The organism is Dactylosporangium sp. NPDC051484 (genome assembly GCF_040689395.1).
Lineage (GTDB): Bacteria > Actinomycetota > Actinomycetes > Mycobacteriales > Micromonosporaceae > Dactylosporangium.
Window position 1 is genome coordinate 56555 of the sequence record NZ_JBFAZX010000008.1, and the last position, 115343, is coordinate 171897.

Annotated in this window: 98 protein-coding genes, 2 tRNA genes and 1 pseudogene (1 of these 101 cut by a window edge); 64 read left to right on the forward strand and 37 right to left on the reverse strand. The window is 71.1% G+C overall.

Translation table 11 applies throughout. From position 1 onward, the window contains the following. Window positions 1-2108 carry the 3' portion of a hypothetical protein gene (locus AB0367_RS16640; protein ID WP_366227183.1) on the forward strand. Its footprint begins 64 nt before the window's first position, so 2108 of the gene's 2172 nt are visible here — the last part of the coding sequence; the start codon falls outside the window, past its left edge; the stop codon is at window positions 2106-2108. 62 nt (window positions 2109-2170) lie between these two features. Further along, entirely contained in the window at window positions 2171-4096 is a 1926-nt protein-coding gene (locus tag AB0367_RS16645) for a serine/threonine-protein kinase (RefSeq protein ID WP_366227184.1), read from the forward strand. Window positions 4097-4125: 29 nt separating this feature from the next. Here the strand turns inward: AB0367_RS16645 and AB0367_RS16650 are convergent, their stop codons facing one another. Then, window positions 4126-5706 (reverse strand): acyl-CoA carboxylase subunit beta, encoded by a 1581-nt coding sequence (locus AB0367_RS16650; protein WP_366227338.1) that lies wholly within the window; start codon window positions 5704-5706, stop codon window positions 4126-4128. A 49-nt stretch (window positions 5707-5755) separates the two neighbouring features. Here AB0367_RS16650 and AB0367_RS16655 point away from each other — a divergent pair, with 49 nt between their 5' ends. Together AB0367_RS16655 and AB0367_RS16660 are read left to right on the forward strand one after the other, a co-directional pair. Further along, window positions 5756-6607, forward strand: coding sequence for a biotin--[acetyl-CoA-carboxylase] ligase (locus AB0367_RS16655; RefSeq protein ID WP_366227339.1), 852 nt, complete (start codon window positions 5756-5758; stop codon window positions 6605-6607). A 112-nt stretch (window positions 6608-6719) separates the two neighbouring features. Beyond that, the gene (locus AB0367_RS16660; protein WP_366227185.1) at window positions 6720-7259 is read left to right on the forward strand and encodes a PH domain-containing protein; all 540 of its coding nucleotides are present in this window, start codon (window positions 6720-6722) and stop codon (window positions 7257-7259) included. Here the strand turns inward: AB0367_RS16660 and AB0367_RS16665 are convergent. Both AB0367_RS16665 and AB0367_RS16670 read right to left on the reverse strand, forming a co-directional pair. After that, window positions 7246-7920 (reverse strand): GtrA family protein, encoded by a 675-nt coding sequence (locus tag AB0367_RS16665; protein WP_366227186.1) that lies wholly within the window; start codon window positions 7918-7920, stop codon window positions 7246-7248. The two genes, AB0367_RS16660 and AB0367_RS16665, sit on opposite strands and share 14 nt — an antisense overlap. 62 nt (window positions 7921-7982) lie before the next feature. Then, complete coding sequence (locus tag AB0367_RS16670; protein ID WP_366227187.1) at window positions 7983-8468, reverse strand: GtrA family protein; 486 nt, start codon at window positions 8466-8468, stop codon at window positions 7983-7985. A 256-nt stretch (window positions 8469-8724) separates the two neighbouring features. On the opposite strand from AB0367_RS16670, the gene AB0367_RS16675 reads away from it, so the two are divergent. The 6 genes from AB0367_RS16675 to AB0367_RS16700 all read left to right on the forward strand — a co-directional run bounded on the left by AB0367_RS16675 (window position 8725) and on the right by AB0367_RS16700 (window position 15757). Next, on the forward strand, window positions 8725-10551 hold the full coding sequence (locus AB0367_RS16675; protein WP_366227188.1) for a phosphoenolpyruvate carboxykinase (GTP): 1827 nt from the start codon (window positions 8725-8727) through the stop codon (window positions 10549-10551). Between the two features lie 129 nt (window positions 10552-10680). After that, window positions 10681-11451, forward strand: coding sequence for an isoprenyl transferase (locus tag AB0367_RS16680; protein WP_366227189.1), 771 nt, complete (start codon window positions 10681-10683; stop codon window positions 11449-11451). A gap of 217 nt (window positions 11452-11668) precedes the next feature. Continuing rightward, window positions 11669-13090 carry a PhoH family protein gene (locus AB0367_RS16685; protein ID WP_366227190.1) on the forward strand — a complete coding sequence of 474 codons (1422 nt, stop codon included), beginning with the start codon at window positions 11669-11671 and terminating at the stop codon, window positions 13088-13090. Between the two features lie 227 nt (window positions 13091-13317). Further along, window positions 13318-14043 (forward strand): lytic transglycosylase domain-containing protein, encoded by a 726-nt coding sequence (locus AB0367_RS16690; protein ID WP_366227191.1) that lies wholly within the window; start codon window positions 13318-13320, stop codon window positions 14041-14043. A gap of 75 nt (window positions 14044-14118) precedes the next feature. Continuing rightward, window positions 14119-14778: a rhomboid family intramembrane serine protease gene (locus AB0367_RS16695; protein WP_366227192.1), complete on the forward strand. Its 660-nt coding sequence runs from the start codon at window positions 14119-14121 to the stop codon at window positions 14776-14778. A gap of 10 nt (window positions 14779-14788) precedes the next feature. Continuing rightward, the gene (locus AB0367_RS16700; protein ID WP_366227193.1) at window positions 14789-15757 is read left to right on the forward strand and encodes an NAD(P)/FAD-dependent oxidoreductase; all 969 of its coding nucleotides are present in this window, start codon (window positions 14789-14791) and stop codon (window positions 15755-15757) included. 13 nt (window positions 15758-15770) lie between these two features. Here the strand turns inward: AB0367_RS16700 and AB0367_RS16705 are convergent, their stop codons facing one another. After that, window positions 15771-16295 (reverse strand): DUF4245 domain-containing protein, encoded by a 525-nt coding sequence (locus AB0367_RS16705; protein ID WP_366227194.1) that lies wholly within the window; start codon window positions 16293-16295, stop codon window positions 15771-15773. 110 nt (window positions 16296-16405) lie between these two features. Between AB0367_RS16705 and glpX the strand changes: the two genes are divergently transcribed. Further along, entirely contained in the window at window positions 16406-17392 is a 987-nt protein-coding gene (gene glpX, locus AB0367_RS16710; RefSeq protein WP_350558423.1) for a class II fructose-bisphosphatase, read from the forward strand. Window positions 17393-17448: 56 nt separating this feature from the next. Here glpX and AB0367_RS16715 read toward each other — a convergent pair whose 3' ends face one another. After that, a complete protein-coding gene (locus tag AB0367_RS16715) occupies window positions 17449-18339 on the reverse strand; it encodes an NAD-dependent epimerase (RefSeq protein WP_366227195.1) in 891 nt (296 codons plus the stop codon). Between the two features lie 117 nt (window positions 18340-18456). On the opposite strand from AB0367_RS16715, the gene AB0367_RS16720 reads away from it, so the two are divergent. Beyond that, on the forward strand, window positions 18457-19149 hold the full coding sequence (locus AB0367_RS16720) for a TetR/AcrR family transcriptional regulator (RefSeq protein ID WP_366227196.1): 693 nt from the start codon (window positions 18457-18459) through the stop codon (window positions 19147-19149). 264 nt (window positions 19150-19413) lie between these two features. On the opposite strand, the gene AB0367_RS16725 is transcribed toward AB0367_RS16720, so the two are convergent. Both AB0367_RS16725 and xseA read right to left on the reverse strand, forming a co-directional pair. Further along, entirely contained in the window at window positions 19414-19623 is a 210-nt protein-coding gene (locus AB0367_RS16725; protein WP_366227340.1) for an exodeoxyribonuclease VII small subunit, read from the reverse strand. Window positions 19624-19725: 102 nt separating this feature from the next. Further along, window positions 19726-20937: an exodeoxyribonuclease VII large subunit gene (xseA, locus tag AB0367_RS16730; RefSeq protein WP_366227197.1), complete on the reverse strand. Its 1212-nt coding sequence runs from the start codon at window positions 20935-20937 to the stop codon at window positions 19726-19728. 131 nt (window positions 20938-21068) lie between these two features. On the opposite strand from xseA, the gene AB0367_RS16735 reads away from it, so the two are divergent. Further along, window positions 21069-22061 (forward strand): 4-hydroxy-3-methylbut-2-enyl diphosphate reductase, encoded by a 993-nt coding sequence (locus AB0367_RS16735; RefSeq protein WP_366227198.1) that lies wholly within the window; start codon window positions 21069-21071, stop codon window positions 22059-22061. Window positions 22062-22223: 162 nt separating this feature from the next. On the opposite strand, the gene AB0367_RS16740 is transcribed toward AB0367_RS16735, so the two are convergent. Further along, complete coding sequence (locus AB0367_RS16740) at window positions 22224-22613, reverse strand: hypothetical protein (protein ID WP_366227199.1); 390 nt, start codon at window positions 22611-22613, stop codon at window positions 22224-22226. A 145-nt stretch (window positions 22614-22758) separates the two neighbouring features. Beyond that, window positions 22759-23943, reverse strand: a complete 1185-nt coding sequence (locus AB0367_RS16745; RefSeq protein ID WP_366227200.1) for a DNA recombination protein RmuC — start codon at window positions 23941-23943, stop codon at window positions 22759-22761. A gap of 11 nt (window positions 23944-23954) precedes the next feature. On the opposite strand from AB0367_RS16745, the gene AB0367_RS16750 reads away from it, so the two are divergent. Further along, entirely contained in the window at window positions 23955-24737 is a 783-nt protein-coding gene (locus AB0367_RS16750; RefSeq protein ID WP_366227201.1) for a hypothetical protein, read from the forward strand. 85 nt (window positions 24738-24822) lie between these two features. Here the strand turns inward: AB0367_RS16750 and AB0367_RS16755 are convergent, their stop codons facing one another. From AB0367_RS16755 to AB0367_RS16775, 5 genes are all read right to left on the reverse strand, one after another. Further along, window positions 24823-26595: a tetratricopeptide repeat protein gene (locus tag AB0367_RS16755; protein ID WP_366227202.1), complete on the reverse strand. Its 1773-nt coding sequence runs from the start codon at window positions 26593-26595 to the stop codon at window positions 24823-24825. 204 nt (window positions 26596-26799) lie between these two features. Further along, window positions 26800-28581, reverse strand: a complete 1782-nt coding sequence (locus tag AB0367_RS16760) for an ABC transporter ATP-binding protein (RefSeq protein ID WP_366227203.1) — start codon at window positions 28579-28581, stop codon at window positions 26800-26802. Beyond that, on the reverse strand, window positions 28574-30280 hold the full coding sequence (locus AB0367_RS16765; protein WP_366227341.1) for an ABC transporter ATP-binding protein: 1707 nt from the start codon (window positions 30278-30280) through the stop codon (window positions 28574-28576). Before AB0367_RS16765 ends, AB0367_RS16760 begins: the two co-directional genes overlap by 8 nt. A gap of 117 nt (window positions 30281-30397) precedes the next feature. Then, window positions 30398-30898 carry a methylated-DNA--[protein]-cysteine S-methyltransferase gene (locus AB0367_RS16770; protein WP_366227204.1) on the reverse strand — a complete coding sequence of 167 codons (501 nt, stop codon included), beginning with the start codon at window positions 30896-30898 and terminating at the stop codon, window positions 30398-30400. Next, entirely contained in the window at window positions 30895-32346 is a 1452-nt protein-coding gene (locus AB0367_RS16775; protein WP_366227205.1) for an AlkA N-terminal domain-containing protein, read from the reverse strand. The genes AB0367_RS16770 and AB0367_RS16775 overlap by 4 nt, the downstream gene beginning before the upstream one ends. 120 nt (window positions 32347-32466) lie before the next feature. On the opposite strand from AB0367_RS16775, the gene AB0367_RS16780 reads away from it, so the two are divergent. Then, the gene (locus AB0367_RS16780) at window positions 32467-33024 is read left to right on the forward strand and encodes a hypothetical protein (protein ID WP_366227206.1); all 558 of its coding nucleotides are present in this window, start codon (window positions 32467-32469) and stop codon (window positions 33022-33024) included. A 172-nt stretch (window positions 33025-33196) separates the two neighbouring features. Here the strand turns inward: AB0367_RS16780 and AB0367_RS16785 are convergent, their stop codons facing one another. Further along, window positions 33197-34009, reverse strand: a complete 813-nt coding sequence (locus AB0367_RS16785; protein WP_366227207.1) for an AAC(3) family N-acetyltransferase — start codon at window positions 34007-34009, stop codon at window positions 33197-33199. A 17-nt stretch (window positions 34010-34026) separates the two neighbouring features. Here AB0367_RS16785 and AB0367_RS16790 point away from each other — a divergent pair, with 17 nt between their 5' ends. The 3 genes from AB0367_RS16790 to AB0367_RS16800 all read left to right on the forward strand — a co-directional run bounded on the left by AB0367_RS16790 (window position 34027) and on the right by AB0367_RS16800 (window position 37878). Continuing rightward, a complete protein-coding gene (locus AB0367_RS16790; protein WP_366227208.1) occupies window positions 34027-34860 on the forward strand; it encodes a sugar phosphate isomerase/epimerase family protein in 834 nt (277 codons plus the stop codon). Between the two features lie 369 nt (window positions 34861-35229). Continuing rightward, entirely contained in the window at window positions 35230-36303 is a 1074-nt protein-coding gene (ychF, locus tag AB0367_RS16795) for a redox-regulated ATPase YchF (protein WP_366227209.1), read from the forward strand. A gap of 126 nt (window positions 36304-36429) precedes the next feature. Beyond that, entirely contained in the window at window positions 36430-37878 is a 1449-nt protein-coding gene (locus AB0367_RS16800; RefSeq protein WP_366227210.1) for an NF041680 family putative transposase, read from the forward strand. A 398-nt stretch (window positions 37879-38276) separates the two neighbouring features. Here the strand turns inward: AB0367_RS16800 and AB0367_RS16805 are convergent, their stop codons facing one another. After that, window positions 38277-38594: a pterin dehydratase gene (locus tag AB0367_RS16805; protein ID WP_366227211.1), complete on the reverse strand. Its 318-nt coding sequence runs from the start codon at window positions 38592-38594 to the stop codon at window positions 38277-38279. A gap of 206 nt (window positions 38595-38800) precedes the next feature. Here AB0367_RS16805 and AB0367_RS16810 point away from each other — a divergent pair, with 206 nt between their 5' ends. Together AB0367_RS16810 and AB0367_RS16815 are read left to right on the forward strand one after the other, a co-directional pair. Next, complete coding sequence (locus AB0367_RS16810; RefSeq protein ID WP_366227342.1) at window positions 38801-39199, forward strand: (deoxy)nucleoside triphosphate pyrophosphohydrolase; 399 nt, start codon at window positions 38801-38803, stop codon at window positions 39197-39199. Then, window positions 39196-39690, forward strand: coding sequence for a DUF1990 domain-containing protein (locus AB0367_RS16815; protein WP_366227212.1), 495 nt, complete (start codon window positions 39196-39198; stop codon window positions 39688-39690). The genes AB0367_RS16810 and AB0367_RS16815 overlap by 4 nt, the downstream gene beginning before the upstream one ends. Window positions 39691-39744: 54 nt before the next feature. Here AB0367_RS16815 and AB0367_RS16820 read toward each other — a convergent pair whose 3' ends face one another. The 5 genes from AB0367_RS16820 to AB0367_RS16840 all read right to left on the reverse strand — a co-directional run bounded on the left by AB0367_RS16820 (window position 39745) and on the right by AB0367_RS16840 (window position 46847). Continuing rightward, window positions 39745-40731, reverse strand: a complete 987-nt coding sequence (locus AB0367_RS16820) for a succinate dehydrogenase/fumarate reductase iron-sulfur subunit (protein ID WP_366227213.1) — start codon at window positions 40729-40731, stop codon at window positions 39745-39747. Further along, the gene (locus tag AB0367_RS16825; protein WP_366227214.1) at window positions 40731-42596 is read right to left on the reverse strand and encodes a fumarate reductase/succinate dehydrogenase flavoprotein subunit; all 1866 of its coding nucleotides are present in this window, start codon (window positions 42594-42596) and stop codon (window positions 40731-40733) included. The genes AB0367_RS16820 and AB0367_RS16825 overlap by 1 nt, the downstream gene beginning before the upstream one ends. A gap of 10 nt (window positions 42597-42606) precedes the next feature. Continuing rightward, a complete protein-coding gene (locus tag AB0367_RS16830) occupies window positions 42607-43428 on the reverse strand; it encodes a hypothetical protein (RefSeq protein ID WP_366227215.1) in 822 nt (273 codons plus the stop codon). A gap of 606 nt (window positions 43429-44034) precedes the next feature. After that, window positions 44035-45414 (reverse strand): metallopeptidase TldD-related protein, encoded by a 1380-nt coding sequence (locus AB0367_RS16835; protein ID WP_366227216.1) that lies wholly within the window; start codon window positions 45412-45414, stop codon window positions 44035-44037. Further along, entirely contained in the window at window positions 45411-46847 is a 1437-nt protein-coding gene (locus AB0367_RS16840; protein ID WP_366227217.1) for a TldD/PmbA family protein, read from the reverse strand. Before AB0367_RS16840 ends, AB0367_RS16835 begins: the two co-directional genes overlap by 4 nt. A 102-nt stretch (window positions 46848-46949) precedes the next feature. On the opposite strand from AB0367_RS16840, the pseudogene AB0367_RS16845 reads away from it, so the two are divergent. After that, window positions 46950-48074: pseudogene (locus AB0367_RS16845) on the forward strand (RNA-guided endonuclease TnpB family protein); the annotation flags it as partial. Window positions 48075-48289: 215 nt separating this feature from the next. Here the strand turns inward: AB0367_RS16845 and AB0367_RS16850 are convergent. From AB0367_RS16850 to AB0367_RS16865, 4 genes are all read right to left on the reverse strand, one after another. Continuing rightward, the gene (locus tag AB0367_RS16850) at window positions 48290-48574 is read right to left on the reverse strand and encodes a 4a-hydroxytetrahydrobiopterin dehydratase (RefSeq protein WP_366227218.1); all 285 of its coding nucleotides are present in this window, start codon (window positions 48572-48574) and stop codon (window positions 48290-48292) included. Window positions 48575-48650: 76 nt separating this feature from the next. Next, the gene (locus tag AB0367_RS16855) at window positions 48651-49721 is read right to left on the reverse strand and encodes a S8 family serine peptidase (protein ID WP_366227219.1); all 1071 of its coding nucleotides are present in this window, start codon (window positions 49719-49721) and stop codon (window positions 48651-48653) included. Window positions 49722-49738: 17 nt separating this feature from the next. After that, entirely contained in the window at window positions 49739-50998 is a 1260-nt protein-coding gene (locus tag AB0367_RS16860; protein ID WP_366227220.1) for a hypothetical protein, read from the reverse strand. Continuing rightward, window positions 50995-51456 (reverse strand): hypothetical protein, encoded by a 462-nt coding sequence (locus AB0367_RS16865; RefSeq protein WP_366227221.1) that lies wholly within the window; start codon window positions 51454-51456, stop codon window positions 50995-50997. Before AB0367_RS16865 ends, AB0367_RS16860 begins: the two co-directional genes overlap by 4 nt. 73 nt (window positions 51457-51529) lie before the next feature. Here AB0367_RS16865 and AB0367_RS16870 point away from each other — a divergent pair, with 73 nt between their 5' ends. Further along, on the forward strand, window positions 51530-52387 hold the full coding sequence (locus AB0367_RS16870; protein ID WP_366227222.1) for a hypothetical protein: 858 nt from the start codon (window positions 51530-51532) through the stop codon (window positions 52385-52387). Here AB0367_RS16870 and AB0367_RS16875 read toward each other — a convergent pair. Further along, window positions 52365-54461: a prolyl oligopeptidase family serine peptidase gene (locus AB0367_RS16875; protein ID WP_366227223.1), complete on the reverse strand. Its 2097-nt coding sequence runs from the start codon at window positions 54459-54461 to the stop codon at window positions 52365-52367. The genes AB0367_RS16870 and AB0367_RS16875 overlap by 23 nt on opposite strands. Before the next feature lie 130 nt (window positions 54462-54591). On the opposite strand from AB0367_RS16875, the gene mshB reads away from it, so the two are divergent. The 3 genes from mshB to AB0367_RS16890 all read left to right on the forward strand — a co-directional run bounded on the left by mshB (window position 54592) and on the right by AB0367_RS16890 (window position 57284). Continuing rightward, window positions 54592-55548: an N-acetyl-1-D-myo-inositol-2-amino-2-deoxy-alpha-D-glucopyranoside deacetylase gene (gene mshB / locus AB0367_RS16880; RefSeq protein WP_366227224.1), complete on the forward strand. Its 957-nt coding sequence runs from the start codon at window positions 54592-54594 to the stop codon at window positions 55546-55548. Then, window positions 55545-56492: a hypothetical protein gene (locus tag AB0367_RS16885; protein ID WP_366227225.1), complete on the forward strand. Its 948-nt coding sequence runs from the start codon at window positions 55545-55547 to the stop codon at window positions 56490-56492. The genes mshB and AB0367_RS16885 overlap by 4 nt, the downstream gene beginning before the upstream one ends. 327 nt (window positions 56493-56819) lie before the next feature. Further along, window positions 56820-57284: a hypothetical protein gene (locus tag AB0367_RS16890; protein WP_366227226.1), complete on the forward strand. Its 465-nt coding sequence runs from the start codon at window positions 56820-56822 to the stop codon at window positions 57282-57284. A 13-nt stretch (window positions 57285-57297) separates the two neighbouring features. On the opposite strand, the gene AB0367_RS16895 is transcribed toward AB0367_RS16890, so the two are convergent. Beyond that, window positions 57298-58329, reverse strand: a complete 1032-nt coding sequence (locus AB0367_RS16895; protein WP_366227227.1) for a GNAT family N-acetyltransferase — start codon at window positions 58327-58329, stop codon at window positions 57298-57300. 107 nt (window positions 58330-58436) lie between these two features. Here AB0367_RS16895 and fdxA point away from each other — a divergent pair, with 107 nt between their 5' ends. Continuing rightward, window positions 58437-58763: a ferredoxin gene (fdxA, locus tag AB0367_RS16900; protein ID WP_354764780.1), complete on the forward strand. Its 327-nt coding sequence runs from the start codon at window positions 58437-58439 to the stop codon at window positions 58761-58763. Window positions 58764-58798: 35 nt separating this feature from the next. Beyond that, a complete protein-coding gene (dapC, locus tag AB0367_RS16905) occupies window positions 58799-59872 on the forward strand; it encodes a succinyldiaminopimelate transaminase (RefSeq protein ID WP_366227343.1) in 1074 nt (357 codons plus the stop codon). A gap of 106 nt (window positions 59873-59978) precedes the next feature. On the opposite strand, the gene dapD is transcribed toward dapC, so the two are convergent. Then, complete coding sequence (dapD, locus tag AB0367_RS16910; protein WP_366227228.1) at window positions 59979-60932, reverse strand: 2,3,4,5-tetrahydropyridine-2,6-dicarboxylate N-succinyltransferase; 954 nt, start codon at window positions 60930-60932, stop codon at window positions 59979-59981. Window positions 60933-60966: 34 nt separating this feature from the next. Between dapD and dapE the strand changes: the two genes are divergently transcribed. After that, window positions 60967-62034, forward strand: coding sequence for a succinyl-diaminopimelate desuccinylase (dapE, locus tag AB0367_RS16915; RefSeq protein WP_366227229.1), 1068 nt, complete (start codon window positions 60967-60969; stop codon window positions 62032-62034). A gap of 271 nt (window positions 62035-62305) precedes the next feature. Here the strand turns inward: dapE and AB0367_RS16920 are convergent, their stop codons facing one another. Further along, a complete protein-coding gene (locus tag AB0367_RS16920) occupies window positions 62306-63118 on the reverse strand; it encodes a DUF3152 domain-containing protein (RefSeq protein WP_366227230.1) in 813 nt (270 codons plus the stop codon). A 71-nt stretch (window positions 63119-63189) separates the two neighbouring features. On the opposite strand from AB0367_RS16920, the gene AB0367_RS16925 reads away from it, so the two are divergent. The 10 genes from AB0367_RS16925 (at window position 63190) to nudC (ending at window position 77342) form a co-directional block, all read left to right on the forward strand. Then, window positions 63190-63969, forward strand: coding sequence for a TIGR00730 family Rossman fold protein (locus AB0367_RS16925; RefSeq protein WP_366227231.1), 780 nt, complete (start codon window positions 63190-63192; stop codon window positions 63967-63969). A gap of 1 nt (window position 63970) precedes the next feature. Beyond that, window positions 63971-64531 carry a TIGR00730 family Rossman fold protein gene (locus tag AB0367_RS16930; protein ID WP_366227344.1) on the forward strand — a complete coding sequence of 187 codons (561 nt, stop codon included), beginning with the start codon at window positions 63971-63973 and terminating at the stop codon, window positions 64529-64531. A 111-nt stretch (window positions 64532-64642) separates the two neighbouring features. Next, window positions 64643-67768 (forward strand): ATP-dependent DNA helicase, encoded by a 3126-nt coding sequence (locus AB0367_RS16935; RefSeq protein ID WP_366227345.1) that lies wholly within the window; start codon window positions 64643-64645, stop codon window positions 67766-67768. Beyond that, window positions 67765-71160: a UvrD-helicase domain-containing protein gene (locus AB0367_RS16940; protein WP_366227232.1), complete on the forward strand. Its 3396-nt coding sequence runs from the start codon at window positions 67765-67767 to the stop codon at window positions 71158-71160. Before AB0367_RS16935 ends, AB0367_RS16940 begins: the two co-directional genes overlap by 4 nt. A 97-nt stretch (window positions 71161-71257) precedes the next feature. After that, the gene (locus tag AB0367_RS16945) at window positions 71258-71440 is read left to right on the forward strand and encodes a hypothetical protein (RefSeq protein ID WP_366227233.1); all 183 of its coding nucleotides are present in this window, start codon (window positions 71258-71260) and stop codon (window positions 71438-71440) included. A gap of 73 nt (window positions 71441-71513) precedes the next feature. After that, a complete protein-coding gene (locus tag AB0367_RS16950) occupies window positions 71514-72509 on the forward strand; it encodes a hypothetical protein (RefSeq protein ID WP_366227234.1) in 996 nt (331 codons plus the stop codon). A gap of 58 nt (window positions 72510-72567) precedes the next feature. Next, complete coding sequence (locus AB0367_RS16955) at window positions 72568-73776, forward strand: S8 family serine peptidase (RefSeq protein WP_366227235.1); 1209 nt, start codon at window positions 72568-72570, stop codon at window positions 73774-73776. A gap of 7 nt (window positions 73777-73783) precedes the next feature. Then, window positions 73784-75079 carry a pitrilysin family protein gene (locus AB0367_RS16960; RefSeq protein WP_366227346.1) on the forward strand — a complete coding sequence of 432 codons (1296 nt, stop codon included), beginning with the start codon at window positions 73784-73786 and terminating at the stop codon, window positions 75077-75079. After that, window positions 75076-76410, forward strand: coding sequence for a pitrilysin family protein (locus AB0367_RS16965; RefSeq protein ID WP_366227236.1), 1335 nt, complete (start codon window positions 75076-75078; stop codon window positions 76408-76410). The genes AB0367_RS16960 and AB0367_RS16965 overlap by 4 nt, the downstream gene beginning before the upstream one ends. Then, window positions 76407-77342 carry an NAD(+) diphosphatase gene (nudC, locus tag AB0367_RS16970; protein WP_366227237.1) on the forward strand — a complete coding sequence of 312 codons (936 nt, stop codon included), beginning with the start codon at window positions 76407-76409 and terminating at the stop codon, window positions 77340-77342. The genes AB0367_RS16965 and nudC overlap by 4 nt, the downstream gene beginning before the upstream one ends. Here nudC and AB0367_RS16975 read toward each other — a convergent pair. Further along, on the reverse strand, window positions 77320-77919 hold the full coding sequence (locus AB0367_RS16975; protein WP_366227238.1) for a hypothetical protein: 600 nt from the start codon (window positions 77917-77919) through the stop codon (window positions 77320-77322). The genes nudC and AB0367_RS16975 overlap by 23 nt on opposite strands. Window positions 77920-77991: 72 nt before the next feature. Beyond that, entirely contained in the window at window positions 77992-78234 is a 243-nt protein-coding gene (locus tag AB0367_RS16980) for a mycoredoxin (RefSeq protein WP_366227239.1), read from the reverse strand. A 116-nt stretch (window positions 78235-78350) separates the two neighbouring features. Between AB0367_RS16980 and AB0367_RS16985 the strand changes: the two genes are divergently transcribed. From AB0367_RS16985 to AB0367_RS16995, 3 genes are all read left to right on the forward strand, one after another. Continuing rightward, a complete protein-coding gene (locus AB0367_RS16985) occupies window positions 78351-80435 on the forward strand; it encodes an ATP-dependent DNA helicase UvrD2 (protein WP_366227347.1) in 2085 nt (694 codons plus the stop codon). 312 nt (window positions 80436-80747) lie between these two features. Next, on the forward strand, window positions 80748-81173 hold the full coding sequence (locus AB0367_RS16990) for a hypothetical protein (RefSeq protein ID WP_366227240.1): 426 nt from the start codon (window positions 80748-80750) through the stop codon (window positions 81171-81173). 120 nt (window positions 81174-81293) lie between these two features. After that, window positions 81294-81677: a WhiB family transcriptional regulator gene (locus AB0367_RS16995; protein WP_366227241.1), complete on the forward strand. Its 384-nt coding sequence runs from the start codon at window positions 81294-81296 to the stop codon at window positions 81675-81677. A gap of 316 nt (window positions 81678-81993) precedes the next feature. On the opposite strand, the gene AB0367_RS17000 is transcribed toward AB0367_RS16995, so the two are convergent. The 3 genes from AB0367_RS17000 to AB0367_RS17010 all read right to left on the reverse strand — a co-directional run bounded on the left by AB0367_RS17000 (window position 81994) and on the right by AB0367_RS17010 (window position 85224). Further along, the gene (locus AB0367_RS17000; RefSeq protein WP_366227242.1) at window positions 81994-83349 is read right to left on the reverse strand and encodes an AarF/ABC1/UbiB kinase family protein; all 1356 of its coding nucleotides are present in this window, start codon (window positions 83347-83349) and stop codon (window positions 81994-81996) included. Window positions 83350-83358: 9 nt separating this feature from the next. Next, the gene (locus AB0367_RS17005; protein WP_366227243.1) at window positions 83359-84420 is read right to left on the reverse strand and encodes a hypothetical protein; all 1062 of its coding nucleotides are present in this window, start codon (window positions 84418-84420) and stop codon (window positions 83359-83361) included. Window positions 84421-85071: 651 nt separating this feature from the next. Next, the gene (locus AB0367_RS17010) at window positions 85072-85224 is read right to left on the reverse strand and encodes a DUF5679 domain-containing protein (protein ID WP_190251171.1); all 153 of its coding nucleotides are present in this window, start codon (window positions 85222-85224) and stop codon (window positions 85072-85074) included. A 388-nt stretch (window positions 85225-85612) separates the two neighbouring features. Between AB0367_RS17010 and AB0367_RS17015 the strand changes: the two genes are divergently transcribed. Then, complete coding sequence (locus AB0367_RS17015) at window positions 85613-86137, forward strand: M48 family metallopeptidase (protein WP_366227244.1); 525 nt, start codon at window positions 85613-85615, stop codon at window positions 86135-86137. Then, complete coding sequence (locus AB0367_RS17020; protein ID WP_366227245.1) at window positions 86134-86724, forward strand: hypothetical protein; 591 nt, start codon at window positions 86134-86136, stop codon at window positions 86722-86724. Before AB0367_RS17015 ends, AB0367_RS17020 begins: the two co-directional genes overlap by 4 nt. An 88-nt stretch (window positions 86725-86812) precedes the next feature. On the opposite strand, the gene AB0367_RS17025 is transcribed toward AB0367_RS17020, so the two are convergent. Further along, window positions 86813-88087 carry a zinc-dependent metalloprotease gene (locus AB0367_RS17025; RefSeq protein WP_366227246.1) on the reverse strand — a complete coding sequence of 425 codons (1275 nt, stop codon included), beginning with the start codon at window positions 88085-88087 and terminating at the stop codon, window positions 86813-86815. A gap of 128 nt (window positions 88088-88215) precedes the next feature. Here AB0367_RS17025 and AB0367_RS17030 point away from each other — a divergent pair, with 128 nt between their 5' ends. From AB0367_RS17030 to AB0367_RS17040, 3 genes are all read left to right on the forward strand, one after another. Continuing rightward, window positions 88216-89250 carry a PDZ domain-containing protein gene (locus AB0367_RS17030; protein ID WP_366227247.1) on the forward strand — a complete coding sequence of 345 codons (1035 nt, stop codon included), beginning with the start codon at window positions 88216-88218 and terminating at the stop codon, window positions 89248-89250. Window positions 89251-89401: 151 nt separating this feature from the next. Next, window positions 89402-92383, forward strand: coding sequence for a UPF0182 family protein (locus AB0367_RS17035; protein ID WP_366227248.1), 2982 nt, complete (start codon window positions 89402-89404; stop codon window positions 92381-92383). Between the two features lie 119 nt (window positions 92384-92502). Continuing rightward, window positions 92503-92576: transfer RNA gene (locus AB0367_RS17040), tRNA-Met, on the forward strand. A gap of 316 nt (window positions 92577-92892) precedes the next feature. On the opposite strand, the gene AB0367_RS17045 is transcribed toward AB0367_RS17040, so the two are convergent. Then, complete coding sequence (locus tag AB0367_RS17045; protein ID WP_366227249.1) at window positions 92893-93612, reverse strand: hypothetical protein; 720 nt, start codon at window positions 93610-93612, stop codon at window positions 92893-92895. A 650-nt stretch (window positions 93613-94262) separates the two neighbouring features. Here AB0367_RS17045 and AB0367_RS17050 point away from each other — a divergent pair. From AB0367_RS17050 to AB0367_RS17060, 3 genes are all read left to right on the forward strand, one after another. Further along, window positions 94263-94336, forward strand: a tRNA-Met gene (locus AB0367_RS17050). 537 nt (window positions 94337-94873) lie between these two features. Further along, the gene (locus AB0367_RS17055; protein ID WP_366227250.1) at window positions 94874-95812 is read left to right on the forward strand and encodes a hypothetical protein; all 939 of its coding nucleotides are present in this window, start codon (window positions 94874-94876) and stop codon (window positions 95810-95812) included. Next, the gene (locus AB0367_RS17060) at window positions 95790-96614 is read left to right on the forward strand and encodes a hypothetical protein (protein ID WP_366227251.1); all 825 of its coding nucleotides are present in this window, start codon (window positions 95790-95792) and stop codon (window positions 96612-96614) included. The genes AB0367_RS17055 and AB0367_RS17060 overlap by 23 nt, the downstream gene beginning before the upstream one ends. Before the next feature lie 26 nt (window positions 96615-96640). Here AB0367_RS17060 and AB0367_RS17065 read toward each other — a convergent pair whose 3' ends face one another. Beyond that, on the reverse strand, window positions 96641-97174 hold the full coding sequence (locus tag AB0367_RS17065) for a GNAT family N-acetyltransferase (RefSeq protein ID WP_366227252.1): 534 nt from the start codon (window positions 97172-97174) through the stop codon (window positions 96641-96643). 237 nt (window positions 97175-97411) lie between these two features. Between AB0367_RS17065 and AB0367_RS17070 the strand changes: the two genes are divergently transcribed. The 15 genes from AB0367_RS17070 (at window position 97412) to AB0367_RS17140 (ending at window position 115313) form a co-directional block, all read left to right on the forward strand. Then, window positions 97412-98704, forward strand: coding sequence for a condensation domain-containing protein (locus AB0367_RS17070; protein ID WP_366227253.1), 1293 nt, complete (start codon window positions 97412-97414; stop codon window positions 98702-98704). Window positions 98705-98798: 94 nt separating this feature from the next. Beyond that, window positions 98799-99707 (forward strand): alpha/beta fold hydrolase, encoded by a 909-nt coding sequence (locus tag AB0367_RS17075; RefSeq protein ID WP_366227254.1) that lies wholly within the window; start codon window positions 98799-98801, stop codon window positions 99705-99707. A gap of 65 nt (window positions 99708-99772) precedes the next feature. After that, the gene (locus AB0367_RS17080) at window positions 99773-100516 is read left to right on the forward strand and encodes a DUF427 domain-containing protein (protein ID WP_366227255.1); all 744 of its coding nucleotides are present in this window, start codon (window positions 99773-99775) and stop codon (window positions 100514-100516) included. A 235-nt stretch (window positions 100517-100751) separates the two neighbouring features. Then, on the forward strand, window positions 100752-101228 hold the full coding sequence (locus tag AB0367_RS17085) for a hypothetical protein (RefSeq protein WP_366227256.1): 477 nt from the start codon (window positions 100752-100754) through the stop codon (window positions 101226-101228). Window positions 101229-101454: 226 nt separating this feature from the next. Continuing rightward, on the forward strand, window positions 101455-102504 hold the full coding sequence (locus tag AB0367_RS17090) for a substrate-binding domain-containing protein (RefSeq protein ID WP_366227257.1): 1050 nt from the start codon (window positions 101455-101457) through the stop codon (window positions 102502-102504). An 83-nt stretch (window positions 102505-102587) separates the two neighbouring features. Continuing rightward, entirely contained in the window at window positions 102588-104315 is a 1728-nt protein-coding gene (locus AB0367_RS17095) for an Ig-like domain repeat protein (protein ID WP_366227258.1), read from the forward strand. 170 nt (window positions 104316-104485) lie between these two features. Further along, a complete protein-coding gene (locus tag AB0367_RS17100) occupies window positions 104486-105616 on the forward strand; it encodes a DUF916 domain-containing protein (RefSeq protein WP_366227259.1) in 1131 nt (376 codons plus the stop codon). Beyond that, window positions 105613-106473 (forward strand): hypothetical protein, encoded by an 861-nt coding sequence (locus AB0367_RS17105; protein ID WP_366227260.1) that lies wholly within the window; start codon window positions 105613-105615, stop codon window positions 106471-106473. The genes AB0367_RS17100 and AB0367_RS17105 overlap by 4 nt, the downstream gene beginning before the upstream one ends. Next, entirely contained in the window at window positions 106470-107294 is an 825-nt protein-coding gene (locus AB0367_RS17110; RefSeq protein WP_366227261.1) for a phosphate ABC transporter ATP-binding protein, read from the forward strand. Before AB0367_RS17105 ends, AB0367_RS17110 begins: the two co-directional genes overlap by 4 nt. Beyond that, window positions 107291-108322, forward strand: a complete 1032-nt coding sequence (gene pstC / locus AB0367_RS17115; protein ID WP_366227262.1) for a phosphate ABC transporter permease subunit PstC — start codon at window positions 107291-107293, stop codon at window positions 108320-108322. The genes AB0367_RS17110 and pstC overlap by 4 nt, the downstream gene beginning before the upstream one ends. Window positions 108323-108347: 25 nt before the next feature. Beyond that, window positions 108348-109463: a phosphate ABC transporter permease PstA gene (gene pstA / locus AB0367_RS17120; RefSeq protein WP_366227263.1), complete on the forward strand. Its 1116-nt coding sequence runs from the start codon at window positions 108348-108350 to the stop codon at window positions 109461-109463. Window positions 109464-109514: 51 nt separating this feature from the next. Continuing rightward, entirely contained in the window at window positions 109515-111254 is a 1740-nt protein-coding gene (locus AB0367_RS17125) for a substrate-binding domain-containing protein (RefSeq protein WP_366227264.1), read from the forward strand. Continuing rightward, window positions 111251-114061, forward strand: coding sequence for a hypothetical protein (locus tag AB0367_RS17130; protein WP_366227265.1), 2811 nt, complete (start codon window positions 111251-111253; stop codon window positions 114059-114061). Before AB0367_RS17125 ends, AB0367_RS17130 begins: the two co-directional genes overlap by 4 nt. Further along, a complete protein-coding gene (locus AB0367_RS17135) occupies window positions 114058-114882 on the forward strand; it encodes a sortase (RefSeq protein WP_366227266.1) in 825 nt (274 codons plus the stop codon). The genes AB0367_RS17130 and AB0367_RS17135 overlap by 4 nt, the downstream gene beginning before the upstream one ends. A gap of 71 nt (window positions 114883-114953) precedes the next feature. Next, a complete protein-coding gene (locus AB0367_RS17140) occupies window positions 114954-115313 on the forward strand; it encodes a TIGR02452 family protein (protein WP_366227267.1) in 360 nt (119 codons plus the stop codon). Window positions 115314-115343: the final 30 nt, after the last annotated feature.

The window sequence follows — 115343 nt, forward strand, 5'->3', positions numbered from 1 at the left end:
AGCAGCCCGCCTCCGCCTCCGTCTCCGCCTCGCTGCGTTACGAGGTCACCTTCGCGGCCCGGGCCTGTGACGACTACGAGAGCATCATGGGCAACCGCGTCCGCGACGACCACGTCGAGAGCGCGGCGCCGACCGGGCGCGACAGCGTGTACAAGGACGGCGACGAGGTCGACCCGGTCGTCGAGGCGGCCAACGCCGGTGGGTGCGCGCCGCTGAACGGCTGGCAGTTCTCCCTCGGCGGCGGGCACCAGAAGAAGGGCGCCCTGTCGACCGTCACCGCGCCCGCGGTCGGCTCCGGGCCGACCGCCGCCGGCGCGCAGCTGCTCGACCGCACCGGCCAGAAGACCGGCAGGACCATCGACGGTGCCGTCACCGTCGTGCTCACCGACGAGCAGGCCAAGGCCGCCGCCCGCCGCCAGCTGTGGGTGCAGGGCGGCAGCCCCGGCGACCCGCTGCTCACCGGGGCGCGACCCGGCGAGGCCGGATACGGCTTCGGCGCCCTGCGCTGCGCGCTGGACGGGCACTCCGGCGGCAACGTGCAGTGGATCGGCTTTCCCAGCGGCGCGCGGCACGTGTTCTGCTTCGCGTACTACGTCAAGGCCGCCCCCGCCACGGGCACCCTGGTCGTGCGGGCGCGCACCACGAGATCGCCTGGCTACCCGCAGCGGTTCACCTTCGACGCGAGCCCCAGCTACGCCCCCGACAGGCGGGTCACGATCGACAACGCCACCGACGCGACGTTCGTGCGCAGTTCCGGCGGCCAGCCGGACACGATCGTCTCCCGCACGCCGCCCGGTTGGACCCTCGCCGATCTCGGCTGCGCCAAGAGCGGCGCCGGGCACAGCCTCGTCGCCGCCGACGTGCCGACCGGCCAGGCCACCGTCACGCCGGCCCCCGGCGAGATCGTCACGTGCACGTTCATCTACACGCCGCCGCCCTCGCCGCCCGGGCTGACCCTCCGGCTGTACTCCGACAGCCCCGGCGGCGCCTTCGGCCTCTCCGTCGCCGACCCGTCCGGCGGCGCCTCGCGGCAACTGAGCGCCGCGCCGCCGGGCGACGGCTCGGCGGCGGTGGCGACCGGCGCCGATCTCGGCGCGCTGCCGCCCGGCGCCTACGCGGTGGCGCTCACCGCGCCGGCCGGCGAGAGCGCGCTGTGGAGCCTGGCCGGCGTGGGCTGCGGCGACCAGGAGCTCAAGCCCGACGGGATGGCCGTGACCGTGAACGTGACCACCGCCGCGCCCGCCGACTGCGCCCTGCGGGTCAGCCGCAAGGCCGGCTCGCTCGAGCTGCGCGGGGTCACCGTCGGCGGCACCGGCGCCGCCTCCTTCGCCGTCACGCCGCGCGCTCAGGGCGTGGCCGGCTGGTCCGGCGTCGCGACCACGACCGCGCTCGGCGTCGCCGCGCTGGCACAAGGTGACGTGCCCCGGTCGCTGCCGTTCGGCGAATACCTGGTCACCCCGGTTCCGCCCGTCTCCACCATGGACGGCGGCTGGCGGCTGAGCTCGTTCGCGTGCGACCCGGGGGAGTCACCGGACATTCCGAATCTGGGTGCCGATGTCGTGCCCCTGAGCGTGGCGAACGCCGCCGCCAAGTGCACGGCGACCTACACCTTCGTGCCCGCCCGGCGACTGCAGGTGACGCTTCGCTTCGCCGGCAACGTCGACGGCCGGGCCGGCGCCGTGGTGCTCGACGTCGACTGCGAGGACGGCTCTGTCGGCCGGGTGGTGCTCGGCGAGGCCGACAACAGTGAGGCCTCGCTGCCCGTCCCGCTGGGCTTCCTGAGCCCGACGAGGTGCACGATCCCGCGGCCCCAGGCGCCGGCAACCGAGGGTGCCGGAGTCTCGATCGCCGCGACCGTGGACCCCAACCCCGGCAGCGCCCGGCTCGCGATCCCCGGCCTGGTCCAGATCGGGGCCGACGACGCGGCCGACGCCGAGGAATACACGGTCATCGTCACGGTCACGTTCGACACCGCCGAGGCCGCCCTGACGCAGCAGAAGGTCCTCGATACGTTCCGGCTCCTCCCGGTCGCCCTGATCGGGGCCGGTCTGGTCGGAATCAGCCTGGTCATCCTATTGATCATGGTCCTTCGGTCGCGTGCGGACTGACCCCCGATCTTCAGCACGACCGGGTTTTTCCGGGGTGCGCGGGTTGGGTAACTTTCTTGGTGATGACGCGGCCCAAGGCCCTGATCGCCGAGCGCTACCGACTGATCGAGTCGCTCGGCGCCGGTGGCATGGGCAGGGTGTGGCTGGCCCGCGACGAGGTGCTGCGCCGCGACGTGGCCATCAAGGAGGTCATCCCGCCGGAGAGCCTGACCCCGGACGAGCGCGACGAGCTGCGGATGCGCACCCTGCGCGAGGCGCGGGCGGCGGCCCGGCTCAACGACGCCAACGTCGTGCGCATCTACGACGTCGTGCACACCGAGCAGGCGCCGTGGATCGTGATGGAGTATGTCCCGTCGCGCTCGTTGCACCAGGTGATCGCCGAGGACGGGCCGCTGCCGCCGGATCGGGTCGTGCAGATCGGCCTCGCCGTGCTGGCCGCGCTCAAGGCCGCGCACGGGGCCGGGGTGCTGCACCGCGACGTCAAGCCCGGCAACGTCCTGCTCGCCGACACCGGGCGGGTCGTGCTGACCGACTTCGGGCTGGCCGTGTTCGAGGGCGGCGACGGCGCCGTCACGCGGCCCGGGCTGATTCTCGGTTCGCCGCAGTACATTTCGCCGGAGCGGGCCCGCGAGGGCACCTCCGGCCCGGAGTCCGACATGTGGGCGCTGGGCGCCACGCTGTACGCCGCGGTCGAGGGCCGGTCGCCGTATGCGCGCTCGACGACGTACGCCACGCTGACCGCCCTGGCTACCGAGGAGCCCGATCCGCCCACCCGCGCCGGCGTGCTCAAGCCCGTGCTCGGCGCGTTGCTGCGCAAGGATCCGCGGGCCCGCGCGGACGTCGCCGAGACCGAACGGCTGCTGCAGCGCGCCGCCGCCGGCGAGGGCCGCGGCTGGCCGTGGGGCATGCCGGCGCTGCCCCGCACGCGCCGCGCCCGCGAGGGCCAGCCGGGCGCGTCACGCAACCCGTCCGGCGGGGCGCTGTGGGGGTATTCTCGCGGCCCCGCCGACTCCGGCGGTGCCTCGGCCGGCGGGGCGGATGCGGCTTCCCCGGCGCGGGAGCGGGAGGCCGCCGCGGTCGAGGCGATTACGCCGGTCTCCGCCGCGCCGGCCGCCGCGTCCGACGTGTCGCCCGAGCCGATCACCACGCCGGGCATCACGTATCCGGGCAGCACGGTTCCAGGCATCACGTATCCAGGGCGGGCGAAAGACAGCGCCGCGGTGCCGCCGGCCTCGGACGACCCGCCGCCCGCCGTCGCGCTGCACTCGGCCGACGACGACCTCGACCGGACCGTTCCGCCGCACCAGCGCTGGCGCTGGGTCGCCGCCGGCGTGGCGGTCCTGGCGCTCGTGGTCGCCGCCACGCTGTACTTCTCCGACTCCGGCGACGGCACCGAACAGGACGCCCGACCGCCCGGGACCTCGGGCGCCGTGGCTCAGGCGGCCCCCGCCGCCCCGTCGGCGAGCACGACCCCGTCCCCGGTGGTCGAGGGCTCCATCGGCGGCTCGGCCATCCAGCTGCCGGAGGGCTACGAGTGGGTGACCGACCCGAAGTTCGGCTGGCGGGTCGGCCTGCCGACAGGCTGGATTCGCATCCCGCACCCGACATCGGACTCGATGATCTACTTCGTGAACAACACCGATCCGCGGATGCGCGTGGGTTTCGACACGTCGGAGCGCCCGCCGCTGGGCGACCCGAAGCAGGACTGGGAAAAGCAGGAGCGAGACCGGCTGAACGGCCGCATGTACGCGAACTATCAGCGCATCAAGATCGTCGACGTCGACGGCTACCGCGGCACCTGCGCCGACTGGCAATGGTCCTACGACAGCTCCCGGGGCCACATGCGCGTGTCCAACCTGGGCTGCCGCATCCGTTCGAACCTGGGCCAGGCGATCTACTGGGAGTGCCCGGCGGAGATCTGGGGCTCCCCGCCGGTTCAGCAGATCTACGACATCATCAAGGCCTCGTTCCAGCCCCGCCCGGCGTGAGGGGGGCAGGTGTTTCCGTGGAGGAAGAGCTACAGCGGGATGTTGCCGTGCTTCTTCGGAGGCAGGGTCTCGCGCTTGGTGCGCAGCAGGCGTAGGGCCCGGACGATCTCGACCCGCGTGGTCGACGGGGGGATGACGCTGTCGATGTAGCCGCGCTCGGCCGCCACGTACGGGTTGGCCAGCGTGTCCTCGTACTCCTGGATCAACTCCGCGCGCTGGGCGGCCGGGTCCTCGGCCTCGCGCAGCTCCTGGCGGTACAGGATGTTGACCGCGCCCTGGGCGCCCATCACCGCGATCTGCGCCGTCGGCCAGGCGAAGTTGAGGTCGGCGCCGAGGTGCTTGGAGCCCATGACGTCGTACGCGCCGCCGTAGGCCTTGCGGGTGATGACCGTGACCTTCGGTACCGTCGCCTCGGCATAGGCGTAGATCAACTTTGCGCCGCGGCGGATGATGCCGTCCCACTCCTGGCTGGCGCCCGGCAGGAAGCCGGGCACGTCGACGAACGTCAGGATCGGGATGTTGAACGCGTCGCAGGTGCGCACGAACCGGGCCGCCTTCTCCGAGGCGGCGATGTCCAGGCAGCCGGCGAAGTGCATCGGCTGGTTGGCCACGACCCCGACCGGATGGCCCTCGACGCGGCCGAAGCCCACGACGATGTTCTGCGCGAACAGCGGCTGGACCTCGAGGAAGTCCTCGACGATTCCCTCGATGACCGTTTTGATGTCGTACGGCTGGTTCGCCGAGTCCGGGATGACGGAGTCGAGCGCCAGGTCGTCCTCGGTGACCTCCAGCGGCGCCGGGGCGGGCACGACGGGCGCGTCGTCCATGTTGTTGGACGGCAGGTAGGACAGCAACGCGCGCACGTAGTCGATCGCGTCGTCCTCGTCGGCGGCGAGGTAGTGCGCGTTGCCCGACTTGGTGTTGTGCGTGCGCGCCCCGCCGAGCTCCTCGAACTCGATGTCCTCGCCGGTGACGGTCTTGATCACGTCCGGGCCGGTGATGAACATGTGCGAGGTCTTGTCGACCATGACGGTGAAGTCGGTGACGGCGGGGGAGTACACCGCGCCGCCCGCGCACGGGCCCATGATGAGCGAGATCTGCGGGATGACGCCCGAGGCACGGACGTTGCGGAAGAAGATCTCGCCATACAGGCCCAGGGAGACGACGCCCTCCTGGATGCGCGCGCCGCCGGAGTCGTTGATGCCGATGACGGGGCAGCCGATCTTCATCGCGAGGTCCATGACCTTGACGATCTTCTCGCCGAAGACCTCGCCGAGGCTGCCACCGAAGACGGTGAAGTCCTGCGCGAACACGCACACCTGGCGGCCGTCGACGGTGCCGTAGCCGGTGACGACGCCGTCGCCGTAAGGCCGGGTCTCCTCCAGGCCGAAGTTCTTGGACCGGTGCCGGGCCAGCTCGTCGAGCTCGACGAACGAGCCTGGGTCGAGCAGCAGGTCGATGCGCTCGCGGGCGGTCTTCTTGCCGCGCGCGTGCTGCTTCTCCACGGCGCGGGCCGAGCCGGCGTGGACCGCCTCCTCGGTGCGGCGCACGAGATCCGCGAGTTTTCCGGCCGTCGTGTGGATGTCAGCGCCGACACCAGACTGCTCAATGGTCACGCTCGGCATCGTAATCGCGCCGACATAGGGTCGACCTGTGAACATTTCCACCGGAGCCCACTCGGACGCCGCCTATTCGGATCTGAACCGCCCACCGCTGCACCAGGCCGCGCTGCGCCGCGCGCTGGTCGTCCCCGGCGGATTCTGGACGGATCTGCGCATCGTCGACGAGACCGCCTCGACCAACGCCGATGTGTCGACGGCGGCCCACGACGGCGCGCCCGAGGGCCTCGTGATCGTCGCTGAGCGGCAGAGCGCCGGCCGCGGCCGCCTGGGCCGGCAGTGGCAGTCCCCGGCCCGCGCCGGCCTGTCGCTGAGCCTGCTGCTGCGCCCGCGGGTGCCGCCGGCCCGGCTTGGGTGGCTGCCGCTGCTAGCCGGGGTCGCACTGGCCGAGGCCGTACGCCGGGTGGCCGGCATCGATGCCTACCTGAAGTGGCCCAACGACCTGCTGCTGCGCGGCGACCGCAAGACCGCCGGCATCCTCGCCGAGGTGGCCGACGACGGCGCGGTGGTCATCGGCATCGGGCTCAACACGACGCTGCGCGAGGACGAACTGCCGCGCCCGGACGCCACCTCGCTCGCGCTCGGCGGGGCGGCCAGCACCGACCGGGATCCGCTGCTGCGGGCGCTGCTGCGCGCGACCGCGGACTGGTACGCGCGCTTCACCGAGCACGATGGCGACCCGGACGCGTCGGGGCTGCGCGAGGCGTATGTCTTGCACTGCGGCACGATCGGTCGCCGCGTGCATGTCGAGCTGCCTGGCGGCGAGGAACTGGAGGGCCTGGCCGCGGGCGTCGACGGCGACGGCCGGCTCCAGGTCACCGACCGGCTCGGCGCCGTGCACGCGGTCGCCGCCGGGGACGTCGTGCACGCCAGATTGGACCCGCCCCAATAGACACCATTTCGATGGACAACGTCCCAATAGATACGGCCGGGTAGTCAATGCCGCCGGGTGGCGGCCAGGGTCTAGCCTCACCTCCGACATTCATGAATGAGGAGGGGTTGGCGTGGGGTTCCCGGAAAGCGTCCTGACCAAGGACGAGCAGGTGGTGCTGCACCTGCACCCCCACTGGAAGGCGCTGTTCCTGCCGGTGGTCTGGGCCGTCCTGGCGGTGGTCGCGATCGCGGCGGCGGCGATCTTCACCGACTGGCACGGGATCGTGCTGCTGATCCTGGCCGGTGTGGCGCTCGCGGTCCTGCTGGTCGTCACCATGTGGCCGTGGATCAAGTGGCGGACCACGCACTATGTCTTCACCAACGAGCGAGTGATCATGCGCAGCGGCGTCTTCTCGCGCACCGGCCGGGACATCCCGCTGGGGCGGATCAACGACGTGTCGTTCTCGCACTCACTCTTCGAGCGCATGCTCGGCTGCGGCACGCTGACGATCGAGTCGGCCGGTGAGCGGGGTCAGGTGCAGCTGATCGACCTGCCGCACGTCGAGAAGACGCAGAGCACGTTGTACGAGCTGGTCGACGAGGACCGGCAGAAGCACACCTTCGGCGACGACGACCGCGAGGCGCTCGTCAGGGAGATCAAGACCGACTGACCTTTGTCGCGGACCCCCGCCTCAGGCGTTTCGCGGCGGGGGTCTCCGGCTTCTCGGCCGGCTGGCGGGGCGTGGGCGGCACGGCCGCCGTGTCGGAGAACGCCGCCTCGAGCCGCTCGATCTGCCGCTCGTCCGGGGCGATCGTGGCGGTGTCGGAGAAGGCCACCTCGAGGGCCTCGATCTCGCGCTCCTCGGTGGTGCGCGCCGGGGTGGCCGCGGTGAAGACGAAGGTGCGATAGGCCCAGAAGCGGAAGATCATGGCAAGCCCGATGCCGGCCGCGTTGGCGATGTTGAAGGCCAGCCGGTCGCCCGGGTTGGACTCGCTGAAGTGCAGCCCATACTTGGCCACGGCCAGGATGGCCTCCTGGATGAACAGGCCGACCGCGTTGAGCGCGAAGAACAGCACATATTCGCGGCGCACGCCGCTGCGGCCCCGGTCCTGGTAGGTCCACTGCCGGTTCAGCACGTAGGAGACGGTCGTCGCGACGACCGCGGCGATGACCTTGGCCTTCAGCGGGCCGATGAACAGCAGGGCGTTGACCAGAGCGAAGTCGATGATCGTGTTGACTCCACCGACGGCCCCGAACTTGAACAGTTCGGTCGCGAGAGAGCGATGCCGCTCAGGGATGTAACGGTCGCGAAGACTGCTGGCGAAGCGCACTGGACAACCCTACGGTAAGCGACCAAACGCCGCTCCCTCTTGCCGGGTGAGTGCAAGCGAGGTCACCCGGCGTTCTCACCCACGGGCGCCGCCGCCGGCTTGCGGAAGACGATCTGCCGGTAGGACCAGAACCGGAACGCGGTGCCCAGGACCAGCCCGATTCCGTTCTTCGACACGTTGTCGGCCAGGCGCGAGGTGAGCCCGAGCCCGTAGTGGCTCACCCAAAGGCACGTGAGCGCGATGAACAATCCGCCGAGGTTGAAGAGGAAATACAGAGCGTATTCGCGGCGCAGATCCGTGCGCGCCCGGTCACGCCATGTCCAGAAACGGTTGCCGATGAATGCCACCGTCGCCGCGACCGTCATCGAGATCGCGCCGGCGGCGAGCGAGTTGATGTGGCCGATCAGCAGGTTGAACCCGACGGTGTCCACGACGAACGAGACGGCACCGATCGTGCCGAACTTGCCGGCCTCGCGGACCAGGCCCTCGAAGCGTTCGTACAGGCGCGCGAGCAGCGACGGCTGCGGCGCCGACTTCAGGTCCGTCACCTTCGACAGGGTAAGCCACCGGATGGTTTGCGCATTGGTGCGCGCTGGACGAAAAGTTCGCGCGAGTTTCTGCGAACGGCCACGAAGTTATCCTGTATTTGTGCAGCTTTTCACAAGCTTTCGCGGTGCCGGGCCCGGCTCGGCCGACTTAGGCTGAGACAAATCGGTTGGTTCTCACGACGCGCTTGTCCATCGCGCGCCGCGCTGTGGCGCACCTTCCGTCGCTAGGTCAACGCCGACCACGAGGAGTCTTCGCATGTCTGCCCCGGTTACCGTGCCAGGCCTAGATCAGGCACCGACCGCCCATCCCCGGCTGCTCGCCTGGGTCCGTGAGGTCGCCGAACTCACCAGACCCGAGCGGGTGGTCTGGTGCGACGGCTCCGAGCAGGAGTGGCGCCGCATGACCGACGAACTGGTGGACAGCGGGGCTCTGGTCCGCCTGGCCGCGCGCCCGAACTCGTTCTGGGCCCGCACCGACCCGTCGGACGTGGCCCGGGTCGAGGAGCGCACGTACATCTGCTCGGTCGACGAGGCCGACGCGGGGCCGACCAACAACTGGATGGCGCCGGAGGAGATGAAGCGGCGCATGACCGCGCTGTACGACGGCTGTATGCGCGGCCGCACGATGTACGTCATCCCGTTCTGTATGGGCCCGCTGACCGCCGAGCAGCCGATGTTCGGCGTCGAGCTCACCGACTCGCCGTATGTGGTCGCGTCGATGCGGATCATGGCCCGGATGGGCACCGCGGTGCTTGAGCGCATGGGCACCGACGCGCCGTTCGTGCCGTGCCTGCACTCCGTCGGGGCGCCGCTCTCGCCGGGTGACGAAGACGTGGCCTGGCCGTGCAGCGACACGAAGTACATCTCCCATTTCCCCGAGACCCGCGAGATCTGGAGTTACGGATCCGGTTACGGCGGCAACTCGCTGCTGGGCAAGAAGTGCTACTCGCTGCGCATCGCGAGCGTCATCGGGCGCGACGAGGGCTGGCTCGCCGAGCACATGCTCATCCTGAAGCTCACCTCGCCGGCGGGCGTGGTCAGGTATGTGGCCGCGGCGTTCCCGAGCGCGTGCGGCAAGACCAACCTGGCGATGCTGGAGCCCACGGTGCCGGGCTGGAAGGTCGAGACACTCGGCGACGACATCGCCTGGATGCGCTTCGGCGAGGACGGCCGGCTCTACGCGGTCAACCCCGAGTTCGGCCTGTTCGGCGTGGCGCCGGGCACCGACTGGAAGACCAACCCCAACGCGATGCGCACGCTCGCCCGGGGCAACTCGATCTTCACCAACGTGGCGCTCACCGATGACGGCGACATCTGGTGGGAGGGCATGGGCGAGCCGCCCGCGCACCTGACCGACTGGCACGGAGCCGACTGGACGCCGGAGTCCGGCGAGCTGTCGTCGCACCCGAACTCGCGCTTCTGCACCCCGATCGAGCAGTGCCCGATCCTGGCGCCGGAGTATGACGACCCGCGGGGCGTGCCGATCGACGCGATCCTCTTCGGCGGGCGCCGCAAGACGACGATCCCGCTGGTCACCGAGGCGCGCGACTGGGTGCACGGCGTCTACCTGGGCGCGACGCTGTCCAGCGAGACCACCGCCGCGGCGGTCGGCCAGGTCGGCGTCGTGCGCCGGGATCCGATGGCCATGCTGCCGTTCATCGGATACAACGCGGGCGACTACTTCGCGCACTGGATCGAGATGGGCAAGGGCGCCGGCGGCGACGCCTCCGGGCTCCCGCGGATCTTCTACGTGAACTGGTTCCGTCGCGGCGAGGATGGCCGGTTCCTCTGGCCCGGGTTCGGCGAGAACTCCCGGGTGCTCAAGTGGATCGTCGAGCGGATCGAGGGCACCGCCGAGGCCGTGGAGACCCCGATCGGGGCGGTGCCGGCGCCCGGCTCGCTCGACGTGTCCGGCCTCGACATCTCCGCGGAAGACCTGGCCGAGGTACTGCGGGTCGACCCCGCCGAGTGGCGCGAGGAGGTGCCCGAGATCACGGCGTGGTTCGAGAAGTTCGGCGAGAAGTTGCCCGGTGTTCTCTGGGCCGAGCTCGATGCGCTGCGTGCTCGCCTCGGCACCGCGTAACTTCCCATAACCGCAGGTGAGCGGCCGGTCCCTCGGGTGACCGGCCGCCGCCGCGTTTGCAGATTCGGTACTGTCTGGTCCACGGCTAGCGGTGTTGTTTCGCCCAGTAGGTCGCTAGTCTTCTCTGCCGTGGGTCTGCGTCACGTGGTTTATACGCTGTACGAGAAGCGTCTCGCTCGGAGACTGCTCGGCAAGCCGAAGCCGCACCACGTCGGGGTGATCGTCGACGGCAACCGCCGCTGGGCGCGCGAGATGGGGTATGTCGATCCCAACGACGGCCATCGCGTCGGCGCTGAGCGGATCAAGGAGCTGCTGCGCTGGTGCGACGGCGCCGGGGTCAAGCACGTCACGCTCTGGCTGCTCTCCACCGACAACCTCTCCCGCCCGGCGCAGGAGCTCGACCCGCTGCTGCACATCATCGAGAACCTCGCCGCCGACCTGGCCGACGAGCGCAACCCGTGGGAGCTGCGCATCGTCGGCGCGCTCGACCTGCTGCCGAGCTCCAGCGCCCAGGCCCTCAAGGCGGCCCAGGAGAAGACGGTCGAGCGCACCGGCGGCGCCCAGGTCAGCCTCGCCGTGGGATACGGCGGCCGCCGCGAGATCGCCGACGCGGTCCGCTCGCTGCTGCACGAGCACGCCAAGGCCGGCACGACGATCGAGGAGCTCGCCGAGATCCTGGACGTCGACCACATCTCCAAGCACCTGTATACGCGCGGCCTGCCCGACCCGGACCTGGTCATCCGCACCTCGGGCGAGCAGCGCCTGTCGGGCTTCCTGCTCTGGCAGAGCGCCCACTCGGAGTTCTACTTCTGCGACGTGCACTGGCCGAGCTTCCGCCGCACCGACTTCCTGCGTGCGCTGCGCTCATACGCGAACCGTCAGCGCCGCTACGGCGCCTGACACCGCCCCCTCCTCGTGCCCGACCCGCGCTTCGATACAGGCCTCTAGTGGATTTTGCCGGCACCCGATAGCGTCATTGCTGTGGCGGGGGTTTTCCCCGCCATCCGAGGCCCGGACCGAGCGAACGCATGTGAAGCCACGGGGCCAAGCACCCGACCCCGTGCGGGCGTCGGAGGACGCGAGTGCGGGCGGCGAGGTGCCCGCCCCCGGAGATCCCGTGACCGTTCGCCGTAGTCCCTCAGCATCCTCCGCCTCCTCCTCTGCTCCGGCACTGGCGCCGGATCGGCAGCCCGTCAAGGCCGTTCGCCGCACCCGCAAGAAGGCCGAGGAGGCCCCCGTTCCCACCCGGCGCACCTTCGTGCTCGACACCTCCGTGCTGCTGTCCGACCCGGGCGCCTTCCTGCGCTTCGACGAGCACGACGTGGTGCTGCCCCTGGTCGTCATCTCCGAGTTGGAGGGCAAGCGGCACCACCCCGAGCTGGGCTACTTCGCGCGTCGCTCGCTGCGCTTCCTCGACGAGCTGCGGGCCAAGCACGGCCGGCTGGACGAGCCGCTGCCGCTGACCGACGCCGGGGGCACCCTGCGCGTCGAGCTCAACCACGCCGACCAGCACGTGCTGCCGGCCGGGTTCCGGGCCGACACCGACGACGCGCGCATCCTGGCCGTCGCGCTCGCGCTGCAGGCCGAGGGCAAGGACGTCCTGCTGGTCACGAAGGACATGCCGCTGCGGGTGAAGGCGGGCTCGGTGGGCCTGGCGGCCGACGAGTACCAGCCCGGGCCGGCCGCCGATCACAGCTGGACCGGCATGGTCGAGCTGGGTGTCAGCGCGGAGGAGGTCAAGCAGTTGTACGCGGGGGAGGCCATCGACCTCGACGGTGCCGGGGACCTGCCTGTGCACACCGGCCTGGTGCTCACCTCGCCCAACGGCTCGGCGCTGGGGCGCGTCGGCGCCGACAAGTCGGTGCGGCTGGTGCGCGGCGACCGCGAGGCCTTCGGTGTCCGGGGACGCTCGGCGGAGCAGCGCGTCGCGCTCGACCTGCTGCTGGACGACTCGGTCGGCATCGTGTCGCTCGGCGGGCGGGCCGGCACCGGCAAGTCGGCGCTCGCGCTCTGCGCCGGCCTTGAGGCGGTCATGGAGCGGCGCAAGCACAAGAAGGTCATCGTCTTCCGGCCGCTGTACGCGGTCGGCGGCCAGGAGCTGGGATATCTGCCCGGTAGCGAGGCCGAGAAGATGTCGCCGTGGGCGCAGGCCGTGTTCGACACGCTCGGCGCGCTCGTGCACGACAACGTGATGGAGGAGGTCGCGGCCCGGGGCATGCTCGAGGTGCTGCCGTTGACCCACATCCGCGGCCGCAGCCTGCACGACGCCTTCGTGATCGTCGACGAGGCGCAGTCGCTCGAGCGGGGCGTGCTGCTCACCGTGCTGTCCCGCATCGGCAGCAACTCGCGGGTGGTGCTCACCCACGATGTTGCGCAGCGTGACAACCTCCGGGTCGGTCGGCATGACGGTATCGCCGCGGTGATCGAGGCGCTGAAGGGCCATCCGCTCTTCGCGCATGTCACCCTCACCCGTTCGGAGCGATCTCCGATCGCGGAGGTTGTCACGGATCTGTTGGAAGACCTGCCGTTCGAGCGCTAGCGGTGGCCGGACTTGAGGGGAATGCACCCGAATTATGGCGTGATTAAGATCACATAAGGCATCGTTTGGCTTTTCACGTGCGAATGGACTACGCGAAGGTGGGTCCGGAGCGCGTGACGCCAGGCGAGTTGGCATCAGGCGCTCACGGTGCGTAAGGGTCCGGATTGGTTACAGCCCGTCCGGACCCGGTCCCGCAAGGGGCGGCACCGTGTCCCTGTCCCCGACGAATGGATGACTTCGTGATCCGGCTGTGGCGCCGGGTCGGCATCATCCGAGCTGTGCTCGGCCTCGTGATCCTCGCGGGGCTGGTGGGCGGGCTCGTGATTGCCGGCTTGCAGACCCAGCACGACGCGCCCGTGGAACCGGTCAAGGCCGCTGGCGCCGCATTCCCGCTCTCTTCGTCGTCCGCGACGCCGTCCGTGTCGAGCCCGCCGGCCACCGCCGACGAGGCTGACGCCCTGGCCAAGGCCAAGGACGCCGCCGCCGACGCCTCGACGCAGGCCAAGGCGGCCGATGACGCCGCCCGCAAGAAGGCCGAGGAGGCCGCGAGCCGGTCGAACCAGCGCTCGGCCTCCGCGAGCGCCTCTCCGACGAGCAAACCGCCGACGAAGACACCCCCCAAGTATCCGGTTCCCAGCTCCTGCAACGACTACTCGGGCCACAGGCAGACCGGCTGCTCCGTCCTGATCGGCGTCGGTTTCGGGCTTGACCAGATGCCCTGCCTGGACAAGCTCTGGACGAAAGAGAGCGGCTGGAACCCGCTGGCACACAACAAGAGCAGTAACGCTCACGGCATCCCACAGGCGCTTCCTGGCAACCAGATGGCCAAGTTCGGCGGCGACTGGTGGGATAACGCCGAGGTGCAGATCCAGTGGGGGCTGGATTACATCAAGAGGCGCTACAAGACTCCTTGCAACGCCTGGGCCCACAGTCAGTCGACCGGCTGGTACTAACACTCACGAAAGTCCGCGCCGGCGCGCCACGAACTTTCTGTGGCGGCGCCGGCGCGGAACTGCTACCACAGTGGCGTGACGATCGACCCTGGCCGGCAGTCCGACCCGACGCGCTTCGGCACCGAGGCGTTCTACGCCTCGATCGGGCGCGCGTTCTTGGCGATGTGCGCGTTCGTTCCGGTCCTGTTCCTCATCGAGGGCCTCGACAAGTGGTCCGGGCACAGTCTCGACCAGGCGGGCGGCATCCGCCCGCGCCGCCTCGACGGTCTCGACGGTATCGTCTTCGCACCGTTTCTGCACGTGAGCTTCGACCACGTGCTGTCCAACAGCGTCCCGCTGATCGTGCTGGGCACCTTCGTGCTGGCCGCGGGGGGCGCCCGGTTCTGGTTCACCACCCTCTTCATCGCCGTCGTCGCGGGCGTCGGGGTGTGGTTTCTGGGCTCACCCAACACGGTCGTGGTGGGTGCCAGCGGGGTGATTTTCGGGTATCTCGGCGTCATCCTCATGCGCGGGGTCGTCGAGCGCAGCTGGTGGCACATCGCGGTCGGCCTGCTGGTCGGACTGCTTTACGGTTGGCAGCTCATCGGCATGTTCCCGGGCGACCCGGGCGTCTCGTGGCAGGGTCACCTGTGCGGGTTCATCGCCGGGCTCGCCGCCGCGATCCTGTTCCGCCGTCGCCGCCCGAAACCCGTCGATCACGTCGAGCCACTGGCCCTCGGGCCGGACGTGTCGTAGCGTCTGGCGCATGCGGGAAGTTGACCTCGCCATCGTGGGCGCGGGACCGTCGGGGCTGTTCGCCGCCTACTACGCGGGATTTCGTGGCTTGTCCACTGCCGTGATCGACGCGCTGCCCGAGCCGGGCGGCCAGGTCACGGCGATGTATCCGGAGAAGATGATCTTCGACGTCGCCGGCTTCCCCGGCATCCGCGGCCGTGACCTGGTCGCCAACCTCGTCGAGCAGGCCGCGCAGTTCAACCCCGAGTATCTCCTCGGGGTGCGCGCCGAGGGGCTGTCCTATGTAGATGAGCGGCCCGTGCTGACGCTGTCCGACGGAGCGTCGCTGCGCTGCGGGGCGGTGCTCATCACCGGCGGCCTGGGCAGCTTCACCGCCCGCCCGCTGCCCGCCGCCGACGGCTTCGACGGCGAGGGGATCGTCTTCTTCGTACCTCACCTGGCCGATCTGGCCGGGCATGACGTCGTCATCGTCGGCGGCGGCGATTCCGCCTTCGACTGGGCGCTGGCGCTGCAGCCGATCGCGAAGTCGGTGACCCTGGTGCACCGGCGCGACAAGTTCCGCGCGCACGCCTCCACCGTCGCTCGGGTGCAGGCGCTGCCGGTCGAGATCGTGGTCAACGCCGAGGTCACCAAGCTGCACGGCGACGGGCGGGTCTCGGCGGTCGAGGTGGTGGGCCGCGGCGGCGAGGCGCGCACCCTCCCGGCGGACACGGTCGTGGCCGCGCTCGGCTTCACCGCCGACCTCGGCCCGCTCGCCGATTGGGGCCTGGAGCTCGACAAGCGTCACATCCGCGTCGACTCCACGACGGCCACCAACCTGCCGAGGGTCTTCGCCGCCGGGGACATCAGCGAGTACAGCGGGAAGGTCCGTCTCATCGCGGTCGGCTTCGGCGAGGCGGCCACCGCCGTCAATAACGCCGCCGTGATCATCGACCCTGCGGCGCACCTCTTCCCGGGACACTCCAGCGACAACGGCTGAACCGGGCCTCCGCCTACGGTTTGAGGCTCCCCGCCAGCTGCTCCAGCTGGCGCTCCTTCGCCTGGCCCACGATGATCACCGTGCGGCCGCCGCCGGCCTGCACGATCGCGCGCTCGCCCGGACGCCCCTGCGATAGGCGCTGCCACTGCCGGCCGGCAATCGTGACCTCGCCGTCGTCGCGGGCGCCCTTGCCGACGATCGCCGGCACGAGCTCGGCCGCCGGCATGGCGGTCTCCACGAGTTGCAGAGCGCCGTCATCCGGTGCGGTCATCCCGAGGCGCAGGACGCCGTCGGTGTGCGTCGCGGAGACGATCCGCCAGCCGCTCGGCAGTTGCTCCGGCTTGAGCAGCTCGAACTGCCCCGCGCGCTGGACCGAGCCGTAGACGCCGGTCGGGTCGACCACGGGTGGCGTCTCGTGCCCGAGGAAGCGGAAGAACCCGACGAGGAGGAACACCGGCACGATCAGGACCAGCATGGACAGCGCCATGTCCCGCGGGCGGCGGGTCTTGGTCTCGCGGGTCTGCTGTGTCGGAGTCACCACGGCTCCATCTTGACAGGCGATGCGGACCGTACGCCTGTCAGGATTGCTTGACGGGGGTTTTCTGTTACCGAACACACCCACGCAACGACGCGCGAGGAGTGCACGAAATGAATCGTGAGATGGACCGGAACCTGGCCCTCGACCTCGTACGGGTCACCGAGGCCGCGGCGATGGCCGCCGGCCGCTGGGTCGGCCGGGGTGACAAGAACGGCGGCGACGGCGCGGCCGTCGACGCCATGCGCCTGCTGATCAACTCGCTGCCCATGCGCGGCACGGTGGTGATCGGCGAAGGCGAGAAGGACAACGCGCCGATGCTCTACAACGGTGAGAGTGTCGGCGACGGCACCGGCCCCGAGGTCGACGTGGCGGTCGACCCGGTCGACGGCACCACCCTCATGAGCAAGGGCATGCCCAATGCCCTGGCCGTGCTCGCGGTGGCCGAGCGGGGCGCGATGTTCGACCCCTCCGCGGTCTTCTACATGGAGAAGCTCGCCGTAGGCCCGGACTGCGCCGACGTGGTGGACATCGAGGCCGGGGTCGAGGAGAACCTGCGCCGGATCGCGAAGGTGAAGCGATCCAGCGTCTCCGAGCTCACCGTCTGCATCCTGGACCGGCCGCGCCACCAGGAGCTCGTCCAGCAGGTCCGGCACACCGGCGCCCGGATTCGCTTCATCTCCGACGGCGACATCGCGGGGGCGATCAGCGCGGCCCGGGAGGTCAGCGAGACCGACGTGCTCATGGGCATCGGCGGCACCCCGGAGGGCATCGTGGCCGCGGTGGCGCTCAAGTGCATGGGCGGGGCGATCCAGGCGAAGCTGTGGCCGCGCGACGACGCGGAGCGGGAGAAGGCGATCGCCGCGGGCCACGACCTCTCGCGCGTGCTGCACACCGACGACCTGGTCAGCGGCGACAACATGTTCTTCTGCGCGACGGGCGTGACCAGCGGCGACCTGCTCAAGGGCGTGCGATACCGCTCAGGCGGCGCCTACACCCAGTCGATCGTGATGCGGTCGCGCTCGGGAACGATCCGCTGGATCGACTCGTTTCACCGCCTGGAGAAGCTGCGCGCGTACTCGCTCGTCGACTTCTCCTGACCGAACCCGTCCGGCCCGTCCCGCGCGTTCGCCGCGGGGCGCGCCGGACGGGTGGGTCAGGCGCTTCGCAGTGTCTCGCGGATGGCCTCGTCCAGCGGTGTCGCGCTCAGGCCGAACTCCGTGGTCACCCGCGAGGAGTCCATGACGAACGGCCGGGCGTGCTGGTATCGGATCTCCAGGAACTCCTTGGCCATCTTGTCGAACAGCGCCGCACCCCGCACCGCCAGCTGCGGATAGGCGCGCAGCCGCGGCGCGGGCAGCCCGGCGAGCTCGGCCACCCGGGTGAGCAGCCGCCGTGCGGTCGTCGGTGCCGGCGACGGCGTGTGCCAGGCCCGGCCCCAGGCGCGCTCATCCTTTGCCAGTTCGACGAGCGTGCGGGCGGCGTCGGCCGTGTACGTGTAGGTGTGCGGCACGTCCAGCGGCGCCGGCAGCCAGGCGGTCCTGCCCTGGCGCATGGCCGGCAGGGCCTGCCAGATCAGGGAGTACCGCGGTCCGATCCAGTCCGAGGAGCGCACCTCGAACGCGCGGACCCGCGAGGCGAGCGCGTCCTGCCACATCTTCGCCCGGACCAGCCCCTTGACGGTGGTCGCGGCCAGCGGCATGTCCTCGGTCATCGGCCTCGCGACCGGCCCGTAGCCGTACAGGTTCCCGGTGATCGCCAGCACCGCGTCGTTGGCCTCGGCGGCCCGCAGCAGCGCGTCGGCGATGGGCGGCCAGGCGGTCGGCCAGGCGTGGTACAGCGGGTTGGCGCAGTTGTAGATCACGCTCGCGCCCTTCACGATCCCCAGTAGCGCGGCCGCGTCGCCGGCGTCCGCCGCGACCCGGCTGACCAGCGGGTGCTCCGGCCCGCCGCCGCTGCGCGTGACGACGCGCACCTCCTCGCCAGTCTCCGCGACGCGCAACGCGATGGCGGTACCGACCGATCCGGCCCCGACGACGACCTGCATGACAGCCCCCTACTGCTCTAGTTGGAGAGCATCGCTCTCGATTTAGAGCATAGGGTGGTCTTGTGACGCCTTGCAAGAGCATTGCTCTCGAATTGGAGCGCGTGTGATGATGGCCGCATGAAGGCGAACTCGATCAGGGCCCGCGTCCGGGCGGAGATGACCGACGAGATCAAGGAGATCGCCCGCCGCCACCTGGCCACCGACGGCGCGAACCTTTCGCTGCGCGCCGTGGCCCGGGACCTGGGCGTGGTGAGCTCGGCGATCTACCGGTACTTCGCCAGCCGCGACGAACTGCTTACCGCCCTGATCCTGGACGCGTACAACGCGCTGGGCGGCTCCGCCGAAGAAGCCGAGGCAGCGGTACCGCGCGACGCCTACGCCGACCGCTGGCTCGCGGTAGCCGGCGCGATACGCGACTGGGCCGTGGCGCGGCCGCACGAGTACGCGCTCATCTACGGCAGCCCGGTCCCGGGCTATCACGCCCCCGAGGACACGGTCGTCGCCGCCACCCGAGCGGTCCGCGTGCTCGGCGGCATTCTGCAGGACGCGACCGTCGCCGGCGCGCTGGCCCCGAACGACGATCCGCCGCTACCGCCGGCCTCGTCCGCGGACGTGGCCCGGGTCGGCGCGATGATCGCCCCGGACGTGCCACCCACCACGATGGCGCGCGGCCTGTCCGCCTGGGTGGCCCTGTTCGGCCAGGTGAGCTTTGAGATCTTCGGCCAGCTGCGCAACACGATCAACCACCGCGACGAGTTCTTCGCGCACCAGATGCGCGCCCAGGCCCGCTACATCGGCCTGCCCACCTGACCCCGGCAGGCCCGAAGCGGACGCGCTCGTGACTGACCCGATGCGCTGCCACGCGTCGCCGTTCATGGCGCGGCGCAGACCCGGCCGGCGCCGCGCCGCGCGGCGAGGCCTGCTGCAACGGCCGTGCCCAGCACGACTGCCTGGCCCGTGCCACGACACGACCACGGGCCGGCCGCTCTGTGACGCGGTGCGGCAGCCACCCGCAGCCCGACCATCGCGGCCGGGCGTCGACGTCGTGCGCCGGCGAGACGAGTTGACGCGCGGTCAGGAGTCGGACGGCGTGAGCCGGGCGCGGGCCGCGTCGAGCCAGCGCTGGCAGATCGTCGCCAGCTCCTCGCCGCGCTCCCACAGGGCCAGCGACTCCTCCAGCGTCGAGCCGCCCGACTCCAGGCGCTCGACGACGGCGGCGAGCTCGGCGCGGGCCTGCTCGTATGTCAACGTCGAAGCCGTCTCGCCCGAACCTGGCTCGGCCATCTTCGGCTCGCTCACGCGGTTGACCCCTCTCCGGAAGACTCTCTGATCACACCGAACCACACGCCGACGTCGAAACCCAGAAAGGCGCTCGCGGGGACATCCTCAGCCTTCCACGGTCGCGGCCAGCGATCCCTCGGCCAGCCTGATGCGCAGCCGCTCCTTGGCGGACACCTCACCCGCCGCGCGCACCACGGCACCGCCCTCGCGCTGGACGATCGCATAGCCCCGCTGCAGGGTGGCCGACGGCGAGAGCGTGCGCAGCCGGGCGAGCGTGTGCTCGATCTCGGTGCCGGCCCGGTCGAGGCGGTGCGCGAGGTTGCGCGTGGCCCGGTCGCGCAGCGCGGCGACGTCGGCGGCGCGCACGTCAACCATGGTCAGCGGGCGGGCGATCGACGGGCGGGAGCGCAGCGCGTCGAGCCGGTGCTGCTCGCGGTCGAGCAGGCCGCGCAGCGACCGGTCGAGCCGCTGCTTGGCCTGGCCGATCAGGCGCAGCTCCTCGCCGAGGTCGGGCACGATGCGCTTGGCGGCGTCGGTCGGGGTGGAGGCGCGCACGTCGGCGACGTAGTCCACGAGCGGCACGTCGGTCTCGTGCCCGACCGCGGAGACGATCGGCGTGCGGCAGGCGAACACCGCCCGGCACAGGGCCTCGTCGGAGAAGGGCAGGAGGTCCTCGGTCGAGCCGCCGCCGCGCGCCAGCACGATGACGTCGACCGTCTCGTCGCGGTCGAGCACGGCGAGCGCGTCGATGATCTGCGGCACCGCGGAAGGACCCTGCACCGCCACGTTGATCACCCGGAAGTCGACCGTCGGCCAGCGCCGCCGCGCGTTGGTGAGCACGTCGCGCTCGGCGGCGCTGGCCCGGCCGGTGATCAGCCCGATGCGCCGCGGCAGGAATGGCAGGCGTCGCTTGCGCTCCCGGGCGAAGAGCCCCTCGGCGGCCAGCAGCTTCTTGAGCTGCTCCAGCCGCGCCAGCAGCTCGCCGAGGCCGACCTGGCGGATCTCGTCGGCGCGCAGGCTCAGGGTGCCGCGCGCGGCGTAGAACTCCGGCCGCGCGTGCACGATGATCCGCGCACCGTCGTTGAGGCCGGGCGCGCCGAGGTCGACCACGTCACGGTTGGTGGTCACGGTCAGGCTCAGGTCGGCCGACGGATCGCGCAGGGTGAGGAACACGGTGTTGGTGCCGGGCCGCCGGGTGATCTGCGCGACCTGCCCGTCCACCCAGATCCAGCCGAGCCGGCCGATCCACTGGCTGATCTTCTGGCTGACGACCCGAACCGGCCACGGCTGCTCACTCGTCGAGGCCGTCTCAGTCATGCCGTCACTCCGCTTCGCTCCGGACCGGTCACTGGACCCACCCTAAACACCGGGTACGACAGAAACGTCAGCCACGCAGGTACGTCAGCTCGCTTGGCAGCGGTGGCGACGTCAGCACGTACGATGGCGGGGTGACTGCTTCGAAGCGCGTCCTGCTCGCCAAGCCCCGCGGCTACTGCGCCGGTGTGGACCGCGCGGTCCAGACCGTGGAAGAGGCGCTGAAGCTGTATGGTGCGCCGATCTACGTGCGCAAGGAGATCGTCCACAACAAGCACGTGGTCAGCACCCTGCAGGCCAAGGGCGCGATCTTCGTCGAGGAGAACGAAGATGTCCCCGAGGGCGCGATCGTGGTCTTCTCGGCCCACGGCGTCGCGCCGGAGGTCCACGAGCAGGCCAAGGCCCGCGCCCTGCGCGCCATCGACGCCACGTGCCCGCTGGTCACGAAGGTCCACCAGGAGGCCCGCCGCTTCGCCGCCGACGACTACGACATCCTGCTGATCGGCCACGAGGGCCACGAGGAGGTCATCGGCACCACGGGCGAGGCGCCCGCGCACATCCAGCTGGTCGATGGCCCGGACGGCGCCGACAAGGTCACGGTCCGTGACCCGTCGAAGGTGGTGTGGCTGTCGCAGACCACGCTCTCGGTCGACGAGACCCTGGAGACGGTGGCCCGCCTCAAGCAGCGCCTGCCGCTGCTCATGTCCCCGCCGAGCGACGACATCTGTTACGCCACGTCCAACCGCCAGGACGCGGTCAAGGCGATGGCCCCCAACTGCGACATCGTCCTGGTCGTCGGCTCGCAGAACTCGTCAAACTCGCAGCGCCTGCGCGAGGTGGCGGTCGACGCCGGCGCGCGGGCCGCCTACCTGATCGACTACGCGAGCGAGATCCAGAACGAGTGGCTGGCTGGCGCCACGACGGTCGGCGTGACCTCTGGCGCCTCCGTGCCCGAGGAGCTCGTCATGGAGGTCCTGGACTTCCTGGCCGCCCGTGACTTCGCCGACGTGGCCGAGATCACGACGGCGCAGGAGAAGCTGGTCTTCTCGCTGCCGCAGGAGCTCAAGCGCGACATGAAGGTCCAGGCCGCCGCCCGGGCCGCCGAGGTCGCGAAGACCCTGAACTGACCGAGTCGCTCGTCGGGATCCGCGGCTTCACCGGCCCGGTTCCATTTCCACCGCTTCGCCCGCGGATCAGTGCGCCGGGCCCGGGCGCCTTCACCCCGCGATATTCCAGCGGATTGGCGGGCGTCGGGCCCGGACCTCCGTGCGCCGGGCGATTCCCGCGGATCAGCGCGCGGTGGCGATCACGCTGACCGGCGGGTCGCCGTACCGGTACAGCGTGTCGACCACGACCCGAAGTCCCGGATTGGCCCGCACCCGGTCGTAGCTGCGGTCCTTGATCCGGTCTCGATCGAATTCGATGCGCTCTGGGCTGCCCGGCTCATACCGCACCCAGGTCTCCTCCCCGATCATCGGGCCCGCGGTGCCCCGCAGCTTGACCTTGATCGAGGCCTCGAAGGCCGCCGCGTCGTCGGGATAAACCCGGACGCGCACGGTGTAGCGCGCGGCGCGCGTGTTTCCGTGGGCATCGACGTTTTGCAGGCCGAAATCGACGTGCACGATCTCCCCGCGAGCGGTGAGCGCATTGGCGCCGGGTTTCCGGCCAAATCCGAACATGCGCGTGACGCTAGATCCCGCGCCGCCCTCATTCGATCACGTCCCCGACACACCCGAGTACGCCGGCCGACACAACCACTACCTTGCTCCATTTGCGCCGACATTTCCCCGCCGCCTGGACCGTGCGGCGGCGACCCGACGGTCACTAAGACGGGTCCTCGCGGAGGGCGGCGAGCATGGCCTCGTATTCGCTGTCGACCAGCTCCGGGGCCTGGAGCTGGCGCGGGGTCGCCTCGACCTGCGGGGGCGCGGGCAGCTCCTCGGCGCTCAGGCCGAACTCGGCCAGCTTGCGGGCGCTGACCAGGACCCTGGCCTCCAGAGAGCCCACGGCTCGGTTGTACGACGACACGGCCGTCGACAGCGACGTGCCGACCTTCGACAGGTGCTCGCCCATGGTGCTCAGGCGCGCATACAGCTCGCGGCCCGTCTGGTGGACGGCCAGGGCGTTGGACGTCAGGGAGTCCTGGCGCCACGCGTAGGCGATGGTGCGCAGCAGCGCGACCAGCGTGGCGGGTGTGGCGAGGACCACGTTGCGGGCGAAGGCGTGCTCGAGCAGGGCCGGGTCGTGCTGGAGGGCCGCGTCCAGGAATGTGTCGGCGGGGACGAACAGGACCACGAACTCGGGGGCCGGCTCGAAAGCCGACCAGTACGACTTCGCGGACAGCGCGTCGACGTGGGCGCGCAGGTGGCGGGCGTGCTGGGTCAGGCGGGCCGTGCGGGCCTGCTCATCGGGGGCCTCCAGCGCCGACAGGTATCCCTCCAGGGGCGCCTTCGCGTCCACCACCACCTGGCGGCCCCCGTGCAGGCGCACGACCAGGTCGGGGCGCACCACGCCGGCGTCCGTGGCGGCGCTCACCTGCTCCTCGAAGTCGCAGTGCTCGAGCATCCCGGCGGCCTCGACGATGCGGCGCAGCTGGTGCTCGCCCCAGCGGCCGCGGACCGTGGGGGCGCGCAGGGCGGAGACCAGGCGATGGGTCTCGGTGCGCAGCTCGCCGGAGACCTCGTGCATGGCGCGCACCTGCTCGCGCAGCGACTCGTAGGCGCCAACGCGGTCGCGCTCCAGCTCCGCCACCCGCCGCTCGTATCGCAGCAGCGCCTCGTGCAGCGGCGTCACCGCGTCGGCCACGGCGTCCTGGGTCTGGCCGCGGGCCTCAAGGGTCAGGCTGCGCAGCGACGCCTCCAGGCGCGCCTCACCGTCGCGGGTCGCTTGCAGCGTGGCCTGCAGTTTTGCCAGGTCGATGGCGGAGCGTGACCGAGCGACGTACCAACCGAGGGCGGCGCCGGCCAGGAGGCCGATGAGCAGCAGGAGGAGATCCACGGTATTCAGCATGCCGTAGAGGCATGACAGAAACCGGTACCGTCGAGGGGCATGGGTTCCTCGTCCTGGTGGGAGTGGTGACGGTGTTCGGCTTCGGGCGCAGGAAGCGCGAGGCGCAGCAGCTGGCCGATGCGCGGGAAGAGGGGCTTCGGTGGTATGAGCGCCTCGGCGGGCAGCTGATGAACCTCTCCGGCGACGAGCCGGCGGTCAAACAGGCACTGGTGGACGCGAGCGAGCGGTACAACGCCGCTGGTGGGCAGCTGGAGCGGGCGACGAGCGTGAAGCAGTATGACCTCGCTCGCGAGACCTCGCTGGAGGGGCTCGCCTACATCCGGGCGGCCCGCACCGCGATGGGCCTCGACCCAGGGCCCGACCTTCCGCCGCTGGCAGGCGCGCGAGCGGGGCAGATCACCAAGGAGCGCGAGATCGCCGTCCAGGGGCACACGTATCGCGCCAGCCCCCAGCCCGGCAACACGACCCCCTACTACTACCCGGGCGGCGCGGTCGCGGGCCGCGGTGTCCCGGCCGGTTGGTATTCCGAGCCCTGGTGGAAGACGGCCCTCGTCGCCGGCGCGTGGGGCATCGGCTCGGTCCTGGTCTTCGACGCGCTGTTCAACTCGAGCTGGGGCGACCACGGCTACGACGCCGCGTACAACGCCGGCTTCGATCAGGGCCTGGACCAGGGCTACGACCAAGGCTTCGACCAGGCCTTCGACCAGAGCGACGGCGACTTCGACGGCGGCGACGGCGGAGACTGGGGCGACTCGGGCTTCGGCGACATGGGCGACTTCGGCGGCGACTTCTAAGGCCGGGGACCGGGCGCTGCAGGAGCCCGAACCCCATCGGCGCGCAAGACCGAGGAGGACCAGCACAGGCCCGGTGCCAAGAGCCTCAGTAGCGGCGCGCCCCGCGGAATGCCTGCTCGGCCAGGGCCAGGTCCGACGCCGCGGCGCGGGCGAACGGGCTCGCCGGGCCGAGGAGCTCGGCGTAGACGGTCTGGGCCGCGCGGTATTCGGTGATGGCCTCGTCCAGCCGGCCCAGGTCGTGCAGCACGCTCGCGAGGCGGTGGCGCGAGACGGCCGTGTCGAGGTGGACCGGGCCCAGCAGGCGCAGCCGGCTGCCGAGGACCGCCCGGTGCTCGGCCTCGGCGTCCGGGAGCCGGCCCGCGTTGTGCAGCGCCGACGCGAGCAGGCTTCGGCTCATGAGCGTGTCGCGATGCTCCGGGCCGAGCAGCTGGGCCCGGGCGTGCATGACCGTGCGGTGCTCCTCGATCGCCCGGTCGAGCTCGCCCATGTCCTGGTAGACCTTGGCGAGGTTGCTGCGCGAGATCAGCGTCTCCTGGTGGTTGGCGCCCAGCACGCGCGTGCGTGACTCCAGGACCCGCTGGTGCTCGGCCTCGGCCCGGGTCAGGTCGCCCAGCTGGTGGTAGATCGTGGCCAGGTGGCTGCGGCTGGTCAGTGTGTCCGGGTGGTCCTCGCCGAGGATGCGCACCCGCGCGGTGAGCGCCTCGTCACACTCGACGAGGGCCTCGGCCAGCCGGTCCAGGTCGCGCAGGACGGTCGCGTGCTGGTCGCGGGCGGTGAGCGTGTCCGGGTGGTCCCAGCCGAGGGCGTGGGCGCGGGCGTCGACGATTTCGCGGTACGCCTCCTCGGCCTCCTGGAGCTGCCCGCGCCAGTGCAGGTCGGTCGCGCGCTGCCAGGTCGCGGAGTCGTCGTAGACGGGGGGTGCGGGGGAGGGGCGGCGCCGAGGCTCCGGGGCCGGCCACCCGACCGGGTCGGGCTCGTCGTAGAGGGCGGAGGAGGTCATGTGCGAGTACTCGTCGTCGTCGTCCTCGTAGGCCGGCTGCTGGACGGGGATCGAGATCGGCGGCGGGGGAAGCGGCGGCTGGGGTGGGGCGGCCGGGCGGCTCGGGATCCGCACGGGCTCGAACACGTCCGGCTCGTCGAGAACCTCGGCCGGCACGTCGATCGGGGACTCGTGGTCGCGCCGGCGCAGCTCGTGGCGCAGCGAGACGATCGCCTCGGAGATGGCGCCGGAGGGGTCGCCGATCCGCCACGCGACCACGGCCACAGGCCGGTCCAGCGTGATGCTCAGCTGCCGGACGGAGCTCAGGATCGAGTCGTCCGGGGCAGCGTTGACGATGACCAGCGCCGCCTGGAACACCGCGGTCGGGCCGACCAGCAGCGCCTGCAGGGTCGCCTGCATGCGCGCGATGGAGAAGCCGGTGCCGGCCCGGATGTCCACGATGATGTGCGCCTCGGACATGGCGATGGGGCCGAGGAAGTACCCGAAGACGGGCTGCAGCTTCTGCCCCTCGCGCCCGGCGGCCTCGTAGAGCGCGGCGTTGGCGCCCTCGTGGTAGGCGATCGCCTGCGGGGCATGGCCGCGGATCAGCTGCACGAACCGGTCATGGGCGCCCTCGGCGTCGCCGGCCTGCTGGGCCTGGCCGGCGGAGGCGAGCCGATCGTCACGGTCACCGGAGCGGACCACGATCGCGCCGCCGGACAGCCCCGCCAGCCCGACCAGCACGCCCGCCCCCACCAGGGCCGCGGCGCCGGCGGTGCTGCGGAACTGCACCGTCGTCAGCACGCCCAGGGCGACCAGGACGAGCCCGACGAACACGACGAGAAATCGGGTCTGGCCACTCCACCGTCCGCCAGTCATCGGTCCTCTTCACTCGCGACGTTCGACCCCGAGGAACCTCCGACGTGCAGACCCGAGAACCTCCCGAAGATCACTGCGGGCGACAAGCCGAGATCCATAGCGTGACGCGAATCCTCCCACGAACCGTGGCGTCCACGGTAGATCGACGCAGCCGAGTCCGCCGTTCATGCCGGTCGGCCAAGGGGGCTGTCAATTACCCGACACTCACAGCAGCGAGTCGCGCCACTGCTCGTGCAGCTCCGCGTAGTGCCCGCCGCCGTGGATCAGGGCGGACGGCGGCCCGTCCTCGACGATGCGCCCGCCGGACATGACCAGCACCCGGTCGGCGATCTCCACCGTGGACAGCCGGTGCGCGATCACCAGTGCCGTCCGGGATGCCAGGATCGTGCGCAGCGCCTGCTGGACCTGCCGCTCGCTCGGGATGTCCAGCGACGACGTCGCCTCGTCGAGAATCAGCACCGCGGGGTCGGCCAGGAAGGCCCGCGCGAAGGCCACGAGCTGGCGCTGCCCGGCCGAGAGCCGGCCGCCGCGCTTGCGCACGTCGGTGTCGTATCCGTCGGGCAAGGCGCGGATGAACGCGTCCGCGCCGATCGCGGTCGCGGCCGCCTCGACCTCGGCGCGCGAGGCCCCCGGCCGGCCGAAGGCGATGTTGGCGGCGACGGTACCGGAGAACAGGTAGTTCTCCTGCGTCACCATCACGATCGCGCGGCGCAGGTCGTCCTCGGCGAGCGAGCGCAGGTCGACGCCGTCGAGCGTGACGCTGCCCCCGGTCGGGTCGTAGAACCGGGCCACGAGCTTGGCCAGCGTTGACTTCCCCGCACCGGTCGCGCCGACCAACGCGACCGTCTGCCCGGCCGGCACGAACAGGTCGAGCGCCGGCAGCACGGGCCGCCCGGCGTCGTAGGCGAACGAGACGCCGTCGAACGTCAGCTCGCCGCGCGGGTCGGCCAGGCGCACCGGCGAGCGCGGCTCGGGCACGGCCGGCTGCTCGTCGAGCACCGCCGCCAGCTTCTCCAGCGCGGCGGTGGCCGACTGCAGCGTGTTGTAGAACTGCGACAGCTCCTGCATCGGCTCGTAGAAGCGGCGCAGGTACAGCAGGAACGCCGCCAGCACACCCACCTCGGTGCGCCCGTGCAGCACCCGCCAGCCGCCGTAGGTCAGCACCACCGCGATGGAGACGTTGCCGACCACCTTGATGGCCGGCGAGTACGTCGCGACGAGCCGCTGCGCGTGCAGGCTCGCCCGCCGGTAGTCGCCGTTCACCGCGGCGAAGATCTCGTCGTTGCGCCGCTCGCGGCGGAAGGCCTGCACCGCGCGGATGCCGCCGAGGGACTCCACGAAGTGGATGATGACCAGCGCGATCGTCTCCCGGGTCCGGCGATACGCCCGCGCGCTGGCCCGCTGGAACCAGCGCGACAGCAACAGCAGGAACGGGAACGACACCAGCGTGACCAGCGCCAGCGGCGGGTCGAGCCAGAGCAGGATGCCGGCCACGGACAGCACCGACAGCGCGGCGAGCACCAGGTCGTCGAGGGCGCCGTCGACGAGCTCGGAGATGTTGTCCACGTCGCTGGTGAGCCGCGCGATGACCCGGCCCGAGGTGAACCGCTCGTGGAAGCTGATGGACAGCCGCTGCAGGTGGTCGTAGACGCGGGTGCGCAGGTCGAGCAGCACGGCGTTGCCGACCCGGCCGGACATCGCCAGGAACGCCCGCCGCGTGCCGAACTCCAGCACGGTGGCCAGCCCGAACAGCGCGGTCACGAGCACGAGCGTCGGCGGGTGACCGATGCCCCGGTCGATGCCCAGCTTCACCAGATACGGCCCGGCCATCCCGGCGAGATTCTGGGCCAGCAGCAGCGCGACGAGCGCGGCGATCGCCAGGCGGTGCGGGCGCAGCAGCGAGCCCAGTAGCCGCCGGCTCGCGACGCGCCGCGTCGGGTCGGGCTCCTCCGTCGCGGTGCCCCGCCACCGCTGGACATCAAGCATCGACGACATCCTGCCGGGCGAGCACGTCCCGGTAGCCGGGGCACGAGGCGAGCAGCTGTGAGTGGGTCCCGATCGCGACGAGCCGGCCGCCGTCGAGGAACGCGACGCGGTCGGCCAGCGCGATGGTCGAGGGCCGGTGGACCACGAGCAGCGCGGTGGTCCCGGCGAGCACCGTGGACAGCGCGGACTCGACCAGCGCCTCGGTGTGCACATCGAGCGCGGACAGCGGGTCGTCCAGCACCAGGACCCGTGGGCGGCCGAGCACCGCCCGGGCCAGGGCGAGGCGCTGCCGCTGCCCGCCGGACAGCGACAGGCCCTGCTCGCCGATGCGGGTGTCCAGGCCCCACGGCAGGTCGTAGGCGAAGCGCGCCTGCGCGATGTCCAGCGCCTCGGCGATCTCCGCATCGCTGGCGTCGGCGCGGCCCAGGGTGAGGTTCTCCCGCACGCTCATCGAGAACAGCGTCGGGTCCTCGAACGCGGTGCCGACGATGCGCCGCAGCGAGTCGAGCCCGATGTCGCGCACGTCGTGCCCGTCGATGGTGATGCTCCCGGCGTCCACGTCATACAGCCGCGGCACCAGCGACACCAGCGTCGTCTTGCCGCTGCCGGTCACCCCGACGACCGCCACCGTCTCGCCCGGCTCGACCTCCAGGTCGATGCCGCGCAGCACCGGCCTGCCCGGCTCGTAGCCGAACTCGACGCCCTTGAAGCGCAGCCGCCCCTCCACCGTGGACAGCGAGACCGCGCCGGGGCGGTCCGCGATGGACGGCTGGGCGTCCATGACCTCGTAGATGCGCCCGGCCGCGCTCATCGCCTCCTGCGCGTTGGCGACGATCCAGCCCAGGATGTCGATCGGCCAGACCAGCATCACCTGCAGCGCGACGAACGCGACCAGCGTGCCGACCGTCAGCCGTCCCTCGGAGACCGCGACGGCTCCGGCGACGAGCACCACCGCGAGCGTGACGTTGGGCACCAGGTCGAACTGTGACAGCGTGCGCGCCACCATCCGGCTCTTGCCGACGCCGAGGTCGTGCACGTGCCGCGCGCCGCCGGCGAACTGCGCGCTCATGTGGTCGCGCCGGCCGAACGCGCGGATCACCCGGATGCCCTGCGCCGACTCCTCGATGCGGGTGGTCAGGTCACCGAGGGAGTCCTGCAGCTCGCGTGAGGCGGCGAAGTATCGCCCGGTGAACCGGCGCGCGATCAGAAACAGCGGGATCGCGCTGAGCGCCACGAACACGCCCAGTGGCCAGTACAGGTGGATCAGCAGCACGGACACCGCGATGTACGTGGCGAGGTTGAGCACGAAGAAGAACAGCCCGAACGACAGGAACCGCCGGATCGAGGACAGGTCGGCGGTGGCCCGCGACAGCAGCTGCCCGGACTGCCAGCGATCGTGGAACTCGACCGGCAGGCGCTGCAGATGCGCGTAGAGGTCCTCGCGCAGCCGGGCCTCCATGCCGACCGAGGACGCGGACTGCGCCCAGCGACGGATGAAGCTCAGCGCGCTCTCGCAGATGCCGAGCGCGACCGCGAGCGCGCCGAGCAGGAACAGCCCGCGGGTGTCGCCGTGGCGCACCGGCCCGTCGACCACGCGCTGGATGAGCAGCGGGATGGCCAGGCTCGCGGCGGTGGAGAGCACGGCGGCGACCATCGACCAGGCGGTGAGCGTGTAATACGGCTGCAGGTAGACCCGCATGCGCCAGAGGGCGTGGGCCCGGCCCTGGATGCGGGTGGACCGCCGCGCCTCGGCGGGCGCGGCGGTCGTCGGCATAGGTCAAACGTACGTGCGAATCACATCGGCGCCAACCGATATTCAGATGGCTTCGTGATCGAGCAGCCACCGCTTGACCGGCACGCCCCAGCGGAACCCGCCGAGCGTGCCGTCCAGTCGCAGCACCCGGTGACACGGCACGAACAGGGCCGCCGCGTTGCGCGCGCACGCCATCGCGGCCGCCCGCACCGCCGCCGGCCGCCCCGCCCGCGCGGCGAACTCGGTATAGGTGACCGGCGCCCCGGCCGGCACCTTGCGCAGCACCTCCCACGCGTGGTTGAGGAACTCGCCGCTGTGCTGCCGCACGGGCACGTCGTCGATCGCCGTGAGGTCACCGTCCACATAGGATTCGAGCGCCTTCGACGGCAGGCCCAGTCGCCCGCGATGCTCCGGGTGCCCGGTCAGCCTGGCTGTCGCCGGCGTCAGGATCGCCAGCTCGCGCACGTCGCTCGTCCAGCCGCTGGCCAGCACGGCCTCGTCCGCGTCGACGATCATCGTGAAGGGACCGGCGGGGGTGTCGGCCGTCGTGTAGTACGTGCTCACTGCATCCTCCAGAGTCGGATCACGGCGTAGGAACGCCAGGGCCGCCAGCGCTCGGCGTGCGCGGCCAGGGTCTTCGGTGTGTCGGGCAGCCCGGCGGCCCGCGCGCCGCGCAGCACCCCCAGGTCGGTCGGCAGGAACGAGTCCGGGTCGCCGAGGGCACGCATCGCGGTGTACTGCGCGGTCCAGTCCCCGATCCCGGGCACCGCCCGGAGCCGCTCGACGGTCTCCGCGCGGTCCTCGCCGCCGTCGAGGTCGAGATCGCCCGTGGCCACCGCGGCGGCCAGCGCGCGTAGCGTGCGCCGGCGCGACTCGGGCATCGAGAACGCCTCGTCCGGCCGGGTCAGCAGCTCCTCCGCGGTCGGGAACAGCCCGGCGTCGGCGGCGATCAGCCTGCGCAGCACCGTGCGCGCCGCGGCGACCGAGATCTGTTGCCCGACGACGGCGCGCACCGCGATCTCGAAGCCGTCGCTCGCGCGGGGCACGCGCACCCCCTCCTCCTTGAGCACCACGGGCGCGAGGGCGGGGTCGGCGCCCAGCACCGCGTCCACGGCGACCGGGTCGGCGTCGAGGTCGAACAGCCGCCGGCAGCGCGCCACCGCGGGTGCGAGGTCGCGCACGTCGGCCAGGTGCAGGGTGGCCGCGACATGGCCGGCGCGCGGCACGAGCGTGGCGCGCCCGGCGCCGTGCGGAAGGCGGAGATTGCGGTGGTACCCCTCGTCGTCGACCGCGTCTATGCCGTCGACCGCTCGGTCACGCAGGAACGACAGCAGCGACTCGGCGTGCAGCGGCGCACGGAACGGCAGCCGCACCGAGATCACGCCCTCGTCCCGCGACGCCCAGTCTGCCTCGATGGGGCGCGTGGGCCGGCCCGGACCAGGCGCCGGCCGGGAGCGCCGGGCGCGCAACTGCGACGGCGTGCGCCCGTAGATCTCGCGGACCGTGTCGTTGAACTGCCGTACGCTGCCGAAGCCGGCCGCGAAGGCGATCTCGGCGAGTCCGAGCCCGGTGGTCTCGATGAGCACCCGCGCGGTCTGCGCGCGCTGCGCCCGGGCCAGCGCCAGCGGGCCGGCACCCACCTCCGCGGTGAGCATCCGGTGCAGGTGTCGCTCGGTGTAGCCGAGCCGGCCGGCGAGCCCCGGCACGCCGTCGCGGTCCACCACGCCGTCGGCGATGAGCCGCATGGCGCGCCCGACCACGTCGCCGCGCACGTCCCAGTCGGGCGAGCCCGGCGCCGCGTCGGGCCGGCAGCGCAGGCAGGCCCGGTAGCCCTCGCGCTGCGCGGCCGCGGCGGTCGGCAGGAATCGCACGTTCTCCGCCTTCGGCGTGATCGCCGGGCAGGACGGCCGGCAATAGATCCTGGTCGACTTGACCGCGGTGACGAACACGCCGTCGAAGCGTGAGTCACGGCTGGTCGCCGCCTTGCGGCAGGTTTCGAAGTCGAGTTCCACGACTCCATCCTGCCCCGTCCGCGGGGCAGCGACTGGCGGTTTTCGGACCCGAATGCTCCGTCGCCTCGACCGCCTACTGTGGTGGCCACCGAACACGCGGAACACGAGACGGAGGCGCCGATGAGCGAGAACGAGTCCGGCCCTGAGACCGGTGAGGGCCTCGCGCCGGCCGGCTATGGGCTGTCGGGCCGGCTGTCCACCGCCGAGCCGAACGTCGCCACGATGTACGGCGAGCACGGCGAGACGATCTACGCGATCGACACGGATGGCGGCGGCACCGCCGACATCGTCGCGTACGACGACGACAGCGACGGCCGGGTCGACCGCTACGCGATCGACACCGATGGGGACGGCACGCTCGAGACCGAGCTGCGCGACCTCGACGGCGACGGCCGGATCGACGCCGTGTTCATCGACACCGACAACGACGGCGACAAAGACGTGGCGGCGCTGGACACCAACGGCGACGGCCGGTCCGACCGGGTCGTGGCCGATCTCGACAACGACGGCAACATCGACACCGACGTGCGCGACACCGACCACGACGGCGTCGCCGACTATGTTGCCCGCGACGTCGACGGCGACGGGCGTCGTGACTACACCATCACCGATGGTGACCACGATGGGCGATTCGAGACGGTGCGGTACGACGACCCGGAGAACGACCCGCAGGCATGACTTCACGCCAGAACCCGGAGCGTGAGGTGGGCCGCGCGACGCCGTGCAGGTGGAGGACTGACGGCGCACGCGGCCCAGGGGGTAGGTGGACCGGGCACAGGGGGAACCGTCCGGGCCACCGACGGAAAGGTGCGGATCCCGGGTGGTTTCCGTTACACCTCCCGCCGTCCCGTCAGTGCGCGCCGCGCTGGGTCAGCCACCGCGCGCCGAAGCCGACGAGCTCACGCTGGCGCATCAGGCGGGCGATACCGGCACCGACCGGGCCCGTCCGTTCGCCGCCGGTGATCTCCGCGAAGTCCTTGCCGAGCGGCTCGAACAGCGACGTGTCGTCGGCGAGCTCGCGATACGCCACCCAGCGCCGCACTCCGTCGACCAGCATGGGCGATCCCTGCCGCAGGTACCGCCTGGGCACCTCGGCCCGGTACTCGGCCAGGTGCAGCGACGTGTTGTTGTCGTGCCCGACGCCGAGCAGCAGCACCCAGGCGTCCACCTCGTAGAGCCGGGCGAGCGGCGAGCCTTCGCCGAGCCCGTCGTCGAGCTCGTGCCCCTCGGTGATGCGCGCGGCCAGCGGCCCGAGCGCGGCGAAGGAGACCGTCGGGTGTGCGCTGCGCTGCACGCCGGGGAAGGAGCGGAAGCACTCGACGATCGCCCCCATGTACACGGTCGGCGTCGTGCGCGGGTCGTACGCCGGCGTCTCGGCGCGGATGGTCTCCCACCAGTCCGGTGGCACGGGCGGGTTGCCCCAGTCCGCGGGCTCCGTCAGGTGCCGCGAGTGGGTCGGCATGACGAGCGTGCCGTCCGGCCCGATCGCCCGCAGCAGCGCGAGCACCACGGCCTGGGCGCCGCCCGCCACCCAGCCGAGCCGGGACAGCGACGAGTGGGTAATGACCGTCGCGCCTTCCGGCAGGCCGAGCTCGCGCAGCTGCCGCGCGATCCCGTCGACGGTGCCCGGGCGGGTCGAGCGGGCCACCGCATCGGCTTCCATGCATCCATAATGTCGCCATGACGCAGTGGACGCTGTCCGGGTTCGGTGACGAGATCGACGCGGATCCTGTGGTACAGCTGCAGGTGCTTTCGGCTCTTGGCGCTGCGCACGTCGAGCTGCGCAGCGGCTGGGGCGTCAACGTGGCCGACATGTCCGACGAGGACGTCGCGCGGCTGGCGGACCTGCTGGCACGGCACCGGATGGGAGTCTCGGCGATCGCGTCGCCGATCGGCAAGACCGGCGTCTACGACGACCCGGACACCGAGCTGCGCCGGCTGGAACGCGTGGTGGCGGTCGCGCGGCGGCTCGACGCGCCGTTCGTGCGGCTGTTCTCCTTCTACCGCCCCGACGGCGTCGACGTCGCCGCGACCCGCGACACGGTGCTGCGCCGGATGCGCGCGTTCGCCGACGTCGCCGAGCGCGAGTCGGTCGTGCTGGTGCACGAGAACGAGAAGGCCATCTACGGCGACGTGCCCGAGCGGGTGCTCGACCTGGTCGAGTCGGTCGGCTCGCCGGCCCTGCGCGTGGCCTGGGACAACGCCAACTTCGTGCAGGTCGGCGTGCGCCCGTTCGCCGACGGCTACGCGATGCTGCGCCCGTACGTGGAGTATCTGCAGGTCAAGGACGCCCGTGCGGCCGACGGCACGGAGGTGCCGGCCGGACACGGCGACGGCGAGCTGCGCGAGACCCTGACCGCCCTGCGCGACGACGGCTGGACCGGCTTCGCCTCGCTGGAGCCACACCTGGCCGACCCGTCCCGCCCGGACGTGCTGACCGGCCCCCGCCGCTTCGGCGAGGCCGCCCGGGCCTTCGCCGCCCTCGCGGCGGAACTGGGCATCCACCTGGCCTGACAGTGAGGATGTAGGTGAGTCCCGCGCTGGTAGGAGACCGCGACGTGGACGCAGGGGCGCGCAGCGCGGCAAAGGTGGCCGCGGAGCGGGCATGGGGGGCTCCGGGGTGGGAACCCCCCGGCAGCGCCCGAGCGAAGCGAGCGCCAGGCTGGAAATCGGCCTGGCGTGCCCCGCGCCGAAGGCGCCCGCAAGAAAGGGCGAGTGCTGCGCGAAGCGCGGGTAGGAGACCGCAACCAGGACGCAGGGGCGCGCAGCGCGGCAGAGGTGGCCGCGGAGCGGGCATGGGGGGCTCCGGGGTGGGAACCCCCCGGCAGCGCCCGAGCGAAGCGAGCGCCAGGCTAGAAACAGCATTGCGTAAGCTGACGTGTCGTGGCACTCAGCATCGGCATCGTCGGCCTGCCCAACGTGGGCAAGAGCACCCTGTTCAACGCCCTGACCAAGGGGGACGCGCTCGCCGCGAACTATCCGTTCGCGACCATCGAGCCCAACGTCGGCGTCGTCGGGTTGCCCGACGGGCGGCTCGGGCGGCTGGCCGAGCTGTACGGCTCGCAGAAGGTCATTCCGGCGCCGGTGTCGTTCGTCGACATCGCCGGGCTGGTGCGTGGGGCCTCGAAGGGGCAGGGGCGCGGCAACGCGTTCCTTGCGAACATCCGTGACGCGTCGGCGATCTGCCAGGTGGTGCGTGCGTTCTCCGACCCTAACGTCGTGCACGTCGACGGCAAGGTCTCGCCGCGCGACGACATCGAGACGATCAACACCGAGCTGATTCTGGCCGACCTGCAGACCATCGAGAAGGCGCTGCCGCGGCTGGAGAAGGAGGCGAAGGTCCGCAAGGAGCGGGCCGCCGCCGCCGCCGCCGCGAAGGCCGCGGGCGAGCTGCTCAACGAGGGCAACACGCTGTACGCGGCCGGGTTCGACGTCTCCGAGCTCGGCGAGCTGCACCTGCTGACCGCGAAGCCGTTCCTGTACGTGTTCAACGTGGACGAGGCCGGCCTCGCCGACCCCGCGTTCCTCGACGAGCTGCGCGCGCTGGTCGCACCGGCCGAGGCCATCTTCCTCGACGCGAAGATCGAGTCGGAGCTCACCGACCTCGACGAGGACGAGGCCCTTGAGCTGCTGGCCTCCATCGGCCAGCCGGAGCCCGGCCTGCACCAGCTGATCCGGGTGGGCTTCCGCACGCTGGGGCTGCAGACGTACCTCACCGCCGGCCCGAAGGAGGCCCGCGCCTGGACGATCCCGATCGGCGCCACGGCCCCTGAGGCCGCGGGCGTCATCCACTCGGACTTCCAGCGCGGCTTCATCAAGGCCGAGGTGGTCTCGTTCGACGACCTGATGGCGGCCGGCTCGATGAACGCGGCGAAGGCGGCCGGCCGGGTCCGCATCGAGGGCAAGGAGTACGTCATGCAGGACGGCGACGTCGTGGAGTTCCGCTTCAACGTCTAGTCTTGCTTTTTAACCTTTGTTGGCCTTGGGCCGGGCCGTCGCAGTGTCGTGAGTGGACATAGAGACGGCCTTCGGTGATCATGTCGTCTCGCCAAAGAAGAACATGACTTCCAACCGAAGGCCGTGATGATCAGTGTGCCCGACCCCGCTGGCCGCGTCGAGTCGCTGCGGCGACTCGCGGGTTTCCGGGACGAGTTCTACGCCTGCCTGACCCGCCGTGCGGACGCCCTGTTCGAGCTGACCGAGGCTGTGTTGTGCGCCGACGGGCCGGTGGGCAGTCTGGCCGGGCTGAGTCTGACCGCCAAGCATCGCCGGGGCCATGGGGCGTTGTACGACGCGGTCAACCAGGGCCGGGTCGAGCTGGGCCGGCTGCGCCGGGCGGTGGCCGTGTTGCCGGTCCCGCTCGCAGGTGGTGGGAGGATCGTGCTGGCGGTGGACGTGTCACCGTGGCTACGGCGGGAAGCGCACACGAGTCCGCAGCGGCTGTACTGCCACGTGACGGGGCAGACCCGCGCCCAGGACCAGCGAGTCCCCGGCTGGCCGTACTCGATCGTGGCCGCGTTGGAGACCGGCGCGACGTCGTGGACCGCGCTGCTCGACGCGGTGCGGCTCGGCCCGGCCGACGACGAGACGGCGGTGACCTGCGCGCAGGTGCGGGAGGTCGTCGACGGGCTGATCACCGCCGGGCACTGGGGCCAGGGCGACCCGCCAATCCTGATCGTGACCGACTCCGGCTATGACACCGCCCGCCTGACGCACGACCTGCGTGATCTGCCGGTCGAGTTCCTCGGGCGGCTGCGCTCCAGCCGGGTGATGCGCCTGCCGGCACCGGCCCGCACCCCGACCACGGTCGGCCGGCCCCGCCACCACGGCCCGGAACTACGACTGTCCGACGAGACGACCTGGCCCCAGCCGACCCACCACACCTGCACCGCCACCACCCGCTACGGCACCGCCCAGGCCCACGCCTGGAACCGGGTCCATCCCCGGCTGACCCGCCGCGCCGCCTGGATCAGCCACACCGGGCCGCTGCCGATCCTGGAAGGCACCCTCATCCGCCTGCAGGTGGACCGCGTCCCATCCGGACACAACCCCAAACCGATCTGGCTGTGGTGTTCAGCCGCCGACCTCACCGCCGCCCAGATCGACCTGCTCTGGCAGGCCTACCTGCGCCGCTTCGACCTCGAGCACACCTTCCGGCTGCTCAAGCAAACCCTCGGCTGGACCCGGCCCCGCCTGCGCGACCCGAACGCAGCCGACACCTGGACCTGGCTCATCCTCGCCGCGCACACCCAACTCCGGCTCGCCCGCGGCCTCACCAGCGACCTGCGCCGCCCCTGGGAACGACCCGCCGATCCCACCCGACCCGAACGACTCAGCCCCGCCCGCGTCCGCCGCGGATTTCGCAACCTCCGAACGAAGACCAGCCACCCCGCACAGGCACCAACACCCACCCGGCCCGGCCCCGGACGCCCACCCGGCAGCCAGAATCGACACCGCGCACCCCGCCACGACGTCGGCAAAACCGTCCACCGCGCCCGCACCCAAGCCGAACGGGAGAAACCCGAAGGTTAAAAAGCAAGCTAGTGCGATGTCCACCAACGTTGACCGGGGTCACCCTTGTCGATCTTGCAGTTCTGGTGCCGAGACACTCCGCGAATGCCGGGTTTGTCGGGCACCACAAGTGCAAGATCAATGCACAGTAAACCTGGCGAACGTTGGTGGACACCGGACTAGCGGCTGGGGGCGAGTTACCTCGATCGATCTCCGGATCCATCGGGTGGCCCTGCGAAAACTGAGGCAGGTCGGTTCGGCGCTCACGTTGGACACCGTGCCATTCGGCCGCTCAAGATCGCTTGAGGTTGTTCTTGGCAGCGCGGACCTGGCAGGGTCGGGGCCGCCCTTCAGGCAGGCCCCGGCCCGTTCTCTCGCGGGAGGAACGGTCCGCAGGTGACGCGGCCCGAGCCAGGATCTCAGGCGGCGCCGGCGATGATGTTCTTGTACAGGTCCTCGATGCGGGCGGCCAGTGTGACCTCGCCCGGGGAGAGGTCCGAGTCGGCGGTGCCGGGGACGCGGAGGCGGATCTGCGTCCGGCCGTCCAGGCGGCGAACGTCCGGGCGGACGCCGACCGCGTCGGCGACCACTTTCATTCGCTCGGTGAGTGCCGCATGCTGGGAATCGTCGAGATGCAGCGTCCGGCGGATCTCGCCGCCGTCGTGCGTCCAACCCTGCAGTAAGGCCAGCGCGTCGCTGAGATAGTCACGATGATCGTCGTTCCACCGTGCCCGCATGTCGACCTACCCTCCCACGGCATCGTTGCCGGCTTGTGGCCGTTTCGAAGCCTGCCCGTCATCAACGGTGTATGCAAGTCTGACTAGCAACCGGTGGATCTGTCCACGGCCACATTTCCCGCGTCTGGTGAACAACAGGGCAGAGCCGGCCACCGGAACTTCATTTCGATCTGGCACCCTGGTTGCCTGTGCAGACCGAACGGGTGATGCCAAGGATCATCGTCGGGGCAGCGATCATCTCCGATGGTCGCGTGCTGGCGTGCGAGCGTGCCCAGCCGCCCGAAATGGCCGGTAAATGGGAGTTTCCCGGGGGCAAGGTCGATCCCGGGGAGACCGAGGAGCAGGCCCTGGTGCGAGAGTGCCAGGAGGAGCTTGGGGTCGACGTCGAGGTGGGGCTGCGGGTCGGCGACGACATCGAGATGCTCGGCGGCACGGCGATTCTCCGGGTGTACATCGCGACTCTGGTCAATGGCTCGCAACCGGTTCCGCTGGAGCACAGCGACCTGCGCTGGCTGGCCGTCGGCGAGCTGGACAGCGTGCCCTGGCTCCCGGCCGACGCGCCGATCGTCCACGCGCTGGAGCCGTTGTTACCTTCGACCCTGTGAATGTCACATACCCCGAGGTCGGCGCGACCCGCGAGGGGCCATTGCCGGACGGCTATCAGCACACCACCCGGCGGGTCCGGCTCGGCTCCGGGGCCGAGCTGTTCCGTGCGGCGGCCGACGCGCTGGCGCGCTGGCAGCCGGAGCGCGGTGCGGGGCTGCGGGTGCGCAGCTCGGCGGAGCGTGCGGCGCTCGGGGTGGAGTTCTCCGCCGGGATCGGGGTGGGCGCGCTGCGGATGTGGGTGCCCTGCCGGATCGTGTGGGTGGTGGACGAGCCGGACCGCTACGGGTTCGGGTTCGGCACGCTGCCCGGCCACGTCGAGACCGGCGAGGAGTCGTTCCTGCTCTCCACGGACGAGACGGGCGACGTGTGGTTCGAGGTGCGGGCGTTCAGCCGGCCGGCGAAGTGGTGGGTGCGGCTCGGCTCCCCGGTGGCACGCCTGGTGCAGCACAGGGTGACCGACCGGTACGTCAACGCGATGCGGCGCCTGTGACCGGCGAAGAGCCGCGGATCCGGGCGGATCCGCGGCTCTCGTGTAGCTGGGCGACTAGTGGCCGTCGGTCGGGTGCTGGTAGCGCAGCTTCTCCGGCGGCAGCGGGAACTCCTGGTCGTCGCCGAACGGGGAGGCCGCTGCGGCACGGTCCAGGTAGAGCTCCGCGACCGTGAGCTTGCCGTTGGCGCCGAGCGCGGGCTCCTGCGGGACGGGGCCCGGCTGGCCCCAGTGCGAGCCCGAGTCCGATGCCGTGCCCGACGAGGAGTGCGCCAGGGCCGGCTCGTCCAGCTGGTCACGGCGGAAGATCTTGCGTCCAAGCCAGGTCACCGGGTCGTACCTCCGATCAACAACGCGTTCCTTCATCGGAATAATCGCATTATCAGTGATCTTGATGTGTTCGGGGCACACCTCAGTGCAGCATTTGGTGATGTTGCAGTAGCCGAGGCCCTGTTCGGCCTGGGCCATATCCTTGCGGTCGGTGCGCGCGTCGAGCGGGTGCATGTCGAGCTCGGCGGCCCGGATGAAGAACCGGGGGCCGGAGAAGGCCCGCTTGTTCTCCTCGTGGTCGCGGATCACGTGGCACACGTTCTGGCACAGGTAGCACTCGATGCACTTGCGGAACTCCTGCGAGCGCTCGACGTCGACCTGCTGCATGCGGTACTCGCCGGGCGCCACGTTCTTCGGCGGCGCGAACGCGGGCAGCTCGCGGGCCTTCTGGTAGTTGAAGTTCACGTTCGTGACCAGGTCGCGGACCACCGGGAACGTGCGCAGCGGCGTGACCGTCACGGTCTCGTTGTCCTCGAACGTCGACATGCGGGTCATGCAGCCCAGCCGCGGCTTGCCGTTGATCTCCATCGAGCACGAGCCGCACTTGCCGGCCTTGCAGTTCCAGCGCACCGCGAGGTCGGGAGTCTGCGTGGCCTGCAGCCGGTGGATGACGTCGAGCACGACCTCGCCCTCGTTGACCTCCACCTGGAAGTCCTGCAGCGAGCCGCCGGTGTCGTCGCCGCGCCAGACGCGGAAGTGGCGCTTGGTACCCATCACAGCTCCTCGTCGGTCATGTACTTGGCCAGCTCACTGCGCTCGAACAGGCCCTGGAGCTCGGGGCGCATGACCGGCAGCGGCTTGCGCTCCAGCCGGACGTCCTCGCCGTCGAGCGAGCAGACGAGGTTGATCCGCCGCCAGTTCGGGTCCATCTTCGGGAAGTCCTCACGGGTGTGCCCGCCGCGCGACTCGTTGCGCTCCAGCGCCGCCTTCGCGGTGCACTCGGAGACGGTGAGCATGTTGCGCAGGTCCAGTGCCAGGTGCCAGCCGGGGTTGTACCGCCGGCCGCCGCCGACGCCGACCTTCTTGACCCGCTCCTTGAGCTCGGCCAGCCGCACGATCGAGTCGCGCAGCTCGCCCTCGCGGCGGATGATGCCCACCAGCGTGCCCATGATCTCTTGCAGGTCGTGGTGCAGGGTGTACGGGTTCTCGGCGCCGTCGCCACGCTGCAGGGGAGCCAGCGCCGCATCCACGGCCGCGTCGACCGTCGCCGCCGACGGCTTGCGCCGCTTGGTCTGCTCGGCGTATGCGGCCGCGTGCTCGCCCGCCCGCTTGCCGAACACCAGCAGGTCGGACAGCGAGTTGCCGCCGAGCCGGTTGGAGCCGTGCATGCCGCCGGACACCTCGCCGGCCGCGAACAGCCCCGGCACGGCCGCCGCCGCGGTGTCGGCGTCGACCTCGATGCCGCCCATCACGTAGTGGCAGGTCGGCCCGACCTCCATCGGCTGCGCGGTGATGTCGACGTCGGCCAGCTCCTTGAACTGGTGGTACATCGAGGGCAGCCGCTTGCGCACCTGCTCGGCCGGCAGCCGGCTGGCGATGTCGAGCAGCACGCCGCCGGCCTTCGTCCCGCGGCCCGCTTTGACCTCGGCGTTGATCGCGCGGGCGACCTCGTCGCGGGGCAGCAGCTCGGGCGGGCGCCGGTTGTTGTCCGGGTCGGAATACCAGCGGTCCGCCTCCTCCTCGGTCTCCGCGTACTGCTTGCGGAAGACGTCGGGGACGTAGTCGAACATGAACCGCTTGCCTTCGGTGTTGCGCAGCACCCCGCCGTCACCGCGCACCGACTCGGTCACGAGGATGCCCTTGACCGACGGCGGCCAGACCATGCCGGTCGGGTGGAACTGCAGGAACTCCATGTTGATCAGCGTCGCGCCGCTGCGCAGCGCCAGCGCGTGCCCGTCGCCCGTGTACTCCCACGAGTTCGAGGTCACCTTGTAGGACTTGCCCACGCCGCCGGTGGCCAGCACGATCGCGGCCGTCTCGAACAGCACGAACTCGCCCGACTCGCGGTAGTAGCCGAACGCGCCCGACACCGCGCCGTCCTCGATGAACAGGTCGGTGATCGTGCACTCCTGGAACACCCGGATCCGCGCCTCGTAGTCGCCGTGCGCGGCGTAGTCCTCCTGCTGCAGCGAGACGATCTTCTGCTGCAGCGTGCGGATCAGCTCCAGGCCGGTCCGGTCGCCGACGTGCGCCAGCCGCGGGTACTCGTGGCCGCCGAAGTTGCGCTGGCTGATCTTGCCGTCCTTCGTACGGTCGAACAGCGCGCCGTACGTCTCCAGCTCCCAGATGCGGTCCGGGGCCTCCTTGGCGTGCAGTTCGGCCATCCTGAAGTTGTTCAGGAACTTGCCGCCGCGCATAGTGTCGCGGAAATGCACCTGCCAATTGTCTTTCGCATTGACGTTGCCCATAGCCGCGGCGGCGCCGCCCTCGGCCATGACCGTGTGCGCCTTGCCGAACAGCGACTTCGAGATGATGGCGGTCTTCTTGCCCGCGAGCCGGGCCTCGATGGCGGCCCGCAGCCCGGCGCCGCCCGCACCGATCACCACGACGTCGTAGGTGTGTCGCTCGATGTTCGTCATCGGGGGAGTCCTAATTCCAGATTCGGAGGTCGTTGATCCAGTCGGCCGACACGGCTATGATGTACGCGTCAGTCAGGATGACCGTGAACAGCGAGGTCATGGCGAAGGTGCCGTGGCGGGTGTTCAGCTTGGAGATCAGCGTCCACAGCCGGTAGCGGACCGGGTGCTTCGAGAAGTGCTTGAGCCGCCCGCCCATGACGTGCCGGCAGGCGTGGCAGCTGGCCGTGTAGCCCGCCAGCGCGATCACGTTCACCACGATGATCAGCGACCCGAGCCCGATGCCGAACCCGCCGTCGGCGCCCTTGAACGCGTGCAGCGCATCCCAGATGTTGATCAGCAGAATGGCCGACGCGAGGTAGAAGAAATACCGGTGCGAGTTCATGAAGACCAGCGGGAACCGCGTCTCGCCGCTGTACTTCTTGTGTGGCTCCTGCACCGCACACGCCTGCGGCGACAGCCACAGCGACCGGTACCCACTCTTACGGTAGTAGTAGCACGTCACCCGGAAACCGGCCACGATCGGGAACGCGGCCAGTCCCAGCGGCAGCCAGAACGGGAACTTCCCGAACGGTGTGCCGAAGTGCGAGGAACCGGGCACGCAGGAATCGCTCAAACACGGGGAGTACAGTGGCGTAAGGTATCCGAAGTCCTTGACGAAGTACCACTTCGCCATGAAAATCCGGATCGTCGAATAGACGATGAAGAACAGCAGAATGGCCGCGATGGACAACGGCGAAACACGCCACCCGTCCGTCCGCAATGTCTTGGCGCTGATCGCAGCGCGGGGCCCCGCGCCCGAAGCTGACCGAGGCCGGGTAGGCGTGGTCGTCATGGTAGGTACTCCCTGGACGGGCTGGTGAAGAGTTCTCCGAAGTGTTGATCTGTGGTCGGTGCACACGTTACGCCCGTCACACGCGGCGACGTGCGTTGGGAGTCTGGCGCGTGTCGGTGCTATGCCGAAAGACCTTCCTGCAAATCCCCCTGCCCGCTGTGGAAAACTTCACTCCCAGCCCGTGAGACGCGACAGCTCCGCGGGCCTCCACCGCTAGGACAACCGTTTGGTCCCGGGACCGCGGTCGCTCCGGCTCGCCGCTTGGGAATAGCGCACCGCACTGGTCTGGATGCTCTGTGTACGGGCGTCAGGTAGGGCGCTCCACATGAGGCTGATTGCCGTATGTGCGTACGCCGCGACCGGCCCCCCGCCAGCCCGAGAGCATATGCGCGGACGTCAGACCGCCGCCACGCATAGGACTGGTTGCCGTGTGTCGCACCCCGCGCCGGTTTGTGAGCATGCGTACGGACGCCGTCGCCGTAGCCACCCGCCCAGGATCGTGTGACCGGGAGTGCCCAGCCCCGGCCCCCGGCTGCCGGGGCTGGCCCCCGGCCCGGCCCCAGGCCCCGGGCCTCGCGGTCCCTCAGCGCCCGCTCCGGAACCGCCTCACCCCGACGCGCCCCCGGTGTAGTTCCACGACGCCAACCGCAACGCCGGCGCCACGAATCCCGACTCAGCCCAGGGCCCCGGCTGCTCCACCGCTCGGGTCCCCACCCCGAGCACCGCACCCGGCCCGAGCGCCTGCGCGTATGACTGGGTGAAGCGGAAGTTGCGCACCGGCGTGGTGATCACCCCGTCCTCGATCAGCCACACGCCGTTGCGGGTCAGTCCGGTCACCACCAGCGTCCGCGGGTCGAGCACCCGCGTGTAGTGGTTGTCCGTCACGAGCAGCCCGCGCTCGACCCCCGCGACGAGCGCCGTGACCGACGAGTCCGCCGCCGGACCGTCCACCTCCACCGGCTCCGGCCCTTCCGCCGGCATCAGCCGCAGGCTGGAGGCGATCGCCCCGAAGCTGGCGCCACCCGGGATGGCGTGCCCGGTCGACTCGGCGCCGCCGCCGGCCCGGGCAGCCGTGCGCCGGTCGTGCACCACCGCCGCCGAGAGGCCGCCGTCGACCAGCACTACCCGCTTGCGCGGCGTGCCCTCGACGTCGAACGGGATCGCGGTCGCGTCCGGCTGGGAGGCGTCCTCCACCAGCGTCACAGCCGGATCGAACTGCGCCTCGCCCACTCGCAGGAACGACTGGCGGTCGAGCACCATCTTGGCGTTGAACCCATACATCGCCAGGAACTGCAGCACGTCGGCCACCGCCGCCGGCTCGAGCACCACCTCATAGCGCCCCGGCGGCAGCTCCACCGGATCGGCCCCGGCCCGCGCCTTCGCGGCGGCCCGCGCGCCGAGCACCGCGCCGTCGATGTCGGCCAGCCGCACCGCCGCCAGCCGGGCCAGTCCGTCCGACGTCGGGGTGCGCACGATGCCGTCCATCGCCGCGCTGGTCTTCGACGCGCTCAGGTGCTGCCCGGCCGAGTTGGCGTAGACGACCCGGGTCGTGGACGTGCGGCAATACCCGGCCGTGTCGAGCCCCCCGGCCTGGTCGACGAACGCCCGCACCCGCGCGGCCCGCTCGTCCGGAGAGGCCGCCGCGGTCGCTTCGTCGAGGTTGCCGGCGGACGCCAGCGGTGCCGGTGATGCCAGCCCCGGCCACGTCGGGTCGGCCGGCGCCAGCCGCATCGCGTCGACCGTGCGCCGGACCAGGTCGTCGAGCCCGTCGAGCACCGTCGTGGACGTGGTCGCCGTGCGCCCGTCGGCATGCAGCCGCAGCCGCACCGAGGTCGTCTCGTCGGCCACATTCTGGTGGATATACGAGTTGGCGAACCGGGTCAGCGACAACCCGTGCCGCTCCACTGTCACCTCGGCCTCGATGCCGGCCCCGACCAGCTCGAGCACCCGCTGCGCCAGATCGGTCTCCGTCGCCGCCACGCTCATCCCCGCACCCCCACGCGCACGTTCTGGAACCGGGCCGCCGCGGCCGGGTGCCCGGTGTGGCCGATCTGGCCGGGCTGGCCCTTGCCGCAGTTGGGCGTGCCCCACGACACGATCTCCGAGCTGAGCATGTCCATCGACCCCCAGAACCGCGGGCCGATGCCCGTATACGTCGGGTTGCGCAGCATCCGGCCGAGCTTGCCGTTCTTGATCTCCCAGCCGATCTCGCAGCCGAACTGGAAGTTGAGCCGCTTGTCGTCGATCGACCAGGACCGGTTGAGGTCCATCAGCACGCCGTCGTCGGTCGCCGCGATCATCTCCTCCAGCGTGTGCGGCCCCGGCAGCAGCCCGACGTTGGTCATCCGCACCATCGGCAGCCGCGCCCACCCGTCGGCCCGCACGCTGCCAGCGTAGTCGAGCCCGGCGACGGCGGCGGAGTCCCGCCCAGCGAGTGTGCCGACCCAAATCCCATCCCGCACCGCGAACCGCTGACTCGCCGGGGTGCCCTCGTCGTCATACCCGAACGACCCCAGCGCCCCCGGGATCGTCGGGTCGATCGTGATGTTCATCAGCTCCGACCCGTAGCGGAGCTGGTTGAGCTTGGCGAGGTCGAGCCATGACGTGCCCGCGAAGGCCGCCTCCCAGCCGAGGATCCGGTCCAGCTCGATCGCGTGCCCCACCGACTCGTGGATCTGCAGCGCCATCTGCTCGCTACCCAGGATCAGCGTCGTCTCGCCCGCCGGGCACTGCGGCGCCGACAGCAGCGCCCGCGCCTCCTCGGCGATCCGCGCCGCGTGCGCGCCCAGGTCGAGCTCGTCGACGAGCTCCCAGCCGCGTGTGCCGTATTGCCCGCGATAGGACGGATAGGACCGCCGCTGCGTCTCCCCGTCGCCGATCACCGTCGCCGAGATGCCCGCCCCTGACTCGCGGATGTGCTGGTCGATCCGGTGTCCCTGCGACGACACGAACCATTTCCGCGTGTCCCAGACCTGATAGAGCCCCTCCGCGATGTCGGCGCCCGCCTTGTGCGCCTCCGCGGTCGCGCCCGTCAGCAGATCGCCCTTCACCGACAGCGCCACCCCGAGCGGGTCCACCTCACACGCGCTCGCCCACGAGTCCACCCGCGCCTCGACGTCGACCAGGTCGAGCGCCGGACCGGGCACCGTCGCCGACGCCCGCGCGATCGCCGTGGCCCGCTCGCCCGCCCGTCGCGCCGCATCGCGGCCCAGATCCGGCACCGCAAAGAATCCCCAGCTGGACCCGACCAGCGCCCGCACCCCGACGCCCGCGTCCTCGTCCTGGCTGAGCTCCTCGATCTCACCGTTGCGCGCCGTCATCGACTCGGATCGCCGGTGCATCACGCGGGCATCGGCATACCGGGCCCCGGCCGCGAGGGCCGCCTCGACCGCCGCGGTCGCCACGTCGAATTGGGTCATCAGATTCCTTCCGTGGAAACCCCGCCTGAGGCGGGGGAGGGAAACGGAACCCCTGCGGAGCGGAGCAGGGAAAGCTGATTCGCCGCCAGGGCGGATCGGCGTCTGTCGGCGTGTCATCACAAGCCGGGCTGGTCAGCATGCTACGTATGGGGACATGGCCAGGACCGTGAAGCGGGCGTTCAAGTACCGCTCTACCCGACCGGCGCGCAGGCCGCTGAGCTTGCGCGGACGTTCGGCTGTGTCCGGAAGGTCTACAACCTTGCCCTCGCGGCGCGGACCGAGGCGTGGACCCAGCGCCGGGAACGGGTCGGCTACAACGCCACCTCGGCGATGCTGACCGCGTGGAAGAAGACCGGGGAACTCGCGTTCCTCAACGACGTCTCCTGCGTGCCGCTGCAGCAGGCCCTGCGGCACCTGCAAACGGGATTCGCGAACTTCTTCGCCGGACGGGCCCGCTACCCGAGCTTCAAGAGCAGGAAGAAGTCCCGGAAGTCCGCCGAATACACCACCAGCGCGTTCCGGTACCGCGACGGCAAACTCACGCTCGCGAAGATGGCCGAACCGCTGGACATCGTGTGGTCCCGGCCGCTGCCCGACGGCGTGTCGCCGTCCACCGTGACCGTGTCGCAGGACGCGGCCGGACGCTGGTTCGTCTCCCTGCTGTGCGACGACGTGATTCCCGCCGCCCCGGCCACCGCAGCGGCCGTGGGCGTGGACGTCGGCCTCGACAGCCTGCTCACCTTGTCCACCGGGGAAAAGATCGCCAACCCGCGGCACGAACGCCGCGACCGCGCCCGGCTGGCCCGCGCGCAGCGGGCGTTGTCCCGCAAGGAGAAAGGCTCCAACAACCGGGCCAAGGCCCGGGTCAAAGTCGCCCGGCTCCATGCTCGGATCGCGGATCGGCGACGGGACCACCTGCACAAGCTGAGCACTCGGCTCGTTCGTGAAAATCAAACGATCGTGATCGAGGGTCTGACCGTGTCCAACATGGTCCGCAACCACACCCTCGCCCGTGCCATCTCGGACGCGGCGTGGCGACAGTTCCGGACCATGCTGGAGTACAAGGCCACCTGGTACGGCCGTGAGGTGATCACGGTCGACCGCTGGTTCCCGTCCTCCAAGCTGTGCTCGGCCTGCGGGGCGCTGGCCGAAAAGCTGCCGCTGAACGTCCGGGCGTGGACGTGCCGGTGCGGCGCCGCCCACGACCGGGACGTGAACGCGGCGAAGAACATTCTGACCGCCGGGCTGGCGGTGTCTGCCTGTGGAGCTGGTGTAAGACCTCAACGGGAGTCCTCCCGGACAGGGCGGCCGGCGGTGAAGCAGGAACCCCCTGGGGCAACCCAGGGAATCCCTCCCTTTAGGGAGGGGAGGATGCCAAGGTTCGACAGTACCGAGGGGGTACGACAGTTTTGGGCCGACAGGACCCTACGCCGACGCCCCGGTTACCCGATCAGCTCGTTGATTTGCCCCGCGAGCGCGATGTCCTTCTCCGTCACCCCGCCAGCCGAGTGCGTCGACAGCCGGAAGGTCACCGTCCGCCACCGGATGTCGATGTCAGGATGGTGGTCGGCCTGCTCGGCGACGTGTGCGACCTCCGCCACCAGCCGTATCCCGTCCAGGAACGAGGGTGCGGTCACCGACCGCTCGATGCCGTCCGCGTCGCCGGACCACCCCGCGAGCTTCGCCAGCGCGGCGGTCACCTCTTCGTTGCCGAGCACATCAGCCATGGCTCCGAACCTACCCCCGGGCCCGCCGACTTCGAGCCACGACTTGCCGTACCGGCCGCCTTCTGGACGCCGCCGCTCACCCACGCCGCCGGCGGCCGCGGATGATGCTTTGCAGTACCGAGATGAAAACGACGACGACCACCGCGGCCCCGACTGCGGCGATCACAGCGACCGAATGCTCACCTCCGGCGTTCTTGCCCGGTTCGGCCGAGGCCGAGGCCTGGGGCGTCGCGCCGGGTGATGCCGGCGGGACCTCGGCGGTGAGGGCCTTGACGAGGTCGAGGATGCCGTAGCCGTACTCCGGATCACGACCTGGCGCACCGGCGTCCTGCGCGGTATAGGTGAGCCGGCGGATGACGTCCTGCGCGCTCAACTGCGGATACTTGGCCCGGACGAGCGCGGCGGCCCCCGCGACGATGGCAGCAGCGTCGCTGGTGCCGGTGCCCTTGCGGTATCCCTTTTCGATGTTGGTGGAGACGATGTCCACGGCGGGTGCGGCGATGGCGACCTCGGAGCCGGTGGTTGAGATTTCCGCATGACGGCCTTGCCGGTCGATCCCGCCGACGGCGAGGACGCCAGGCGCACGGGCGGGGTACGCGATCTTCTTGTTATCGGGTAGGTTGCCGGCCGCGGCGACGACGACGATATCGGCATCGAGCGCATTCTGTACCGCTGTGCGGATCTGCTCATCCTCGGCGGCCGAGAGTGCGATGCAGACGACTTTCACACCGTTTACGGCGGCCCATTCGAGAGCGGCGGCCAGGTTGGCCGAGTTGCCACCGAAGTCGAGTGACGGCGCGACCCGCAAAGGGACGATAGTCGCCTTGGGGGCGATGCCCAGTGCGCCGTCGTTGCCTCCGTTGCCGCGCCCGGCGATGAGGCCGGCCATGGCCGTACCGTGCCCGTCGGTATCGGACCGTCCATCGCCGGCTCGCCCAAAGTCTTTGCCGGCGACGACCGCCGAGGCCAGTTCGGGCGCACTCGGGTCGACGCCGACGTCCGCGACTCCGACCACGACGCCCGCGCCCTGGCTGATTTTCTGCGCGTCCGTGACGTGCAGGTACGACAGGTGCCACTGCTGGTCGCGTATCGAATCGGCGAAGGCCGGCGCCGCCGTCACGGCCGTGATGACCACGACGGCCAGCACTGCCAGCCAGCGCCGGATCAACGGTCGAGGCCGATCACGCCGGGGGTTGCGTCGTGCTGGTCTGCGAGGCTGGGCGCCTCGAGCAATGGCGCCACGCCGTCCGCGACCGTCCACTGGTTGTCCGGGCCGCCTTTCCGGTCGTTGCACCGCCTGGTGTACGCCTCGTAGCTATGGTCCCGCCAGCCGCCCGTTGACGTTCGCTGATCGACCGGGATGCGGCCGTTCGCACCGGCCGACCCGGCGGCCTTGCCTTGCCCGCCGAGACCTGCTGGCGGAGCGGAACCTCCTCGCAGCACGCCGTCGGCCGGTAGAGCCGCCCGCGCGATCGGCGCTGAGAACGGCCGGCTCTCTGGTTCGCCGATCCCGCCACCTGAGCGCATGGTGCTCTGCCGTAGAAGCGAATTGGGCGGCGACGTGTCGCCACGCGGCGACGTGCCGCCAGCCGTCGGGTACGGCACCGTGAACGACGCAGCGATCGGAGGGAGGACCGGCGGGGCGGAGAGCACTGGCGGCACGGAGGAGCGGCTCGGAAACTCGATAAGCGTCGTCTCCACGGGGGTACCGGCCAGCACGGGCGAGTCTCCGATAGCACCGGGCGTGGAGCCGGTAACTCCGACGGCCGCGGGCGGATTGAAGGGGCGGGGGATCAGCCCTGGTCCGAAGCCAGCGCCGGAAGCGCTTCCACCACTGCTGTTAGAACCGCTTGAGCCTGGCACGGGCAGGCCGACGCCTTTGTCGAGGTGCGCCATCGGCTGGATCTCGGCCGGATTGGCGGTCGCTTCGGCGATCTGCTGATCCATCTTCTCCATGATCTTGCGGGCTTGTGCGTCCACGCCGCGTTGGTAATGCGCCAACACGTTCGGTGTGTTCGGCACCCAGCTGTTCGGCACCCATTGGGCGAGGGGGTCGGAGGCTTGGGCGGCATGGTGGTCGTCGTAGGTCTCGTGCAGCGGCTTCAGGGCACTGCGCGCTTCCTGGATGATGCTTGTGACCTGGTTGTACTCGTCCTTGACCCTCAGCACCGCGGCACTCGTCGCGTCGATCAGTTCCATCATGCCGTCGATTCGGGCGAGGAACGATTGGGCCGCGGGACTATGCGCCGGGCTCCAGGAGCGGGTCAACTGGTCGCGAAGATCGCGGAGCAGCGTCAGCTTGTCCCGCAGCAGGTCGTGCTTCTCCTGCCATGCCGAGAGGTGCTTCTCCGTGTCGGCCGGGTCTTCGTCGGCGACCATCTTCCACAGGCCACGTGTGTTCCACTTGTCATAGGTGCCGCTCACACAGCACCTCGCTTCATCTCGTGAAGGTCTTCGAGTGCGGCCATGTTTGCCAGGTGGTCCTGAGCATCGGCCGTGCGTCGAGTCGCTTCGACCTGTGCCGCCGTGTCGCTGATCTTCGTCGAAGCGCCGAGCAGTATCGTGTTGGCATCTGTCGCGGAGAGGGTGTCGGCGTGCTGGTACGCCGCAACGATGTCGCGTGTGGCCTGGGCGAGTACGTCACAGTTGTAGATGAGCGCATCGAGAAAGTCGATGGCGGTGTTCATCTGGCCGTAGTACTGGTTTACGGCCCCCTGCACGACGGGGCTCCCACTGCGCTCGCCGAATACGGCGTGCCACATCAACAGCTGCTTGATGCGATCGCTGCGGGGCGTGATGTCTCTGTCCGCGTCGTCCCTGAGTCGTGCGCCGACGTCGAGGACGCCGGCCTTGTTGATCTCGATCTTGTGTTGGTCCGCCACGGTGTCTCCCCCGTCCGTGCGTTGAAATCTCAAAGTAGCCGAGCTGGGCAGGAGTAGAAAAGACGATATGTCGATGGTTGGGGTCACGCGGGAGCTGTTGGTGCGCACTGTGGACACCTGGGCGCCCGGGAATCTGCACGCTGCGCACGGAGCGACATTTCTGCATGCCTCGGGCAGGGGGATCGATCACGCGGCGGCCGAAGGGGCGGTGCGGGCGTTCGCCGAGTTCGGGGATCGGCTTCGGGGGCGGCTGACATTGTTGTTCGTAGCGCCCGGGGTTCAGGCGCTGCAATCGCGTGTTCAGGAAATTCAGCGGGAATTGCGTACGCCGCCGGAAATGGCCGTTCACGTCGTGCCCGGCGGCAATGTCGCGGCGGTGCTGAAGGCGGCCGGGGCCGGGGCCGGGCCACTGCTCGCGGTCATTGACGAAACCGTCGACAAAAACCTTTCAGCGGCCGTTGTACTCCTCACGGCCCCGGCCGGCACGTGGGGTGCCCAGCGCGCGGAGCTTCAGCGGTCGGGGCTGGAGCTGACGGCCGGCGTGGAGCTGGTGGACGGCTCGGACGAACTGCTCGTCGGGTTCGGCACACGATCGGCGAAGAGCCTGGAGGCGTTCAAGAGCGAGCTGTGGGCCCTCGATGAGTACGCCGGCGTGCGCTACCGCGATCCGCAGGACCCCGAGGGCCACCTCATGGACATCTCGATCGAGCCGAACCCGGGCGCGCTGCGGCGCGAGATCCTGCAGGTGCTGCGCGGCGGCGGCATGACGGTGACGGAGCTGAAGCGGTTCGCGCTCACCGACACCGTGTACCGCGCCGCCGACGCGCAGAAGGTCGTCGCGGCGCTGCTGCACGCCGGCGCCGTGACGCGCTCGCCCGAGGGTGGGCGACTGGGCGGCGACGTAGTGATCACCCTAGCGACCGGCGGATGAAGTCCAGCTCGATGCGCAGCAGCTTCTCGGCCAGGCCGCCCGCGGCCATGTGCGTGGCGCCCGTCAGCGGGATCATCGAGTGCGGCCGGCCCGCGGCGAGCAGCGCAGCCGACAGGCGCAGCGTGTGCGCGGCGACCACGTTGTCGTCGACCAGGCCGTGGACCAGCAGCATCGGGCGGGCGTCCTCGGGGCGCACCGGCGGCTCGGCGGCCAGCTCGACGAGGGAGTTGTGCGCGTACACGTCGGGCGCGTCGGCGGGCAGCCCCAGGTATCGCTCGGTATACGCGGTGTCGTAGAGGCTCCAGTCGGTCACGGGGGCACCGACGACCGCGCAGTGGTACACGTCGGGGCGCCGCAGCACGCCCAGCCCCGACAGCCAGCCGCCGAACGACCACCCGCGGATCGCGACGCGGCCGAGGTCGAGGTCGGGGTGCTTGTCGGCGAGGGCCTCGAGCGCGTCGACCTGGTCGGACAGGATCACGTCGGAGAATCGGCGGTGGATGGCCTTGTCGAAGCTCGGCGCGATGCCGGGAGTTCCGCGGTTGTCGATGGAGATGACGGCGAAGCCCTGGTCGGCCCACCACTGTTTCTCCTGCCAGCGGGCCCGCGCGGCGACGACCTCCTGGTGGCCGGGGCCGCCGTAGATCGCGACGAGCACCGGCAGCTTGCGGCCGGCGACATGGCTGCGCGGATAGAGCACCCCCGTCGGCACGCTCCGGTCGGTGACCCGTTCGAGTGCCGGTCTCGGCGCATAGGGAGGCGTCGCGGCGAGCGACGGGATCTCCCCGATCGATTCGCCGTTATGGGTGACTCGATACCGCCATCCGTTGTCCTCCAGCGTCTGCGACGCGATCACGACGGTGCGGCCGGCCGCCTGCGCCTGGTGCCACCCCGGCTCGGTCGTCAGCCGCGTCGCCCGGGGGGTCGACTGGGTGACCGGAATGTGGAAGATGTGCTGCTCGCTGGGCTCGCCGTCGCTGGCCTCCACCACCAGATCGCCGTCGAGGCGGCCGGCCACCCTCCTGACGTACAGATTGGGGGGTGTGATGAGGCTGCCGTCGGCGAACAGGCAGCGCGCGTCGTAGCCGTCGTGGGCGAGTTCGCCGCCGACCAGCACTCTTCCGTCGGCCAGGTGGGTCGGCGTGCCCGGGACCGGCTCGACCCAGCGCGGATCGGCGAGCTCGGCGTGGACCTGCGTCTCGCCAGTGCGCGGGTCAACGGCGATCACGAGGCCGTGCTGCTGCAGGCGACGCAGGACCGTCAGCAGCGGACCGCCCTGCTCGGACCACGACGCGGCCACGAGATACGGGTAGGTCTCGCGGTCCCAGTGCACGTCGACCCAGCCGCCGTCGAGGTTGAGCACGTGCAGTGTGACCTTGGCGTTGGTCGAGCCGGCGTGCGGGTAGGCGACCGTGGTCGGCGGCTGCTCCGGCAGCGAGGGGTCGTGCAGGTGCCAGCGGGGCACGCGCGACTCGTCGACCCGGGCCGTGAGGATGTCGCGGCCGTCGGGCGACCACCAGTACCCCCGGAAGCGGTGGAACTCCTCGGCCCCGATGAACTCGGCCAGGCCCCAGGTCACGCCCTCCTCGCCGGCTAGCAGATTGTCGGTGCCGTCGGCCTCGATGACGCGCAGGGTGCCGCCGGTGACATACGCGATCCGGCGTCCCGTCGGGTCGAGCCGCGGGTCGACGACCGGGCCGGTCGTGGCGAGCTCGGTCACGTCGCCGGTGAGCAGGTCGACGCGGAACAGCCGGCCGCCCAGCGGGAAGACGGCGAGCACGCCGGCCCCGTCGAGGGCGAACGAGCCGATGCCGCCGGCGGACAGCCGCAGCCGCTCGCGCAGCGCCCGCTCGGCCGCCGGCAGGCCCGGCTGGTCGCGTAACAGGGTCGCCGGGTCGGCCAGGCGGCGCTCGGTGCGCGCGGCGACGTCGAAGACCCACAGCGCGTCGCTCGGGTCCTCGGGGCCTGACGAGCGCAGGAAGATCACCCGCGCGCCGTCCGGGCTCACCGTGACTGCGCGGGGTGCGCCGTAGGAGAAGCGACGGGTTCGTGCGGCCAACTCCGGATAGTCCACTCCGGAATGTTGACTCGTGGCCGCCGGATTGTCATGTGATTGGACGGGAACGTCACTCAGGGTGCATGACCTACTACACGGATCGTGGCGACTGGAAGAACTGTCGGTGGCACGCCGTAGAGTTGCCCACGTGAGTCCTCGGAGCATCCTGTTCGTCCATGCACACCCCGACGACGAGTCGATGGGGACCGGTGCCACGATGGCCCGCTACGCGGCCGACGGCGCCCGTGTCACCCTGGTCACCTGCACGCTCGGTGAGGAGGGCGAGATCCACGTGCCCGCGCTGGCCGGGATCGCCGCCGCCGAGGGCGACCAACTCGGTGGGTATCGCATCGCCGAGCTCGCCGAGGCCTGTCGCTGCCTCGGCGTCACGGATCACCGCTTTCTCGGCGGCGCCGGGCGGTATCGGGACTCCGGCATGATGGACACCCCGGCCAACAAGCATCCGCGCGCGTTCTGGGGCGCCGACCTGGATGTCGCCGCGGGGCAGCTGCTCGAGGTGGTCCGCGAGACGCGCCCGCAGGTCGCCGTCACCTACGACCCCAACGGCTTCTACGGCCACCCGGACCACATCCAGGCGCACAGGGTGCTGACCCGGGCCGTCGAGCTGGCCGAGGCCGAGGGGATCGCACCTCAGAAGGTGTATTGGACGGCGGTGCCGCGCAGCGTGCTGGAGGCCGGCATGCGCGAGTTCCGCGACTCGAGCGACAACCCGTTCGCGGACATCGAGCGGCCGGAGGACCTGCCGTTCGGCACCGCCGACGAGGACATCGCGGCCCGGGTGGACGCCCACGAATTCGCGGAGGAGAAGACCGCCGCGCTCAAGGCCCACGCCACGCAGATCCCGCCGTCGTCCTGGCTGTTCTCGATCGCGGGCAACTTCGGCGCCGAGTTCATGGGCGTGGAGTATTACCAGCTCGCACGTGGCGAGAAGGGCCCCGGAGTTGGTCCGTATGGCTGGGAGGAGGACCTGTTCGCGGGTCTGGAGGTCGATGTGGCGAGGCCGCTAGAACCGCGGAAGGTGCCGGTGGGGGTGCTGGAGACCACGGCGCTGGGCGGTTCGGCGCTGGAGGCCGGGTCGTCGTGAGCACCAAGCGCACGGGCCCGCCGCGGCCGGGGGGACGATCTTCCGCGAAGCTCGCCCCCGAGCCCCCGGTGCCGCCGGACTCGGCCATCGCCCCCGACCTGAGCGAATCGCCCGCGTCTGGTGGCCCATCGGGTTCCGGCGCATCGCCCGAGCGAGGCGCGACCACCGGGTCGGCCGAACCGGGCGCGGGCGGCGAATCCGCCCGGCGCAGCGGGCCGGACGCGACGAGCGACGCATCGGCCGGGCCGGGTGCCCTTGGCGAAGCGCCCGAGCGAGGAGCGGCTGGGATCGCGGGCGGCGGGTCGGCCCAGCAGGGCGCGCCGGGCGTGACCGATGGCGGGCTGGTTGGGTGGGTCGCGGGCGGCGGGGCGGACAGTCGCGCGAGCGGCGAGCCTGGCAAGTCCGACGTTTCGAATTTGCCGCCGGCAACATCCGAAGGGGCGTCGACGGACGCATCGGCGGGGTCGGGGGGCGGGCGGCGGGAGCTGCCTCCGGAGTGGGCGCACCGGCTCGACGTCGTCATCACGGTGGCCGGGCTGATCGTCGCCACGCTACTGGCGGCGGCGCTGGCGATCATCGAGGCGCTGTATTCGCCGCTGCGCATCGGGGGCGTCCGTGTGCCCGTCTCGCTCCTGATGGCGCTGGTGACCAATCCGCTGCTGGGGTGGTTCGCATATGTCACGACCGGGCGGCGCTTCGCGGCGATCCTGCCCGCAGCGGCGTGGTGCGTGATCTGGTTCCGCGCCGCGGACCGCACGTCGGAGGGTGACATGATCATCACTAACGACAACTGGGTGGGGCTACTGACCTTGATCGTGGGGCCGCTGGCGTTCGCGATCGGCATCTACGTGTCGGCGATGCGGCAGCGCACCGCCCCGCGCCGGCCGAGTGATCCCGCTTCGGGCTCCTCCTCGTCGAGTTCATCGAGACCGGCCGGCAGCTAGCGAATAAGGCGCTGCCACGCCACCGAGGCCGCCGAGCGCTTGGCCGGCGGTGGCTGGGCGCTCGCTGGGAGGCTCGTCGTCGGCGGGGCCGGACGGGAGTGCGGCGCATTCGCGGTTGTGGACCGATTCGGGAATGACCAGGTGCTTTGCGCCATGCGCAGGAATGTTTCCCCGAGCCATTGCGGTGGTCGAGTAAAGTCGCGCCGCGTTGCTAGGAAACTCCGAGGCGGCGGGTCTTGCGCCACGCAGTGTAGACGGGTAGACACGTTCCCGCGCCGCGCGTTGAGGGTGTCGGCCGATCGGGAACCAGCTTGACGGAGGCTTGCGATGAAGGAGCGATTGCTGCCTATAGGGCTCATCGCGGGGGGCCTTTTTCTGGTCAATGTCGTCGCGCGGCTCGTGGTGCGGTTCGGGGCCGGGGACGACGACGCCAAGCAGATCACCATCGGGCTCTGGGCGTTGGTCGCGGTCGGGGCGGTGATGATTCCCGTCGCGTTCTGGTATGGGCGGAGGCACCCGATGGTTCGCGTGATCGGGGAGCTCGGGCTCGCCGTTGTGGTCGCCTGCCTGCTGGCCGTGCTCGTCGGGCCGTTCGTGTCGGGGGTCGGGCCGTTCAGCAACGGGGCCGGGCTGGTTTTCCGGCAGTTCTTCTACTTCGTGGGGCTGTCCGCGATCGGGGCCGTGATCGGGCTGTTGCTGTTGATGACCACCGGGCTGGATCACCGGTCGCAGTCGTGGAAGCGGTACATCGAGCGGTCCGGCACGAAGCCGCGCAAGGCCGTGCGCCGATAGTTTCGAAGTCGGGTCAGAGTAGGCGCCGTGACGAATAGACGTGGTGGGTGGCGAAGCCCAGCCTCTCGTACAGCGTCACCGCCGGCGTGTTTCGCTGCTCGACCTGCAGATAGGCGTCGCGGGCGCCAAGTGCCGACGCCCACTCGACCAGGGCTGCGATGAGGAGCCGGGCCAGGCCGTTGCGGCGCACACGTTCGTCCACGCCGATCAGCGACAGGCCCAGCCAGCGCGACTCCGGGTCCGCCACGCAGCCGCGGGCGGTGGCCAATAGGGTGCCGCTCTCGTCGCGCCACTCGGCGAACCTCACCTGCGGCACGGACGTCAGCACGTGGCGAGCCGACTCCGGCAGCGGGCCCTTCCGGCCGCCCACCGCGGCCAGCCACTCGGCGGACGGCGATGTCGCCAGCTCGATCCGGCCGCCCGCCGCCGGACGCGAGGAGGGCGGGTCGTCGGGCGCGGCGGGTGAGGAGCCGGGCGAAATGGCGGGTGAAGTGCTGCCGGGCCAAGATTCGGAGACGCCGATGAGCCTCGCCACTGGCGCCGTCATCATCTGGGTCGCCGGCATCGCGATCCAGCCGCGGCGCTCGAGTTCGTCGTCGAGGCGCTGAAACAACGGTACCGGGACGCTCATGGCGGGGACGAGGGCTCGTTCGCCGTACCACTGCCGCACGAACTCGATCGCGTCGGACACTGGGAGGTCGGGGTCGCCGATGGCGAGGGCCGAGTTGGCGCGCTGGGTCCAGCCGTCGGTCGCGCGCAGCAGCCAGTCGCCGAGGTTGGCCTGCTCGCGGGCCGGCCAGCCCAGCGCGGCGGCGGCCTCGAGGGACTCGGTGGGGGTGAAGCGGCGGCGCGGAGGCACCGGCTTGGCCCTGGCGATCTCATTGACTGGAACGCGCACCGCGCCCGAGCGGGCACAGACTGTGAGATGCGTCTCGGTCACTTCGTCCAGGCGGCCCAAGATGTCCGAAAACACGGGTCGTTCGTCTCGCATGCCGACGAATCGGCGTACGACGACGCGCTGTCCCACGTGTTGCGGCCCGAGCACGATCGACCTCCCCTGAACCTGGATACTAGGCTCGTACCGCCGCGGTAGGGATGCGGCGGGGTCTGCCAGCCCAGGCTGGCAGCCTCAGGCGCGAAAGAGGGCGACCCGTGACATACATCATCGCCGAACCCTGTGTGGACCTGCTCGACAAGGCCTGCATCGAGGAGTGCCCTGTCGACTGCATCTACGAGGGCAACCGCATGCTCTACATCCACCCCGACGAATGCGTGGACTGCGGCGCCTGCGAGCCGGTGTGCCCGGTCGAGGCGATCTTCTACGAGGACGACGTGCCGGAGAAGTGGAAGGACTTCGTCGGCGCCAACTACTCCTTCTTCGACGAGCTGGGCTCGCCCGGCGGCGCGTCGAAGGTCGGCAAGGTCGAGAAGGACGCGTCGTTCGTCGCCGCCCTGCCGCCGCAGGAGCACGACCACTGACCGGCAACGGTTCCGCAGCAGGGGCCCGGCGCGCGCTGGCGGCCGGGCTGCCGGACTTTCCGTGGGACCGGCTCGAGCCGGCCAAGGTGGCGGCCGCCCGCCACCCGGGCGGCTTGGTCGACCTGTCGATCGGCACGCCGGTCGACCCCGTGCCCGCGATCATCCGCGCGGCGCTGGCCGAGGCGTCCGACGCGCCGGGGTATCCGCTGACCGCCGGCACCCCGCGCCTGCGCGAGGCGATCCGCGACTGGGTGACCCGCTGGTGCGGCCCCGGGTCCGGGTCGTTCGGAGTGCTGCCCACGATCGGCTCGAAAGAGCTGGTCGCCTGGCTGCCAACGCTGCTGGGTCTCGGGCCGGGCGACACCGTGGTGATCCCGCAGGTGTGCTATCCGACGTATGAGGTCGGCGTCCAGCTGGCCGGCGCCAACGTCGTGCGCGCCGACTCGCTGACCTCGCTCGGGCCGGCGCGCGTCGCCATGGTCTGGATCAACTCGCCGTCCAACCCGACGGGCCGGGTGCTGCCCGAGGCGCACCTGCGCAAGGTCGTCGAGTGGGCCCGAGAGCGCGGCGCGATCGTGGTCAGCGACGAGTGCTACCTCCCGCTGCCCTGGGAGTCGTCCCCGGTGTCGATCCTGTCGGTCTGCGACGGCGTGTTCGACAACGTGCTCGCCGTGCACTCGCTCTCGAAGCGTTCGAATCTCGCCGGGTATCGTGCGGGCTTCCTCGCCGGCGATCCCGCCCTGGTGGACGAGCTCCTCGCGGTGCGCAAGCACGCCGGCATGATCGTGCCCGACCCGGTCCAGGCCGCCATGGTCGCGGCGCTGGGCGACGAGACCCACGTGGACGAGCAGCGCGAGCGCTACGCGCGGCGACGCGCGATCCTGCGCGAGTCCTTCGAGCGGGCCGGGTTCTCGGTCGAGCATTCGGAGGCCGGTCTGTATCTCTGGGTGACCCGCGACGAGGACTGCTGGTCCACGGTCGGCTGGCTGGCCGAGCGTGGCATCCTGACCGCGCCGGGCGCCTTCTATGGCCCGGCGGGGGAGCGGCACGTCCGGGTGGCGCTGACCGCCCTGGACGAGCGGGTCGCCGCGGCGGCGACCCGCCTCTGAACGACCAAGCCCGGCACCGGCGGCCGAGGCAATCGGCTACAGCGCGCAAGGCCGTGGCGGCGGATCGCCGCCACGGCACTCACCCGGCGGGCGCGGGGCCCGGGGCTCAGTTCGCGTGCAGGTCGGCGTTGAGCTCGATGCCGCGGCCCTGGCGCTCGCGCACCTCCAGGCGACCGTTGACCGAGTTGCGGATGAAGAGCAGGTTGCTCAGGCCGGACAGCTCGCGCGCCTTGACCACGCGGCCGTCGGGGAGGGTGAGCTTCGAGCCGGCGGTGATGTAGCTGCCCGCCTCGACCACGCAGTCGTCGCCGAGGGAGATGCCGATGCCCGAGTTCGCGCCGAGCAGGCACCGCTCGCCCAGGCTGATGGTCTCCTTGCCGCCGCCCGAGAGGGTGCCCATGATCGAGGCGCCGCCGCCCACGTCGGTGCCGTCGCCGACCACGACGCCGGCCGAGATGCGGCCCTCCACCATCGAGGTGCCCAGCGTGCCGGCGTTGAAGTTGACGAAGCCCTCGTGCATCACCGTGGTGCCGGGGGCCAGGTGGGCGCCCAGGCGCACCCGGTCGGCATCGGCGATGCGCACGCCCGGCGGGGTCACGTAGTCGACCATCCGCGGGAACTTGTCGACGCCGAACACGTTCAGCCGGCGCCCGGCGCGGCGCTCGAGCGCGCGCAGCTCGTCGACCTGGTCGGGCAGGCACGGGCCGGCCGAGGTCCAGGCGACGTTGGCCAGCAGGCCGAACTGCCCGTCGAGGCTGGCCTGGTGCGGCTGGATCAGGCGGTGCGAGAGCAGGTGCAGGCGGAGGTACACGTCGGCCGTGCTCGCCGGTGCGTCGCCGAGCGACTGGATCTCGACGCGGACCACCTCCGTGCGCAGTCCCAGTTGAGCGCCCGAAGAATCCGGCAAATCGGATATACCAGAAAAATCGGTGAGGGCGGTCTCGGCGGTGCCGAGACCCAGGTTGCCGGCCGGGAACCAGGCGTCCAGAACCTGGCCCGAGGAGGTCACGGTGGCCAGGCCAAGCCCCCACGCGGGAGAGTCGATGTAGGCGGTCGTCACGTGACCGAACGCTACCCCATCTAGTGTCGAAGCCATGTTCACCCGTGATGTCCTCGCCGATCCCGTCGCCCTGACCCGTGCCCTCGTCGACATCGAGTCGGTCTCCGGCAACGAGGCCGAAATCGCCGACCGCGTGGAGGAGGCGCTCGCCACCACCGACCTGAAGGTTGAGCGGTTCGGGCACACCATCGTGGCGCGGACTGAGCTCGACCGGCCGCAGCGCGTGGTCCTCGCCGGGCACCTCGACACGGTTCCGCTGCACGACAACTTTCCCTCGCGGACCGAGGACGGTCTGATGTGGGGCTGCGGCACCGCCGACATGAAGGCCGGAACGGCGATCGCGCTGCACCTGGCGGTCACCGAGGCGGCGCCGCGCCACGACGTGACGTACGTGTTCTACGAGTGCGAGGAGGTCGACTCGGCCCGCAACGGGCTGAAGATCCTTGCCGATCGCAACCCGCACCTGCTGACTGACGCCTCGTTCGCGGTGCTGCTCGAGCCCACCCACGGCCTGATCGAGGGCGGATGCCAGGGCACGCAGCGTGTGCTGGTGCGCACCACCGGCAAGCGCGCGCATTCGGCCCGGTCCTGGCTCGGCGAGAACGCCATCCACAAGGCCGCGCCGATTCTGGAGCGCCTGCGACGGTACCGCGAACGCATCGTCACCATCGACGGCTGCGAGTTCCACGAGGGGCTGAACGCGGTGCGGATCACCGGGGGCGTGGCCGGCAACGTGATCCCGGACGAGTGCGTGGTGGAGGTCAACTTCCGCTTCGCGCCCGACCGGGACGAGGCGGCGGCCGCCGATCACGTGCGCGAGGTGTTCGAAGGCTTCGAGGTCGAGTTCGTCGACTCGGCGCCCGGCGCACTGCCGGGGCTCGACGCGCCCGCCGCCCGCGAGCTGCTCGCCGCGACCGGCCGCCCCGCGCGCGCGAAGCTGGGCTGGACCGACGTGGCGCGCTTCGCGGTGCTGGGCATCCCCGGCCTCAACTACGGCCCCGGCGACCCGAACCTCGCGCACAAGCAGGACGAACACGTCGAGATCGACAAGATCGTCGAGGGCGCCGAGGTCATGCGCCGCTGGCTGCGCGCAGACACCTGACCGAGCGGCAGCGACGAACAGGGAGGGGGCTGCCGAGCGCTACGCGGCCTCGGTCGGCGACTCCTCGGGTACCGAATCCAGTTGACGCATCATCCGGCGGACCGCGACCACCTCGCGGATCCGCCGGTTCATCTGCCGCTTCCGGCGGTCTTGATCCATTCGCGTCATGCCGGTCACCCCCCAATGCCTTGCCAACCGGTGTATCGGGTAAGACGCGGCGGCAGGGCCGAACGTTGCCCCCCGCACCCGTTTTCCTGCCCAAACCGGCCGATCATCGGGGCGCGGGCGGCCCGGTGACGAACGTCTTGCCGTCCGGATAGGGCCACGCGTTGGCGACGCAGCCCTCCAGCCCGAAGCTCTGGCGCGCCATCACCGGGGCGAGGGCGCCATTGCGCGGGCAGACCGCGTGCCCGTTGCCGACGAAGTGCCCGACCTCGTGGTTGATGACCATGTTGCGGTACTCCGCCACGCTCGGATACCACGCGACCCCGAGCAGCCAGCGCTTCAGGTTGATGATCACGTCCCGGCCGCCGCGGCAGGAGACCTCGCCCTTCGTCCGCACGCCGTGCTGGGTGCACATGGTGTCGGTGGTCGACGGCGTGGCCAGGTGCACGGTCAGCTCGCTCGCGCTGCCGGCCGCGACGCGCTGGAACGAGAACCGGCCGCCGGCGATCCAGCTGCGCGGGTCGCCGAGGGTGCGATGGACGGCGTCGGCGAACACCGCGGGGTCCACGCCCGAGCCCTGCTCGGTCGCGACGACGTAGCGCACCAGATGCCCCGCGGTGCCGACCCGGTCGCCGCCGCTCGCCGCGTAGTCGAACTTCCTGTTGCCCGTGGCGGGCACGCCCGGCGCGCTCGGCACGCTCGGCACGGTCGACCGCGCCGATGAGGGGGTCGTCGAAACGGGTTTCGCCTCGAACACGGACGGTGATGGTCCGGGCGCCTCCGAGGACGGGGCGACGGAAGACGGTGCCGCCACGAAGGATCCGGTGGGCGAGGACGGCCTCAGCCCATACCAGATGAGCAGAGCACCCGCCAGGACCACGCACAGCGGCGCGAACAGCAGCCACCGCCTACGCGTCATGGCGGTATTGGACCACGCCAAGGGCGGGTCTGGTGGGCCCGTTCTCGCTTGATCCACGTACCGTGACAGGCATGAGCGAGCCCAAACCCAGCCGGCCGCGGGAGCGGCACCGCGGAATGGTGACGCTGCGACGCGACGCGATTCCGCCGAGTACCGCCGATCAGCGGCTGCTCGACTCACACCTGCGGCACGAGTGGAAGACCAAGGACGCGTGGCGGGCGCTGCGCATCCTCAGCGAGTTCGTCGAGGGCTTCGACACGCTCGCCGACGTGCCGCCCGCGGTGAGCGTGTTCGGCTCGGCGCGCAGCAAGCCGGAGAGCCCGGAGTGGCGCATGGGGGAGGATCTCGGCGGCGCGCTGGCGCGAGCCGGCTACGCGGTCATCACCGGCGGCGGCCCGGGCGTGATGGAGGCCGCGAACAAGGGCGTGGCCGAGGCCGGCGGGCTCTCGATCGGGCTCGGCATCGAGCTGCCCTTCGAGCAGGGCCTCAACGAGTGGGTCGACATCGGCATCGACTTCCGGTATTTCTTCGCCCGCAAGACGATGTTCGTCAAGTACGCCCAGGCGTTCGTCGTGCTGCCCGGCGGCTTCGGCACGCTCGACGAGCTCTTCGAGGCCGTGACGCTGGTGCAGACGCGCAAGGTCACCAGGTTTCCGGTCGTGCTCATGGGCATCGAGTACTGGAGCGGCCTCGTCGACTGGATCCGCGGCACCATGCTGCCCGACGGCAAGATCGGGCCGGAGGATCTGGACCTGCTGTTCCTGACCGACGACGTCGACGCGGCCGTGCAGCACATCAAGGAGGCCGCCGGGCAGCTGGAAGAGGACAACAAGCTGGGTGGTGGTAGCTGAGGTGGCGGCGATCGGTGTGTTCTGCGCCTCCTCGCGGCTGCTCGAGCAGCGGTGGCTGGACCTCGCGTACGACCTCGGTGTGGAGATCGGCCGCCGGGGCCACAGCCTGGTCTCCGGTGGCGGCTGCGTCGGCATGATGGGGGCGGTGGCCGACGGTGCCCGGGCCGGCGGGGCCCGTACGTACGGCGTGATACCGCAGAACCTCGTGGATCTGGAGGTGGCGGACACCAAGTCGGACGAGCTGGTCGTGACCGACGGCATGGCCTCGCGCAAGACCCTGCTGATCGAGAAGGCCGACGCGTTCATCACGCTGCCCGGCGGCCTGGGCACGCTGGACGAGCTGTTCGAGGTCTGGACCACGGGCACGCTCGACCTGCACCACAAGCCGATCCTGCTGCTCGACGCGGACGGCTTCTACGCCGGCCTGCTCGACTGGCTGCGCGGCCTGACCCGGCACGAGTTCGTCCGCCCGTCGGCGATGTCGATGCTGCTGGTGTCGCGCGACATCGGCGAGTCGCTGGACCTGATCGAGGCGTCGCTGCTGGGCGTGGCTCGACGGTGACCTCGCGTGACCGGCGGGAATGTCGATGCGATGAATCGCGGGGCAGCGTGATTGCATAGCCGCGTGACCGCGACAGCTTCCCCTCCGGGGCAGCGCCGTGCCTACCGGCTCGTGCGCCGCCCCCCGGTCGCGGCCGTCCCGGTTCACGCCGACCCCTGGCAGCGCCTCGTCGTCGAGCACACCGCCGGCCCCCTGCTCGTGATCGGCGGGCCCGGCACCGGCAAGACGAGCACCCTCGTCGAGGCGGTCGCGGCCCGGGTCGCCGAGGGGGGCGACCCCGAGGGGATCCTGGTCCTGACCTTCGGGCGGCGCGGCGCGCTACGGCTGCGCGACCGGATCGAGGCGCGGCTCGGGCGCGCGAGCGGGCTGCGCACCACGGCGGAGCCGATGATTCGGACCTTTCACGGATACGCGTTCGGGCTGCTGCGCCGCGCCGCCGTCGAGCGGGGCGAGGCCTCGCCGCGGCTGCTGACCGGGCCTGAGCAGGACCTGGTGATCCGTGAGCTGCTCGCCGGGTCGGCGGCGCCGTGGCCGGAGTCGCTGCGCGGCGCGCTCAACACCCGGGCGTTCGCCACCGAGCTGCGCGACCTGCTGCTGCGGGCGGTTGAGCGCGGAGTCGGGCCGGCCGGGCTGGCCGAGCTCGCCAGGGTTCACCGGCGCGCGGACTGGGCCGCCGCTGCGGCGTTCTTCGAGGAGTATCGCCAGGTCCTGGCGCTGCGCGACGCTACGGCGCGGGGATCGGCCGCCTACGACTACGCCGAGCTGGTGCGGGCGGCGAGCGCCATGCTCGCCGACGATGAGGACCTCCTGGAGCGGGAGCGGCGGCGGCTGTCATACGTGTATGTCGACGAGCTGCCCGACACCGACCCGGCCCAGGTCGAGCTGCTCGAGCTCATCGCCGGCAACGGCAAGCACCTGGTCGCGCTGGCCGACCCGGACTCCTCGACGTTCGCGTTCCGCGGCGCCGACCCGGCGATCATCGGTGACTTCGCCACGCGGTTCCCGGGCGCGGTACAGGTGACCCTGCCGCACTCCCGGCGGCTCGGCGAGGGGCTCCTGGCGCCGGTCAGGCGGATCGCCGCACGGCTGCGCGGCCCGTCCCGGCACCGGGCGATGCTGCCGGGGCGAAGCGGAGGCATGGCGGAGACGCGCACGTTCGCGTCGGAGACGTCGGAGGCGGCGTTCATCGCACACCGGCTGCGCGAGGCGCACCTGCTGCGCGGCGTGCCGTGGGCGCGCATGGCGGTCGTGGTGCGCTCCACCGCTCGGCAGCTGGCGCCGCTGCAGCGGGCGCTGCACTCGGCCGGGGTGCCGACGGTGACCGAGGCCGAGGATCTGCCGCTGCACCTGCAGCCGGCGATAGCTCCGCTGCTGCTGCTCCTGCGGTGCGCGCTCGACGACGCCCGGCTGGACGAGGACGCGGCGGTGGCGCTGCTGCACTCGCCGCTGGGCGGGGCCGACCCGCTGGCCGAGCGGCGGCTGCGGCAGGGGCTGCGCGCCCTGGCGCTGGCCGCCGGCGACCGGCGCCCGTCCGGCGTGCTGTTGCTCGCCGCGCTGCGTGATCCGGCCGAGCTGGCCATGGTCGAGCGGCGGTGGGCCGCGCCCGCCCGGGCCGTGGCCGCACTGCTGCGGCAGGCCCGCGACGCGGCGGCCCGGCCCGGCGCGACCGCCGAGGAGGTGCTGTGGGCGGTGTGGCACGCCAGTGGCCTGGCCGAGCGGTGGTCCGCCCTGAGCGCCCGCGGCGGGCACCGCGGCTCGGCCGCGGACCGGGACCTCGACGCGGTCGTGTCGCTGTTCGACGCGGCGGCCCGGTTCACCGACCGGCTGCCCGGCGCCGGCACCGACGTGTTCCTCGACCACGTCGAGGGCCAGGACCTGCCGGCCGACAGCCTGGCGCCGTCGGCGGACCGCGGCGACGCGGTGCGCATCCTCACCGCGCACGCGGCGAAGGGCCTGGAGTGGGACGTCGTCGCCGTCGCCGGCGTGCAGGAGGGCGTCTGGCCCGACCTGCGGCTGCGCGGCAGCGTGCTCGGCTCGGAGCTGCTGGTCGAGGTGCTCGCCGGGCGCGCGATGGAGACGATCGGGCGGCTGTCGGCGCTACTGGATGAGGAGCGCCGGCTCTTCTACGTCGCCGTGAGCAGGGCCCGCGAGCAGGTGCTCGTCACCGCGGTCGCCTCGGGCGACGGCGAGGAGCAGCCGAGCCGCTTCCTGACCGAGCTGTCTTGGGAGGCGCAGGGCGCGGAGGACGAGCTGGACGGGCAGCCGGCGTTCGAGCCGCCCCGGGCGCTGACGCTGCCGACGCTCGTGGCGGAGCTGCGGGTCGCACTCGTCGATCCCGACACCCCCGCGGACCGCCGTGCCGCGGCCGCCGGGCTGCTGGCCCGCCTGGCCGCCGAGGGGGTGGCAGGTGCCGACCCGGACACCTGGTGGGGACTGCCGGCGCTGTCCGACGACCGGCCGCTGGTCGACCCGGGCGAGCCGGTGCGGGTCACGCCGTCGACCGTTGAGGGCGTCAACCGGTGCAGCCTGCGCTGGCTGCTGGAGCGGCACGGCGGCGCCCTGACCCCGTCGCCGGAGCAGTCGATCGGCAACCTCGTGCACGCCGCGGCGATGCTTGCCGCGGACGCGAGCGCGGACCGGGCGCAGCTGGTGGCGTATGTCGCCGACCGCTTCGACGCGATCGAGCTCTCCGCGCGCTGGCTCGCCGGCCGCGAGCGGGACCGCGCGGAGACCATGCTTGACAAGCTCATCGGCTGGCTGGCCGGCAACCCCCGCCGGCTCGTCGCGATCGAGCAGGACTTCCTCGTCGAACTCGCCGACCCGGAGGCGCCGGTCGAGATCAAGGGCCGGGTCGACCGGCTGGAGCTGGACGAGCTGGGCCGGCTCGTGGTCGTGGACCTCAAGACCGGCAAGTCCATCCCCGCCAACGCCAACCTGGCCGAGCACCCCCAGCTGGCCGCGTACCAGGCCGCGATCGAGCTCGGCGCCTTCGAGGAGTCGTCGGTGGCGGGGGGCGCCTCCCTGGTGCAGCTCGGCGGGGAGACCAGCACCGCGCGGGAGCAGGTGCAGCTGCCGCTCGGTGACGCCGACGATCCGAACTGGGCCCAGGCGCTGGTGCGGCGCACCGCGAGGACGATGGCGGCGTCGACCTTCAGCGCCGTGGTGAACAACAAGTGCCGAGTCTGCCCGGTGAAGACCTCCTGCCCCGTCTCGGGCAAAGGCCGGCACGTCGCATGACCGGTCCGAGGCCGGTGTATACCCCGGTGGAGTTGGCCCGGCTGCTCAAGCTCCCGGCGCCCACCCGGCAGCAGGCCGACGTCATCGCCGCGCCGGTCGGGCCGCTGCTCGTCGTCGCGGGCGCCGGCTCAGGCAAGACGGAGACGATGGCCGCGCGGGTCGTGTGGCTGGTCGCGAACGGGCACGTGCGCCCGGAGCAGGTGCTCGGCCTGACCTTCACCCGGAAGGCCGCCGGCGAGCTGTCGCACCGCATCCGGCAGCGGCTCGGCCAGCTGGTGCGCCGCCTGGGCCGCGACGACCTCATCGCGGGCGAGCCGACCGTCGCCACCTACCACTCCTACGCCGCCCGGGTGGTGCGCGAGCACGGCGTGCGGGCCGGCTTCGAGCCGTCCACCCGGCTGCTCACCGAGGCCGCCTGCTGGCAGCTCGCCGACGCGGTGGTGCGGGCGTACGACGGGGACATGACCGCGGTGTCGGCCGCGCCTTCGACGGTCGTCGACGCCGTGCTGCACCTGGCCGGCGACCTCGCCGAGCACCTGCGCGAGCCCGCGGACGTGGCCGCCTGGACCGGCCGGTTCTTCGCCGAGGTCGGCGCGAAAAGCGGCAAGATGGCCAAGCCGGTGCGCGACGTGCTCTCCCGGCAGCAGGCGCGCCTGCAGCTCCTTCCCCTCATCCGGCAGTACGCCGAGAAGAAACGCCTGCTGGAGGCGATGGACTTCGGCGATCAGCTCTCCCGGGCGGCCACGGTCGCGGTCGCGCACTCCGAGGTCGGGCAGGTCGAGCGGGACCGCTTCCGGGTGGTTCTGCTCGATGAGTACCAGGACACCTCGCACGCCCAGGTCGTGCTGCTGCGTGCGCTGTTCGGCGGCGGGCACCCGGTCACCGCGGTCGGCGACCCCTGTCAGTCGATCTACGGCTGGCGCGGCGCCTCGGCCGGCACGCTGGACCGGTTCCCGACCGAGTTCCCAGTCGAATCCCCAGTTGAGTCCCCGGACACGGCCGCGGGCGGGCCACCGGGACGCGACGCCAAACCGGCGCCGCTGTTGTCGCTGACCACCAGCTGGCGCAACCGGCCGGAGATCCTCGACGTGGCCAACGCGCTGTCGTTGCCGCTGCGCTCCTCCGGCGCCCGGGTCGAGGAGCTCGCACCCGCCGACGTGCTGGCCGAGCCCGCGTCCACCGCGACAGTGCACTGCGCTCTGCTCGACACGTACACCGAGGAGGCCGCCTGGCTCGCCGACCGGGTCCTCGCCTCGTGGCGGCTGGCGGCGAAGGTCGACCCGGACACGTTCCCGTATGACATCCCGGTCGAGGACCGGCCGTCGACCGCGGTCCTCGTGCGCACCCGGGCCCAGATCCCGGCGCTGGAGAATGCGCTGCGCTCGCGGGGCCTGCCGGTCGAGGTCGTGGGCCTCGGCGGGCTGCTGGACACGCCCGAGGTGCGCGACATCGTCAGCATCCTGCGGGTGCTCGCCGACCCGGCCGAGGGCGCCGCGCTGCTGCGCATCTTGACCGGCCCGCGGTGGCGGATCGGCCCGCGCGACCTCGTCGCCCTGTATCGCCGCGCCCGCGCGCTGGCCGCCGCCCGCCGCCACGGCGATGCGAACGCCGAGCCCGAGCTCGCCGACCGCCTCGACGAGGCCGTCCTGGTCGAGGCCCTCGACGACCTGGGGGAGCCGGAGGCGTTCTCCGCCGAGGGCCACCGCCGTTTCGTGCGCCTCGGCGCCGAGCTGCGCGCCCTGCGCCACCGCCTCGACCAGCCGCTGCCCGACCTGGTCGCAGACCTGGAGCGGGTCACCGGCCTCGACGTGGAGGTCGCGGCCCGCCCCGGCGACGCCGGCCTGGCCCGCGGCCACCTCGACGCGTTCAGCAACATCGCGGCCCGCTTCGCCACGGAGTCGGAGGGCGCGACGCTGAGCGCGTTCCTGGCGTTCCTGGCCGCGGCCGAGAACGAGGAGCGTGGCCTGGCGCCGGGCGAGGTCGAGGTCGTCGAGGGCGCGGTGCAGATCGTCACCGCGCACGCGGCCAAGGGCCTCGAGTGGGACGTGGTGGCCGTCGCCGGGCTGTGCGCCGACGTCTTCCCGGGCCCCAGCAACGCGGGCGATCACTGGCTCCGCGGTCTGGGGGTGCTGCCGTTCCCGCTGCGCGGCGACCACGCCGGCCTGCCGGCGCTGGACCTCTCCGGCGTCGCCGACGTCAAGGGCGTGGTGAGCGCCCTGGAGACGTTCAGCCGGGACTGGCGCGAGCACGACGTGCGGGAGGAGCGGCGGCTGGCGTACGTCGCCGTCACCCGACCCCGCCGGCTGCTGCTGGCCAGCGGGTACTGGTGGGGCGAGGGCGTCAAGCGGGCCCGCGGCCCGTCGGTGTTCCTGGAGGAGATCCGCGAGCGCTGCCTGGCCGGCGCCGGGGTGGTCGACGCGTGGGCGCCGAAGCCGGAGGCCGACGCGCAGAACCCGACCGCGGTCGACGTGTCCAGCGCGAGCTGGCCGGCCGACCCGCTCGGCCCCCGCCGGCCGCTGCTGGAGGAGGCCGCCGCACTGGTCCGTTCCGCCCCGGCGTACGACGTCCCGGCCTTGGATGTGCGGGCCTCGGATGTGCCGGCCTTGGATGCGCCGGCCTTGGATGCGCCGGCCTTGGATGCGCCGGCCGACCCGGCGCCCGACGCGGCGGTGCCGGCCGGCCCGGTGGAGGCGGCCGACCCGGTGGAGGCGCGCTGGGCCGCGGAGGCGGGGCTGCTCCTGGCCGAGCGGGCGCGGCTCGGCCCCCGCGCGGACGCCGCGGTCGAGGTGTCGCTGCCCGGGCACCTGTCGGTGTCCCAGCTCGTGGCGTTGCGCCGCGACCCGCAGCGGCTGGCCCGCTCGCTGCGCCGCCCGCTGCCGGCCCGCCCCGACCCGTACGCCCGCCGCGGCACGGCCTTCCACCACTGGCTGGAGCAGCGCTTCCAGGCCGAGCGGCTGCTGGACCTCGATGAGCTGCCCGGCGCCGCGGACGAGGGCGCCGCGCCGGACGCCGCCCTGAGCGACCTGCAGGCGCGCTTCCTGGCCAGCGAGTGGGCCGACCGGGTACCGCTCGACGTGGAGGTACCGTTCGCGTCGGTCATCGCGGGCGTCGTGGTCCGCGGCCGGATGGACGCCGTGTACCGCTACCCGGACGGCCGCTACGACGTTGTGGACTGGAAGACCGGCGCCCGCCCGGCCGGCGCCGACGCCACGGCCGCGGCGGTGCAGCTGGCCGCGTACCGGCTGGCCTGGGCCGAGCTGCGGGGCGTGCCGCTCGACACGGTGGGCGCCGCGTTCTTCTACGTCCGTGCCGGCGAGACGGTCCGCCCGGCCGACCTTCTTGATGAGGACGGCCTGCTCGCCCTCATCGCCTCGCTGCCCGCGTCCCGATAGCCCCGAAGCCCGGTGAGCGAAAGCTCAATGAATTGGCAAGGTTCCGACAGCTCGCTGTCGGTGGAACCGGTTCCTCCTCGAAGCTGTCCAAGAGGGCATGCGAGGGGATGTGCTCGGGATGCGGGCAGCGCACGTTCGTGAGATCGCCCTGGTGGTCGGGGTCGCAGTCGCCGGGGTGCTCACCGTCGCGTTCATCGTCCTGGGGGCAGCCGCCGCGTCGGGCGGGCCGCGGTATCCGCAGGTCACCCAGCTGCACCCGCCGCCGCAACCGCAGCCCTGAGCCGCCTTGAGCAGACCCTTCGGGCGGGTATCGCTGGCCGTCGTCGCGTCCGGCTGCGACACTTGGGCGTGAGATGACCGAGCAGCGTTCGCCCTGGGCCGTGCCGGACACGCAGACCGTGATCGAATCGGTCCGGAGCGAGTCCGCGCCGCCGTCCCCGACCCGGCCGATCACCAGCGAGCCGGGGGGTGCCGCACGCGTCGCGTCGGGTTACGCCTCGGGGCGCGTCTCGCGGCTGGGCACACCGCCGATCGGGCCGCCGCCGGACGCGATCAACTCCGGGCCGGACGACGATGACGATCCGGTCCGGCGCAACCAGCGGATCATGAAGTGGCTCGGCGGGGGCGCCGTTCTGATCGTCGCGATCGGGCTGATCGTGATCCTGGTGTCGGTGCTGACGAACAACGCGACGACGCCGGGCGGCCTGTTCAACCGGCACGCGCAGGGGCCCAGCGACACGCGGCCCGAGCTGGCGCGGCGCTGCCCGCCGCCGAGCATCCCGCCGGACAACCCCAACCGGGGCGACAGCGAGGTCCCGCCGGGGCCGCGGACCGTCGACAGTGAGTCGGGGATCAGCTACAAGGAGTTCGGATCGCCCTGGCGGCCCCTCCAGGAGAACTGGCACGAGCTGGGCGAGCTCAAGATCACTTATCGGATCGGGCAGGACTTCATCACCGAGCCGAACTATGACAGCAACGGCAACAACTACCACGCGACGATCCTCTCCGGGCACGTGCCGGCCGCGGTCAACGACGGCATGGTGCTCGACCTGCACTGCGTAGGCGACCAGATCGCCGCGGACGTGCGGATCAGCTTCTACCCCAAGGGCAACCAGCTCGAGCAGATCGAGGCCAAGGACCTCACGCTCGGCGGGCGCCCGGCCCGGCTGCTGAAGTTCCGGCTGCACTTCAGCCAGCCCGGGCTGCGGGCCAAGAGCGAGCTGGTGTCGATCGCGCTGGTCGACCTCGGCAAGCCCGACGCGGCGATCCTCTACGTATCGATCCCCGACACGCACCGTCAGTACGACCACGTCGCCGACGAGGCCCCCGCCAGCATCCGCCCGGCTTGAGCCTCGCTCGGATGGGCTCAGCTGGCGCGAGTTGCGCCCATCCGGCACGCTATCGCGCATGAAGCAGCGGCTCGCCCTCGCCGTGGCGCTCGGATTCGCCGTGGCTGCCCTGCCGGCCCTTCCCGCCCGGGCGGACGCCATCCGTGACGGCGAATGGCACCTGCGATATCTCAACGTCGCCGAGGCCAACCAGAGCAGCCGTGGCGAGGGCGTCACCGTCGCGATCGTCGACCGCGGGGTCGACCCCGCCCACGATGACCTCGCCGGCGCCGTGCTCGACCCGGTCTTCGTCGGCCGGGGCGACCGGCCCCTGCCCAGCGACCAGCCCTCGCCGAGCGGCGCGCCGGTGCCGGGCGACGCCCTCGGCGCCGACCCCGACGGCCACGGCACCGCGCTGGCGGGCACCGTCGCCGGGCACGGCCATGGCAATGGCCGCGTCGACGGCGTGATCGGCGTGGCGCCCGGCGCCAAGGTGCTGCCGGTGGTGCTCGACACGCCGGCCGACCGCCGGCCCGGCCCGGACGACCTGGCCGCCGGCATCGAGCTGGCGATCTCGCATCGGGCCGCCGTGATCGTGGTCGGGTACTCCGTCGCCGCCAGCGACCGGCTGGCGCAGGCGATCCGCGACGCGCGGGCCGCCGACGCGATCGTGGTGGCCGCCGACGGCGACCAGCCCGGTCACGAGTTCGAGCCCTACCCGGCCGCCTACGACGGGGTGCTCGCCGCGATCCCGCTCACCCGGGCGGGCGACGTGCGCGTGCGATCGACCAGCGGCCGGCGGCTCGGCCTGGGCGTGCCCGGGGTTCAGATCATGACCACCAACAGCGGCAACCGGTACCGGGTCGACGACGGCAGCGCCTCGCCCGGGCTGCTCGCCGGCGCGGTCGCGCTCGTGCGCTCGGCGTATCCGGACGCCCGGGCCGGCGAGATCGTCCGCCGGCTGACGCTGACCGCGGTCGACGCCGGGCCGAAGGGGGTCGACCCGGAGTACGGCCTCGGTCGTCTCGACCTGGTCCAGGCCCTCACCCGGCGGTTGCCGCCACCCTCGCCCTCACCCTCGGTGAGCGCGGCGTCCGCCGGTGTGTCGCCGGTCGCCGCGCCGGTGGCGCCGCTCCCGCGACCGCGATCGCGGGGCGAGTACGGCTGGCTGCTCGGCCTGCCGCTGCTGGCCGTGATCGCGGGTCTGGCCTGCTATGCCGGCCTGGCGGAGCGCCGAATCCGGCGTTCCGCGCGAGACGAAGTAGATTCGGTGGGTGTCCAGTCGTAGCCCGGCCGTGCGGATTCCGGCTTCCAAGTATCCCGTCGAGCGCTTCACCCTGCCCAACGGCCTGCGGGTGGTGCTGACCCCAGACCGCGCCGCGCCGGTCGTCGGTGTGGCGGTCGTCTACGACGTCGGCATCAGATCCGAGCCGCAGGGGCGCACCGGATTCGCCCACCTGTTCGAGCACCTGATGTTCCAGGGCTCGGAAAACCTCGAGAAGCTCGCGCACTTCCGGCACGTGCAGGGCTCGGGCGGCACGTTCAACGGCTCGACGCACTTCGACTACACCGACTACTACGAGACGCTGCCCGCCAACGCGCTGGAGCGTGCGCTGTTCCTCGAGGCCGACCGCATGCGCGCGCCCCGGCTCAACGAGGAGAACCTGCGCAACCAGATCGACGTGGTCAAGGAGGAGATCCGGGTCAACGTGCTCAACCGGCCGTATGGCGGGTTCCCCTGGCTGCGCGTGCCCCCGGTCATGTTCGACACGTTCGCCAACGCGCACGACGGCTACGGCTCCTTCGAGGACCTCGAGTCGGCCACGGTCGCCGACGCCGCGGACTTCTTCGACCGGTATTACGCCTGCGGCAACGCGGTGCTCGCGGTCTCCGGCGACTTCGACGTGGCCATCGCGACCGAGCTCGTCGAGCGGCACTTCGGCGACGTGCCGGCCCGGCCCGCCCCGCAGCGGCCGGACTTCGCCGAGCCCGACCTGACCGCGGAGCGCCGCTCCTCGTACACCGACCGCCTGGCGCCCATGCCCGCGGTCGCGGCCGCGTGGCGGGTGCCCGATCCGATCAGCGATCTCTCCGCATATCTGCCGTATGTGGTACTCGCCGAGGTGCTCACCGACGGAGACGCCTCCCGCCTCGTCGAGCGGCTGGTGCTGCGCGACCGGTCGGTGACGAGCATCGGTGGGTACATCGGGTTCATGGGGGAGCCCTTCGCGGTGCGGGACCCAACGGCGCTGGTCCTGCAGGCGTTCCTCCCGCCGGACGGGGACGTGGACAAGGTCCTGCGTAGCGTCGAGGAGGAGTGCGCGCGCATCGCGAGCGACGGTCTGGCCCCCGAAGAGCTCAGCCGCACGCAGGCGCGCATGGCGACCCACCTGCTGCGCGACACCGACGCGGTGCTGGGCCGCGCGCTGCAGATGGCCGTGCTGGAGCAGCAGCGCGGCGAGCCGGAGCTGCTCAACCAGTTGCACACGCTGATTGGTGAGGTTACCGAGGAGCAGATCGTCGCGGCCGCGGGGCAGCTGGTCCCGTCGCGTCGCGCCGCGGTCGAGGTCATCGCCGGAGGAGCCAAGTGACTGTGACAATCCCGCCGCGCGCACTGCCGGTGCTCGGGCCCAACCGCCCCCTCAAGGTGCCGAACACCGTCGAGCAGACGCTGGACAACGGCCTGACCGTGATCGCGCTGCGGCGCGCGTCGGTGCCGCTGGTGGAGGTACGACTGCGAGTGCCGTTCGCGCAGGCGCACCTGGCGCGGGCCGCGCTGCTGACCCAGACGGCGCTGTCCGGCACCTCGACCATGTCGACCGTCGACATCGCCGCCGAGCTGCAGAAGGTCGGCGGCGGTCTGTCCGCCGGCGCCGACCCCGACCGCCTGCTGATCTCCGGCAACGCCCTCGTCGACGGCCTCGATCGGCTGCTGGACATCCTCGCCGAGGTGCTGACGGACGCGGCCTACCCGGCCGAGGAGGTCGACACCGAGCGGTCCCGGCTGGTCGACCGGATCCGGGTGGCGCAGAGCCAGCCCAGCCACCTGGCCCGGGTGGCGCTGCTCCAGCGGATGTACGGCAGCCACCCGTACGCCGTGCAGACGCCCACGCCCGAGCAGGTCGAGGCGGTCGTCCCCGACGAACTGCGCGCGCTGCACGCCGAGCGGCTGCACCCGGCCGGCGCCACACTCGTGATCGTCGGCGACCTCGAGCCGGAGCAGGCGATCGCCGCCGCGGAGCGGATGCTCAGCAAGTGGAACGGCGGCGGCGTCGCCGCCGAGCTACCACCCGCCCCCGATCTGGTGCCCGGGCCGCTGACCCTGGTCGACCGGCCCGACTCGGTGCAGTCCTCGCTGCGCGTGGCCCTGCCGGCGGTGTCGCGCAAGCACCCGGACCACGCCGCGCTGCAGCTGGCCAACCTGGTCTTCGGCGGCTATTTCTCCTCCCGGTGGGTCGAGAACATCCGCGAGGACAAGGGGTACACCTACGGCCCGCACTCGCTCATCGAGCACGCGGTCGCGGGCTCGGCGCTGGTGCTCTCCGCCGAGGTGGCGACCGAGGTGACCGGCCCCGCGCTGCTGGAGACGCTCTACGAGCTCGGGCGGATCGCCAGCCTGCCGCCGAAGGACGAGGAGCTGGAGCAGGCCCGGCAATACGCCCTCGGCACGCTCCAGCTGGGCATGTCCACGCAGGCCGGGCTCGCCGGTCTGGTGTCCACCTATGCCGGCTTCGGCCTGCGGCTGGACTACCTGGCCGAGCACGCGGCGCGGCTGGCCCGGGCCGGCAAGGACGAGGTGGCCGCGGCCGCCGCGCGATACCTCGCCCCGACCGGGGCCGCCGCGGTGGTCCTCGGCGACGCCGCCAAGATCGAGGGCTCGCTTGCCGCACTGACGCCGGTCGTCCGGGCCGAAACGTCGTGACGGCCGTGCGGCCGAGCGCCGCCGAATCGCGGGACCACTCCGGTCCGCCGCTCGCGCGCGGGCCGCTGGACCGGGCGGCGCACCGGCGTACCGACGAGGCGTGGCTCTCGGCCGCTTGGGAGAGATCTCGGGTCGTGGTCGTCGACGACGGCCACGTGCTGGTCCGCCCGGGCGACCCGCCGGAGCTGGTGCTGATCGACCCGGCCGACGCACCGGCCGGGGAGCGCTTCTTCCTCGGCGAGGAGGACGGGACCGTGTATTTCGCGGTCGCCGCCGACGCCGCGCCGATCGACGGCACCAGCCGGGTCAACGTGCGCCAGGTCGGGCACGCGCTGCCCGCCCTGGCGGCGGGGCTTTTCATCACCGCGGTCGCGCTCGCCAACTGGCACTCGCGGCACCCGTACAGCCCACTGAGTGGCAAGCTGACCGTCGCGGCGCAGGGCGGCTGGGTCCGGACGACGCAGGACGGCGGGGAGACGCTCTGGCCACGCACCGATCCGGCGGTGATCATGCTGGTGCACGACGGCGTGGCCGGGCCCGACGGGCGCTGCCTGCTCGGCTTCAACGCGCAGTGGAAGGCGCTGGGTGCCGCGGTGCCGCGCTTCTCGACGCTGGCCGGGTTTGTCGAGCCCGGCGAGTCGGCCGAGATGGCGGTCGCCCGGGAGGTGTTGGAGGAGGTCGGGGTCCGTGTCAGCGAGGTCAGCTACCTGGCGAGCCAGCCGTGGCCGTTCCCCGGCTCGCTGATGCTGGGCTTCCACGCGCTCGCCCCGGCCGGCGCCGCGATCACGGTCGACGCCGAGGAGATCGCCGAGGCACGCTGGCTGACCCGCACCGAGATCGCCGCGGTGCTCGACGGCGAGTCGCAGGAGTTCGGGCTGCCGTTCCCCGCGTCGATCGCGCACTATCTGATCACTGCGTGGCTGCACGCCTGAGCGCCTCGGCGTGCCACGTGGCGCACCACAGATCCAGCACGGCGGCGGCCTGCGCGGGCTCGACCTCGCGCAGTTCGTCGTCGATGCGCTGGCTGACGAAGGCGTTGGTCGGGTGCCACGCCAGGTCTCGCCACACCGCCTCCTCGCTCACCCCGCCCGTCGAGGTGACCGTGCGGCGCAGCAGTGACAGCGGCCGCTCGGCCGTGGTCTCCGCGTCGACGCGCACGAAGTGGGTGACGAGCACCCGAGGCTCCCTCGGCGGCCCGGCCCGCCACGCCCGCAGCGCTTCGTCGGTGAGCCGCTCGCCGGGCGCCGGTGCGGGGGCCTGGTAGGCGTGCGCGTGCATGCGCGCGAGCAGGTCCGGCTCGGGCGCGAGACCCGACTCGAGGACCTCGGAGACGAACCGCTCGGGCCACAGCCACAGCCCGTCGGTGTGCAGCACCGAGGGGCCGTGGCCGCGTCCGATGGTGGTGCCGCCGGCGAGGTATTCCGCGATCCGGTGGCGACGTTCGGGATCGGCCACCCGGGGTCGCTCCGGCGCGTTACGCACGGCGGCATACAGACGAGCGACCCGCATGGTGGCCGGCCTCCCCAGGCATTCCGGCAGGGCAGGAGCCCTAGCCAGCCACCGTAACGGATTTACGCCTGTTCAGCTACCGACAGTTTCCAAGTGCTTCTTGACCTGCACGATCGACGGGTTCGTCATGGCGGTGCCGTCGTCGAAGCGCAGCGTGGGGACGGTCTGGTTGCCGCCGTTGACGCTCTCGACGAACTTGGCCGCCTCCGGGTCCCGCTCGATGTCGACAACCTGGTACTGAATGCCCTCGCGGTCCATCTGGGTCTTGAGTCGGTGACAGTAGCCGCACCAGGGGGTCGAGTACATGGTCAGCATGGCTTGTTCCTCCAAGAAGCATCGGCCGGGTCACACAAGGCAAAACCGCATAACGTCACGCCCGGCTGGAATGATGTCCAGCTGTGGCGGACTCCTCAGAGATTCTCGCGGGGCCCATCCTGGAGGGCTTGGACCGGGACCAGTCGGTCGCGGTGACCGCCCCGGCGGGGCCGCTGTGCATCCTGGCCGGCGCGGGCACCGGCAAGACCAGAGCGATCACGCACCGCATCGCCCATCGCGTCCGGTCCGGGCAGGTCCGTGCCCAGCACGTCCTCGCCGTGACGTTCACCGCCCGGGCCGCGGCCGAGATGCGCGAGCGGCTCGGCCGCCTCGGCGCCGACGGTGTGCAGGCGCGCACGTTCCACGCGGCGGCGCTGCGGCAGGTGCGATACTTCGCGCCCCGCCTGTTCTCCGGCCGCGAGATGCCCGAGCTGCTGGACAGCAAGGCCCGGCTGGTCGCCCTCGCCGCCACCCGCGCCGCGCTGAAGACCGACCGCGAGGCCGCCCGCGACCTGGCGAGCGAGATCGAGTGGGCCAAGTCCTCACTGATCGAGCCCGGCGACTACGCGGCCGCGGCGGCCAAGGCCATGCGCGAGCCGCCGCTCGATGCGGCCAAGGTCGCCGAGGTGTACGCGCACTATGAGCGGATCAAGCGCGCCCAGGGCGTGATCGACTTCGAGGACATGATCCGCGCCGCGATCTGGGCCGTCGAGGAGCACCCGGACGTGGCCGAGCAGGTCCGGGCGCAGTATCGGCACTTCGTCGTCGACGAGTATCAGGACGTCAACCCGATGCAGCAGCGGCTGCTGGACGCCTGGCTCGGCGACCGCGACGACCTGACCGTGGTCGGCGACGCCAGCCAGACGATCTACTCGTTCACCGGTGCCAGCGCGTCGTACCTCGTCGACTTCAAGCGCCGCCACCCGGCGGCCACGGTGGTCCGGCTGATCCGCGACTACCGCTCCACTCCGCAGGTGGTCGGCCTGGCCAACGCGGTCATCTCGCGCGCCCGCGGTGACCTGTCCCGGCTGCGCCTGGAGCTCGTCGGCCAGCGCCCGGCCGGTCCGGAGCCGACCGTGCACACCTTCGCCGACGAGCCGGAGGAGGCCGCCGCGGTGGCCGCCCGGTGCGCGGAGCTGATCGCGGCCGGCACCCCCGCCCGCGAGATCGCCGTGCTGTTCCGGGTCAACGCCCAGTCCGAGGTCTACCAGGAGGCCCTCGCCGAGGCGGGCGTTCCCTACGTGCTGCACGGCACCGAGCGCTTCTTCGACCGGGCCGAGGTTCGCGAGGCCATGATCGCCCTGCGCGCCTATCGCGGCGACACCGCCGGCGGCCTGGTGGAGACCGTGCACGCGGCGCTGGAGCGGGTCGGCTGGCGGCCGGATGCCCCGCCCGCCGGCGGCGCGCAGCGCGAGCGCTGGGAGGCGGTCGCCGCGCTGGTCAACCTCGCCGAGGCCAGTTCCGCGCCGGCACTGGAGGACTTCAACGCCGAGCTGTCCCGGCGCGCGGCGCTGCAGCACGTGCCGACCGTCGAGGGCGTCACGCTGTCGTCGCTGCACTCGGCCAAGGGCCTGGAGTGGGACGCGGTGTTCCTGGTCGGCCTCGCCGAGGGCACGCTGCCGGTCATCCACGCCCGCACACCCGACGCGGTGGAGGAGGAGCGCCGGCTGCTCTACGTCGGCGTCACCCGGGCCCGGCACACCCTGTGGCTCTCCCACGCCGCCGCCCGCACGCCCGGCGGACGCACCCGGCGCCCGAGCCGCTTCGTGCCCTCCGCCAGAGACCAACTCGCCGCCCCGCCCGATGCCCGCCACCCACGACGCCCGCTCGACAAGGCCGCCGTGGCCGGCCGGGCCCGTCGGGTCATGGCCGTCTCCTGCCGGGTCTGCGGCACCGGGCTGTTCAACGGCGCCGACCGCAAGCTCGGCCGGTGCGCGACCTGTCCGTCGGACCTCGACGAGGAACTCCTCGCCCGGCTCGTCGACTGGCGCGCCCGGCTGGCCGCGATCCAGAAGGTCCCGGCGTTCGTCATCTTCACCGACGTGACCCTCTCGGCCATCGCCGAGCGCCGCCCCGGCCGCCGTGAGGAGCTCGCGGCGATCGCCGGCATCGGCCCGCGCAAGCTCACGCTGTACGGCGACGACGTCCTCGCATTGATCGGCGGCGCCACCGTCGACGCCCTCGCCGACGGGCACGCCTGACTCTCGTCCCGTTCTCCCCGCCGCGCTGCGACCTTGGCCCCGGCGGGTCACCCGGACGTGCGGTTTCGTCCTCCGCGTAACGACCGCCGCGCCTCGCGCTCCGTCGTCGTGGTGCCGGCTCGGCGCCGTTGACCTGCGCGAACGCGGCGGATTGAGCAGCGGTTCAATCGGTTGCCGAGCCGCTGGAAATGTGACAAGGACTTTCTCCGGAAAATCGATTGCCCTACCGTTGAGGCACGGCATAGCCTGCGAAGACGACGCCGGAAGACCGGCGGCGGCCGACCACGAGTCTGCGGAGAGAAGGTGGCACTTGTGAAGCTCTATTCAACCCTGGAGCTGCGCTCGCTGCTGCCTGCCGTCTGCTCGCCGGTCGTGTCGGTCCGTCGCGTCGCGCCGCAATGGCAGGCGTCTGCCCTGGCTCAGGACCTAGTCCTGATTCCGGCCGCCGTCGAGGCTGCCCCGGCCGTCGTCCCGGCACCGTCCGCGCTCGTCGCGGCGGTCGCTACCGGGTCGGTCCGGGTCGACCTGACGGTTCGGGGCACCGAGCCAGGCAGCACGGAGGAGACCCGCACCGACGTCATCCGTATCGATGAGATCCACGTCGCTTCGGCGGCTCAGCTCGACCAGCGCGAAATCCGGGTTCAGGGGACCACTGGGTTCAGCGCGAAGCATGACATGACGGCTCCGAAGCCCAATGGCGGAGTCCGCGGCATACCACCTCGAGGCAGGCCGGTCTAGCAAAGACCGACTCACCGGCTCACCTCGAGGCCGCGGAACCCGTTACCGGGATCCGCGGCCTCATTCATTTGCACCGGACGATCACACCAAACGATCGACAAACAGAAAGGGGTGACCGGGATGAGTCTGGCCTTGGCATCGATCGACGTGCGCGTCGAGTCGGCCGTGGACGAGCGTCTCCGCGTCGCTGCGCGAGGCGTCAAGTCCGACCTGCCGTGCCGCACCTTCGACCCGGACCTGTGGTTCGCCGACTCGCCGGCGGAGCTCGAACTCGCAAAGTCGCTCTGCATGGAGTGCCCGCTGCGCGCCGAGTGCTTGGCGGGCGCGGTCGAGCGCGCCGAGCCCTGGGGCGTCTGGGGCGGCGAGATCTTCGAGCGCGGCGCCGTCGTGCCGCGCAAGCGTCCGCGGGGCCGCCCGCGCAAGGAGGACGTCGCTCGCGACGCCGTCCTGCGGGTCGAGGTCGCTGCTCGCACCGCGGCGGTCACCGCCGGGGTGGCGGCCTGACATGAACGCACATCGCCTGCCGGCCAGCCGAGTGTCGCGCGCCGCGCGACGGACCCGGCTTCGTCACAACGAGATCAGCACCGACGTACGAACCAACCGACCCAGGAGCTTCGCGATGTCCTTGCAACTACTTCATGAAGCACTGTCGCGCGCGCGAATGCGTGGGCCTCAGGCTCTGAAGCGCTCTGAGGCTTACCCGTCCGCCCGTCAGGTCGCCATGCGTGCCAAGCGCGAGCAGGAGCAGCACCTGACCCGACACTGAGATCGGCAAACGGGCCCCTTGCCATGAGGGGCCCGTTTCCGCGTCTGCGCTTTGCTACTTGCGGCGCCGGGGCTTCTTCACCGTCGGCTCCTTGACCGCCGGATCGGCGAAGCCCGGCAGCCACTCGGTCAGGATGCCCCGGTAGCCGGCCCGTGCCTCCAGCTGGCACAGCACGCCGATCGAGCCCAGCGTCACGCGGTGCACCATCATGTACGACGGGGGCAGGTTGAGCTGGCGGCTGAGCGTATAGGCCGGGCTCTTCGGGTTGGCCAGCCGCCCTGCCTCGGCGCGCAGCCAGGCGCGGGTGAACTGGAACTCTTCCTCGGCGATCGGGTCCAGCATCGGCCGGATGTAGCCGAGCACCGCCGGTGCGTCGACCTTCGCGTCGATCTTGATGAACCCCTCCTGCTGCAGGCCCTCGAGCACGGCCTGCGAGTCGCCGGTCAGGGCGAGCCGGGTCAGCCGGCCGATCACCTCGGGGTGCCCGCCGGGCAGGTGGGCGACCGCGCCGAAGTCGAGCACTCCGAGCCGGCCGTCGGCGAGGAGGCGGTAGTTGCCCGGGTGCGGGTCGGCGTGCAGCATCTCGGCCCGCGCCGGCGCGGAGAAGTGCAGCAGCGCCATGAGGTGCCCGGCGCGGTCGCGTTCCTCTTCGCTGCCTCCGGAGATGATGGCTGACAGCGGCTTGCCCTCGACCCATTCGGTCACCAGCACACGCGGCGACGAGGCGAGCACCGGCGGCACGTAGATGTCCGGGTCGCCGTCGAACGCCTCGGCGAACGTGGTCTGTGACCGGGCCTCGAGCTCGTAGTCGAGCTCCTCGGTCACGCGGTCACGGATCTCCTGCACCAGCGGCTTGACGTCGAGGCCCGGCTGGATCGCCTTGAACAGCCCCGCGAAGCGGGCCAACTGGTTGAGGTCGGAGCGCAGCGCGTCGCCGGCGCCCGGATACTGCACCTTGACGGCCACCGACCGCCCGTCGGCCCAGATCGCCCGGTGCACCTGCCCGATGCTCGCCGCGGCGGCCGGCTTGTCGTCGAACTCCTTGAACATCGAGCGCCAGTCCTCGCCCAGCGACTCGGACAGGACCCTGTGCACGCTGGCGGCCGGCAGCGGCGGCGCGGCCTCCTGCAGCTTCGTCAGGGCCGCCCGGTAGGGGCCGGCGAGCTCCTCGGGCAGGGCTGCCTCGAACACGGAAAGCGCCTGCCCCATCTTCATCGCGCCGCCCTTGAGCTGCCCGAGGACGCTGAAGAGGTGCTCGGCGGTGCGACGCTGGACATCGGCGGAGACCACGTCGGCGGCCATGCCCGTGACGCGCTTGCCAAGGCCGAGGGCGGCTCGGCCGGCCAGCCCGAGGGGGAGTGACGCCAGCCGTGCGGTGCGGGCGACTGCGCCCCTAGGGATCTCGGTCACAAGTCATTCTTACCCGTTCGGAGCACCTCGACGACGGCGACGGCAGTCACAGCGTGGGTGGGCCACCCATTCGCGACGTCGGAACTCGCCGGGCCGGGCGATTTCGACGATCGCCGCCTCGGTGCGCGGCGACGCCCCGTCGAGGTACGAGAGCACCTCGTCGGCGGCGAATGCGGCCCCGGCCATCGCCGTGGTGAGCGTGCACGGCTCGCCGACGCCGGGCGGGGCGGTGGCCAGCTGGGCGGCCAGCACGGGCCACGCCGGGTCTCGGTCGCGCCGGTGCAGGTCAAGGCAGAGGCGGCAGGGGGAGCCGGCGGGGCGGACGAGGGGGCCGACGAGGACGGTGCCCAGCCGGACGGTGACCTCCAGCCGCGGCAGCGTGTGCAGCCGAATGCCGTGGCGGGCCAGCGCGGGCGGGTGCCGGTCGCCGACCCTGACGACGAAGTCGACGTTGTCCGACCGTACCGAGGAGACATCCACGCCCGGCGCGAACCGCACGATCGCCGTGCAGGTCGCGATCGCCCGCGAAGCGGCGACGTCCTCGGCGGCGAGCCCGCCGACGGCCACGTCCGCGTGGGTCGCGGTGCCCTCGACGACTGGGTGCACGTGCCCGACGCCGGCCCCCGCCAGCGCGGTGGCCAGCGGCGCGACCAGCGGCCCGTCGCCGGCCACGACGACCCGCGAGGCGGTGCGCCGGCGCAGCACGTCGGCCGGGGTCCGGGCCTCGTCGCCGGCGCGCAGCCGCAGCCCGATGGCGGCCGCCTCGACGGCGAGCCGGGCGCCTACCGGCCCCGGCAGCCCGGTGGGCACCAGCGCGTGCGCGCCCACCACCAGCCCGGCCGAGCGCAGGGCCTGCACCAGATCGAGCACGTCGGCGCCGTCGAGCCCGAGCGGCTCCGCGGCGGTGAGCAGCGCCTGCAGCGTGTGCGAGCCGTCGAGCAGGTCGAGCACGCGGGCCAGCTCCGGCCGGCGCAGCTCCAGCACGATGGCGGCGGAGGGGTCGGTGCCCAGCTGGACGGTGCGCTCGTCGCGCCAGAGGCGCCGCAGTCCGGGTAGCAGCGTCGGTCGCATGCCCGAAACGCTTGCACGTCCGGCCCCTCGCCCGGGCCGGTTATCCACAGCACGATCCACCGCGGACTTGGGTTATCCACAGCCGATGGCGGGGTTATCCACAGGTTCGGGGTGCAAAGGCCGCATTCTGCCCGGGAACGCTGACCGGATGGCCCAGGCTGGCCCGGGCCGTTCGTGGTCCTGCGGCGCGCGGGTCGGCTGTGGGCGGGTCAATGGTTCGGACCCCTTCGCCGGTCCGCGCGGCGAGCGCTCGGTGGGCCGCGACGTGAGCGCATCGGGCGCCTGCGGCGAGTGCCGATGGTTCGGACCTTTGCCGCGTTCGCCCTGGCGAATGCGCTGGGAGTTCGCGGAACCGGGCTGGGAACTCGCGCAACCGGGCGCTCGCCGGGCCGGGAGTTCGCGGACCGGGCGCCCACCGGGCCGGGTGGCCCGGTGGGCGGGCAGCGCGAGCGCGCCGTTCCGCGCGGGGTCCGCGCGACGATTCTGGGGGCTCACGGGCAATGCCGCATATCCGGGCCGAATGCCGGGGCGGGGAGGCGGGTCCTCCCGGCGGGCTTCCGGGCGCGCTCTGCGCCGTACGGCCCGGTTCGGGCTTTGCCAGGGATGCCCGGCCGGGGACGCCGGGTCCGGGCTGCGTCGAGGACGCTGAGCTCAGGCCTTGCCGAGAATCCGGTTGACCGTGGTGCCGCAGACCGGGCAGGCGCCCTTCGCCATCTTCATGCCGGTCTTCGAGATGGCGATCTCGCCCTCGAAGTCCCGCTTCTCCTTGCACTTGACGCAGTAGCCGTTATAGGTCTCGGCCACGATGCCCTCCTCATCTCGGTCCGGCACGCCCCGCGCACCGGTGCTGACCAGCTAGGCCAACGTGGTGAGTGTGCCTTGTCGGACACTCGGGGAAAGTGTGGTTACACGGGACACGCCGAGCGTAATCGGAAGATCTTCCCTACAACCGCACCGTACACACTATGCACAGCCTGGGGATAACCGTGTGGGCAACGCTGTGGGTTGCTGTGGATGAAATCCGCGCCGAGGCCCTCGCGACCCCGGAACGGGCCGGTCATCCGGTGGAATCTTTCCGACGAGCTGCTACGAATGGGTGATTTACGGGCGCGCTCCGCGAGATTGGCCCTTGCGAAGAGATGGCCGCATCCGGCTAGCGTTCCTCCGTGAGCGGTACCCGAGGGGGACCGGCATGACGCGCAAGCCGGTCATCGAGGTGCGGCGCAGCAAGCGCCGCCGACGCACGGTGTCTGCCTATCGTGACGGTGAGCGGGTGGTCGTGCTGATACCGGCCCAATTCTCCCGTGCGGAGGAGCGCGAATGGGTCGATCGCATGCTGGAGCGCCTTGCCGCCCGTGAGCAGCGCGCCCGCCGGACCGACACGGACCTCACCACTCGCGCGCAGCGCCTCGCTGCCCGCTACCTGCCCGATCACCCCGCGGCCGCTCGCCCGGCGAGCGTTCGGTGGGTGCAGAACCAGAACGGACGCTGGGGGTCTTGCACGCCGGCAGACGGTACCATCCGTATCTCGCACCGCGTGCAGGAGATGCCGGACTGGGTCATCGACTACGTTCTGCTGCACGAGCTGGCACACCTGGTGATTCCGAGTCACAGCAGCGCGTTCTGGGCGCTCGTGGCCCGCTATCCGAAGGCGGAGCGGGCCCGGGGGTATCTTGAGGGGGTGTCAGCGGCGGCCGGTCTCGGGATCAGCGAATGACGGCGGCTGCGGTCGTCGCCCTGCTCGTGCCGGTGGCCTGGTCCCCGCCGGGCACCGACCTCGACTCCTGGCGTGCCGCGATGGCCGAGGACCTCGTCGACCTGCTGACCCCGCTGCCGCGTGTCCAGCCGGCCATCGCCGCCGTCGCGGCCGACCTCCCGCTGGCCGCCAAGATCGCCTGGCCGACGACCCGGATCTACGAGGTCGAGACCCCCACCATCCGCGCCGCGCTCGCCGCGGCGGCCGCCGACGGCCACGACAAGGCCGCAGTGGTGCTCGCCGACGCGCCGGACCTGCCGGGAATGCTCATCGGCAAGCTGCTGCGACCCCTCTCGACCCGCGCGGTCGCGATCGCACCCGCCTACGATGGCGGGCTGCTCGGCGTCGCCGCCCGTCTGCCGCTGCCGGAGTGGCTGCCGGAGCTGGACGCGGAGACGGGCGACGTGGTCACGGCCCGCCGACCGGCCCCGGAGCCCACGCTGGTCGCCGCGGCACCCGGCTGGCACCGCCTGCGCGGCCCGTCCGACCTGCGCCGCCTGGACCCTGCCCTGGACGGCTGGGAAGCCACCAGGGCGATCCTGACCTGACCACGGCCCCCGAGGCCCCCGACGGCGCAACGCCCCGGCTCCGCCAGCCGTCTTGGCGATCCGGGCCCGAGCCAGGGCGCGCTCCTCGTTACTCCTTCGGCTCCTCGCCGCCCGTCGCCTCGTTGAAGCCGAGGTCGCTCAGGTCGAGCTGGGTGCGGGCGAACATGTCCGGCTCGGCGAACGCCTCCTCGTCCGGCAGCAGGTCGGGGTGGCCCCACAGGGCGTCCCGGCCGCTGATGCCGCGGTGCTCGGCCAGCGCGTTCCACAGCGCGGTGGCCTCGCGTAGCCGCCGCGGGCGCAGCTCCAGGCCGACCAGCGCCGCGAAGGTCTGCTCCGCCGGGCCGCCCGCGGCGCGCCGGCGCCGGAACGCCTCGGAGAGCCGCACGACGTCGGGCAGCCGATCGCCGGCCGCGCGGTCGACCACGTGGCAGACCCAGCCCTCGACCAGCGCGAGCGCGGTCTCGAGCCGGGCCAGCGCGGCCCGCTGCTGCGGGGTGTCCTCGGGCGTGAAGATGCCCTCGAGCACGAGCTCCTGCGGGTCGCTGCCGAGCGTCGACGGGTCGATGCGGCTCATCGCCTCCTCGATCGCGTCCCGGTCGACGTGGATGCCGGCGGCATACGCCTCGACCGCGGCGAACACGTGGCCGCGCAGCCACGGGACGTGGCCGAAGAGGCGCTGATGGGCGGCCTCGCGCAGGGCGACGTAGAGGCGCACCTGGTCGTCGGGGATCTCCAGGCCCTTGCCGTATTCCGCGATGTTCGCCGGCACCATCGCGGCGGTGCCGGCCGGACCCAGCGGCAGGCCGATGTCGCCGGCGGAGAGCACCTCCGCGGCGAGCGAGCCGAGCGCGGTGCCCAGCTGGCCGCCGAGCAGCGCGCCGCCGAGCGAGGCGACCATCGAGGTCATCGGGCCCATCTGGGCGCGCATCTCCTCGGGGACCAGCTCGGTCATCGCGGAGACCATCCGCGCCGCGACCGGGTCGCAGAGCTTGCGCCAGACGGGCAGGGTCTGGTTGAGCCACTCGCCGCGGCTCCAGGCGGAGGTCGCGCGCACGCCGGAGGGGAGTGAGGACTCCGGGTCGAGCCAGAGGTCGGCCAGGCGCAGCGCCTCGATGACCGCGGCGCGTTCAACGGCGGTGACCGCTGGGTCGCCGACCGGTTTGGCCGCGTCGGAGTCGGCGTCATCCACAGGCGCGGGCACCGGGGCGCCGGGCATCGCGAAGCCAACCGGGAACTGCGACATGCCGGCCGGGCCGCCGCCGGTCAGGTGGGCCTGGGCCAGCTGCCGAGCCAGATCCCAGTTGACCGGACCGCCGCCGGGGGTGGCGAACAGCTGCTGCAGCTGGCTCAGAAATTGCTGCATCTGGCGCGGATCATTGGGATCCGGCGCGTCGCCGCCAGACGGACCGAAGCCGAACGGGATATCTGCGGGCATTCCACAACGGTACTCGCTTCCAGGTACATCGGGCTGGGAGCGCTAGGCTCGCCGCCATGAGACGTCGTGGGCTCACCGTGCTGTTCGGCGCGTTGCTGCTGTTGGTGCTGTCCTGGCAGGCGACCGTGGTCACGGTGCCGTATGTCGCGATGGGGCCTGGCCCGACGTACGACACCCTCGGAACGGACACGGGCAAGCCCGGCGGTCGTCCGATCATCAGCGTCGAAGGCGCGGAGGTCACGAAGTCCAAGGGCCAGCTGCGCATGACGACCGTCTCGGTACAACCGGACCTGACCCTGCTCGACGCGATGCTCGGCTGGTGGCAGGACGACCGCGCGGTCGTGCCGCGCGAGCTCGTCTATCCGCCGAACCGCTCGCAGCAGCAGGTCGACGAGGACAACGCCCGCGATTTCCAGCGGTCCCAGACCTCGGCGGAGACCGTGGCGCTGAGCAAGCTCGGCTACCCGGTCCTGGTGACGGTCGGCGAGGTCTCCGCCGGCTTCCCCGCCGAGGGCAAGCTGCAGAAGGACGACGTCATCAAGGCCGTCGACGGCACCGCGGTCGACTCACCGGAGAAGCTCACCGAGCTGGTGCGGGGCAAGCCGGTCGGCACCGCGCGCCAGGTGGAGATCGTCCGCAACGGCCAGACGCAGACGGTCGAGATCGCGACCAAGGCGGGCGACGACGGCAACCCGCGCCTCGGCGTGCAGGTGGCCACGACCCAGCCGCACCCGTTCAAGCTGAGCATCCAGCTGGACAAGATCGGCGGCCCGTCGGCCGGCCTGATGTTCACGCTCGGCATCATCGACACGCTCAAGCCCGAGGACCTGACCGGCGGGATGATCATCGCCGGCACCGGCACGATCGACGATGCCGGAAACGTCGGACCGATCGGCGGCATCCCGCAGAAGCTGGTCGCCGCGAAGGCCGCCGGGGCCAAGGTGTTCCTGACGCCGGCGAGTAACTGCGCCGAGGCGATGGACAACCCGCAGCCCGGCCTTCCATTGATCAAAGTGAGTAACGTGGACGATGCGCTCACCGCGCTGGAAGCGCTGCGGGCTGGTCGGACGCCGACGCTATGCGGCCGATGACTAGGCTGGACGTGTTTCTGGTGGCGCGCGCAGCACGGCGTGGAGGGTGCGGGGTGGCAATCTCCCGCCACGTCTCGCGAGGCGGCGCAGACCAGAAACTGTTGTTTCCGTACGCGAACGGGCGGAGCCGACCGTGGTAATGCGCAATCCGATGACCAGGGTGAGCCGGCGTGGCCGGGTCACGATCGCCGTGCTGGTGGTCGTCTTCCTGCTGTTCACGCTGTTCGACCGGGTGGTCGGGGCGTGGACCGACTATCTGTGGTTCTCCGAGGTCAAGTACCCCCAGGTCTTCACCGGGGTGCTCACGACCCGGATCTGGATGTTCCTGATCTTCGGCGTGGCGGTCGGGCTGATCATCGCCGTCAACCTGTACCTCGCCTACCGCACCCGTCCGCTGCTGCGGCCGCACTCGGCCGAGCAGCACGCGCTGGACCGCTACCGGCTCTTCCTCCTGCCGCACATGACCGGCTGGATCATCCTGGCAGCCGGCCTGATCGGGCTGTTCTCCGGCCTCTCGGCGCAGGGGCACTGGCAGGAGTGGATGCTGTTCAGCAACAGCACCCCGTTCGGCCGGACCGACCCGCAGTTCCACGTCGACCTCTCGTTCTACGTCTTCGAGTACCCGTTCTGGCGGTACCTGCTCGGCGTCGCCTTCACGGCCGTGGTCTTCTCCCTGATCGGCGCGCTGGCGCTGCACTACCTCTTCGGCGGGGTCCGGCTGCAGGGCGCCGGCGAGCGGATGACCGCAGCGGCCCGCGCCCACCTCAGCGCCCTGGTCGCGGTCTTCGTGCTGCTCAAGGCGGCCGCGTACTTCCTCGACCGGCGCGGCCTGCTGCTGGACAAGTTCCCGACTCAGGAGCTCTACGGCGCGGGGTACACCAACATCAACGCCCTGCTGCCGGCCAAGGAGATCCTGGCCTGGATCTCGATCGTCGTGGCGATCGCGATCCTGGTCTTCTCCAACGCCTTCATGCGCAACCTGGTCTGGCCCGGCCTCGCGCTCGGTCTGCTCGCGCTGTCCGCCGTCGCGGTCGGCGGCATCTACCCGGCGGCGGTGCAGTCGTTCACCGTCAAGCCGAGCCAGCTGCAGAAGGAGTCGCCGTACTTCCAGCACGCCATCGACGCCACGCGCGAGGCATACGGGTTGACGGAGGTGAAGGTCGAGCCATACGCGGCGGACAACACCAGCCCGCCGAAGAGCCTCCTCGACGGTTCGGACGTCACGGTCAACAACATCCGGCTTCTCGACCCGGCCGTCGTGGGCGAGACCTACACGCAGCAGCAGCAGGTCCGTGGCTTCTATGAGTTCAGCCCGAAGCTCGACATCGACCGGTACACGATCAAGGGCAAGACGCAGGACTACATCGTCGGCGTCCGTGAGATCAACTACAACCAGCTGCAGCAGAACAACTGGCAGAACCGGCACAGTGTGTACACCCACGGTTACGGGTTCGTCGCCGCCCCCGCCAGCCAGGTGGTCTGTAGCGGCCAGCCGTTCTACGTCTCCGGGTTCCTCCGCGACGCCACCAAGCAGGACGACAAGCCCGGCGAGTGCTCCTCCGAGGAAGACCTGATCCCCGTCGAGCACCCGCAGATCTACTACGGCGAGCAGATGGGCGACGTCTACGCGATCGTCGGCAAGTCGAAGGCGAGCGACCGCAACGCCGAGTTCGACCGGCCCATCGGCGGCAACGGCAGCACCTCGAACGGCGACCAGTACTCGACGTACGACGGCAGCGGCGGCGTCGCGGTGAACACCTTCTGGCGCCGGCTGCTCTACGCCGCCTACTTCCGCGAGGCGAACTTCGTGCTCTCCGGCGTGCTCAACGACAACTCCAAGGTGCTGTACCAGCGCGACCCGGCGACCCGGGTGCGCAACATCGCGCCGTTCCTGACCCAGGACAGCGACCCGTATCCGGCGGTCGTGGACGGCAAGATCCTGTGGATCATCGACGGCTACACCACGTCGGCGACCTACCCGTACGCGCAGAAGCTCAACTGGAACACGGCGATCCAGGACTCCTCGACCGCCGGGCGGGTGTTCCCGGAGCCTCGCCAGGACGTGAACTACCTGCGCAACTCGGTCAAGGCCACGGTCAACGCCTACACCGGCGAGGTCACCCTCTACGCCTTCGATGAGTCCGACCCGGTGCTGAAGACCTGGAACAAGGCCTTCGGCGGCAAGCTGGTCAAGCCGCGCTCGGCGATCTCCCAGAGCCTGATGGACCACCTGCGGTACCCGGAGGACCAGTTCAAGGTCCAGCGCGACCTGCTGAGCCGGTTCCACGTCACTACGCCCGAGGGCTTCTTCTCCGGGCAGGACTTCTGGGAGGTCCCGAAGGACCCGGCGAACTCGACGGCCGACCAGCCGCCGTACTACCTCGTCGCGAAGCTGCCCGGCCAGGAGTCGGCCCGCTTCCAGCTGACCGCGGCGATGGTGCCGCGGAAGCGGGGCAACCTGGCGGCGATCATGTCCGCCTCGTATGTCAACGGCCAGCCCAGGTTCCAGGTGCTGGAGCTACCGGCCAACACGGCGATCCAGGGCCCGAACCAGACGCACGGCACCATGACGTCGATCCCGGACGCGCGGAAGGAGCTGACCCAGTTCAGCTCGCAGAACTCCGACGTGTTCTACGGCAACCTGCTCTCGCTGCCGGTCGCCAACGGGATGCTGTACGTCGAGCCGATCTATCTGAAGGCGAAGAACGAATCGACGTTCCCGCGCCTGCAGAAGGTGCTGGTCGCGTACGGCCCGAAGTACCTGGCCTACGCCGATGACCTGGCCTCCGGCCTCGAACAGCTGGTCAAACAGGTCACCGGCCAGGTGCCGGTGCCACCGACGGACAACAACCAGAACCCGGACCCGGGCCAGACAGACAACCCGCCGCGCACGCCGCAGGTCCAGGAGGCGGTCGCCGCCATGAACAAGGCGATCGCGGACCTCAAGGCCGCACAGCAGTCCGGCGACTTCGATGCGTACGGCAAGGCGCTCAAGGCCCTGCAGGACTCCATCGGGAGGTACGAGGACGCGGTGAAGGCGGCCGGCGCGACCCCGTCGGCGGGCGCCTCCCCGGGCGCGCCGGCGTCGCCCGGGGCCTCTCCGTCGGTGTCCACGCAGCCGCCCGCCGGCTGACCGAGCCACCGTTTCACCCGGGCCGGCCGCCCCGCCGGCCGGCCCGGGTGACGCCCGACACGATCACAGTCCGACGATTTGGAAGTCGGGACGACCGTGCGCTAATGTGAACAAGCCGACGCGGGGTGGAGCAGCTCGGTAGCTCGCTGGGCTCATAACCCAGAGGTCGCAGGTTCAAATCCTGTCCCCGCTACTCATATGGACGCCTCCTGCTCACGCAGGGGGCGTTCGCTGTTTGATGAGTAGCCTTGTCCGCTCGCTTCGCTCGCTCCTGGGGGTGGGGGAGCTTCGCTCCACCCACGCCCCCTCAAACCCGTGGTGGCTTACGGGGCGTGCGTGCGTCGCGGTTTTCGGCGTTCACTTCCTGGTGGGAGTCCGATCCGGTCGAGCGGTTCCTGGTCGGGCTCCGCTCGACGGGCGTGGAACGCATGGCGGGTGTCCGAGGCTGGGCCCGCGCCCGCGCGTAGCACCCGGCCGTGTTGACGGCATGGGGAGGCTGCCGGTGCGGGTTACGGGCCCCAGAGGGTCACGTTGAAGGTGACTTTCCCCCGCTGCTCCGGTACGCCGTCGATCGTCACGACCTCCAGCAGCGCCACGTTGTTCTCCGTGGTTCGTGCGCAGACGAGGGTCTTCGGCCCCAGCTGGCTGTACGGGACCGCTGTGCTGAGCGCCTTTTCGGCGCGGCATCCCGCGAACGAGGCTCGCTCGCGTTGCACTACGGCGAGCTCCACCCCCTCGCCCGCCCGGAGCCCCTGGAAGTCCTGTCCGAGCAGGACGTCGCGGCCGTTGCCGCAGTCCGTGTTCGTTACCAGCCAGTCCTGCGCGTCGGAGTCCAGGTCGGCGCAGTAAAGGAACGGGAGGGTGAGCGTCCCGCTTCGATGCCGCTTCCAGACCTCCGGGGACGGGCCGGGACTGGATGGGCTCGGGCCCGGACTGGATGGGCTCGGGCCGGGACTGGACGGGATCCAGTCGACCCGGCCGACTGGATTCGCAACCTGCGCGCGAAGCAAGCCGTTCTCGGCGCGCAGGTTGTCGATCGTCGCTTGTTGATCAGCAATGGTCTGCTGCTTGGTGTCGCTCTCCGTGTTGGCTGTACCCAGGAGATAGCCGAGGATCGGCGTGGCCAGCGTTCCGGCCAGCGCGATCAGGGCAAGGACGGTCTGGGGGCTTCGGGTGCGGCGGTTCTCGGAGGGCGTCGAGTCGGCGGCGGGGCCGGCCGGCCGCGGCATGGGTCCGGATGAGCCGTCTGTCAACGTGACCTCCTCGGAACGGCGCTACCTGGCGTTCATCATCATCGAATGCCTCATGGCGGCAACCGGTCCATGGAAGGCCGGACTTTCTGCCGCACGCGTGCTCGCCCGGTCGCGTGGGAGTCGCGTTGGTCAGAGTGGAGCGCCGCGCAGGATCGACACGGCGGGAACGGTAGCGATGCCGCGCAACTCCAGGGCGACGGCGCTGAGACCGGATGGTCGACCTTCCAGCCGCCGTCCTGCTGGCTGGGCCGCGGTCAGGCGCGCCCGGTCCGCCTCGACCGCCTCGGCCAGGAAGATCCTCAGCCACGGGTGGGCGGCCGCCGGTGCGGGCGCCGCCTACCGCGAGCAGCCGAGCCGCACCGGCGAGACGGTGGCGTCCCGGTGCGCGGTGCTTGTCGGCGCCGACGTTCGAAGGCGCGCGTGCGATCAGGGGCCTGCGGGTCTTTGTCGCGCCAAATGCCGGACGCGCAGCAACTGGCGACCGCGCTACCGCCCACGCGCTGCGCACCGCCTGCCTGGTCACGGGGTGACGCCCGCCTTACCACTTCGCGGCAACGGGGATGACCATCCGTAGCCGGTAATCGATTTGGTGCGCGGTGATCGACGAAGTACGCTACTGGAGCCGACGCGGGGTGGAGCAGCTCGGTAGCTCGCTGGGCTCATAACCCAGAGGTCGCAGGTTCAAATCCTGTCCCCGCTACTCATATGGACGCCTCCTGCTCACGCAGGGGGCGTTCGCTGTTTGATGAGTAGCCTTGTCCGCTCGCTTCGCTCGCTCCTGGGGGTGGGGGAGCTTCGCTCCACCCACGCCCCCTCAAGCCCGTGGTGGCTTACGGGGCGTGCGTGTGTCGCGGTTGTTGGCGTTCACTTCCTGGTGGGGAGGGGAGCCTCGCTCGCGTTGCGCTACGGCGAGATCCACCCCCTCACCCGCCCGGAATCCCTGAAAGTCCTGTCCGAGCAGGACGTCGCGAGGCCGGATTGCCGAAGTTAGGTCCCAGCCCGATCTCTGGGTATAGGCTTGTTCCGTTCAGAGCGGAACTAGCGAATTACCCGAACAACGGAGGGACGCCACATGCGATCGTCCCCGCAACGAGCATCTGATGCTGGGCCGCCAGAGCGTGAGGCTGACATCCTGCGCCGTACTCTCGGCCTCGTCGCGGAGCGCTTGCCACCGGGATGGGTTACCCGTGCTCTTCGCGACGGAAGTTCAGGTAGCGCGGTCGATGCTGTCGTTGAGTTGGTCGCCCCCGACGGCGACAAGGCCGTGTTCGTCGTTGAGGCGAAACGCGCGGTGGTGACACGGGATCTTCCAGGCATCCTCGAACAGCTTCGGTCCTATGCGGCATCTAGTGGCGAGCGGCCGGTACCGCTGCTCGTGGCCCGGTACATAGGGTCTTCCGCGCGCGCCTGGCTTGAGGATCGCGGAGTTTCGTATGTCGACGCGACTGGCAATATGCACGTAGTCCTGGCCGGTCCGGCGCTGTTTCTACGCGACAGGGGCGCGGATCAGGATCCGTGGCGTGGTCCAGGTCGGCCCCGCGGAACGCTGCAGGGGGCTCCGGCGGCCCTGGTTGTTCGCACGCTGGCGGACTTCGCGCCGCCGATGACCGTCCCGGAACTGGTGCGGCGGTCTGGTGCATCGACCGGTGCCACCTACCGCGTGGTGGAGTTTCTTGAGCAGGAGGCCTTCATCGACCGCGACCCGCGCGGCCCGATCACCAACGTGGCGTGGCGTCGCTTACTTGAGCGATGGAGCCAAGATTATGGGTTTCAGCGCAGCAACCTCGTCGGTGCGTACCTCTACCCGCGAGGTCTGCCTGCGTTGCTGGATCGTCTCCAGGAATCGTCCCAACTGCCCTACGTGGTGACCGGCTCGCTCGCCGCCCACCGGCTGGCGCCGTATGCCCCCGCACGTCTGGCGATGATCTACGTTGATGTCGCAGAGCAGGCCGCCGAGCAACTCAAGCTCCGGCCCGTCGACAGTGGCGCCAACGTCCTTCTTGCGGCGGGTGGGTATCCCGCCGTGTTTGCGCGTGCGGTCGACGACGATGGCGTGCGCTATGCGGCGCCGACTCAAACGGCTGTCGACTTGCTCACCGGGCCAGGACGAAGCCCGGCCGAGGCGCAGGCCCTTCTCGACTGGATGGAGAAGCATGAACCGGAATGGCGACGTTGACCTTCTGGTCGCTGCGCGTGGTGCGTTGCTTGACGCGCTCGTTGCCCTCAGGGAACATCTCGACGCGGTGATCGTGGTGGGCGCTCAGGCGATCTATCTGCATACCGGCGCCGCGCCCGTCGCGCTGGCAGAGGCAACCAAGGACTCTGACCTCGCTCTCAATACGCGGGTGTTGGAGGATGAGCCGCGGTTGGAGGAGGCGATGCGCGCGGCAGGCTTCCACCTCGATCTCCAGGCGCGCCAGCCCGGGGCATGGCTCAGTGCCGAAGGTATCCCGGTCGATCTCATGGTTCCAGAGGCTCTTGCGGGTGGGGCCGGACGCCGCGGAGCGCGAATCCCGCCACACGGCAAGGACGCAGCCCGACGAGCGGTTGGGCTGGAAGCAGCTGTTGTTGATCATTTAGCCATCGACATACCTGCACTGGCGTCCGATGACCCTCGTGTCTGCACGGCCAACGTCGCGGGTCCGGCTGCACTACTCGTCGCCAAGCTACACAAGCTCGGAGAGCGTCAAGCGGCACCCGGGCGACTGGTGGACAAGGACGCGCACGATGTCTATCGGCTGTTGGTCGCCGTCCCTACCGACAGACTTGCTGCCACGCTGACGCGGCTGAGAGCCGATGATCTGGCTGGGCCAGTCACCAAGCAGGCGCTGGTGTTTCTTGCAGAACTCTTCGCCGCTGGTGCTGAGGCGCCCGGTTCGACGATGGCGGGTCGTGCGGAGGAAGGAGTTGGAGAACCTGCGATCGTCTCGGCCGCAGTAGCGGCGCTGGCCGAAGAACTCGTGGCCGCAAGTCGCTGAGCGCGACTCGCGCTCTGGTTACGCCGTTACGGAGCTTTCCGGCCGGATTCGGTGACGGTGCGGAACTGGCGGGCGGTCAGGCCGAACCAGCGGTCGGTCAGGCCCTCGTCGCGCATGCCGAGGCGCCGCGCGACCGACTGCGAAGCGTGGTTGTCCGGATCGGTGAGGGCGAGCACCGGGCGGTCCACCTGGTCAAGCAGCCGCCGGGCGGCGGTCGTGGCGAGGCCGCGGCCCTGGTGCTCGGGGTGCAGGTGCCAGCCGATCTCGACCTCGTCGGTCGGGCCGGCGGCGTCGTGCAACGGCAGCAGCAGCACGGTGCCGACCGGTCGGTCCTCGCCGTCGGGCACGATCGCCCACAGCCCGTACGGCGGCTGGAGGTCCGCCCCGCGCTCGTGCCAGCGGGTGAGACGCTGCCGGGCCTCGTCGAGGTCCTGGAGCGCCCGCCGCGGGTGTGGGCCGAGGTGGCGTATCACTTCCCAGCGGGAGTAGAGGTCGAAGAACGCGTCGAGGTCGTCGTCGCGCCAGTGTCGCAGCCGCAGCGCCGGGGTGGGAGTCGCCATCGGACCATGATGCCGTACCGCGGGCGAGTGGTGAGCGGAACGTGATGCCAAGCCGGCAGTGAGCGATGGGCGCCGATGCCGGCGACGGTCGCCGCACGTGTGGCGCGTCCGCGACGCTACGGATATGCCGAGCGGCACACATATTCAATGCTTCGATTGGTATGAATGTTTGGGCCGCGCGGACGATCGACGGGCGGCGCTGCCGTCTCCGATACTGGGGCCCTGATTGGAGGCGGTATGGCGGACCGCATCATGGTGTCTTTCGCGGGGCCGGGCTCCGGCGTCGGGGAGCTCACCTGGGGGCAGCAGCACATCTGGGGCGCGATGCAGGCCCTGGGCGAGACGATGAACATGGTAGCGGTGCAGGAGCTCGCGCCCGGCGCGACCATCGGCGAGTTCGCCGAGATGCTGCGCTATTACACGAGCCGGTTCCAGGCGATGCGGACCCTGCTGCGGTTCGCGGCCGACGGGCGGCCGCTGCAGGTCGTCGTCGACTCGGGTGAGGTACCACTGGAGATCCACGATGACGTGGACGTGCCGGGCCTCGTCGCGCGGCAGGAGGCGGCGGCGTTCGACTACGAGCGCGAGTTCCCGATCCGCATGCTGCTGGTGCGCCGCGAGGGGGTGCTCACCCACCTGGTGATGGTGCTGAGCCACTTCGCCACCGACGCCGCGGGCGGGTTCGCGATGTACGCCGACTTCGCCGGACGCTCGACGGCGCCGGTCGGCATGCAACCGCTGGAGCTCGCTGGGCACCAGCGCAGCCCGGCGGGGCGGCGGCAGAGCAACACCGCGCTGGCGTATTGGGCGGGGCTGCTCGACCGGGTGCCGGCCCGCCAGTTCCGCGACCCGGTCCCGGTCGACGGCCCGCGGTACTGGCAGCTCGAAATCGAGTCACCGGCCATGTTCCTGGCGATCCAGACGATCGCGGCCCGGCTGAGCGTCGACGCGCGGACCGTGCTGCTCGGTGTGTACGCGGTCGCCACCGCCCGGATCACCGAAGTCAACCCGGTGGTCGCCCAACTGCTGGTGAGCAACCGGTTCCGGCCCGGGCTGTCCGCGATCGTCAGCAACATCAGCCAGACCGGGCTGTTCGTCGCCGACCTCGCCGGGATCACCATCGACGAGGCGATCGCCCGCACCCGCAGGGCCTCGGTCAACGCCTACAAGCACGCGTACTTCGACGTCGTCGAGTGGAAGGCCCTGCTGGCGGCGAAGGGTGTCGAGCTCGGCAGCTACTACAACGACCGCCCGTCGCCGATGCCGCAGTCCACTGTCACCGCCGCGCCGCCGCTGGACGTGCTCCGGGCCGCGCTGCCGCAGACCTCGGCGCCGCGCTGGACGGATCTGCCGTACTTCAACGAGCGTCTCATGGTCACCATCGACGACGCGCCCGGCGCGGTCGCGCTGCTCGTGCTCGCCGACACGCACTACGTGCCCCGCCCGCAGATGGCGGCCCTGGCCAACGAGATGGAGGAGGTCGCCGTCGCCGCGGCCGTCGACCCGCAGACCCCGACGAAGATCGACTGAACCCGGCAGGTCGCCCGATCGCCCCCGTGAGTGAAATCCGGCGAAGGCGACGCCGCCGGCGGTTTCCCAGCGGCCGGCGGGGCAGAGTGCGACCGTGGTTCACGTTCATCACCGCACCGCGCACGTCGATGGGCAGACCGTCTTCTACCGCGAGGCCGGCGATCCGGCCGCGCCGCACGTGGTGCTGCTGCACGGCGCGCCGGCCAGCTCGCACATGTTCCGCGAGCTCATTCCGCGGCTGGCCGGCGACTACCACGTCATCGCGCCGGACCTGATCGGCTTCGGGCTGGGCAGCGCGCCGCCGGTGACCGAGTTCGAGTACACCTTCGACCGGCTGGCGGACGTGGTCGAGGCGTTCCTGGCGCAGCGGGGCATCGCCGAGTACGCGATGTATGTGCAGGACTATGGCGCGCCGACCGGCTGGCGGCTCGCGCTGCGCCATCCGGAGCAGGTCCGGGCGATCGTGTCGCAGAACGGCAACGCCTACGAGGAGGGCTTCGTCGACACGTTCTGGGAGCCGCTGTGGCGCTACTGCGAGAGCCGCACCCCGGAGAACGCCGAGCCCCTGCTGGAGGCGCTGAGCGAGCGCGGCATCCGGTGGCAGTACGTGCACGGGGTACCGAATCCGGATCTGGTGGACCCCGACTCGTGGCTGCACGACCACGCGCAGGTCAGCCGGCCCGGCAACCACGAGGTGCAGCTCGCGCTCTTCGCCGACTATCCCAGCAACGTCGTGATGTACCCGGCGGTCCACGACTACTTCCGGGCGTCGCAGGTGCCGCTGATGGCGGTGTGGGGGCGCAACGACCGGATCTTCGGGCCGTCCGGCGCGCAGGCGTTCCGCCGCGACCTGCCGGACGCCGAGATCCACCTGCTCGACGGCGGCCACTTCCTGCTCGAGTCCCACCTGGACGAGGCCGCGCCCCTGATCGCCGGGTTCCTGGATCGGAGCATGGACCGCGGCCGGTCACCCTGGGCGGAAGGATCCGCCCGCCGGCGCTGAGATTCGGGCCGGGCTGACCGCGCGAGCGGGGCACATGCTGGTACGTGTGCGTGGACAATGAGGGTATGACCACGAAGCGGGGACGGGTCCGCGTCGAGCCCGGCGCCAAGCGCGTCCGGGCCTACCTGGGCGGCGTGCCGGTCGCCGACACGGTGGCACCGCTGCTGGTGTGGGAGACGCCGCACTACCCGGCGTACTACTTCCCGGCCGCGGACGTGCGCGCCGAGATGCTCGTCCCGGACGGCGAGGTCAGGCACTCGCCCAGCCGGGGCGACGCCGCGGTGCACACGGTCGCCGCCGGCGGGCGCACCGCGCCGGGCGGGGCGCTGCACTACGCGGACTCGCCGATCGAGGAGCTCCGCGGTCACTACCGCTTCGAGTGGGGCGCGATGGACGCCTGGTTCGAGGAGGACGAGGAGGTCTTCGTCCACCCGCGCGACCCGTATACCCGCGTCGACATCCTGCCCAGCTCCCGCCGGATCCGGGTGGAGATCGACGGTGTCACCGTGGCCGAGTCCGACGCGCCGCGGCTGCTGTTCGAGACCGGGCTGCCGGTGCGGTATTACCTGCCGAAGCCCCATGTGCGGATGGACCTGCTGGAGCGCACCGACTCCGCCACCGGCTGCCCGTACAAGGGCACGGCGGAGTACTGGTCGGCCCGCGTCGGCGGCGCGCTGCACCCGGACGTCGCGTGGTCGTATGCGACGCCCCTGCCGGAGAGCCGGTCGATCGCCGGCCTGGTGTGCTTCTACAACGAGCGGGTCGACACGTATGCGGACGGCGTGCTGATGCCCCGCCCGGCCGACTGAGCGAGCACCTAAGACACAGTTAAGGCTGTCGTGGCTATCGCCTGTTCGGTCAGCCATTTCTGCTGAATGGATTACTCCCCGTTTCTTGATGTTCATCTCGTGCATGTCCGGCGTGCGATCAGTTACGCGCGGCCCGTCATCGCCGATATCGAATGTTCAGCACGGTGGCCTGCGCGCCGGCATGCTACGAGCGTCCCGGCGTGCCGGTAACGAACATTCGGGGAGGAATGTCCAAATGCTGCCGCCGCGGTTCATTTTCCTGGCGATCGTCACACCCGACGATGACGAGTATGTCGCGGACCGGCAACAACGGACCGCATGGATGCTGTGTTCGCCCAACAACCGGATCCTGGGTCGCGGGGAGCGCACCTTCGGCACCGAGGAGCAGTGCCGCGAGGCCGTGCTCGGCCTGGTGCGCGCCGCCGACCGCCTCAGCGCCGTGTCGAGCGCGCTGGGCAGCAGCGGCCACTGGGTGTGGCGGGTTCAGCTCGACGGTGCGCCGGTCGCGGTCTCGCACCGCTCGTATTTGCGGGCGCGCGAGTGCCAGTACAACCTCGGGCGATTTCTGGCGGCGCTGCCCGCCGCGCTGCTGACCGAGGGCCGGCGGCTGCTGCGCGAGGCACCCCGGGCGGTCGAGCGAATGACCCACGGCGCGATGGAGACGCCGCCGCAACGTGGCGCGCGGCGCGATCCGGCCGGGCGGGTCGCCTGATCCCGCCCGTTTCGCCGAATATCTGAGCACATCATCCGATTGCGGTGGCCGAAATGGTGACCGGGTAGGTCGCGCCTGCCTTCCAAAGGGCGCAAAAAATGCTTCATTCGTCGTTCATGATTCGACTCCCGATATTTGGTTCGCGACTGCCAGCCTGCCTTCCGCATCCATTCGCTGGGTGCAGGAGAAATGTCAGGGAACTCCGGCAAGGCGGAAGGGCTCTTCAATGAGAAGACTCAGCAAGGCCGGTCTCGGGATCCTGGGGGTCACGGCCCTCATGCTCACCCAGGCCACCCCGGCGCACGCCGACCACGCCCCCGAGGCCGTCGACGTTGTCGGCGTCGGATCGGACACGATCCAGTACGCCATCAACTTCCTCGCCGACGGGGACTACCTCGGCAACCCGGGCTTCAACGCGTCCGGCGGCCGCGTCATCAACTTCGACGCGACCGGCGACGCGAACGGCAAGCTGACCAACGGCGCCGGCGTGGTGCTGCGTGCGGGCACCGTGCCGGTCGCCCGGCCCAACGGCACCGGTGGTGGCGTCAGCTTCTTGAACAACAGCGACAAGGGCGCGACGCACAAGGTGCAGTTCGTGCGCATGTCGCGTCCGCCGACGAAGGCCGAGGACGACGCCGCCGCGGCGAACGGCTGGGGCGGCCTGCACTGCTACCAGCTGGCGCTGGACGGCCTGAAGATCGCGGTTTCGAACCAGGTGACGACCAACGCCGGCACGAACGGCATCAGCAAGGCCGACCTGGTGCAGATCTACTCGGCGACCGGCACCATCCGTAACTGGGGCCAGGTCACCGGCTGGAACGGCCCGTCCGGGGCGGCCAACACGCCGATCGTGCCGATCCTGCCGCCGTCCACCTCGGGCACCGAGCAGTTCTTCATCCAGCAGCTGGGCCTGACCGAGGCCCAGGTTCGCGCGGACGTGGTCCGGGCCGAGGAGCACGACCCGGCGCCGATCCAGGGCAACGCGAACGCGATCGCGCCGTTCTCGACCGCTCGGTTGGTCATGATCCACAACGGGTACTTCAACGGCGGCACCCGGCCGAGCGTCGACCCGGTGAAGCTCTTCAACACCGGTTTCTCCACGACGCGCCCGGTGTACGTCGTCGTGCGCCAGAACGAGATCAACGCGAAGTGGAACAAGGACCTCTTCGCCCCGGGCGGGTTCTTGTCGCAGTCGTTCCTCGCGCAGCCGCTGATCGAGGACGCGGCGGGCTTCACCTACCAGTACGCCGACGCCGGCCTGTGCCACACCGCCTGACGTCGGTAGCACCACCAGCTCGTTCGCAGGTCCGCAATCCCGGTCGGCGCCGCCGGCCGGTTCCCACAGGAAGGGAGCCCCAAGTGGGCATTCGCTCGAGGTCGTTGATGGTCGGGGCGGCCGCTCTGGTCGTCGCGGCCGGCGTTCTCGTGAGCGGGGGCAGCGCGTTCGCGGCGACCATCACGCCGCCGTTCGAGCCGGACCCGAGCGTGAGCGGCAGCCTCACGCTGTACAACGCGGCCGGCCAGGTCATCACTGGCGGTAGCGTGACCGACAGCCCGATCGTCGCCTACGCGGAGGCGGACGGGCACGGCCGGGACGGCGACAGCCGCGCGTTCCTGCGAGTGGCCACGCCGAAGGCCAACACTCCGCCGGACCAGTTCGTCAGCGGCCTGCTGACGAGCGCGCAGAACTTTCCGAACGCCAACGCTCCCGCCCCGCTGAACACCTCGTCGAACGCGGTCGCGACCGGCGTCACCGGCGTGCCGAGCCTCGCGAGCTACATCGCGTCGAACCCGAACACCGAGACGGCCGCGAACCTGGCGAACATCTACCAGCTGCGGCTCATCACCACGGCGCCGGGCCAGCCGCAGAACACGAACTACTACCGGGTCGACATCCAGGTCAACCCGGCGGCGGGCACCTGGGAGGTCGTGTACCCGGGCAGCAAGACCAACACGACCACCACGCTGACGGCCAGCCCGAACAGCCCGGCCAACCACGGCAGCCAGGTCACCCTGACCGCCAAGGTGGCGCCGGCGGGTACCGCCGGTTCGGTGCGCATCTTCGATGGCGCCAACGACCTCGGCGCCGCGACCTACAACGCCACGACCGGCACCGCCACCCTGGTGACCACCCCGGCCGACGGCAACCACTCGTTCACCGCGCAGTTCACGCCGGCCAACACGGACTCGTTCAACGGTTCGACGTCCTCGGTGCTGGCCTACACGGTGAACCCGGCCGGCACGCCCACCACCACCACGCTCTCGGTGAACCCGCCGAGCGGCACGGCGGCCGGCAGCAACGGCAAGCTCGACGTCAACCTCTCCGCGTCCGTCGCCCCGCTCGGCACCGCCGGCTCGGTGCACTTCTTCGACGGCGCGACCGACCTCGGCGCGGGCAACTACAACGCCGCGACCGGTGCCGCGACCCTGACCGCGAGCCTCGGTATCGGCAACCACCTGCTGATCGCCACGTTCTCGCCGAGCGTCGGCGGCGTCCAGTCGTCGTCCTCGTCGATCATCAACTACGCCGTTGTAGGCAGCAACTCGGCCGCCGTGCCGGTCGACGCCCAGAACAACACCGAGCCCTTCGCCGGCGCCCTGTCGCTGCAGGTCGCGTCCGGCACGGCCGTGCACCTGACCCAGATTCCGGTCAACGACCCGAACGGCCACCCGGCGCAGGCGACCGACCCGACGGGTCACCGTCACGCCTGGGTGTTCACCGGCTCGCTGACCGGCGTGTCGGTGAACGACACCCGTCCGACGCAGGACGGCTGGACGCTCAACGGCCAGGCCAGCAACTTCATCAACGGCTCCACCACGGTGACGGCCAGCAACCTCGGCTGGGCGCCCGCTCTCGCCACCGGCGGCGACGCCGAGGGCACGCTGGCGGCCGGCTCCCCGGTCGACTCCAAGCTCAAGACGGCCGGCAGCGACGGTCTGCAGACCAGCAGCCTGTTCGCCAAGGCCGCCCCGGGCAACGGTCTGGGCACCCAGCACCTCAGCGCCTCCGTGGAGCTGCGGATTCCGGACACGTCCCCGACCGGTCTGTACCAGAGCACCCTCACGCTGACCCTGGTCAGCCCGTAACACGCGGCCCAAACCGCGACAGCACCGCAAAGTGCCAGGTCGGCCGGTTCTCCGGCCGGCCTGGCTCCCAGCATCTGCGGTCCCACCTCGTTAGCGCCGGAACGGAACCAGTCATGAAATCAGCCCGCACGAGCCAGCCGTATCTCCGTCTCGCCAGCATGTTCGTGACTGTGTTCGCGACCGTGACCGCGCTCCTGCTGGCCGGTGCCCCCGCGCGCGCCGAGCCCAGCGACGACGGTAATCGCGTGTGGTCCGTGCGGCCCGCCAACGCTGAGGGCAAACCCGACCGGCGCACGCACTACACGCTGCAGGGCGACCCGGGTGGCAAGGTCGAGGAGCACGTGCTGATCACCAACTCCAGCAAGGTCCGTGCCTCGTTCGTCGTCTACGGCACCGACGCGTTCAACACGAGCACCGGCGCGTTCGACCTGCTCCCCGCCGCCACGAAGCCGATCGACATCGGCTCGTGGATGAAGTTCCCGAGCCAGACCGTCGACATCGACGCCGGTGCCAGCGTCTCGGTGCCGTTCCTCATCGACGTGCCGGCGAACGCCACGCCGGGCGACCACGCCGGCGGCGTCGTGGTCTCTCTGGCCACCAGCGGCACCGACGTGAAGCTGGACACCCGCGTGGCGGTCCGGTTGTACCTCAGGATCGCCGGGCTGCTGCGTCCCACGCTCGAGACGCAGAAGGTCCAGGCGACGTACAACGGCGTCGCCAACCCGATCGGCAAGGGCGGCGTCGACGTCACGTACACGGTCGTCAACACCGGCAACATCCGGCTGTCGACCCACGCCCGGGTCACCGTGACGTCCGCGATCTTCGGCACCCGCCTGGGCGGCGAGGCTCGCAAGGACCTCGCCGAGTTGCTGCCCGGCCAGCGCGTGACGTACACCGCGCACATCGACGGCGTCTTCCCGGCCGGTCCGATCGACGCCAACGTCGAGCTCGAGCCCTACCCGGACCCGGCGCAACCCGTCGGCCAGCAGATCGCGGCGGCCAAGGCGTCGGTGACCATCTGGGCCGTGCCGTGGCTGCTGACGCTTCTGATCGTGGCCGTCCTCGCCGGCCTGGCCGTGCTCATCCGCCTGCGCTTCGGCCGGCCGCGCCCCGGCAAGGGCAAGGGTGACGACCCCAAGAAGCCGACCCCGCCGACCCCGCCGACCCCGCCGACCCCGCCCCGGCCGAGCGCCGGCGGCCCCAAGCGGCCCACGCGGAGCATCCGCGACATGCCCGCGGTCGGTAAGCCGGCTGTCAGCGCATCCGAAAAGGCCGGGGCGAGCGCCGGGGCCGCCAAGTGACCCGGCGCATCTCGACCGGCGCGGCCCTGCTGGCCGTCGCCGCCGCCCTCGCTTCGCTGACCGCGTGCGGCAAGCAGGAGGCGCGCGTGCCCTACCACGACGATCGCTCCACCGGCGCGATCGTGCTCTACGGCGGCGACGGCAAGGTCAAGACGTCCGGCAAGCTATCCGACAAGCCGTTCGTGGCCAAGGCAGTCAGCCAGGCCGCCGCGCCCGTCCCGTACGACGGGGAGGGGCGCAAGGCGAGCCTGCTGGCCTATCAGCCGCGGTCGGGCGTCGACCCACAGCTGTGGGCGGGCACGTACCTGACCGGAGCGAGCACCTACGCCGACGCGGCGCACCCGACCGTGGAGGCGCCGGCGCAGGGGCTGTCGCTCGCGGAGTTCATCGAGCGGTACCCCACTCGCTGGGACGGCCTCGTCCAGCTTCGGATCTACCTCGGCGTGCCCAACGAGCCGACGCTGAACAGCTCGTACGCGACCGCTGACCTGAAGATCGAGGGCGACACCTGGACGCTGCGCGGCGCACGGTCCGACGCCGCCGCCGGGCCCCGGGGGTCGGTGCGGCTCGCGGACGGCCTCCGGCTGGCGATCGGGACGCCGGCCCGTGAAGAGGGGGTACCGATCCTGGTCAACGTGAGCGGCGGCCCTGGGACGCCGGGGCCGTCCGGGTCGGCTGGGCCGTCCGGTTCGGCTGGGCCGTCGACGTCGCCGCCCGGCTCGCCCGGCGGCGGCCTGCCCCGGACCGGCCTCAACATCCTGCTCATCGCCGGCGTCGGCATCGGCCTCGTGTCGCTCGGCGCCGCCGCACTCGTCGCCGCCCGCCGGCGCAACGTCCGTACCGGGAGCCGGTCATGACCCAGACACTTCAGTTCGCCGAGGCGCCGTATTCGGACGTGCCGCCGCCGGCCAGCCTCGACGCCAGGCACATCTCGGCCTGGTTCGGCACGCGCAAGGTGCTCGACCGGGTGTCGCTGACCATGCACGCCGGGCAGGTCACCGCGCTGATCGGCCCGTCCGGCTGCGGCAAGTCGACGTTCCTGCGCATCCTCAACCGGATGCACGAGCTGGTGGCCTCGGCGCAGCTCGCGGGCGAGGTGCTGCTCGACGGCGAGGACATCTACGCGGCCGGCCGGCGCATCACCGAGGCCCGCCGGGACATCGGCATGGTGTTCCAGAAGCCCAACCCGTTTCCGACGATGAGCATCTACGACAACGTCGTCGCCGGGCTCAAGCTCACCGGCAAGCGGGCCCGCCGCGCCGAGAAGGACGACCTCGTCGAGGAGTGCCTGGTCAAGGCCGGCCTGTGGCGCGAGGTCGCGGACCGGCTGAACCAGCCCGGCGGCGCGCTCTCCGGTGGCCAGCAGCAGCGGCTGTGCATCGCCCGGTCGCTCGCCGTGCGCCCGCGGGTGCTGCTCATGGACGAGCCCTGCTCGGCGCTGGACCCGACCTCGACGAGGGTCGTCGAGGAGACCATCACGGAGCTCGCCGCCGAGGTCACGATCATCATCGTCACGCACAACATGCAGCAGGCGAACCGGGTCTCCGACCAGTGCGCGTTCTTCCTGGCCGAGCAGGGCCAGCCCGGCGTCATCGTCGAGCACGGGCCGACCGAAGAGATGTTCGGCAACCCGCAGGACCCGCGCACCGCCGACTACGTGCACGGCAGGTTCGGATGAGCGACCTGCAGGCGGTCGAGGACCTCCATGACAACGCTGGCGGGCCGGACGCGGAGGATGTGCCGCGCCGCCTCGTCAGCCGGCCGGCGCTCGCCGACCGGATCTTCCGCATCGGCAGCACCGGTATCGGTGCGTTCGTGCTCGTGATCTTCGGCGCGATCGGGTTCATGCTCGCCATCGCGGCGATTCCGACGCTGCGCCGGTACGGCTGGAACTTCTTCGTCGAGAACGAGTGGCAGCCCGAGCGCGACCAGGTCGGCATGTCCGAGGTCCTGCTCGGCACGTTCCTCGTCGCCGCGGTGGCCCTGATTGTGGCCTTCCCACTGGCGCTGACGAGTGCCCTCTACATCAGCGAGTACGCCCCGGCGAAGCTGCGCGGCCCGCTGGTGGCCCTCGTCGACCTCATGGCGGCGGTGCCCAGCATCGTCTACGGGCTCTGGGGCCTGTTCATGCTGCAGCCCTACCTGCTCGAGGTCGCGCACTGGATCCACCAGAATCTCGGGTTCATCCCGCTGTTCAGGGTGAACACGGACCCCGACGCGCCGATGTGGGCGCAGGCGCGGTACACCGGCTCCATCTTCATCGCCGGGGTGGCCGTGGCGATGATGGCGATCCCGATCGGCTGCGCGGTCATGCGCGAGGTCTTCGCGCAGGCCCCCATCGGCGAGCGCGAGGCGGCGCTGGCCCTGGGCGCGACCCGGTGGGGCATGGTCCGCTCCGTCGTGCTGCCCTTCGGCCGCGGCGGCATCATCGGCGGCACGATGCTCAGCCTGGGCCGTGCGCTCGGTGAGACCGTGGCGGTGCTGCTCATCATCGCTCCGATCTTCGACCTCAAGGTGCGAATCCTGGAGAACGGCGGTATCACCGTCTCCTCGCTGATCGCCAACCGATTCGGCGAGGCCACCGCGATCCAGCTGTCGGCGCTGCTCACGGCCGGGTTCGTGCTGTTCGTCATCACCGTGATCGTCAACACGATCGCCGCCGTCATCGTCAGCCGCAGTCGCAGCGGCGCGTCGACCGAGATCTGAGCGGGGGAGCGCCATGACGGCCGTCATGCCACAGAACCGATCGGCGGACCCGGTGCCGCAAGCGGGTCCGCCGCCGGCGGCGGCGCCGGAGATCCCGCCGGACGTGCCGCGGAAGCTGCAGAGCAAGACCATCGACGACCGGGCCAGCGTCATCGGCGCCGGGGCCGGATCGCTCGCGCTGACCTGGCTGTTCTACACACAGGTGCTGCTGCTGTCCGGCCTCACCGGCTTCCTCATCTGCTGGTACCTGGCCTTCGTCGTGCTCTACGCCGTCGTCACGGCGGTCGGAAACCCGCGCCCCGTGGTGGCCGACCGGGTCGCGTCGGCCGCGCTGCACGCCGGTGCCGGGCTCGTTGGCCTGAGCCTGGCCCTGACCTTGTTCTACACGCTCTACCGGGGCGCGCCGGCGCTGCCGCACCTGAGCTTCTACACCAAGGACATGGCCGGCGTGCCCGGCGACGCGCCGCTGGACCAGGGCGGGATCCTGCACGCGATCGTCGGCTCGTTCATCGAGGTCGGCATCGCCGTGGTCATCTCGCTGCCGCTGGGCATCGCGACCGCCGTCTACATGACGGAGGTGGGTGGCCGGTTCTCCCGGATCGTGCGGACCCTGGTCGAGGCGATGACCGCCGTGCCGGACATCCTCGCCGGCCTGTTCATCTACACGACGCTCATCGTGGCGTTCAACTTCCCCAAGAGCGGCTTCGCGGCCGGGCTGGCGATCTCGGTGACCATGGTGCCGATCATCGCCCGCGCCGCCGACGTGGTGCTGCGGGTCGTGCCGGGCGGCCTGCGCGAGGCCGGCCTGGCGCTCGGCGCCTCGCAGTGGCAGGTGGTCCGCCGGGTCGTCCTGCCGACCGCCCGCCCGGGCCTGGCCACCGCGCTGATCCTGGCGATCGCCCGCGGTGTCGGCGAGACGGCGCCGGTCCTGCTCACCTCCGGCGCCTCGACGTTCCTGAACTGGGACCCCGTCAACTTCACGATGAACTCCCTGCCGCTGTACATCTTCACCGCGGTGCGCAGCGGCCAGCCGAACAACATCACCCGGGGCTTCGGCGCCGCGGTGGTGCTGCTGGTGCTGGTGCTGCTGCTGTTCGCGATCACCCGCTGGCTCGCGCGGCCGCGGGTCGGCCGCCGCTAACCCTCTGTCATGACGATGCCGAACCACCCTGATATTGCGAGGAAGATCAGCATGAAGCCCACCACCCCCGCCTTGCCCGGAAGGCGTGCCGGCTCGGCCGTGCGGCGTGCCGCCGTGTTCAGCGCCGTCGTGGCGTTGCTGCTGGTGGCCACGGGGCGGCCGGTCGCCGCCGCGGCGCACGTCCGCATCGAGGGCACCGGATCGTCATGGAGCGCCAACGCTCTCGCCCAGTGGATCAGCGACGTGACGCCGCAGGGCCTCCAGGTCGTGTTCACCGCGCTGGGCTCCGCGAACGGCCGCAAGGACTTCGCGTACCAGACCAACGACTTCGCGATCACCGACATCCCGTTCCAGGGCTCGGACGCGCTGACCGGCGAGGACGACACCCCCAAGGGCCGGCCGTACGCGTACCTGCCGCTCGTCGCCGGCGGCACCTCGTTCCCGTACCACATCGAGGTCGGCGGCAAGCTGGTGCGCGACCTGCGGCTGTCCGGCGAGACGCTCGCGAAGATCTTCACGAACCAGATCACGAACTGGAACGACCCACAGATCACCGCGGACAACAACGGGCGCAAGCTGCCGTCGCTGCCGATCGTCCCGGTGCTGCACGCCGAGGGCTCCGGCTCCACCGCCCAGTTCACGCGGTACCTCGTGAAGCAGCACCCGGGCATCTGGGGCGCCTTCGCCGGCCGGAACGTGCCGACGGAGTACTACCCGCACAAGGGCAACGCCGTGCCGCAGACCGGCTCCGACGGCGTCATGAACTTCATCGTGTCGAAGGCCGGCAACGGCGCCATCGGCTACGACGAGTACTCCTACGCGCTGAACATCAAGTACCCGGTCGCCAAGATCGGAAATGCGGCCGGCTACTTCACCGAGCCCACGGAGTTCAACGTCGCCGTGTCGCTGACCTCGGCGAAGATCAACACCGATCCGAACTCGCCGGAGTACCTGATCCAGAACCTCGACGACGTGTACGTCAAGAACGACCCGCGCACGTACCCGCTGTCGTCGTACTCGTACATGATCCTGCCGACCGGCGCCGCCAGCGACAAGGCGGAGAAGCGCCTGACCACGGCGAAGCGCCAGACGCTCGCCGACTTCGTGAGCTACTCCATCTGCGCCGGCCAGCAGAGCATCGGCACCAAGGGGTACTCGCCGCTGCCGCTCAACCTGGTGCAGGCGGGCTTCGACCAGATCAAGAGGCTCAAGACGGCCGACCAGGGGGTGGAGCTGCGGGACCAGCCGGTCACCAGCTGCAACAACCCGACGTTCGTGCCTGGTGACCTCAGCCGTAACCACCTGGCGGAGATCGCGCAGATGCCGCAGCCCTGCGACAAGATCGGCGCAGGCCCGTGCCCGCCGAAGGGGTCCAACAGCGGCTCGAACAACAACGGCGGCAACAACGGCGGCAACGGCAACGGTAATGGCAATGGCAACGGCAACGGCAACGGCTCGGGCGGCGGCAGCGGCGGCACGAACGGCGGTGGCGGGACGGCCGGTTCCGGCGGTGGCGGCGGCACGACCGGCGGGACCGACGGTGGCGCGCAGGTCGACCCGGACACGGGCGAGGTGATCGGCGGCAGCGGCAATGGCGGCAGCGGCGGCGGGAGCGGCGGGAGCGGGGCCAGCGACGCCAACGCGATCGGCACGCCGACCGACCTCGCGGCCTTCCGCGCCAACCGCAACGCCGCCGTGCTCGGTCCGGTCGCGGCCGGCCTCTTGCTGCTCGTACTGTTCGTGCCGGCGCTCTTCGCCCGCCGTCTCGCGGCCCGCAAGGACGAGCGGTGAACGGCCGCCGCCGCGCCGCCGGGCTGACCCTGCTGATCCTGGCGCTGCTGCTGCCCGCGGCCACGTTCAGCACGGCGCCGGCGAGAGCCGACAACCCGGCGTACAGCGAGACCAAGACCTTTGCCCGCAAGCACCTCAACGCCAACGGGACCGAGACCGTCGCGGACACCCGCACCGTGACCGTGCGGGTGAACCAGGTCGAGCGGCTCAAGGCCAGGCAGCAGATCGAGGTCAAGTGGAGCGGCGCGCACCCCAGCCACGGGGTGGTCGACAACCAGAACGCGGCCGACGCGCTCTACCAGGAGTACCCGGTCATGATCATGCAGTGCCGGGGCGACGAGCGCAGCGGCACGCTCAACCCGAGCACGTGCTGGACGCAGGGCTTCGACCAGCGCAAGGACAACTACAACATCCCGTACATGTTCCCGCCGTGGCGGCTGGACCGCGACGCGACCCCGGCCCAGCGCAAGCAGGTGGTCGGCTTCCCCGACCCGGTGCCGGCCGGGTGCCCTGGCCCGGTTGACCAGGTGGCGCACTACGAGCCGTTCGTGGCCGAGGACAAGACCGTCTACCGGCCGCTGACCAGCTACGACAAGACTGACGTCTGCGGCAAGGTGCTCGCGCCGGACATGGTCAACGTCGAGGACAAGGCCGCGCCGCCGGGCAACACGACATACGCCAGCACCGACAAGGACGGCAACGGCAGCGCCAGGTTCGTCGTCTGGACCGGGCTGGAGAACGCCTCGCTCGGCTGCTCGGCGACGGTCTCCTGCTCGCTCGTGGTACTGCCGATCATGGGCATGAGCTGCGACGAGACCTATGCGGACATGCCGGCCAACGACCGGCCCGCGCCCGGGCGCCAGTCCGACGGCGCGCAGGCGGCCTGCCGCGCGACCGGCCAGCACGAGGTCAACGAGTTCCTGCCCTCGCCCATCAACCGCTTCCAGGTCGACACCGCCGTGACCGCCGCCAACTGGTGGAGCCCCTCGATCTGGAAGAACCACTTCAGCATCAAGCTCGGCTTCGGCAGCCCGGCGAACATCTGCGACATCGGCGACACCCGGCTGCCGGTGGAGCTGTTCGGCTCCGAGCTCATGCAGGAGGCCATCGCCCAGTGGGCGCCCGCGTTCTGCTCCAACCCGTCGCGGTTCAAGTTCCGCCAGGTGCAGATGGGCGAGCCGCTGGCCAAGAGCAACCTTGACGACGGCAAGATCAGCGCGGCGCTCGTCAGCCGGCCACCGGACGACGGCGACTACGGCAGACCCGTGGTCAACGCGCCGATAGCCGTCACCGGTTTCGCCATCAGCTACGTGATGGACGACAAGAACCACAACGAGTACAAGAGCCTCAAGCTCAACCCGCGGCTCATCGCGAAGCTGCTCAGCGAGTCCTATCCCGGGCGGCCCGACCTGACGGCGCTGTTCAAGAACGAGGACAAGCTGCCGAAGAACCATCCGTACCGCGTCATGGCGAACAACTCGACCTTCATCTCGGTCGACCCCGAGTTCAAGGCGCTCAACCCGGACGTCGGCGACTCGCTCTACGAGGCGCTGTCGGCCAGCGCCCTCATCGCGCTGTCCGGCAACTCCGACGTGATGTGGGCCCTGACGTCGTATCTCAACGCCGACCCCGACGCCCGCGCGTTCCTCAACGGTGAGCCCGACCCGTGGGGCATGGTGGTGAACCCCGGCTACAAGGGCATCGAGCTGCCGCAGGAGTTCTGGCCGCTGCTGGACACGTTCACCGACCCGAGCTTCACGCCGTACAGCACCTGCGGCCTGCCCGAGGAGTTCATCAAGCAGTTCCCGATGCAGCCGTACGGCCCGCTGCTCGCCTCGCCGGTGACCACGATGATGCAGACGGTGGACCGGCTGCAGTTCGGCCAGTCAAACGCGCGCATCCGCTGCACCGTCCTCTACGACACCAGCAACACGCCCGTGAGCGCGAACCTCAGCCCGTACGGGCGGCAGCGCCGCGGCGACCGGTTCGTGCTCGGCATCACGTCGCTGGCGCAGGCGCAGTACTACCAGCTCAACACGGCCGCCCTGCAGACGACGTCGACCGTGGGCAAGTCGGCGAAGTTCACCAACACCACGGGCCGCACGTTCGCCGGCCCCAGCGACGCGTCCCTCAAGGCCGCGATGCGGCTGGCCAAGCCGGACGCCACGGCCAACGCCTGGATCATGCCGTACGACACCATGCGGACCTCGGCGGGCGCCGACGCCTACCCGGGCACGCTGCCCGTCTACGCCGCGGTCGCGACCAAGGACGTGCGCGGCGACGACCCGGGCCGCCTGGCGCAGCTGCTGCGCTTCGCCGTCGGCGACGGGCAGGTCCAGGGCTCCGAGAACGGGCAGCTCCCGCCCGGCTACCTGCCCCTGACCGCGGCGAACGGGTTCGGCGACTACGTGCAGTACACGCTGAAGGCCGCCGACGCCGTGGCGCAACAGCAGGGCGAGGTGCCGCGGGTGGTACCCGGGACCACCCCCAGCCAGAACGGTTCCGGCGGTTCGAACAACGGCTCGAATGGCGGCTCGAACGGTGGCTCGAACGGCGGCTCCGGTTCCGGCTCGGGCGGCACGACGGTGCCCAACAGCGGCAGCCGCCCGTCGGCGGCCCCGAGCACCTCGGCGAGCCCGTCGGCCCCGCCCGTGGCCCAGCCGGCCGGCACGACCGCGCTGCTCTCCTCGGTTCTGGCCACGTGGGGCCTGCCGATGGTCCTGCTGGTCGGCGTGTGCGCCGGCTGCGCGGGCACGATCATGCGCATGATCACCGGCTTCAACGACTGGCGACGGAGTCTGCGATGAAGGTGCTCTCCCGCGGCCTGATCACGCTGGCCGTCCTCTGCGGCTGGCTGCTCACCTACCTGCTGGGCGCCAGCGCCCTGCGCCAGGAGCACGACCAGCGCGAGCTGTACAACGAGCTCCGCCGGACGCTGGCCTCGGCGGAGGTCCCAATTGGCGGCGCGATCGACCCCGGCATGCCGATCGCCCTGATCGTGGCCCCGGCCATCGGCCTGAGCCAGGTGATCGTCGAGGGCACCGACGGCGACGTGATGCGCTCAGCCCCCGGCCACCGGCGCGACACGCCGCTGCCCGGCCAGCCCGGCACGAGCGTCATCTACGGCCACGCCGCCGCGTACGGCGCCCCGTTCGGCGACCTCACCGCGCTGGCCCCCGGCGACCACTTGACCATCACCACGGGCCAGGGCGAGTTCGACTACGAGGTACAACGGGTTCGCCACGCCGCCGATCCGACCCCGGCGCCTTTGCAGCAGGGCGGCAGCCGCCTGATCCTGGCCACGGCCGAGGGCCAGGGCTGGCGCACGGGCTGGGCGACGGACCGGGTGGTGTACGTCGACTCGGTGCTGAAGGGCGACCCCAAGCTCGGCCCGCCCGGCCGCCCCTCGACGATCGACGTCCGCGAGAGGGCGATGCAGGCCAACCCCGACGCCCTGGTGCCTTTGGTGCTGTGGCTGCAGTTGCTGGGTGCGGCGGCGTTCGGCGGCACGTGGGCCGCCCGGCGCTGGGGCGCCCTGCAGACGTGGATCGTTGGCGTGCCGGCGATCCTGGCCACGCTCTGGGGCGTGACCGACGCGCTGGGCCAGCTACTGCCCAACCTCATCTAAGTCCGGCCGCAGTGAGCCGGGGCCGCGAATAACGGTTCGAGCACGACTTCTCGCGCTGCTACTTTGGCCGCGTGAGTGGTCGACTGCGTGAGATCGCCCGCCAGACCGTCGCGATCGCCGAGTGCGGCGAATACGCCGACGCGGCTGGCGGGCTCGCCGCGGCCCCCAACCTCGGTGCGATCCTGCGCAACCAGCCCGCCGACGCCGGCGAGGTGCCCGCCGTGCTGCGCGTCCGGGCCGCCCGGGTGCTGCGGGTCGCGGCCGCCCATGGCCACCGCACCCTGGTCCTGGGCGCTTGGGGCTGCGGCGTCTTCCGTAACGTGCCCGCCGAGGTGGCCCAGGCCTTCGCCGGCGCGCTGCGCGAGGTCCCGTGCTTCGACCGCGTGGTGTTCGACATCTACGACCGCCTGCCCGGGACCCCGGTCCACTAGGCGTTCGCCGAGGCCTTCCCGGCGCACGCC

What these genes read in the sequence shown, in the direction of transcription:
- AB0367_RS16645 (WP_366227184.1), top strand. Translation starts at nt 2,171, where the DNA reads ATGACGCGGCCCAAGGCCCTGATCGCCGAGCGCTACCGACTGATCGAG.
- AB0367_RS16675 (WP_366227188.1), top strand. Translation starts at nt 8,725, where the DNA reads ATGTCTGCCCCGGTTACCGTGCCAGGCCTAGATCAGGCACCGACCGCC.
- AB0367_RS16690 (WP_366227191.1), top strand. Translation starts at nt 13,318, where the DNA reads ATGGATGACTTCGTGATCCGGCTGTGGCGCCGGGTCGGCATCATCCGA.
- AB0367_RS16700 (WP_366227193.1), top strand. Translation starts at nt 14,789, where the DNA reads ATGCGGGAAGTTGACCTCGCCATCGTGGGCGCGGGACCGTCGGGGCTG.
- glpX (WP_350558423.1), top strand. Translation starts at nt 16,406, where the DNA reads ATGAATCGTGAGATGGACCGGAACCTGGCCCTCGACCTCGTACGGGTC.
- AB0367_RS16715 (WP_366227195.1), bottom strand. Translation starts at nt 18,339, where the DNA reads ATGCAGGTCGTCGTCGGGGCCGGATCGGTCGGTACCGCCATCGCGTTG.
- AB0367_RS16720 (WP_366227196.1), top strand. Translation starts at nt 18,457, where the DNA reads ATGAAGGCGAACTCGATCAGGGCCCGCGTCCGGGCGGAGATGACCGAC.
- AB0367_RS16725 (WP_366227340.1), bottom strand. Translation starts at nt 19,623, where the DNA reads ATGGCCGAGCCAGGTTCGGGCGAGACGGCTTCGACGTTGACATACGAG.
- xseA (WP_366227197.1), bottom strand. Translation starts at nt 20,937, where the DNA reads ATGACTGAGACGGCCTCGACGAGTGAGCAGCCGTGGCCGGTTCGGGTC.
- AB0367_RS16740 (WP_366227199.1), bottom strand. Translation starts at nt 22,613, where the DNA reads ATGTTCGGATTTGGCCGGAAACCCGGCGCCAATGCGCTCACCGCTCGC.
- AB0367_RS16745 (WP_366227200.1), bottom strand. Translation starts at nt 23,943, where the DNA reads ATGCTGAATACCGTGGATCTCCTCCTGCTGCTCATCGGCCTCCTGGCC.
- AB0367_RS16750 (WP_366227201.1), top strand. Translation starts at nt 23,955, where the DNA reads ATGACAGAAACCGGTACCGTCGAGGGGCATGGGTTCCTCGTCCTGGTG.
- AB0367_RS16755 (WP_366227202.1), bottom strand. Translation starts at nt 26,595, where the DNA reads ATGACTGGCGGACGGTGGAGTGGCCAGACCCGATTTCTCGTCGTGTTC.
- AB0367_RS16760 (WP_366227203.1), bottom strand. Translation starts at nt 28,581, where the DNA reads ATGCTTGATGTCCAGCGGTGGCGGGGCACCGCGACGGAGGAGCCCGAC.
- AB0367_RS16765 (WP_366227341.1), bottom strand. Translation starts at nt 30,280, where the DNA reads ATGCGGGTCTACCTGCAGCCGTATTACACGCTCACCGCCTGGTCGATG.
- AB0367_RS16780 (WP_366227206.1), top strand. Translation starts at nt 32,467, where the DNA reads ATGAGCGAGAACGAGTCCGGCCCTGAGACCGGTGAGGGCCTCGCGCCG.
- AB0367_RS16785 (WP_366227207.1), bottom strand. Translation starts at nt 34,009, where the DNA reads ATGGAAGCCGATGCGGTGGCCCGCTCGACCCGCCCGGGCACCGTCGAC.
- AB0367_RS16790 (WP_366227208.1), top strand. Translation starts at nt 34,027, where the DNA reads ATGACGCAGTGGACGCTGTCCGGGTTCGGTGACGAGATCGACGCGGAT.
- AB0367_RS16800 (WP_366227210.1), top strand. Translation starts at nt 36,430, where the DNA reads ATGATCAGTGTGCCCGACCCCGCTGGCCGCGTCGAGTCGCTGCGGCGA.
- AB0367_RS16805 (WP_366227211.1), bottom strand. Translation starts at nt 38,594, where the DNA reads ATGCGGGCACGGTGGAACGACGATCATCGTGACTATCTCAGCGACGCG.
- AB0367_RS16810 (WP_366227342.1), top strand. Translation starts at nt 38,801, where the DNA reads ATGCCAAGGATCATCGTCGGGGCAGCGATCATCTCCGATGGTCGCGTG.
- AB0367_RS16820 (WP_366227213.1), bottom strand. Translation starts at nt 40,731, where the DNA reads ATGGGTACCAAGCGCCACTTCCGCGTCTGGCGCGGCGACGACACCGGC.
- AB0367_RS16825 (WP_366227214.1), bottom strand. Translation starts at nt 42,596, where the DNA reads ATGACGAACATCGAGCGACACACCTACGACGTCGTGGTGATCGGTGCG.
- AB0367_RS16830 (WP_366227215.1), bottom strand. Translation starts at nt 43,428, where the DNA reads ATGACGACCACGCCTACCCGGCCTCGGTCAGCTTCGGGCGCGGGGCCC.
- AB0367_RS16835 (WP_366227216.1), bottom strand. Translation starts at nt 45,414, where the DNA reads ATGAGCGTGGCGGCGACGGAGACCGATCTGGCGCAGCGGGTGCTCGAG.
- AB0367_RS16840 (WP_366227217.1), bottom strand. Translation starts at nt 46,847, where the DNA reads ATGACCCAATTCGACGTGGCGACCGCGGCGGTCGAGGCGGCCCTCGCG.
- AB0367_RS16850 (WP_366227218.1), bottom strand. Translation starts at nt 48,574, where the DNA reads ATGGCTGATGTGCTCGGCAACGAAGAGGTGACCGCCGCGCTGGCGAAG.
- AB0367_RS16870 (WP_366227222.1), top strand. Translation starts at nt 51,530, where the DNA reads ATGGTTGGGGTCACGCGGGAGCTGTTGGTGCGCACTGTGGACACCTGG.
- AB0367_RS16890 (WP_366227226.1), top strand. Translation starts at nt 56,820, where the DNA reads ATGAAGGAGCGATTGCTGCCTATAGGGCTCATCGCGGGGGGCCTTTTT.
- dapE (WP_366227229.1), top strand. Translation starts at nt 60,967, where the DNA reads ATGTTCACCCGTGATGTCCTCGCCGATCCCGTCGCCCTGACCCGTGCC.
- AB0367_RS16920 (WP_366227230.1), bottom strand. Translation starts at nt 63,118, where the DNA reads ATGACGCGTAGGCGGTGGCTGCTGTTCGCGCCGCTGTGCGTGGTCCTG.
- AB0367_RS16925 (WP_366227231.1), top strand. Translation starts at nt 63,190, where the DNA reads ATGAGCGAGCCCAAACCCAGCCGGCCGCGGGAGCGGCACCGCGGAATG.
- AB0367_RS16940 (WP_366227232.1), top strand. Translation starts at nt 67,765, where the DNA reads ATGACCGGTCCGAGGCCGGTGTATACCCCGGTGGAGTTGGCCCGGCTG.
- AB0367_RS16945 (WP_366227233.1), top strand. Translation starts at nt 71,258, where the DNA reads ATGCGAGGGGATGTGCTCGGGATGCGGGCAGCGCACGTTCGTGAGATC.
- AB0367_RS16950 (WP_366227234.1), top strand. Translation starts at nt 71,514, where the DNA reads ATGACCGAGCAGCGTTCGCCCTGGGCCGTGCCGGACACGCAGACCGTG.
- AB0367_RS16955 (WP_366227235.1), top strand. Translation starts at nt 72,568, where the DNA reads ATGAAGCAGCGGCTCGCCCTCGCCGTGGCGCTCGGATTCGCCGTGGCT.
- AB0367_RS16975 (WP_366227238.1), bottom strand. Translation starts at nt 77,919, where the DNA reads ATGCGGGTCGCTCGTCTGTATGCCGCCGTGCGTAACGCGCCGGAGCGA.
- AB0367_RS16980 (WP_366227239.1), bottom strand. Translation starts at nt 78,234, where the DNA reads ATGCTGACCATGTACTCGACCCCCTGGTGCGGCTACTGTCACCGACTC.
- AB0367_RS16995 (WP_366227241.1), top strand. Translation starts at nt 81,294, where the DNA reads ATGAGTCTGGCCTTGGCATCGATCGACGTGCGCGTCGAGTCGGCCGTG.
- AB0367_RS17005 (WP_366227243.1), bottom strand. Translation starts at nt 84,420, where the DNA reads ATGCGACCGACGCTGCTACCCGGACTGCGGCGCCTCTGGCGCGACGAG.
- AB0367_RS17015 (WP_366227244.1), top strand. Translation starts at nt 85,613, where the DNA reads ATGACGCGCAAGCCGGTCATCGAGGTGCGGCGCAGCAAGCGCCGCCGA.
- AB0367_RS17020 (WP_366227245.1), top strand. Translation starts at nt 86,134, where the DNA reads ATGACGGCGGCTGCGGTCGTCGCCCTGCTCGTGCCGGTGGCCTGGTCC.
- AB0367_RS17025 (WP_366227246.1), bottom strand. Translation starts at nt 88,087, where the DNA reads ATGCAGCAATTTCTGAGCCAGCTGCAGCAGCTGTTCGCCACCCCCGGC.
- AB0367_RS17030 (WP_366227247.1), top strand. Translation starts at nt 88,216, where the DNA reads ATGAGACGTCGTGGGCTCACCGTGCTGTTCGGCGCGTTGCTGCTGTTG.
- AB0367_RS17035 (WP_366227248.1), top strand. Translation starts at nt 89,402, where the DNA reads ATGACCAGGGTGAGCCGGCGTGGCCGGGTCACGATCGCCGTGCTGGTG.
- AB0367_RS17045 (WP_366227249.1), bottom strand. Translation starts at nt 93,612, where the DNA reads ATGCCGCGGCCGGCCGGCCCCGCCGCCGACTCGACGCCCTCCGAGAAC.
- AB0367_RS17060 (WP_366227251.1), top strand. Translation starts at nt 95,790, where the DNA reads ATGAACCGGAATGGCGACGTTGACCTTCTGGTCGCTGCGCGTGGTGCG.
- AB0367_RS17065 (WP_366227252.1), bottom strand. Translation starts at nt 97,174, where the DNA reads ATGGCGACTCCCACCCCGGCGCTGCGGCTGCGACACTGGCGCGACGAC.
- AB0367_RS17070 (WP_366227253.1), top strand. Translation starts at nt 97,412, where the DNA reads ATGGCGGACCGCATCATGGTGTCTTTCGCGGGGCCGGGCTCCGGCGTC.
- AB0367_RS17080 (WP_366227255.1), top strand. Translation starts at nt 99,773, where the DNA reads ATGACCACGAAGCGGGGACGGGTCCGCGTCGAGCCCGGCGCCAAGCGC.
- AB0367_RS17085 (WP_366227256.1), top strand. Translation starts at nt 100,752, where the DNA reads ATGCTGCCGCCGCGGTTCATTTTCCTGGCGATCGTCACACCCGACGAT.
- AB0367_RS17090 (WP_366227257.1), top strand. Translation starts at nt 101,455, where the DNA reads ATGAGAAGACTCAGCAAGGCCGGTCTCGGGATCCTGGGGGTCACGGCC.
- AB0367_RS17110 (WP_366227261.1), top strand. Translation starts at nt 106,470, where the DNA reads ATGACCCAGACACTTCAGTTCGCCGAGGCGCCGTATTCGGACGTGCCG.
- pstC (WP_366227262.1), top strand. Translation starts at nt 107,291, where the DNA reads ATGAGCGACCTGCAGGCGGTCGAGGACCTCCATGACAACGCTGGCGGG.
- pstA (WP_366227263.1), top strand. Translation starts at nt 108,348, where the DNA reads ATGCCACAGAACCGATCGGCGGACCCGGTGCCGCAAGCGGGTCCGCCG.
- AB0367_RS17125 (WP_366227264.1), top strand. Translation starts at nt 109,515, where the DNA reads ATGAAGCCCACCACCCCCGCCTTGCCCGGAAGGCGTGCCGGCTCGGCC.
- AB0367_RS17135 (WP_366227266.1), top strand. Translation starts at nt 114,058, where the DNA reads ATGAAGGTGCTCTCCCGCGGCCTGATCACGCTGGCCGTCCTCTGCGGC.